General features: G+C 73.0%; 94 protein-coding genes (2 of these 94 only partly in view). 58 read left to right on the top strand and 36 right to left on the bottom strand.

Going from position 1 to position 115,343, the window contains the following annotated elements:
- Together ACZ4D5_RS30010 and ACZ4D5_RS30005 are read right to left on the bottom strand one after the other, a co-directional pair.
- Window positions 1-345, bottom strand: partial view of a DUF4188 domain-containing protein gene (locus ACZ4D5_RS30010; protein ID WP_467775567.1) — the 5' portion only. Its footprint begins 159 nt before the window's first position; the window shows 345 of its 504 coding nt (coding positions 1-345); it begins with the start codon at window positions 343-345; its stop codon lies beyond the left edge, outside the window.
- Window positions 346-461: 116 nt separating this feature from the next.
- Complete coding sequence (locus ACZ4D5_RS30005; RefSeq protein ID WP_467775566.1) at window positions 462-1,079, bottom strand: TetR/AcrR family transcriptional regulator; 618 nt, start codon at window positions 1,077-1,079, stop codon at window positions 462-464.
- A gap of 176 nt (window positions 1,080-1,255) precedes the next feature.
- Here ACZ4D5_RS30005 and ACZ4D5_RS30000 point away from each other — a divergent pair, with 176 nt between their 5' ends.
- Together ACZ4D5_RS30000 and ACZ4D5_RS29995 are read left to right on the top strand one after the other, a co-directional pair.
- Complete coding sequence (locus tag ACZ4D5_RS30000) at window positions 1,256-2,491, top strand: cytochrome P450 (protein WP_467775565.1); 1,236 nt, start codon at window positions 1,256-1,258, stop codon at window positions 2,489-2,491.
- A gap of 9 nt (window positions 2,492-2,500) precedes the next feature.
- Entirely contained in the window at window positions 2,501-2,716 is a 216-nt protein-coding gene (locus ACZ4D5_RS29995) for a ferredoxin (RefSeq protein ID WP_467775564.1), read from the top strand.
- 43 nt (window positions 2,717-2,759) lie between these two features.
- Here ACZ4D5_RS29995 and ACZ4D5_RS29990 read toward each other — a convergent pair whose 3' ends face one another.
- Window positions 2,760-5,306: a polysaccharide lyase family 8 super-sandwich domain-containing protein gene (locus ACZ4D5_RS29990; RefSeq protein WP_467775563.1), complete on the bottom strand. Its 2,547-nt coding sequence runs from the start codon at window positions 5,304-5,306 to the stop codon at window positions 2,760-2,762.
- Between the two features lie 365 nt (window positions 5,307-5,671).
- Between ACZ4D5_RS29990 and ACZ4D5_RS29985 the strand changes: the two genes are divergently transcribed.
- From ACZ4D5_RS29985 to ACZ4D5_RS29975, 3 genes are all read left to right on the top strand, one after another.
- Window positions 5,672-8,521: a glycoside hydrolase family 2 TIM barrel-domain containing protein gene (locus ACZ4D5_RS29985; protein WP_467775562.1), complete on the top strand. Its 2,850-nt coding sequence runs from the start codon at window positions 5,672-5,674 to the stop codon at window positions 8,519-8,521.
- A gap of 125 nt (window positions 8,522-8,646) precedes the next feature.
- A complete protein-coding gene (locus tag ACZ4D5_RS29980) occupies window positions 8,647-10,074 on the top strand; it encodes a hypothetical protein (RefSeq protein WP_467775561.1) in 1,428 nt (475 codons plus the stop codon).
- 43 nt (window positions 10,075-10,117) lie between these two features.
- On the top strand, window positions 10,118-10,846 hold the full coding sequence (locus ACZ4D5_RS29975) for a hypothetical protein (protein WP_467775560.1): 729 nt from the start codon (window positions 10,118-10,120) through the stop codon (window positions 10,844-10,846).
- Between the two features lie 42 nt (window positions 10,847-10,888).
- On the opposite strand, the gene ACZ4D5_RS29970 is transcribed toward ACZ4D5_RS29975, so the two are convergent.
- The gene (locus tag ACZ4D5_RS29970) at window positions 10,889-11,299 is read right to left on the bottom strand and encodes an NUDIX hydrolase (RefSeq protein ID WP_467775559.1); all 411 of its coding nucleotides are present in this window, start codon (window positions 11,297-11,299) and stop codon (window positions 10,889-10,891) included.
- A gap of 100 nt (window positions 11,300-11,399) precedes the next feature.
- Between ACZ4D5_RS29970 and ACZ4D5_RS29965 the strand changes: the two genes are divergently transcribed.
- Window positions 11,400-11,813: a VOC family protein gene (locus ACZ4D5_RS29965; protein ID WP_467775558.1), complete on the top strand. Its 414-nt coding sequence runs from the start codon at window positions 11,400-11,402 to the stop codon at window positions 11,811-11,813.
- A gap of 10 nt (window positions 11,814-11,823) precedes the next feature.
- Here ACZ4D5_RS29965 and ACZ4D5_RS29960 read toward each other — a convergent pair whose 3' ends face one another.
- A complete protein-coding gene (locus ACZ4D5_RS29960) occupies window positions 11,824-12,552 on the bottom strand; it encodes a DUF6597 domain-containing transcriptional factor (RefSeq protein ID WP_467775557.1) in 729 nt (242 codons plus the stop codon).
- Window positions 12,553-12,562: 10 nt separating this feature from the next.
- Window positions 12,563-13,501 (bottom strand): AraC family transcriptional regulator, encoded by a 939-nt coding sequence (locus ACZ4D5_RS29955; protein WP_467775556.1) that lies wholly within the window; start codon window positions 13,499-13,501, stop codon window positions 12,563-12,565.
- Window positions 13,502-13,581: 80 nt separating this feature from the next.
- Here ACZ4D5_RS29955 and ACZ4D5_RS29950 point away from each other — a divergent pair, with 80 nt between their 5' ends.
- A complete protein-coding gene (locus ACZ4D5_RS29950) occupies window positions 13,582-14,433 on the top strand; it encodes an NAD(P)H-binding protein (protein WP_467775692.1) in 852 nt (283 codons plus the stop codon).
- A gap of 197 nt (window positions 14,434-14,630) precedes the next feature.
- On the opposite strand, the gene ACZ4D5_RS29945 is transcribed toward ACZ4D5_RS29950, so the two are convergent.
- On the bottom strand, window positions 14,631-15,767 hold the full coding sequence (locus ACZ4D5_RS29945) for a YihY/virulence factor BrkB family protein (RefSeq protein ID WP_467775555.1): 1,137 nt from the start codon (window positions 15,765-15,767) through the stop codon (window positions 14,631-14,633).
- Between the two features lie 17 nt (window positions 15,768-15,784).
- Here ACZ4D5_RS29945 and ACZ4D5_RS29940 point away from each other — a divergent pair, with 17 nt between their 5' ends.
- The 16 genes from ACZ4D5_RS29940 to ACZ4D5_RS29865 all read left to right on the top strand — a co-directional run bounded on the left by ACZ4D5_RS29940 (window position 15,785) and on the right by ACZ4D5_RS29865 (window position 30,764).
- Window positions 15,785-17,419, top strand: coding sequence for an acyl-CoA dehydrogenase family protein (locus ACZ4D5_RS29940; protein WP_467775554.1), 1,635 nt, complete (start codon window positions 15,785-15,787; stop codon window positions 17,417-17,419).
- A gap of 264 nt (window positions 17,420-17,683) precedes the next feature.
- Window positions 17,684-18,982 (top strand): GAF domain-containing protein, encoded by a 1,299-nt coding sequence (locus tag ACZ4D5_RS29935; protein ID WP_467775553.1) that lies wholly within the window; start codon window positions 17,684-17,686, stop codon window positions 18,980-18,982.
- Window positions 18,983-19,063: 81 nt separating this feature from the next.
- Window positions 19,064-19,651: a GNAT family N-acetyltransferase gene (locus tag ACZ4D5_RS29930; RefSeq protein ID WP_467775552.1), complete on the top strand. Its 588-nt coding sequence runs from the start codon at window positions 19,064-19,066 to the stop codon at window positions 19,649-19,651.
- A 142-nt stretch (window positions 19,652-19,793) separates the two neighbouring features.
- Window positions 19,794-19,877, top strand: a complete 84-nt coding sequence (locus ACZ4D5_RS29925) for a putative leader peptide (RefSeq protein ID WP_320591900.1) — start codon at window positions 19,794-19,796, stop codon at window positions 19,875-19,877.
- 146 nt (window positions 19,878-20,023) lie between these two features.
- Window positions 20,024-21,721, top strand: coding sequence for a nitrite/sulfite reductase (locus tag ACZ4D5_RS29920; RefSeq protein WP_467775551.1), 1,698 nt, complete (start codon window positions 20,024-20,026; stop codon window positions 21,719-21,721).
- Window positions 21,718-21,897 (top strand): hypothetical protein, encoded by a 180-nt coding sequence (locus tag ACZ4D5_RS29915; RefSeq protein WP_467775550.1) that lies wholly within the window; start codon window positions 21,718-21,720, stop codon window positions 21,895-21,897. The genes ACZ4D5_RS29920 and ACZ4D5_RS29915 overlap by 4 nt, the downstream gene beginning before the upstream one ends.
- On the top strand, window positions 21,894-22,607 hold the full coding sequence (locus ACZ4D5_RS29910; RefSeq protein WP_467775549.1) for a phosphoadenylyl-sulfate reductase: 714 nt from the start codon (window positions 21,894-21,896) through the stop codon (window positions 22,605-22,607). Before ACZ4D5_RS29915 ends, ACZ4D5_RS29910 begins: the two co-directional genes overlap by 4 nt.
- A complete protein-coding gene (cysC, locus tag ACZ4D5_RS29905) occupies window positions 22,607-23,185 on the top strand; it encodes an adenylyl-sulfate kinase (RefSeq protein ID WP_467775548.1) in 579 nt (192 codons plus the stop codon). Before ACZ4D5_RS29910 ends, cysC begins: the two co-directional genes overlap by 1 nt.
- Window positions 23,182-24,120 (top strand): sulfate adenylyltransferase subunit CysD, encoded by a 939-nt coding sequence (gene cysD, locus ACZ4D5_RS29900; RefSeq protein WP_467775547.1) that lies wholly within the window; start codon window positions 23,182-23,184, stop codon window positions 24,118-24,120. Before cysC ends, cysD begins: the two co-directional genes overlap by 4 nt.
- Window positions 24,121-24,122: 2 nt before the next feature.
- A complete protein-coding gene (locus ACZ4D5_RS29895) occupies window positions 24,123-25,484 on the top strand; it encodes a sulfate adenylyltransferase subunit 1 (protein ID WP_467775546.1) in 1,362 nt (453 codons plus the stop codon).
- Window positions 25,485-25,740: 256 nt separating this feature from the next.
- Window positions 25,741-26,844, top strand: a complete 1,104-nt coding sequence (locus tag ACZ4D5_RS29890; RefSeq protein WP_467775545.1) for an aliphatic sulfonate ABC transporter substrate-binding protein — start codon at window positions 25,741-25,743, stop codon at window positions 26,842-26,844.
- Between the two features lie 36 nt (window positions 26,845-26,880).
- Complete coding sequence (locus ACZ4D5_RS29885) at window positions 26,881-27,672, top strand: ABC transporter ATP-binding protein (protein ID WP_467775544.1); 792 nt, start codon at window positions 26,881-26,883, stop codon at window positions 27,670-27,672.
- The gene (locus ACZ4D5_RS29880) at window positions 27,659-28,567 is read left to right on the top strand and encodes an ABC transporter permease (RefSeq protein ID WP_467775543.1); all 909 of its coding nucleotides are present in this window, start codon (window positions 27,659-27,661) and stop codon (window positions 28,565-28,567) included. Before ACZ4D5_RS29885 ends, ACZ4D5_RS29880 begins: the two co-directional genes overlap by 14 nt.
- Before the next feature lie 6 nt (window positions 28,568-28,573).
- Window positions 28,574-29,338, top strand: coding sequence for a sirohydrochlorin chelatase (locus ACZ4D5_RS29875; RefSeq protein ID WP_467775542.1), 765 nt, complete (start codon window positions 28,574-28,576; stop codon window positions 29,336-29,338).
- Window positions 29,339-29,349: 11 nt separating this feature from the next.
- A complete protein-coding gene (locus ACZ4D5_RS29870) occupies window positions 29,350-30,207 on the top strand; it encodes an SCO6745 family protein (protein ID WP_467775541.1) in 858 nt (285 codons plus the stop codon).
- 47 nt (window positions 30,208-30,254) lie between these two features.
- Window positions 30,255-30,764, top strand: coding sequence for a GNAT family N-acetyltransferase (locus ACZ4D5_RS29865; protein ID WP_467775540.1), 510 nt, complete (start codon window positions 30,255-30,257; stop codon window positions 30,762-30,764).
- A gap of 71 nt (window positions 30,765-30,835) precedes the next feature.
- On the opposite strand, the gene ACZ4D5_RS29860 is transcribed toward ACZ4D5_RS29865, so the two are convergent.
- The 6 genes from ACZ4D5_RS29860 to ACZ4D5_RS29835 all read right to left on the bottom strand — a co-directional run bounded on the left by ACZ4D5_RS29860 (window position 30,836) and on the right by ACZ4D5_RS29835 (window position 36,351).
- Window positions 30,836-31,243 (bottom strand): nuclear transport factor 2 family protein, encoded by a 408-nt coding sequence (locus ACZ4D5_RS29860; RefSeq protein WP_467775539.1) that lies wholly within the window; start codon window positions 31,241-31,243, stop codon window positions 30,836-30,838.
- On the bottom strand, window positions 31,236-31,787 hold the full coding sequence (locus tag ACZ4D5_RS29855; protein ID WP_467775538.1) for a DUF1697 domain-containing protein: 552 nt from the start codon (window positions 31,785-31,787) through the stop codon (window positions 31,236-31,238). Before ACZ4D5_RS29855 ends, ACZ4D5_RS29860 begins: the two co-directional genes overlap by 8 nt.
- A gap of 72 nt (window positions 31,788-31,859) precedes the next feature.
- Entirely contained in the window at window positions 31,860-33,068 is a 1,209-nt protein-coding gene (locus tag ACZ4D5_RS29850) for a S8 family peptidase (protein ID WP_467775537.1), read from the bottom strand.
- 391 nt (window positions 33,069-33,459) lie between these two features.
- Window positions 33,460-34,464, bottom strand: a complete 1,005-nt coding sequence (locus tag ACZ4D5_RS29845; protein WP_467775536.1) for a CDP-alcohol phosphatidyltransferase family protein — start codon at window positions 34,462-34,464, stop codon at window positions 33,460-33,462.
- Between the two features lie 208 nt (window positions 34,465-34,672).
- Window positions 34,673-35,890: a macrolide-inactivating glycosyltransferase gene (gene mgt / locus ACZ4D5_RS29840; protein WP_467775535.1), complete on the bottom strand. Its 1,218-nt coding sequence runs from the start codon at window positions 35,888-35,890 to the stop codon at window positions 34,673-34,675.
- Window positions 35,891-35,949: 59 nt separating this feature from the next.
- Complete coding sequence (locus tag ACZ4D5_RS29835; protein WP_467775691.1) at window positions 35,950-36,351, bottom strand: MarR family winged helix-turn-helix transcriptional regulator; 402 nt, start codon at window positions 36,349-36,351, stop codon at window positions 35,950-35,952.
- A 168-nt stretch (window positions 36,352-36,519) separates the two neighbouring features.
- Here ACZ4D5_RS29835 and ACZ4D5_RS29830 point away from each other — a divergent pair, with 168 nt between their 5' ends.
- On the top strand, window positions 36,520-37,599 hold the full coding sequence (locus tag ACZ4D5_RS29830) for a hypothetical protein (RefSeq protein WP_467775534.1): 1,080 nt from the start codon (window positions 36,520-36,522) through the stop codon (window positions 37,597-37,599).
- A gap of 55 nt (window positions 37,600-37,654) precedes the next feature.
- Here the strand turns inward: ACZ4D5_RS29830 and ACZ4D5_RS29825 are convergent, their stop codons facing one another.
- Window positions 37,655-39,853, bottom strand: coding sequence for an MMPL family transporter (locus ACZ4D5_RS29825; protein ID WP_467775533.1), 2,199 nt, complete (start codon window positions 39,851-39,853; stop codon window positions 37,655-37,657).
- A gap of 202 nt (window positions 39,854-40,055) precedes the next feature.
- Between ACZ4D5_RS29825 and ACZ4D5_RS29820 the strand changes: the two genes are divergently transcribed.
- Window positions 40,056-41,273 carry a sensor histidine kinase gene (locus ACZ4D5_RS29820; protein WP_467775532.1) on the top strand — a complete coding sequence of 406 codons (1,218 nt, stop codon included), beginning with the start codon at window positions 40,056-40,058 and terminating at the stop codon, window positions 41,271-41,273.
- Window positions 41,270-42,022, top strand: a complete 753-nt coding sequence (locus tag ACZ4D5_RS29815) for a response regulator (RefSeq protein ID WP_467775531.1) — start codon at window positions 41,270-41,272, stop codon at window positions 42,020-42,022. Before ACZ4D5_RS29820 ends, ACZ4D5_RS29815 begins: the two co-directional genes overlap by 4 nt.
- 99 nt (window positions 42,023-42,121) lie before the next feature.
- Here the strand turns inward: ACZ4D5_RS29815 and ACZ4D5_RS29810 are convergent, their stop codons facing one another.
- The 3 genes from ACZ4D5_RS29810 to ACZ4D5_RS29800 are packed head-to-tail and all read right to left on the bottom strand — an operon-like array spanning window position 42,122 to window position 45,173.
- The gene (locus tag ACZ4D5_RS29810) at window positions 42,122-43,417 is read right to left on the bottom strand and encodes an ABC transporter substrate-binding protein (protein WP_467775530.1); all 1,296 of its coding nucleotides are present in this window, start codon (window positions 43,415-43,417) and stop codon (window positions 42,122-42,124) included.
- Window positions 43,417-44,253, bottom strand: coding sequence for a carbohydrate ABC transporter permease (locus ACZ4D5_RS29805; RefSeq protein ID WP_467775529.1), 837 nt, complete (start codon window positions 44,251-44,253; stop codon window positions 43,417-43,419). The genes ACZ4D5_RS29810 and ACZ4D5_RS29805 overlap by 1 nt, the downstream gene beginning before the upstream one ends.
- Entirely contained in the window at window positions 44,250-45,173 is a 924-nt protein-coding gene (locus ACZ4D5_RS29800; RefSeq protein ID WP_467775528.1) for a carbohydrate ABC transporter permease, read from the bottom strand. Before ACZ4D5_RS29800 ends, ACZ4D5_RS29805 begins: the two co-directional genes overlap by 4 nt.
- Window positions 45,174-45,452: 279 nt before the next feature.
- Between ACZ4D5_RS29800 and ACZ4D5_RS29795 the strand changes: the two genes are divergently transcribed.
- Entirely contained in the window at window positions 45,453-46,316 is an 864-nt protein-coding gene (locus ACZ4D5_RS29795; protein ID WP_467775527.1) for a phosphotransferase enzyme family protein, read from the top strand.
- Between the two features lie 23 nt (window positions 46,317-46,339).
- Here ACZ4D5_RS29795 and ACZ4D5_RS29790 read toward each other — a convergent pair whose 3' ends face one another.
- The 4 genes from ACZ4D5_RS29790 to ACZ4D5_RS29775 form a co-directional block, all read right to left on the bottom strand.
- The gene (locus ACZ4D5_RS29790) at window positions 46,340-47,050 is read right to left on the bottom strand and encodes an exonuclease domain-containing protein (protein WP_467775526.1); all 711 of its coding nucleotides are present in this window, start codon (window positions 47,048-47,050) and stop codon (window positions 46,340-46,342) included.
- 100 nt (window positions 47,051-47,150) lie between these two features.
- Window positions 47,151-48,392 (bottom strand): SAV2148 family HEPN domain-containing protein, encoded by a 1,242-nt coding sequence (locus tag ACZ4D5_RS29785; RefSeq protein ID WP_467775525.1) that lies wholly within the window; start codon window positions 48,390-48,392, stop codon window positions 47,151-47,153.
- Window positions 48,393-48,496: 104 nt separating this feature from the next.
- Window positions 48,497-49,819, bottom strand: a complete 1,323-nt coding sequence (locus tag ACZ4D5_RS29780; protein ID WP_467775524.1) for a copper amine oxidase — start codon at window positions 49,817-49,819, stop codon at window positions 48,497-48,499.
- Between the two features lie 64 nt (window positions 49,820-49,883).
- The gene (locus ACZ4D5_RS29775) at window positions 49,884-50,675 is read right to left on the bottom strand and encodes a Tat pathway signal sequence domain protein (RefSeq protein ID WP_467775523.1); all 792 of its coding nucleotides are present in this window, start codon (window positions 50,673-50,675) and stop codon (window positions 49,884-49,886) included.
- Window positions 50,676-50,833: 158 nt separating this feature from the next.
- On the opposite strand from ACZ4D5_RS29775, the gene glgX reads away from it, so the two are divergent.
- Window positions 50,834-52,939: a glycogen debranching protein GlgX gene (gene glgX, locus ACZ4D5_RS29770; RefSeq protein WP_467775522.1), complete on the top strand. Its 2,106-nt coding sequence runs from the start codon at window positions 50,834-50,836 to the stop codon at window positions 52,937-52,939.
- Here glgX and ACZ4D5_RS29765 read toward each other — a convergent pair.
- Window positions 52,893-54,203, bottom strand: a complete 1,311-nt coding sequence (locus ACZ4D5_RS29765; RefSeq protein ID WP_467775521.1) for an MFS transporter — start codon at window positions 54,201-54,203, stop codon at window positions 52,893-52,895. The two genes, glgX and ACZ4D5_RS29765, sit on opposite strands and share 47 nt — an antisense overlap.
- Window positions 54,204-54,293: 90 nt before the next feature.
- On the opposite strand from ACZ4D5_RS29765, the gene treY reads away from it, so the two are divergent.
- The gene (gene treY, locus ACZ4D5_RS29760) at window positions 54,294-56,723 is read left to right on the top strand and encodes a malto-oligosyltrehalose synthase (RefSeq protein ID WP_467775690.1); all 2,430 of its coding nucleotides are present in this window, start codon (window positions 54,294-54,296) and stop codon (window positions 56,721-56,723) included.
- Window positions 56,724-56,745: 22 nt separating this feature from the next.
- Here the strand turns inward: treY and ACZ4D5_RS29755 are convergent, their stop codons facing one another.
- The gene (locus ACZ4D5_RS29755; protein ID WP_467775520.1) at window positions 56,746-58,044 is read right to left on the bottom strand and encodes a cytochrome P450; all 1,299 of its coding nucleotides are present in this window, start codon (window positions 58,042-58,044) and stop codon (window positions 56,746-56,748) included.
- A 181-nt stretch (window positions 58,045-58,225) separates the two neighbouring features.
- Here ACZ4D5_RS29755 and ACZ4D5_RS29750 point away from each other — a divergent pair, with 181 nt between their 5' ends.
- Window positions 58,226-59,512 carry a M14 family zinc carboxypeptidase gene (locus tag ACZ4D5_RS29750; protein WP_467775519.1) on the top strand — a complete coding sequence of 429 codons (1,287 nt, stop codon included), beginning with the start codon at window positions 58,226-58,228 and terminating at the stop codon, window positions 59,510-59,512.
- Window positions 59,513-59,531: 19 nt separating this feature from the next.
- On the opposite strand, the gene ACZ4D5_RS29745 is transcribed toward ACZ4D5_RS29750, so the two are convergent.
- Both ACZ4D5_RS29745 and ACZ4D5_RS29740 read right to left on the bottom strand, forming a co-directional pair.
- Window positions 59,532-59,957: an SSI family serine proteinase inhibitor gene (locus tag ACZ4D5_RS29745; protein WP_467775518.1), complete on the bottom strand. Its 426-nt coding sequence runs from the start codon at window positions 59,955-59,957 to the stop codon at window positions 59,532-59,534.
- A gap of 110 nt (window positions 59,958-60,067) precedes the next feature.
- Window positions 60,068-60,619, bottom strand: a complete 552-nt coding sequence (locus ACZ4D5_RS29740; RefSeq protein WP_362334332.1) for a DUF1707 and FHA domain-containing protein — start codon at window positions 60,617-60,619, stop codon at window positions 60,068-60,070.
- Between the two features lie 1,079 nt (window positions 60,620-61,698).
- On the opposite strand from ACZ4D5_RS29740, the gene ACZ4D5_RS29735 reads away from it, so the two are divergent.
- The 5 genes from ACZ4D5_RS29735 (at window position 61,699) to ACZ4D5_RS29715 (ending at window position 66,638) form a co-directional block, all read left to right on the top strand.
- Complete coding sequence (locus ACZ4D5_RS29735) at window positions 61,699-61,917, top strand: SH3 domain-containing protein (protein WP_467775517.1); 219 nt, start codon at window positions 61,699-61,701, stop codon at window positions 61,915-61,917.
- A 449-nt stretch (window positions 61,918-62,366) separates the two neighbouring features.
- Window positions 62,367-63,134: an SDR family NAD(P)-dependent oxidoreductase gene (locus ACZ4D5_RS29730; protein WP_467775516.1), complete on the top strand. Its 768-nt coding sequence runs from the start codon at window positions 62,367-62,369 to the stop codon at window positions 63,132-63,134.
- Window positions 63,135-63,160: 26 nt separating this feature from the next.
- On the top strand, window positions 63,161-63,532 hold the full coding sequence (locus tag ACZ4D5_RS29725; RefSeq protein ID WP_467775689.1) for a MerR family transcriptional regulator: 372 nt from the start codon (window positions 63,161-63,163) through the stop codon (window positions 63,530-63,532).
- Between the two features lie 219 nt (window positions 63,533-63,751).
- Window positions 63,752-65,497 carry a malto-oligosyltrehalose trehalohydrolase gene (gene treZ / locus ACZ4D5_RS29720; RefSeq protein ID WP_467775688.1) on the top strand — a complete coding sequence of 582 codons (1,746 nt, stop codon included), beginning with the start codon at window positions 63,752-63,754 and terminating at the stop codon, window positions 65,495-65,497.
- A 127-nt stretch (window positions 65,498-65,624) separates the two neighbouring features.
- Entirely contained in the window at window positions 65,625-66,638 is a 1,014-nt protein-coding gene (locus ACZ4D5_RS29715; RefSeq protein WP_467775515.1) for an aldo/keto reductase, read from the top strand.
- Window positions 66,639-66,672: 34 nt separating this feature from the next.
- Here ACZ4D5_RS29715 and ACZ4D5_RS29710 read toward each other — a convergent pair whose 3' ends face one another.
- The 3 genes from ACZ4D5_RS29710 to ACZ4D5_RS29700 all read right to left on the bottom strand — a co-directional run bounded on the left by ACZ4D5_RS29710 (window position 66,673) and on the right by ACZ4D5_RS29700 (window position 69,067).
- Complete coding sequence (locus ACZ4D5_RS29710; RefSeq protein WP_467775514.1) at window positions 66,673-67,797, bottom strand: M24 family metallopeptidase; 1,125 nt, start codon at window positions 67,795-67,797, stop codon at window positions 66,673-66,675.
- 151 nt (window positions 67,798-67,948) lie between these two features.
- Window positions 67,949-68,743 carry a PDZ domain-containing protein gene (locus ACZ4D5_RS29705; protein ID WP_467775513.1) on the bottom strand — a complete coding sequence of 265 codons (795 nt, stop codon included), beginning with the start codon at window positions 68,741-68,743 and terminating at the stop codon, window positions 67,949-67,951.
- A 21-nt stretch (window positions 68,744-68,764) separates the two neighbouring features.
- The gene (locus tag ACZ4D5_RS29700; protein WP_467775687.1) at window positions 68,765-69,067 is read right to left on the bottom strand and encodes a LysR substrate-binding domain-containing protein; all 303 of its coding nucleotides are present in this window, start codon (window positions 69,065-69,067) and stop codon (window positions 68,765-68,767) included.
- On the opposite strand from ACZ4D5_RS29700, the gene ACZ4D5_RS29695 reads away from it, so the two are divergent.
- On the top strand, window positions 69,046-69,744 hold the full coding sequence (locus ACZ4D5_RS29695; protein WP_467775686.1) for a CTP synthase C-terminal region-related (seleno)protein: 699 nt from the start codon (window positions 69,046-69,048) through the stop codon (window positions 69,742-69,744). The genes ACZ4D5_RS29700 and ACZ4D5_RS29695 overlap by 22 nt on opposite strands.
- On the opposite strand, the gene phsA is transcribed toward ACZ4D5_RS29695, so the two are convergent.
- On the bottom strand, window positions 69,741-71,639 hold the full coding sequence (gene phsA, locus ACZ4D5_RS29690; RefSeq protein WP_467775512.1) for an O-aminophenol oxidase PhsA: 1,899 nt from the start codon (window positions 71,637-71,639) through the stop codon (window positions 69,741-69,743). The two genes, ACZ4D5_RS29695 and phsA, sit on opposite strands and share 4 nt — an antisense overlap.
- 218 nt (window positions 71,640-71,857) lie before the next feature.
- Window positions 71,858-74,026 (bottom strand): germacradienol/geosmin synthase Cyc2, encoded by a 2,169-nt coding sequence (gene cyc2 / locus ACZ4D5_RS29685; RefSeq protein WP_467775511.1) that lies wholly within the window; start codon window positions 74,024-74,026, stop codon window positions 71,858-71,860.
- 286 nt (window positions 74,027-74,312) lie between these two features.
- Here cyc2 and ACZ4D5_RS29680 point away from each other — a divergent pair, with 286 nt between their 5' ends.
- Genes ACZ4D5_RS29680 through ACZ4D5_RS29635 form a run of 10 tightly spaced genes read left to right on the top strand, consistent with a single transcriptional unit; the run spans window position 74,313 to window position 92,453 of the window.
- On the top strand, window positions 74,313-74,801 hold the full coding sequence (locus tag ACZ4D5_RS29680; protein WP_467775510.1) for a hypothetical protein: 489 nt from the start codon (window positions 74,313-74,315) through the stop codon (window positions 74,799-74,801).
- 52 nt (window positions 74,802-74,853) lie between these two features.
- Window positions 74,854-77,244, top strand: coding sequence for a hypothetical protein (locus ACZ4D5_RS29675; protein WP_467775509.1), 2,391 nt, complete (start codon window positions 74,854-74,856; stop codon window positions 77,242-77,244).
- Window positions 77,217-83,441: a CHAT domain-containing protein gene (locus tag ACZ4D5_RS29670; RefSeq protein ID WP_467775508.1), complete on the top strand. Its 6,225-nt coding sequence runs from the start codon at window positions 77,217-77,219 to the stop codon at window positions 83,439-83,441. Before ACZ4D5_RS29675 ends, ACZ4D5_RS29670 begins: the two co-directional genes overlap by 28 nt.
- The gene (locus ACZ4D5_RS29665; protein ID WP_467775507.1) at window positions 83,438-83,797 is read left to right on the top strand and encodes a hypothetical protein; all 360 of its coding nucleotides are present in this window, start codon (window positions 83,438-83,440) and stop codon (window positions 83,795-83,797) included. Before ACZ4D5_RS29670 ends, ACZ4D5_RS29665 begins: the two co-directional genes overlap by 4 nt.
- A complete protein-coding gene (locus ACZ4D5_RS29660; RefSeq protein WP_467775506.1) occupies window positions 83,790-84,233 on the top strand; it encodes a nucleotide exchange factor GrpE in 444 nt (147 codons plus the stop codon). The genes ACZ4D5_RS29665 and ACZ4D5_RS29660 overlap by 8 nt, the downstream gene beginning before the upstream one ends.
- Window positions 84,230-86,371, top strand: coding sequence for an Hsp70 family protein (locus tag ACZ4D5_RS29655; protein ID WP_467775505.1), 2,142 nt, complete (start codon window positions 84,230-84,232; stop codon window positions 86,369-86,371). The genes ACZ4D5_RS29660 and ACZ4D5_RS29655 overlap by 4 nt, the downstream gene beginning before the upstream one ends.
- Window positions 86,368-88,362: an Hsp70 family protein gene (locus ACZ4D5_RS29650; RefSeq protein WP_467775504.1), complete on the top strand. Its 1,995-nt coding sequence runs from the start codon at window positions 86,368-86,370 to the stop codon at window positions 88,360-88,362. The genes ACZ4D5_RS29655 and ACZ4D5_RS29650 overlap by 4 nt, the downstream gene beginning before the upstream one ends.
- 53 nt (window positions 88,363-88,415) lie before the next feature.
- A complete protein-coding gene (locus ACZ4D5_RS29645) occupies window positions 88,416-89,774 on the top strand; it encodes a hypothetical protein (RefSeq protein WP_467775503.1) in 1,359 nt (452 codons plus the stop codon).
- A complete protein-coding gene (locus ACZ4D5_RS29640) occupies window positions 89,771-90,262 on the top strand; it encodes a hypothetical protein (protein ID WP_467775502.1) in 492 nt (163 codons plus the stop codon). The genes ACZ4D5_RS29645 and ACZ4D5_RS29640 overlap by 4 nt, the downstream gene beginning before the upstream one ends.
- 4 nt (window positions 90,263-90,266) lie before the next feature.
- Entirely contained in the window at window positions 90,267-92,453 is a 2,187-nt protein-coding gene (locus tag ACZ4D5_RS29635) for a hypothetical protein (protein WP_467775501.1), read from the top strand.
- Here the strand turns inward: ACZ4D5_RS29635 and ACZ4D5_RS29630 are convergent.
- The 4 genes from ACZ4D5_RS29630 to ACZ4D5_RS29615 all read right to left on the bottom strand — a co-directional run bounded on the left by ACZ4D5_RS29630 (window position 92,410) and on the right by ACZ4D5_RS29615 (window position 97,889).
- Window positions 92,410-93,756, bottom strand: coding sequence for a protein kinase domain-containing protein (locus ACZ4D5_RS29630; RefSeq protein ID WP_467775685.1), 1,347 nt, complete (start codon window positions 93,754-93,756; stop codon window positions 92,410-92,412). The two genes, ACZ4D5_RS29635 and ACZ4D5_RS29630, sit on opposite strands and share 44 nt — an antisense overlap.
- Window positions 93,757-93,776: 20 nt before the next feature.
- Window positions 93,777-94,673, bottom strand: a complete 897-nt coding sequence (locus tag ACZ4D5_RS29625; protein WP_467775500.1) for a PP2C family serine/threonine-protein phosphatase — start codon at window positions 94,671-94,673, stop codon at window positions 93,777-93,779.
- Window positions 94,670-95,329: a vWA domain-containing protein gene (locus ACZ4D5_RS29620; RefSeq protein WP_467775684.1), complete on the bottom strand. Its 660-nt coding sequence runs from the start codon at window positions 95,327-95,329 to the stop codon at window positions 94,670-94,672. Before ACZ4D5_RS29620 ends, ACZ4D5_RS29625 begins: the two co-directional genes overlap by 4 nt.
- 139 nt (window positions 95,330-95,468) lie before the next feature.
- Complete coding sequence (locus ACZ4D5_RS29615; RefSeq protein ID WP_467775499.1) at window positions 95,469-97,889, bottom strand: GTPase-associated protein 1-related protein; 2,421 nt, start codon at window positions 97,887-97,889, stop codon at window positions 95,469-95,471.
- A gap of 195 nt (window positions 97,890-98,084) precedes the next feature.
- On the opposite strand from ACZ4D5_RS29615, the gene ACZ4D5_RS29610 reads away from it, so the two are divergent.
- Window positions 98,085-98,867 (top strand): alpha/beta fold hydrolase, encoded by a 783-nt coding sequence (locus ACZ4D5_RS29610; RefSeq protein ID WP_467775498.1) that lies wholly within the window; start codon window positions 98,085-98,087, stop codon window positions 98,865-98,867.
- On the top strand, window positions 98,864-100,177 hold the full coding sequence (locus tag ACZ4D5_RS29605) for a cytochrome P450 (protein WP_467775497.1): 1,314 nt from the start codon (window positions 98,864-98,866) through the stop codon (window positions 100,175-100,177). Before ACZ4D5_RS29610 ends, ACZ4D5_RS29605 begins: the two co-directional genes overlap by 4 nt.
- A gap of 56 nt (window positions 100,178-100,233) precedes the next feature.
- Here ACZ4D5_RS29605 and ACZ4D5_RS29600 read toward each other — a convergent pair whose 3' ends face one another.
- Complete coding sequence (locus ACZ4D5_RS29600) at window positions 100,234-103,299, bottom strand: AfsR/SARP family transcriptional regulator (RefSeq protein WP_467775496.1); 3,066 nt, start codon at window positions 103,297-103,299, stop codon at window positions 100,234-100,236.
- A 128-nt stretch (window positions 103,300-103,427) separates the two neighbouring features.
- Here ACZ4D5_RS29600 and ACZ4D5_RS29595 point away from each other — a divergent pair, with 128 nt between their 5' ends.
- Window positions 103,428-103,937, top strand: a complete 510-nt coding sequence (locus ACZ4D5_RS29595; protein WP_467775495.1) for a GNAT family N-acetyltransferase — start codon at window positions 103,428-103,430, stop codon at window positions 103,935-103,937.
- A 137-nt stretch (window positions 103,938-104,074) separates the two neighbouring features.
- Here the strand turns inward: ACZ4D5_RS29595 and ACZ4D5_RS29590 are convergent, their stop codons facing one another.
- Window positions 104,075-104,533: a hypothetical protein gene (locus ACZ4D5_RS29590; protein WP_467775494.1), complete on the bottom strand. Its 459-nt coding sequence runs from the start codon at window positions 104,531-104,533 to the stop codon at window positions 104,075-104,077.
- Between the two features lie 267 nt (window positions 104,534-104,800).
- Here ACZ4D5_RS29590 and ACZ4D5_RS29585 point away from each other — a divergent pair, with 267 nt between their 5' ends.
- From ACZ4D5_RS29585 to ACZ4D5_RS29545, 9 genes are all read left to right on the top strand, one after another.
- A complete protein-coding gene (locus ACZ4D5_RS29585) occupies window positions 104,801-105,841 on the top strand; it encodes a LacI family DNA-binding transcriptional regulator (RefSeq protein WP_467775493.1) in 1,041 nt (346 codons plus the stop codon).
- Window positions 105,838-107,370 (top strand): sugar ABC transporter ATP-binding protein, encoded by a 1,533-nt coding sequence (locus ACZ4D5_RS29580; protein ID WP_467775492.1) that lies wholly within the window; start codon window positions 105,838-105,840, stop codon window positions 107,368-107,370. Before ACZ4D5_RS29585 ends, ACZ4D5_RS29580 begins: the two co-directional genes overlap by 4 nt.
- A complete protein-coding gene (locus ACZ4D5_RS29575) occupies window positions 107,360-109,306 on the top strand; it encodes an ABC transporter permease/substrate-binding protein (protein WP_467775491.1) in 1,947 nt (648 codons plus the stop codon). The genes ACZ4D5_RS29580 and ACZ4D5_RS29575 overlap by 11 nt, the downstream gene beginning before the upstream one ends.
- Window positions 109,307-109,367: 61 nt before the next feature.
- The gene (locus tag ACZ4D5_RS29570; RefSeq protein WP_467775490.1) at window positions 109,368-110,330 is read left to right on the top strand and encodes a ribokinase; all 963 of its coding nucleotides are present in this window, start codon (window positions 109,368-109,370) and stop codon (window positions 110,328-110,330) included.
- Window positions 110,327-110,716 (top strand): D-ribose pyranase, encoded by a 390-nt coding sequence (gene rbsD, locus ACZ4D5_RS29565; protein WP_467775489.1) that lies wholly within the window; start codon window positions 110,327-110,329, stop codon window positions 110,714-110,716. Before ACZ4D5_RS29570 ends, rbsD begins: the two co-directional genes overlap by 4 nt.
- A 177-nt stretch (window positions 110,717-110,893) precedes the next feature.
- Entirely contained in the window at window positions 110,894-112,195 is a 1,302-nt protein-coding gene (locus ACZ4D5_RS29560) for a M28 family metallopeptidase (protein ID WP_467775488.1), read from the top strand.
- Window positions 112,196-112,314: 119 nt separating this feature from the next.
- Window positions 112,315-112,701, top strand: a complete 387-nt coding sequence (locus tag ACZ4D5_RS29555; RefSeq protein ID WP_467775487.1) for a hypothetical protein — start codon at window positions 112,315-112,317, stop codon at window positions 112,699-112,701.
- A gap of 10 nt (window positions 112,702-112,711) precedes the next feature.
- Window positions 112,712-113,659 carry a hypothetical protein gene (locus tag ACZ4D5_RS29550; RefSeq protein WP_467775486.1) on the top strand — a complete coding sequence of 316 codons (948 nt, stop codon included), beginning with the start codon at window positions 112,712-112,714 and terminating at the stop codon, window positions 113,657-113,659.
- 36 nt (window positions 113,660-113,695) lie between these two features.
- Window positions 113,696-115,343, top strand: the 5' portion of a protein-coding gene (locus ACZ4D5_RS29545) for a hypothetical protein (RefSeq protein WP_467775485.1). Its footprint extends 686 nt past the window's final position; 1,648 of the gene's 2,334 nt are visible here — the first part of the coding sequence; the start codon lies at window positions 113,696-113,698; its stop codon lies beyond the right edge, outside the window.

Genomic DNA, 115,343 nt, shown 5'->3' with positions numbered 1-115,343 from the left:
CCCCACGTGTCCACGGGTCCTCCCGGCGCGGACCTTGCGGTTGACGATCCCCCAGGCCTTGTGGTGGAAGGCGTCGGGTGCCTTGGCGTAGGCGTAGAGCTTGTCCTTGGACTCCCAGTACTGGACCACGTAGTACGTACGGGGTGACGCGGTCAGCAGGACGCGGCCGAGCAGGCCGCGCCCGGGGTCCTTCTCCAGTTCGCGGAGCATGCGCAGCATGGCGAGCATCACGCGCCCCCAGTGGTGTACCGCCCAGAAGTGGTTGACGCGCATGCCGATGAGCAGGACCGTCACGTCCCCTTCGGCGTCCGCGGTGGTGTAGCCCGGCGTCGGCTTGGCGAACATGCGACTCCCCCAGTCGGTGCGCCGCCGCGGGCAGCGCGGCGGGCGCTGGCTCCAGCGCTGATGTAATCGGCGATTACATCAGCGCGCGAAGAGGGGGTCAAGGGATCGGCAGGTGATCAACAGCCCTTGTGGCGCGCCACGTTGACGACACCCAGGCCGAAGGTGTCAAGGACCTGTTCGGCCAGGTGCTCCGCCCGGTCCGGTGGCAGATATCCGTCGACGATCATCTGCGAGAGTCCATAGACGAGCGCCTGCCCCGCGAGGCCCACCACGGCGGGATCCCCCGCGCGCAGTTCGCCCGCACGCTGGTCGGCGATAACGACGCCTGCGAAGGCCTCCTGGATGGCGGCCAGGCGCTCGTCGAGCTCGGCCGGGCGGCGGGGGCCGAACACCCAGGGCTTGACGAGTTCGAAGCGGTGCGGGTGGCGGATCGCGTACCGCACGAAGCCGAGCCCGAAGGCGCGCATCGCGGAGCCCTCCGCCTTCTCGACCTCGGCCAGCTGCCACGCCTCGTAGTCGGCCAGAATTCGCACCGCCACGGCGGTCAACAGCGCCTGCCGGTCGGCGAAGTGACGGAACGGCGCCCCCGGGGAGACCCCGGCGCGGCGCGCGATCTCACGGACCGTGACCCGCTCGGATCCCTCCTCGTCGAGGAGTTCCAGCGCCGCGGTGACGAGGGCCTCGGGGAGTGAGCCGTGGTGGTAGCCGGAGCGCGCTGCGGGCTTGTCCTTCATGCCCGCAGTGCTACCACACACCGCCGAGAGGCCGCAGACGCAAGCAGGTTGAGCGGAGGAGACGATTCCGGACATGCGCCCCGCGGGCCATCTGGCCGGTCTTGCCGTGGAGATATAGATGCCCCAGGCATCTAATGGGGGACGTAAGGGAAGAACTGCGCTTGCGAGGTACATCGATGACGGAGTCAACGAAGTCGGCGGAGCCCGTGCAGCCGACGCAGCCCATCGCCTTCCCCCAGGACCGCACGTGCCCCTACCACCCACCGGCCGCGTACGCGCCGCTGCGCGAGGAGCGGCCGCTCTCCCGCGTCAGGCTCTTCGACGGCCGCTCCGTGTGGCTGGTCACCGGACAGCCGGCGGCCCGCGAGCTCCTCGCCGATCCCCGCCTCTCCTCCGACCGGACCCACGACGCCTTCCCCTCGCAGTCCGAACGCTTCGCCAAGTCCCGCGACCGGAGCGTCGCCCTGCTCGGCGTCGACGACCCACGGCACAACACCCAGCGCAGGATGCTGATCCCCAGCTTCTCGGTCAAGCGCATCGCGGCGCTGCGCCCGCGGATCCAGGAGACGGTCGACCGGCTCCTCGACGCCATGGTCGAACAGGGGCCGCCCGCCGAGCTGGTGAGCGCCTTCGCGCTGCCGCTCCCGTCGTTCGTGATCTCCGAACTCCTCGGGGTGCCCTACGCCGACCACGACTTCTTCGAGGAGCAGTCGCGGCGGCTGCTGCGTGGGCCCGGCGCCGACCAGGTGCTCGCGGCACGGGACGAACTCGACGCGTACTTCTACGCGTTGATCGACCGCAAGCGCCGGGAGCCGGGCGACGGGCTGCTCGACGGGCTGATCCACCAGCAGCTCGCCTCGGGCGCCGTGGACCGCGACGAACTGGTGAGCCTGGCCACGATCCTGCTGGTCGCGGGGCACGAGACCACGGCGAACATGATCTCCCTGAGCGTGTTCACGCTGCTGCGGCACCCCGAGCGGCTCTCCGAGCTGCGGGAAGGGCTGCGGCAGGGACGGCCGCTGATGCCCGCGGCGGTCGACGAGCTGCTGCGCTTCCTGTCCATCGCGGACGGGATGATGCGGGTCGCCAAGGAGGACATCGAGATCGCGGGCAGCACCATCCGCGCCGATGACGGCGTCATCTTCTCCACCTCCCTCATCAACCGCGACGGCACGGCGTACGAAGCGCCCGAGGAACTGGACTGGCACCGCCCCGACCGGCACCACCTCGCCTTCGGCTTCGGCGTCCACCAGTGCCTGGGCCAGAACCTCGCCCGCGCCGAGATCGAGATCGCCCTGCGCTCGCTCCTCGAGCGCCTGCCGGGGCTGCGACTCGCCGCTCCCGCGGAGGAGATCCCGCACAAACCGGGCGACACTCTTCAGGGCATGCTCGAACTGCCGGTCACCTGGTAGGAGTTGGGCATGACGAAAGAGACGACCGGTAAAGCGATCCACATAGACCAGGACCTGTGCGTGGGCGCGGGCATGTGCGCGCTCACCGCGCCGAACGTCTTCACCCAGGACGACGACGGCCTCAGCGAACTGCTGCCGGGCCGCGAGGACGGCGGCGGCGACCCGATGGTCGCCGAGGCCGTGCGGGCCTGCCCGGTGCAGGCCATCAGCGTCGGGGAGAGCTGACCGCGGGGTGGCGTGAGGGCGGCGCGCTCGGCCGCGCGGGCGGTCACCCCGCCAGCGTGGCCGTGAAGCTCCTGCCGTACGCGTGGTGGGTGTTCACCTCGACGCGGGTACCGCCGGGGACCCGGCTCACCCGGACCTGCGGGTCCGCGGTGACCTCGCGCAGCCGGCGGCCGCGCAGCAGGAGCGTGACGGTGTCCCTGCCCATGGTCGGGTCGGACACGGCGACGGAGGTGGTCGCGCCGTGCCGGCCCCGCCTGCGCACGATCACCGAGGCGGGCCCGTCCACGCGCAGGCCCGCCGTCTCGTGCCGCCCCGGCGCGAAGGTGTTGGCCGCCGTCAGACCGAGCCCGGTGTGCGTGACGGCCTGCAGGCGCGGGGAGTTGGCGAGGACCTCGATCGGCCCGTGGCGGTAGGAGCGCAGCTGGGCCTCGCCCGCGTTCGGCACCAGCGCGTAGGCGAGGCGGCCGGGGCGTGCCCCCGCCGCCCCGTCGACCGTGACGCCGAGGACGGAACGGGTCACGGCGGTGTCGGGGTTGGCGGTGCGCACGGCCCGGCGGCTGCGGGTGACCAGCTCCTGGGTGACCCGCACCCGCGGGACGTCGAGGAAGACGTAGCCGACACCGGTGCCCTGCGTGGCGTTGGCGTAGCGCAGCCAGCGCAGCTCCGCGCTGCCCGGCCCCGTCCAGGGGCGGCCGTCGCGGAGCACGCCGGTGAGCGAGGTCCGGTCGCCGGGGGCGGCGGTGCGGGCGTCGACGGTCGTGGTGACGGCGCGCCCCGCGCCGTCACCGACGTCCGCGGCGAGGACCACGATCTCGTCGTCGAGCAGGAACCACGACTTGGTGGACGTCGCGTTCCGGTACACGACGAAGTCGTCGGGCAGCAGGCGCCGGTCGTGGTACGCCGCGTCGCTGGACTGCACCGCGCAGGCCGCGCCGTACGCGCCGAGGACGGCCCCGCCGGAGTGGCGGTTCGTGCCGCGCGGGAAGTAGACGTACGTGTTCTGCGACTCCGACGACGAGGTGAAGTGCAGCGGGTGGCCGGGGTTGTCGTAGAAGGGCTTGCCGTACAACTCCGGTACGGTGCGGCGCTGTTCGACCGGGGCGGTGACGCCCGCGAGGCCGTACGGCGAGACGGTGGTGTAGTAGTCGACGCCGTACGCCTGCGTCTGGTCCTGGCCGGAGAGGTAGAGGTAGTAGGCGCCGTCTCCCTGGAACCACGGCATGAGGTTCTCGCCGCTCATGTACTCGTACTTGCTGATCCGCTCCGAGCTGCGGGCGAGCGCGAAGGCATAACCGGGCCTGCGGTGGACGGTCTTGTCCATGGCGTTGAACGCGACGCTGCGCGCGGCGGGGTTGAGGTCGGCGGGCTCCACGGCGGCGTCGGCGACGATGTCGGCGTAGCGCACGACGCTGACCGGGGAGACGAAGCGGGCCGGGTCGGGTGCGGTGCGCGAGGTGGCCCTGACGTGCTTCACATAGCTCTTCAGGGCGGTGGCGTCGGCGCCCCGCGCGAGCGAGGAGAGGTCGACGACCGCCTCGACGACCACCGCCACGTCGGTGTAGCCGGAGTCCGTGCGCGACACCGCTCGGCCCTTGACGATCTCCATCATCCAGCCCTCGAAGATCAGCGGGGCGAAGCCGTCCCTGACCCAGCCGTACACGGTCGGCACCAGCTCCTCGCCGTGGGCGAAGCCCGTGCCGTCGAGGATCTTCAGGGTCTGCACGACACGGGTCAGCAGGCCCTTTCCGTACGAGCCGGTGTACGCGACGGAGGCGTGCTGGATGAAGGAGCCGTCCGCGTAATGGCCGTCCGTGACGCCGTGGTCGAGGTGGTACGGGTCGATGGTGACGAAGACCGTCAGCTGGTCGGTGAGGGCCTTGCGGATCCGGGCCTCGCCCCCGTCGTCCAGGAGGGCGCCCTGCAGGATGCGGTTGGTGGTGATGTCGGCGAGGTTGGCGCCGGTGTGGAAGCGCGAGTCGAGGTCCACGTCGCCGCCGGTGCCGTTGCGGAGGTAGGCGTCCATGGAGGCGACGTAGGTGCGGATCAACTCCGGTCTGTACGCCCGCACTTCGTCGGCCAGCAGCACGAGCGCCCTGCTGATGTGCTGCGACATGCCTATCTCCCAGTGGAACCAGTTGCCGTAGTAGCCCTTCGACTGGTCGCCGTAGTACCGCTCGTGCAGCCGGACCAGACCGTCGATCACGCGGCGCCGCACGGCCGTGTTCCCGTACAGGTCGGAAGGGGTTCCGGGGGCGCGGGTGGCGAGGGCGATCTCGTAGAGCCTGCGGTAGGCGGTGTTGAGGTTGGTCTCGTCGGCGCCGAGCGCCAGGCCCGCGAAGAGCTCGCCCTCGGCCGCGTCGTCCATGGCCTTCAGGTTCGCCCGCGCCGCCTTGTCGATCGCGGCGAGCTTCGCGGCCGTCTCGGGGCGCGCGTTGGACGCCTCGGTCCCGGCGAAGACGGCGACGGTGTTGGCGAGCAGCCGGGCACGGTCGGCCGCGACCCGGGCCGCGTCCGCGCGGCCGACGGGGATCACCGCCAGGAGTCCGGCGGCAGACAGGGCGGACAGCAGGCGTCTGCGCGTGATCTCCATGACGACCTCCCCTTGCGAAGCGGCGTTCCGGCGGCCGGAGTCAAGCAGAAGCCCCCACCGGCGACAAGGGTTCCCACTCGATACCGTCCCCACCTGATCTTGGTGCGATTCAGCGGGCACCGATCCGGCGATGCACGGGGGAAGGGGGGCGCCATGCCCGAGAAGGGCTCACCGCGCCCTGCTCGACTGCACCCTGTCGTGGGGCGACACCGAGGACGCCCGGGAGCCGGACGCGCAGGCACGGGTCCGGGCCGAATCCGTACCGACCCGCACCTCCCCGCCCGTCCAAGCCGTGCCCGAAGAGTCCAACAACTCCCGCTCCGAAACAATTGTGGGGCGCCGCCCCGGCGCGGTCTGATGGACGCATGGACCTCCCCCGCCACGAGGACGTATCCCCCGGCACCGGAAGCCTCCCGCCCCGATCCTGGTACGCAGCGTCGGACGCCGCCGCTCTCTCGCTGAACGGCAGGTGGCGCTTCCGCCTCTGCCCCACCTCGGACTCCGAGGACACCTCCTTCGCGTCCGGCGTGTACGACGCCGATTCCTGGCCCGAGATCGCCGTGCCGGGCCACTGGGTGCTCCAGGGACACGGCGCGCCCCAGTACACGAACCAGCTCTACCCGTTCCCGCTCGACCCGCCGCGCGTGCCCACCGAGAACCCCACCGGCGACCATCTGCGCACCTTCGACCTCCCCTCGTCCTGGCCCGGCGGCGGCGACAGCGTGCTCCGCTTCGACGGCGTCGAGTCCTTCGCCCGCGTCTGGCTCAACGGCACGGAGCTCGGCGAGTTCAAGGGCTCCCGCCTCGCCCACGAGTTCGCGGTCGGCCCGCTCCTTCGCCCCGAGGGCAACGTCCTCGCGGTCCGCGTCCACCAGTGGTCGTCCGGCTCGTACCTGGAGGACCAGGACCAGTGGTGGCTGCCGGGCATCTTCCGCGACGTGACACTGCTGCACCGGCCCGAGGGCTGCGCGGGCGACTTCTTCGTCCACGCCTCGTACGACCACCGCACGGGCACGGGCGCGCTGCGGGTGGACTCGGACGTCCAAGGGCGCGTCACCGTGGGCGAGTTGGGGATCGACGTCACGACGGGCGAGCAGATCACCGTGCCCGTCGAGCCATGGACCGCCGAGACCCCGCGGCTCTACGACGGCGTGCTCGCCACGGCGGGCGAGCGGATCCCGCTGCGCGTGGGCTTCCGCACGGTCGCCGTCGAGGACGGCCTCATCAAGGTCAACGGCCGCCCGATCCTGCTCCGGGGCGTCAACCGCCACGAGTTCCACCCGGAGACGGGCCGCGCCGTCGGCCTCGACACCATGCGCGCCGACGTGCTGCTGATGAAGCGTCACAACATCAACGCGGTGCGCACCAGCCACTATCCGCCGCACCCCGCCTTCCTCGACCTGTGCGACGAGCTCGGCCTGTGGGTGATCGACGAGTGCGACCTGGAGACCCACGGCTTCACGGCGGTCGGCTGGCGCGGCAACCCGGTCGACGACGACCGCTGGACGCCCGCCCTCCTGGACCGCGCGGCCCGCATGGTCGAGCGCGACAAGAACCATCCGTCGGTCGTCTTCTGGTCGCTCGGCAACGAATGCGGGACGGGGCGCGGCCTGACCGCCATGGCCGAGTGGATCCGCGCGCGGGACGACAGCCGCCTGCTGCACTACGAGGGCGACAGGTCCTGCGAGGACACCGACGTCTACTCGCGGATGTACGCCGACCACGCCGAGGTCGAGCGCATCGGCCGGGGCACCGACGAGGGACCGGAGCGGCGCGCCCGCCTCCCCTTCGTCCTGTGCGAGTACGCCCACGCCATGGGCAACGGCCCCGGCGGCCTGAGCGAGTACCAGCGGCTCTTCGAGACCTACGAGCGGCTCCAGGGCGGCTTCGTCTGGGAGTGGATCGACCACGGCATGGCGCACCCGGCGTACGGATACGCGTACGGCGGCGACTTCGGTGAGGAGCTCCACGACGGGAACTTCGTCTGCGACGGGCTGCTCCTGCCCGACCGGACGCCGTCCCCCGGCCTCGTCGAGTTCAAGAAGGTGATCGAGCCGGTCCGCATCGAGGGCGACGGCCGCGCGGGGACCGTGCGCATCACCAACCTGCACGACTTCGCGGACCTCTCCCACCTGGCCTTCACCTGGTCGTACGAGGTGGACGGCGAGAGCGTGGCCGACGGCGTCCTGCCCGTGCCCCCGGTCGCGCCCGGCGAGCAGGTAGAGGTGAAGCTGCCGCCCGCGCCGACGCGGGGCCGGGACGCGGAGACGCAGTGGACGGTGCGGGCCCGGCTCGCCGACGACACGGCGTGGGCGGATCGCGGCCATGTGGTCGCGTGGGCCCAACTGCCCGTCGAGGTCGGCACGATCCTGCCCGTGCCGGGGGGTGTGGCCCCGGTGCGCGAGCGGCGGCGGATCGTGCTCGGCCCCGCCGCCTTCGACGCCCGCGGAACGCTGCTCTCCTTCGGCGGCCTGGAGATCAGGGATCTTCGCCTGGACGTGTGGCGTGCGCCCACCGACAACGACAACGGCATGCCCTGGCGCCCCGAGCCGTCGGTGGCCGCGCGCTGGCGCAAGCTGGGCCTGGACCGCGTGCACCACCGCCTCGACGCCGTGGAGCTCGGCGACGACTCCTTGACCGTACGCACCCGGGTGGCGCCGGCGGCGACCGATCTGGGCCTGCGCGTGGCCTACCGCTGGCGGTCCGACGGGATCCGGCTCGCGCTGACGGTGGACGTCGAACCGGAGGGCGAGTGGACGGTGCCGCTGCCCCGCGTCGGCGTCCGCTTCGGGCTGCCCGGCGCGTCCGGGTCCGTGCGGTGGTTCGGCGGCGGACCCGGCGAGGCCTACCCCGACACCGCGGCGGCCTCGATGACCGGCGTGTGGGAGTCCGACGTGGACGCGCTGCAGACCCCGTACGTGCGCCCGCAGGAGAACGGCGCCCGCCCGGACGTCCGCTGGGTGGAGGTGGGCGGCCTGCGGATCGCGGGCGACCACGACGGCGCGTTCACCGCGCGCCGCTGGACCACCGAACAGCTCGACGCCGCCCGGCACCGCACCGAACTCGTGCCCGGTGACACGGTCTGGGTCAACCTCGACGCGGGCCTGCACGGCATCGGCTCGCAGTCGTGCGGCCCCGGTGTGCTCCCCGCGTACGAACTGGCCGCGCGCCACGAGCGCTTCGGGTACCTGTTCTCCCTGACCGGGCGGAGCTGAACCCGGGGAACCAGGACCACACCTGACTCTGTCTCCTTCTCATGGACATCGGACATCATGGGTGCGGCCGTCCGTCGACTCCCTCGCGTCACCAGTGTCATGTGTCATATGGGTAAGTGGAGTTCATGCATACAGCACACGTGCGCGGCGGCGCAGACCCCGCAGGACCGCCCGCGCCGCCCGAGCCGCCGGCCGGACCGCCGTCCGGGCGGCTCGTGGCATGGCTCGGCAGATTCGGGCCGATCGCCGTGGGATACGCCGTGTTCCAGGCCCTGGTGGGGCTGCTGCCCGACAGCCTCTTCGGGGACACCGCCCGCTACTCGCTCGCCGTGGTCAGCGGCCTCGGCACGGGACTCTCCGTCTGGCTCGCGGGCGCCCTGATGCGGGCCAGGGGCGCGGCGGACGGCGAGCCCGCCGTCGCCCTCGACGGCGTGCCCGCGCCGCGCGGCGGGCGCACGGCCGCGGCGGAGGACGGGGCGACGGGCGGACCCGGACCGCTGCCGGGCCTCTCGGCCGCCTCGTACGCCACGCTCACCGAGCGCCTGACCGTCTTCGACGATCCGCTGCGGGGCCGTCTCAGCGGCTGGCCGCACGCCCTCGACGAGGAGGCGCAGCCGGTGCGGCCGACGGCGACCGGAACCGCGTACGGACTGCACGTCGTGCTCGAACTGGGCGTGCCCGACGGCCGGTTGCGCGCCACCGACCTGGTCGAGACGCTGTGGCGGCTGCGACTTCCCGACGGCGGCTGGGCGGCGCGCTCCCAAGGGGCCGTGCCGCGCCCCGAGGTGACCGCGCTGGTGCTCGGCGCGCTCGCGCGGGCCGGTGCCGACCCCGTGCGGCTCGCGGAGGAGGCCGCACAGTGCGCCGACCGCTTCCGCCGTGAACTGGAGCCCGCGGGACTGGAGATGACGCACGTCGTCACCACGGTGCTGCGCGGACTGCTGCGCGCGGCCCCGTACTCGCCCGCCCTGCCGCGACTGCGCGAGGTGCTCGTCGACGGCGCCGTCACCGACCCCGCGCGTGCGCACCGCCGCTGCTGGGGCGCCAGGCTCGCGCCGCTCGGCGGCCGGCCCGTGGCGCCGTCGCCCGTGCACACCGCGCAGGCCGTCGTCGCCCTGGACCGGGCGGCGCGCGTGCTCGGCGAGGACGCGAACGCCCAGGCCACCCGCCAGGACGGCATCCGCTGGCTGCTGTCCTGCCCGGGACCCGCGCACGACGGCTGCGAGGACCTGGAGAGCAGCCACGAGACGGTGCGCCGCCCGCACCCGGTGGACGCCTCGCGCCACGAGGTGCTCTCCGTACGGCACTTCGCGGCGGCCTGGGTGCTGCGGGCCCTGCTCACCGAGGGCGCCCGGCGGACCGCGGCGGACGATGGCCTGGAAACGGCCTGGCAGGAGCTGGTCTCGGGCGCGGCCGCCGCGGTCTGGCGCCGGCAGGACGGCGGGATCTGGACATGGGACGGTGACGATCTCGCCCACCCGATGTGGATGACCTATCAAGGTCTTTCGGCGCTGCGGGCACATGCCGTATGGATGTATCAGCCGGGTATCTGAACCCCCGGCTCGGCGCGCGTGCGCGGGAACGGGGGAGAGTGCCGTGGGTGGTCCGCACGTCCATGTCGCCAGGCGGCTCCTGGAAGAGGCCCTCGACGGGTCCACGGGGGACGAACTGGTGCGGGCCGCCCGCACGGTGATCGCCGAACTGGGCGCTCCGGAGCGCCTGTTGCCGCTCGTCCGCGAACTGGCGCAGGGCCTCGGCGACCCCTCGGGGTGCGCGCGGCTCTCGTACCGCCACATCCTCGGCTTCGACAAGCTGCTGCTGATCGACGGCGGGCCGCGGCACATGCTGCGCGCCCACATCTGGCACCCGGGCGCGCACACGCGCGAGGACGTCCACAACCACCGCTCGCCGCTCGCCTCGTACGTGGTGCGGGGCGCGCTCGGCATGGAGCTGTACGAAGCGGAGGACCCGGAGACCGGTGGCGGCGTCGTCGCGCCCTGGTACCGCGAGTCCCTGGCGGGCGACGAGGGCGACTGGCTCCTCGAACCTGCGGGCCGGGCACGGCTGCGGCTGACCCAGACGGCCCAGTACGCGGCGGGCGGCGGCTACGCCCTGCCTCCGCACGTCCTGCACCGCGCGTGGTGCGCCTCGCGGGGGCCGACGGTCACGCTGTTCCTGGAGACGGGCTCGGGGCGGCGGCACTACACGGACGTGTTCACCACCGCGTCCGTGGCGGAGGCCGACGCCTCGGCGGTGGCGAAGAAGCCGATGGAGGTGGCGGACTACCTGGCCGAGCTGAACGGCCTTGCGGAGCTGCTCGGTTGACGGCGGGCCGGATGCCCCCGGATCGGGCCGGATGCCCCCGGATCAGCGGAAGGCCTGGCGGACGATCTCGCGGTTGTAGTCGTCGATGTCCACCGAGTCGAGGTCGCCGGGGGCGAGCCAGCGGTGGGCCTGGTCGGGCAGCGGCAGCGCCACGTCGAAGGTGAGCGGCCTGACGAGGAAGTTGTCCTGCCAGTTCTTCACCTCGTGGCCGTGGAAGGTGCTGACGAAGGAGGACTCGCCGACCTTGCGCAGCACTTGGCCGAGCAGTCCGGTCTCCTCCTTGAGCTCCCTCAGCACACCGTCCCGCGGACTCTCACCCGGTTCGAGCTTCCCGCACGGAACACCCCACACCCGCGGCAGGAACCGCTCGGTCTCGCTGCGCCGCACGAGCAGGACGCGGCCTCGATGGGCCACGACGGCCGCCGCGAGCCGGATGTCGCCGGGATAGTCCATGCTTTCCACCGTAGCGGGGAACGCGGGGTCCGGACAGTCGTGCAGGTGGTGTCCGATTCGTTCAAGACCCCTCGCGCGCCCCGCGCCTACGCTCGCGCACATGAACAGCACACCCACGCCACGCTTCGACCTGATCGGCCTCGTCGTCTCCGACATGGCCGCCTCCCTCGCCTTCTACCGCAGGATCGGACTGGAGTTCCCCGAGGGGTCCGAGAGCGCGCCGCACGCCGAGGCCGCCCTGCCCGGCGGCCTGCGCCTCGCCCTCGACACGGAGGAGACCATCCGCTCCTTCCACCCCGGCTGGCGGCCGCCCGCCTCCGCGGGGCGCATCGGACTCGCCTTCCACTGCACGACGCCCGAGGGCGTCGACGCGTCCTACGAGGACCTGGTGGGCGCCGGGTACGGGAGCGGACTCAAGCCGTTCGACGCGCCCTGGGGGCAGCGGTACGCCGTCGTGCTCGACCCGGACGGCAACGGCGTCGACCTCTTCGCGCCGCTGGGGAACGCCCACTAGGGACCGCCCGCTAGGGGTGGCCGCCGAGCAGCGTGCCGAGCGGCACCCCCGTCAACTCCTTGACGTCGCGGGCGAGATGAGCCTGGTCGGCGAAGCCCGCGACGGCCGCCGTGTCCGCGTACGACAGGCCTTCGCGGGCCAGCGCGAGCGCCCGCTGCAGGCGAAGGACCCGAGCCAGCGTCTTGGGCCCGTACCCGAAGGCGGGCAGCGAACGGCGGTGCAGCAGACGGGTGTTGACGCCCGCGTCCGCCGCGGTCCGCGCGATGGAGTGACCCGCGCCCAGGGACGCGACGATGTGGGCGAGGAGCCGGTCGGGCGGCTCGGCGCCCGCGGCGCGCTCCACGGCGACGGCCTCCAGGGCGGCCGTCGGGTCGGCCGCACCGTCCACCCGCTCGGTGAGGCGGCGCGCCTCGGCTCCGCCCCACAGGTCGGCCAACTCCACGCGCCGGTCCCGCAGTTCGTGGGCCGGGACGCCGAGGAAGGACGGGGCGGTGCCGGGGTGGAAGCGGATGCCGACGTAGCGGCTTTCGGGGCCCGTGACCTGGGGGACGTACGCATGGGTGTCCGGGCCCGCGACGAAGAGCCGGCCCTCGGTCCACAGCAGGTCCATGCAGCCGTCGGGCAGCACGGGGCGGGAGTCGCCGGGGGCGCCCGTGGCCACGCGGGTCCACACGACCGCGCCGGTCAGCCGGGACGGCCGCTCCCGGTAGTCGCCGGGCGCGACGCTCTTTGTGGCCACGGGACCCAGGCTACGCCGCGCGCGTGCGGTGCTCCTGCGGGCTGACCCCGTAGACCCGCTTGAAGGCGCTGGACAGGGCGAACGCGCTGCCGTACCCGACGCGGGCGGCTATCGAGGCGATCGTCAGGCCGGTGTCGCGCAGCAGGTCCGCGGCGAGCGCGAGCCGCCAGTTCGTCAGGTACGTCATCGGGGGCTCCCCCACGAGCTCGGCGAACCGCCGGGCCAGCGCGGCCCGCGAGACGCCCGACTTCGCGGCGAGGTCCGCGATCGTCCAGGGGTGCGCGGGGTCGTCCTGGAGCAGGCGCAGGGCGCGGCCGACGACGGGGTCGCCGAGCGCGCCGTACCAGGCGGGGGCCGCCGCCTCCGGGCGGGAGAACCAGGCGCGCAACGCGGCGATCAGGAGCAGGTCGAGGAGCCGGTCGAGGACGACGTCCTGGCCCGGCTCGTCCTTGCTGATCTCGTCGGCGAGCAGCGGGGTGAGGGGGCAGTCCCACACCTCGGTGGGCAGCACGAGCAGCGGCGGCAGCGCGTCCAGGAGGCGTCCGGTGATCTCACCGCGCATCTGGTAGGTGCCGATCAGCATCTCCACCGAGCTCGTCGGCGACTCGCCCCAGGCACGCGGGCCCAGGTCGCGGTAGCGGGCCACGGGGGCGCCGTCCAGGGGCACGCAGCGCTCGCCGGGCCGGATCTCGGCGAAGGGCGCGGTGGTGGCCTCGCCGGCGCAGGTGTAGTGGTCGGGGCCGCGGGCGATGGCGAGGTCGCCGGGGCGGATGCGCTGGGCGGGGCCGCCGTCCTCGGGGACGATCCAGCCGGTGCCGCGCACCATGACCATGACCGACAGAGGCGCCTCGTCCGCGATGCGGACCGACCAGGGCGGGTCGAACAGCGCACGGATCATGAAGGCTCCCCGCGCGCGGGGGCCCTCGAGCAGACCTGCGAGTACGTCCATGGCGGCAGCGTAGACGCACGCGCATGCGCGTGAGCTTCTGGACGATGGTCCGCCGCGGCACCGGGCAGTTGACTGAACGCATGACGACGGACAAGAAGAACGAGACGAACACGACGGTACTGGTGACGGGCGCGACCGGCCGGGTGGGCCGCAGGGTCGTGGAGTCCGCCGAGGCAGCGGGGCTCACCGTGCGGGCGGCCTCGCGGTCCGGCGCGGTGCGGTTCGACTGGGCGGACCGGTCGACCTGGGCGGACGCCCTGCGGGGCGCCGACGCGGCACACCTCGCCTACCTGCCGGACGTCGGGGCTCCCGGCGCGGCCGATGCGGTGGGCGCGTTCGCGCGGCTCGCGGTCGAACTCGGCGTACGGCGGCTGACGCTGCTGTCGGCGCGGGGCGAGGAGCAGGCGCACGCGACGGAGCGGGCCGTGCGGGAGTCGGGCGCGGTGTGGACGGTCGTGCGGGCCGCGTGGTTCGCGCAGAACCTCAGCGAGGGGCCGCTCCTGGACGGGATGCGGGGCGGGGAGCTGGTGTTCCCCGCCGGGGAGGTCCTCGAACCGTTCGTCGACACGCGGGACGTCGCGGACGTGGTCGTCGCCGCGCTCACCGACGACACCGCCCGTTTCGCGGGCCGCACCCTCGACCTCACCGGGCCCCGCCTGCTCTCCTTCCGTGAGGCGGTGGCGGAGGTCGCGGCGGCCGTGGGGCGGGAGATCGCGTACGTGCCCGTGTCCGCGCGGGAGTACGGGGTGGCGCTGGCGGAGTTCGGGGTGCCGGAGGAGGAGGTGGGGTTCCTGATCGAGCTGTTCGAGACGAACCTGGACGGCCGCAATGCCCGTCTCTCGGACGGGGTCCAGCAGGCCCTCGGCCGGGCGCCCCGTGACTTCGCGGACTTCGTCCGGGAGTGCGCGGAGGCGGGCGTCTGGAAGGCGTGAACTCTCCCCGACCCCGCCCCTTCCCGAAACCGGGGGCGAAGCCCCCGGGCCCCCTCCGTGGCTCGCCCCCCGGGGCTCCGCCCCAGACCCCGCTCCTCAAACGCCGGAGGGGCTGAGAGATTTCGGGGCCACAGGTCTCCTGAGCCCGTCCGGCGATTGAGGACGAACTCGGCGAAGCCGGTGATGTACGGCGCCCCCTACTCCGGAGGAGGATTCGTGCCGTTCTTCTTCGCGTGCGTCCGCAACCGTGATGTCACGTCGTCCGGCGGGAGGAAGCGGGACCAGCGTTCGGGGAACTCCGAGGGCATTTCGGGGTCCTCGGGGTCCGTGACCGCCTCGCGCGCGGCGGCCGCGCGGGCGACCACCTCCGCGGCCTGCGCCTCCCTTATGCGGTCGTTGGCGGCGCGCGCCGCGGCCGTGGCGACGGACGGCCAGACCCGGTCGATCGCCGCGTTGACCGCGGCGCCGACCAGGACGGCGAAGGCCGACACGCCGATCCACAGCAACACGGCGACCGGGGCCGCCAGCGAGCCGTAGATCGTGGGGCCCTCCACCGTGCTGGTCAGGTAGATGCGGAGCAGGAAGCTGCCGAGCACCCACATGGCCAGCGCGATCAGCGCGCCCGGCATGTCCTCGACCCACGGCGAACGCACCGGCACGGACACGTGGTACAGCGTCGTCAGGAAGACGACGGAGAGGATGACGACGACCGGCCAGTAGAGGATCTGGACGACCGTCGTCGAGCCCGGCAGGAGATTCACCACCGCGTCGGGCCCCGCCACCATCAGCGGCAGCGCCACCGAACCGATCAGCAGCGCCACGATGAACAGGCCGAAGGCGAGGATCCGCGTCTTGACGATGCCGCGCACGCCGTCGAGGCCGTACATCACGGTGATGGTGTCGATGAAGACGTTCACCGCGCGGGAGCCCGACCACAGCGCGAAGAGGAAGCCGATGGAGATGACGTCGGGCCGGCTGACCCGCAGCACGTCGTCCAGTATCGGTTCCGCGATCTGGTGGACGCCCCGGTCGGACAGGACCGTGCGGGACGCCTCCAGGATGTTGTTCTGCACGCTGGCGATGGTGTCCGCGCCGGTCCAGCGGTCGACGTACGCGAGCAGCCCGATGAGGCTCAGGAGCAGCGGCGGCACGGACAGGAGCGTGAAGAACGCCGCCTCGGCCGCGAGCCCCAGGATGCGGTACTCAATGCATGAGTTGACGGTGTCCTTGAGCAGCAGCCAGGCGGTCCTGCGCTTGGAGACGTTCCGGTAGAGAGCGCGGGCCCGGTTCCAGCGGCCAGAGGGCCGCCCGGGTGTTTCTTTTGCCTGGTGCACCTCCTTACCGTAGCGGCATGGCAGCCAGCACCCACACAGTGACCAACCAGGCTCCGCCCCTGGTGGGATATGACGTATTCGCGTCCGACCGGGCCCTTGTGGAGGGCGTCGAGCGGCACCTGGACCCGGCGCTCCTGGATTCCGCCCGCGAGGAGCTCTCCCTGCTCGGCCGCACCGCTGGTTCCGCCCAGGCGCAGAGGTGGGGAGCGCTCGCCAACGAGAATCCTCCCGTTCTGCGGACACATGACCGCTATGGGAACCGGATCGACGAGGTCGACTTCCATCCGTCCTGGCACCGGCTGCTCGGCAAGGCGGTCTCCGCGGGGCTGACGGCGGCCTGGTCGCGGCCGGGCGGGCATGTGCGGCGGGCGGCGGGGTTCCTGGTGTGGACGCAGACCGAGGGCGGGCACGGCTGCCCGGTGTCGATGACGCACGCGGCGGTGCCCGCGCTGCGCGCCGATCCCGCGCTGGCCGCCGAGTGGGAGCCGCGTCTGACGTCGACCGTGTACGACGAGGGGCTGCGTCCGGCGTCGCAGAAGGCGGGCGTCCTCTTCGGGATGGGCATGACGGAGAAGCAGGGCGGCAGCGACGTACGGGCCAACACCACGCGCGCGCGGGCCCTCGCGGAGGAGGGGACGTACGAGCTGACGGGGCACAAGTGGTTCTGCTCGGCGCCGATGTCGGACGCCTTCCTGGTGCTGGCGCAGGCCGAGCGGGGGCTGACCTGCTTCCTGGTGCCGCGCGTCCTGGAGGACGGCTCGCGCAACGTCTTCGCCGTCCAGCGGCTCAAGGACAAGCTGGGCAACAGGTCCAACGCGTCGAGCGAGGTCGAGTTCGACGGGACGTGGGCGCGCCGGGTCGGGGAGGAGGGGCGCGGGGTGCGCACCATCATCGAGATGGTGGCGGCGACCCGGCTCGACTGCGTGATCGGTTCGGCGGCGCTGATGCGGCAGGCCGTCGCGCAGGCGGTGCACCACGCCACGTACCGGGAGGCGTTCGGCGGCAAGCTCGTCGACAAGCCGCTCATGCGCAACGTCCTCGCGGACATGGCCCTGGAGTCGGAGGCGGCCACGACGCTGGCGATGCGGCTCGCGGCGGCGTACGACGACGGGGGCGAGCAGGAGCGGGCGTTCCTGCGGCTCGCGGTGCCGGCCGCGAAGTACTGGGTGACCAAGCGGTGCACACCGCTGGCGGGCGAGGCCCTGGAGTGCCTGGGCGGCAACGGCTACGTCGAGGAGTCGGGCATGCCGCGGCTGCTGCGCGAGGCGCCGCTCAACTCCATCTGGGAGGGCTCGGGAAATGTCCAGGCCCTCGATGTGCTGAGGGCGCTGCAGCGCGAGCCGACGGCCCTGAACGCGTTCCTGCGGGAGGTCGGGGAGGCGCGCGGCGCCGACCACCGTCTGGACGGGGCGATCAAGGGCCTGCTGACCGAACTGGCCGACCTGGACGGCATCGAGGGCCGGGCGCGGCGCCTGGTGGAGCGCATGGCGCTGGTGCTCCAGGGGTCGCTGCTCGTGCGGCACGCGCCGCCGGAGGTCGCCGACGCGTTCTGCGGCTCGCGGCTCGGCGGTGACTGGGGCGCGGCGTTCGGCACGCTGCCGCACAGCCTCGATCTGGCGTCCGTGGTGGAACGGGCGGCCCCGGGGGTCTAGCGACCGGAGCTGACACGGGGGTGGTGCTGCGCCGACACGGCACCACCCCCGTCTCTCAGGCCCCTTGAGGAGCATGAACACCGCACGGGCGGCGTTGTGACCAGATTCGGGCACCGCACAGTCGTTCGCCAGAGTTGCATGAGGTTGCAACCCGCCGCGGCCTCCCCCTGATTCATCGCCGATGCCTCACCCGGGGAAGCCCTCAGAGGGCACGATGAATACATGCCCCTACGCACTGGTCTGGCCGGAAAGGACCCAGTGGTGATGAACTCCCCTTCGACGATCGATCTCGCGCGCATATCCGCCATGGATCTCGCGCACGCCGCGCGCCTCTTGAAGGGGGTGCGCGACGCGACGCTGTCAGGGCAGCGGCCGCGCGTCCTGCCGCGGCCCGTGATCGGCGACTCCTGGGGGCGGATGATCCTCGGCGGGGTCGACCCCGACCACGACTTCCGGTCCCGGCTCCTGAACGAGGAGGAGTTGGAGCAGCGCCGCCGCACGTCGCAGCTCCTGGAGATCCTGCCCGTCCTGCGCAACGCCCTGGTGTCGGTGGCGGACGCCGCGCAGCACATCATGGTCGTCTGCGACCCGGACGGTCGCGTGCTGTGGCGCGAGGGCAGCTCCGGGGTGCTGCGCAAGGCGGACTCGCTCGGCTTCGAGCTGGGCGCGGACTGGAGCGAGGGCGTCGTCGGCACGAACGGCATAGGGACCCCGCTGGTGGTGCGCCGCCCCGTGCAGGTCTTCTCCGCCGAGCACTTCGTGCAGACCCACCACCCCTGGACGTGTACGGGCGCTCCGGTCACCGATCCGCGCGACGGCAGCCTGCTCGGCGTGGTCGACGTCAGCGGCCCGCTGCAGACCATGCATCCGGCGACGCTCGCCCTGGTCGACTCGGTGGCCAAGCTCGCCGAGGCCCGGCTGCGGGAGCGGCACACCACCTCCCTCGACCGGCTGCGTGCGGTGGCGGCGCCGATCCTGTCCCGCCTGGACGGCCGGGCGATCGCGGTGGACACGCACGGCTGGACCGCCGCGGTGACGGGCATGCCCCCCGAGGACCGCTTCGCCCTCCCCAAGTCCTTCGGGCCGGGCCGCACTTGGCTGCCGACGCTCGGCTCCTGCCGGGTGGAGCCGCTGCCCGGCGGCTGGCTGCTCCGCCTGGAGAGCCCGGGCGACACCCCCGAACCGGTCGCCGCAACCCGGCTCGTCCTGGACGTCAGCGGCCCGCGCCGGTGGACGCTCGCGGTGCTCGGCGGCGCGCGCGACTGGACCCATGAACTGACCCCGCGCCACGCCGAGTTGCTCTACCTGCTCGCCACGCACCGCACGGGGCGCACCGCTTCGGGCCTGGCCGAGGACATGTTCGGGGACCCGGCGCGCACGGTGACGGTGCGTGCCGAACTCTCGCGCGTACGACGCTACTTGGGCGGTCTGCTCGCCCACCGCCCCTACCGCTTCCGCGAGGAGGTCGACGTGGAGGTGGTCCTGCCGGAGCGCCCCGCGGACCTCCTGCCGCACTCGACCGCGCCGGCCATACGGAAGGCGAGGAGCGTGGCGGAGCCATGAGCCTTCGCCCTCCCCCGCCCGATCCCGACGGCCGGGATCCCGGCCTCGCCCCGGATCCCGGAGCGTGATTCGCTGGGCCCCATGAGCATCACTGTCACCACCTGGTCCCTGGAGCAGACGTCTCCCACCGACCTGCTCCCGGCCGCCGCGCCCGACGGCGACGTGCGGATCGTGCGCGCCGAAGTGCCCTCGCCCGAGTTCAGCCGGTTCCTGTACGCGTCCGTGGGCGGGGACATCCGCTGGACCGACCGGCTCACCCTCACCCATGCCGAGTGGCAGAAGCTCCTGGAGCGGCCGGGCGTGGAGACCTGGGTCGCCTACGAGAACGGCACGCCCGCCGGGTACGTGGAGCTGGCGGCCCGGGGCGAGAAGGGCGACGGGGCGGAGGGCGTCGTGGAGATCGTCTACTTCGGGCTGATCCCCGCCTTCCGGGGGCGCCGCATCGGCGGCCACCTCCTCTCGTACGCCACCGCCCGCGCCTGGGACCTGGCCGAGCGGTGGCCGGGACTCGCGCCGACCGAGCGGGTGTGGCTGCACACCTGCTCCAAGGACGGCGAGCACGCCATGGACAACTACCAGCGGCGCGGCTTCAAGCTCTTCGACACGAAGGTCGAGCAGGAGCCGGACGCCGCGGCCCCCGGCCCCTGGCCGGGGGCGTACCGCGCCTGACCCGCCAGGCCCCGCCCACCCGACCCGGCCCACGGGTCGCCCGCGAGTGACCCACGACACCCTTGTCCACGATCCGGGACAAGGGTGTCCACATTTTGGATAATGCTGGACTGGGCCGAAAGTCCCGTGACACGCTTCCGGCATGGATCGCACTGGAATCGCCTTGGTGAGTCGACGTCACGTCGACCTCGGCCGCATGTCCAGCGCCATGTGTCCGGCTTGCTGATCGACTCAGCACCGCCGCACATCTGATCCCCGATCGCTCTCGATCCTCCCTGAACCCTCCCTGCGCAGCGCCGCGCGCACATTTCCGCATGTGCCCATACCCGCAGGTCAGAGCCGCATTTCCCGCTGCCCGAAGGACGTACACCCATGCCCACCACTCCAGAGAAGCCCGCCCCAGCCACGCCCCGCCGCAAGGCGAGCCGTCACCGCGGCGAGGGCCAGTGGGCCGTGGGTCACTTCACGCCGCTCAACGGGAACGAGCAGTTCAAGAAGGACGACGACGGTCTCAATGTGCGGACACGCATTGAGACGATCTACTCGAAGCGCGGATTCGACTCGATCGACCCGAACGACCTGCGCGGGCGGATGCGCTGGTGGGGCCTCTACACCCAGCGCAAGCCCGGGATCGACGGCGGCAAGACCGCGATCCTGGAGCCGGAGGAGCTGGACGACGAGTACTTCATGCTCCGGGTCCGGATCGACGGCGGGCGCCTGACCACCGAGCAGCTGCGGGTCATCGGCGAGGTCTCCCAGGAGTTCGCGCGCGGCACCGCCGACCTCACCGACCGGCAGAACATCCAGTACCACTGGATCCGCATCGAGGACGTCCCCGAGATCTGGCGGCGCCTGGAGGCCGTGGGGCTCTCCACGACCGAGGCCTGCGGTGACACGCCCCGCGTGATCCTCGGCTCGCCGGTCGCGGGGATCGCCGAGAACGAGATCATCGACGGCTCCCCCGCCATCGACGAGATACAGCGCCGCTTCATCGGCAACCCCGACTTCTCGAACCTGCCGCGCAAGTTCAAGTCCGCGATCTCCGGCTCGCCGCAGCTCGACGTGGCGCACGAGATCAACGACATCGCCTTCGTCGGCGTCCACCACCCCGAGCACGGCCCCGGCTTCGACCTGTGGGTCGGCGGCGGCCTCTCCACCAACCCCAAGCTCGGTGTGCGCCTTGGCACATGGGTCTCCCTGGAGGACGTCCCCGACGTGTTCGGCGGCGTCATCGGCATCTTCCGCGACTACGGCTACCGCCGGCTGCGCAACCGCGCCCGCCTGAAGTTCCTCGTCGCCGACTGGGGCCCGGAGAAGTTCCGGCAGGTCCTGGAGGACGAGTACCTGGGGCGGCGGCTCACCGACGGGCCCGCGCCCGAGCAGCCCAGCGGCACCTGGCGCGACCACCTCGGCGTGCACAAGCAGAAGGACGGGCGCTTTTACGTCGGCTTCGCGCCCCGCGTCGGCCGGGTGGACGGCACCACCCTCACGAAGATCGCCGAGGTCGCCGAGGCGCACGGCTCGGGCCGCCTGCGCACCACCGCCGAGCAGAAGATGATCGTGCTCGACGTCGAGCGGGAGCAGGTCGACTCGCTCGTCTCCGCCCTGGAGGCCCTCGACCTCAGGGTCAACGCCTCGCCCTTCCGGCGCGGCACCATGGCCTGCACCGGCATCGAGTTCTGCAAGCTCGCCATCGTCGAGACCAAGGCGCGCGGCGCCTCGCTCATCGACGAACTGGAGCGCCGCATCCCGGAGTTCGACCAGCCGATCACCATCAACATCAACGGCTGCCCGAACGCCTGCGCCCGCATCCAGGTCGCCGACATCGGCCTCAAGGGCCAGCTGGTCCTGGACGACGAGGGCAACCAGGTCGAGGGCTACCAGGTGCACCTGGGCGGCGCGCTCGGCCTGGACGCCGGGTTCGGCCGCAAGGTGCGCGGCCTGAAGGTCACCGCGGCCGAGCTGCCCGACTACGTCGAGCGGGTCCTCAAGCGCTTCCAGGAGGGCCGCAAGGACGGCGAGCGGTTCGCCACCTGGGCCGCGCGCGCACCCGAGGAGGCCCTCAAGTGAGCGAGCGTGCCGCCCCCTTCCACTGCCCCTACTGCGGCGACGAGGACCTGCGCCCGAACGAGACCGGGCACGGCGCCTGGGAATGCGCGGCGTGCAATCGAGCCTTCCAGCTGACGTTCCTCGGGCTGCTGTCCCGGGGTGTTCGGCACACCAGCGGTGGAGGGGAAGAGATATGACGACGGCTCAGACTCACGAGCGGCGCACGAACGACGAGTTGAAGGCGCTCGCCGAGCAGGCGGGGCGTGACCTGGAGGACGCCTCCGCGCTGGAGATCCTCCGGTGGGCGGTCTCCACGTTCGGCGCCGGGTTCTGCGTGACCTCCTCGATGGAGGACGCGGTCGTCGCCCATCTCGCCTCGCGGACCCTGCCCGGTGTGGACGTCGTGTTCCTGGACACCGGCTACCACTTCCCGGAGACCATCGGCACCCGCGACGCCGTCGAGGCCGTGATGGACGTCAACGTCATCACCTTGACGCCGCGTCGGACCGTGGCCGAGCAGGACGCCGAGTACGGCCCGAAGCTGCACGACCGCGACCCCGACCTGTGCTGCAGGCTGCGCAAGGTGCAGCCGCTGGAGGACGGCCTGGCGGGCTACGCGGCGTGGGCCACCGGGCTACGCCGCGACGAGTCGCCGACCCGCGCGAACACCCCGGTCGTCGGCTGGGACGAGAAGCGGCAGAAGGTCAAGGTCTCGCCGATCGCCCGCTGGACGCAGGACGACGTGGACGCGTACGTCGCCGAGCACGGCGTCCTGACCAATCCGCTCCTGATGGACGGCTACGGCTCGGTGGGCTGCGCGCCCTGCACCCGCCGGCTCCTGGAGGGCGAGGACGCGCGCGCGGGACGCTGGGCGGGGAACAACAAGACCGAGTGCGGAATCCACTGATGCCCGCGCCACAGATTCAGCCACCGACCCGGGAGAACCACGTGACGACCGGAGCCACCGTCTGGCTCACCGGCCTGCCCAGCGCCGGCAAGACCACCATCGCGTACGAACTGGCGGGCCGCCTGCGCGAGGAGGGCCGCCGCGTCGAGGTCCTCGACGGCGACGAGATCCGCGAGTTCCTCTCGGCGGGCCTCGGCTTCAGCCGCGCGGACCGGGACACCAACGTGCAGCGGATCGGCTTCGTCGCCGAACTCCTCGCGCGCAACGGCGTGTTGGCCCTGGTCCCGGTGATCGCCCCGTTCGCGGACAGCCGCGAGGCGGTCCGCAAGCGCCACCAGGCGGGCGGCACCGCGTACGTCGAGGTGCACGTCGCGACGCCGGTCGAGGTCTGCTCCGTACGCGATGTGAAGGGTCTGTACGCCAAGCAGGCGGCGGGCGAGATATCCGGGCTCACCGGGGTCGACGACCCCTACGAGGCACCGGACTCCCCCGATCTGCGCATCGAGTCGCAGGACCAGACCGTGCAGGAGTCCGCGGCGGCGCTGCACGCGCTGCTCACCGAGAGGGGTCTCGCATGACCACCGTCGCCACAGTGAACGACGAGGGCACCGACAGCCCCTACGCGCTCAGCCACCTGGACGCCCTGGAGTCCGAGGCGGTGCACATCTTCCGCGAGGTGGCGGGCGAGTTCGAGCGGCCGGTGATCCTGTTCTCCGGCGGCAAGGACTCCATCGTCATGCTGCACCTGGCGCTGAAGGCGTTCGCCCCGGCGTCGATCCCCTTCTCGCTGCTCCACGTCGACACCGGGCACAACTTCCCCGAGGTCATCGAGTACCGCGACCGCGTGGTCGCCGAGCACGGACTGCGGCTGCACGTCGCCTCCGTGCAGGAGTACATCGACGCGGGCAAGCTCCGCGAGCGGCCGGACGGGACGCGCAATCCGCTGCAGACCGTGCCGCTCACCGAGAAGATCCAGAGCGAGAGGTTCGACGCGGTCTTCGGCGGCGGGCGCCGTGACGAGGAGAAGGCCCGCGCCAAGGAGCGGGTGTTCTCGCTGCGCGACGAGTTCTCGCAGTGGGACCCGCGCCGCCAGCGCCCCGAGCTGTGGCAGCTCTACAACGGCCGGCACGCGCCCGGCGAGCACGTCCGCGTCTTCCCGCTCTCCAACTGGACCGAGCTGGACGTGTGGCAGTACATCGCCCGCGAGGAGATCGAGCTCCCGCAGATCTACTTCGCGCACGAGCGGGACGTCTTCAAGCGCTCCGGGATGTGGCTGACCGCGGGCGACTGGGGCGGCCCCAAGGAGGGCGAGGAGGTCGTCAGGCGGCTGATCCGCTACCGCACGGTGGGCGACATGTCCTGCACCGGCGCCGTCGACTCGGACGCGACGACGCTGGACGCCGTCATCGCCGAGATCGCCGCGTCCCGCCTCACCGAGCGCGGGGCGACGCGGGCGGACGACAAGCTCTCCGAGGCCGCGATGGAAGACCGCAAGCGCGAGGGGTACTTCTAACCATGAGCAACAGCACCACTGAGCCGGTACAGCCGCTCTCCACCGAGCAGTTGTCCGCCACCACCCTGCTGCGGTTCGCCACCGCCGGATCCGTCGACGACGGCAAGTCCACCCTGGTGGGCCGCCTGCTGCACGACTCCAAGTCGGTCCTCACCGACCAGCTGGAGGCCGTGGAGCGCGCCTCGGCGAGCCGCGGCGCCGACGCCCCCGACCTGGCGCTGCTCACGGACGGCCTGCGGGCCGAGCGGGAGCAGGGCATCACCATCGACGTGGCGTACCGCTACTTCGCCACGGCCCGGCGCCGGTTCATCCTCGCCGACACCCCGGGGCACGTGCAGTACACCCGGAACATGGTCACCGGCGCGTCCACGGCCGACCTCGCCGTCGTCCTGGTCGACGCCCGCAACGGCGTCATCGAGCAGACCCGCAGGCACGCCGCGGTCGCGGCGCTGCTGCGCGTCCCGCACGTCGTGCTCGCCGTGAACAAGATGGACCTCGTCGCGTACGACGAGACGGTCTTCGCGCGGATCGCCGAGGAATTCACCTCGTACGCCGGGGAGTTGGGCGTTCCGGAGATCACCGCGATCCCGATCTCCGCGCTCGCGGGCGACAACGTCGTCGAGCCGTCGTCGAACATGGACTGGTACGGCGGCCCGACCGTCCTCGAGCACCTGGAGACGGTCCCGGTCAGCCATGACCTGACCTCCTGCCACGCGCGCCTTCCCGTGCAGTACGTGATCCGCCCGCAGACCGCCGAGCACCCCGACTACCGGGGCTATGCGGGGCAGATCGCGGCGGGCACGTTCCGGGTCGGCGAGTCCGTGACGGTGCTGCCCTCGGGGCGGACCTCGAAGATCTCCGGGATCGACCTGCTGGGCAAGCCGGTGGACGTGGCGTGGACGCCGCAGTCCGTCACGCTGCTCCTCGACGACGACATCGACATCTCCCGCGGTGACCTGATCGTGCCGAGCGGCGACACCCCGCCCACCACGCAGGACATCGAGGCGACCGTCTGCCATGTCGCGGACACCGCGCTGAGCGTCGGCCAGCGGGTGCTGCTCAAGCACACCACCCGCACGGTCAAGGCGATCGTCAAGGAGATCCCGTCCCGGCTCACCCTCGACGACCTCTCACAGCACCCGGAGCCGGGTCAGCTGGTGGCCAACGACATCGGCCGTGTGAAGGTCCGCACCGCCGAGCCCCTCGCGCTCGACGCGTACGCCGACTCGCGCCGCACCGGATCCTTCCTCCTGATCGACCCGGCGGACGGCACGACGCTCGCGGCGGGCATGGCGGGCGACGCCTTCGCCACGCCCGCCGACGAGGACGACTCCGCGGCGGACGACGCGGGTTGGGACTTCTGACCATGACCTACGTCGACGTGTTCGCGACGTTCGCGAAAGAGGGCGGCCGCATCGGCAGCGGCGCCCTCGGCAGCGGGCAGGGCGGAGTCGCGCGATGTGCGGCGTGACGCCCTTGGCGGGGCAGGTGCACGCGCACCGCTCGCGCGCCCACGCCCGCCCCTGCCTCGCGGGCACTTCCGTACGAAGACGAAGACCTGCCGACCTCCCGGCCACGACCTGACGGCGTGAGACCGGGCCAACGAGAGGACCACCTCCCGTGCCTGCACCACGCACCCGACTCGCCGCCCTCGCGGCCCTGCCCCTGTTGGCCCTGGCGCTCGGCGCCTGCGGCTACGGATCCGAAGCGACCGACACCGACGGCAAGGCCGAGATCGCCGAGGGTGCCGAGAAGATCGACGGTCTGGACAGCGTGAAGATCGGGTACTTCCCGAACCTCACCCACGCCACCGCCCTGGTCGGCAACCAGGAGGGCCTGTTCCAGAAGGAGCTCGGCGGCACGGAGGCGAAGTACTCCCAGTTCAACGCGGGCCCCTCGGAGATCGAGGCGCTCAATGCGGGATCGATCGACATCGGCTGGATCGGCCCGTCCCCCGCCATCAACGGCTACACCAAGTCCCAGGGCAAGAACCTGCGGATCATCGGCGGTTCGGCGTCCGGCGGCGTGAAGCTCGTCGTGAACCCGAAGAAGATCAAGTCCCAGGACGACGTCAAGGGCAAGAAGATCGCGACGCCGCAGCTCGGCAACACCCAGGACGTGGCCTTCCTCAACTGGATCGCCGAGCAGGGCTGGAAGGTCGACGCGCAGAGCGGCAAGGGCGACGTGTCGGTGCTCCGCACCGACAACAAGATCACCCCGGACGCCTACAAGTCCGGCTCCATCGACGGCGCCTGGGTGCCGGAGCCGACCGCGTCCAAGCTGGTCGCCGAGGGTGCGAAGGTCCTCCTCGACGAGGCCGACCTGTGGCCGGACAAGAAGTTCGTGATCACGAACATCATCGTGCGCCAGGAGTTCCTCAAGGAGCACCCGAAGGTCGTCGAGGCCGTCCTGCGCGGCGCCGTGAAGACCAACGCGTGGATCGCGAAGAACCCCGAGAAGGCCAAGGCCGCCGCGAACGCCCGGCTGAAGGCGGACACCGGCAAGCCGCTGCCCGCCGAGGTGCTCGACCCGGCGTGGAAGTCCATCCGGACGACCAACGACCCGCTGGCCGCGACGCTCGACGCCGAGGCGGACCACGCGGTCAAGGCCGGCCTCCTGGAGAAGCCCGACCTGGGGGGCATCTACGACCTCGGTCCGCTGAACAAGGTCCTCAAGGCCGAGGGCGAGTCCCCGGTCGACGACGCCGGTCTCGGCGTCAAGTAGCCCGCCAAGCAGCCGAGTTCCCAGGAGGTGACGACCATGGCAACCACCCTCGCCAAGGCCGCGGAGGACACCCGCACCACGGCCGAGCACGCCGCCAGGATCGAGCACGTCTCGAAGTCCTTCGGCGGCCCCGCCGGACCCCAGCTCGTCCTCGACGACATCACCCTCGACGTCGCGCCGGGCGAGTTCGTCACCCTTCTGGGAGCCTCGGGCTGCGGCAAGTCGACCCTGCTCAACCTCGTCGCCGGGCTGGACGATCCGTCCGAGGGCACCATCACGACCGACGGCCGCCCGGCCCTGATGTTCCAGGAGCACGCGCTCTTCCCGTGGCTGACCGCGGGCAAGAACATCGAGCTCGCCCTCAAGCTGCGGGGGGTGCCGAAGACCGAGCGGCGCGAGCGCGCCGAGGAACTGCTCGAACTGGTCCGCCTGCAGGGCGCGCACCGCAAGCGGGTGCACGAGCTGTCGGGCGGCATGCGCCAGCGCGTGGCGATGGCCCGGGCGCTCGCCCAGGACAGCCGACTCCTGCTGATGGACGAGCCGTTCGCGGCGCTGGACGCGATCACCCGGGACGTCCTGCACGACGAGCTGACCCGCATCTGGCGCGAGACCGACGTCTCCGTCCTCTTCGTCACGCACAACGTCCGCGAGGCCGTGCGCCTGGCCCAGCGCGTCGTGCTCCTCTCCTCGCGCCCGGGCCGGGTGGCGCACGAGTGGCGGGTCGACATCGAGCACCCGCGCCGCATCGAGGACACCGCCGTGGCGGAACTGTCCGTCGAGATCACCGAACAACTGCGTGGGGAGATCCGCCGCCATGGCAAGCACTGAGACGTCCACGCCGCTCAAGGAGTCCGAGGAGGGCCAGGACCTCGCGGGTCTGGAGGCGGGCCTCGACGCGCTGGAGTCCGGCGCGGGCCCCACCCGCACCCCGGTGCGCCAGGTCCTGGTCCAGAAGGTGCTGCCGCCGCTGACCGCCGTCCTGCTCGTCCTCGTGGTCTGGCAGGCGCTGGTCTCCTTCAAGATCGTCGACGATCCGACCAAGCTGCCCGCGCCGTCCGCCGTGTGGGACGAGGTGTCCGAGGCGTGGCTGCAGGGCACCCTGCTCGACTACATCTGGACGTCCGTCTCGCGCGGCCTGCTCGGCTTCCTCTTCGCCCTCGCGATCGGCACGCCGCTCGGCCTGATCGTGGCGCGGGTGCGGTTCGTGCGGGCCGCGATCGGGCCGATCCTCTCCGGCCTGCAGTCGCTGCCGTCGGTGGCCTGGGTGCCGCCGGCCGTGATCTGGCTGGGACTGAACAACCAGATGATGTACGCGGTGATCCTGCTCGGCGCCGTGCCCTCCATCGCCAACGGCCTGGTCTCCGGCGTCGACCAGGTGCCGCCGCTGTTCCTGCGCGCGGGCCGCACGCTCGGCGCGACGGGACTGAAGCACACCTGGCACATCGTCCTCCCCGCCGCCCTGCCCGGCTATCTCGCGGGGCTCAAGCAGGGCTGGGCGTTCTCCTGGCGCTCGCTGATGGCCGCGGAGATCATCGCGTCCTCGCCCGACCTCGGCGTGGGGCTCGGCAAGCTCCTGGAGAACGGCCGCAACGCCAGCTCCATGTCCCTGGTCTTCCTCGCCATCTTCCTCATCCTCATCGTCGGCATCGCCATCGACCTGCTGATCTTCAGCCCGCTGGAGCGGCACGTCCTGCGCGGCCGCGGCCTCCTCGTGAAGAGCTGATCCGCCATGCACCGACCCGTCCTGCTGGTCATCGCCCACGGCAGCCGCGATCCGCGGCACGCCGCGACCGTGGGTGCCCTGGTGCGCGCGGTGCGGTCGCTGCGGCCCGGGCTGCGGGTGGAGACGGGCTTCCTGGACTTCAACGCCCCCACCGTCACCGGGGTGTTGGAGCGGCTCGCCGCGGAGGGCGTACGGGATGTGGTGGCCCTGCCGCTGCTCCTGACGCGCGCGTTCCACGCGAAGGCGGACATCCCCGCGGTGCTGCGCGAGGCCCCGCCCGCCCTGCGCATCCGGCAGGCGGCGGTGCTCGGCCCGTCCCCGCTGCTCCTGTCCGCACTGGAACAGCGGTTGTACGAGGCGGGGTTGGACCCCGCCCAGAAGTCCTCGACCGGGGTCGTGCTGGCCTCGGCGGGGTCGTCGGACCCGGAGGCGATCGCAGTGATCGCTGACATCGCGCGGGAGTGGCGGCGTACCGGTTGGTGCGCCGTGCGGCCTGCGTTCGCCTCCGCATCTCTGCCGCGCACGGAGGACGCCGTGCGCGAACTGCGGGCCGTGACAGGGGTGCGCCGGGTGGCCGTCGCCCCCTACGTGCTCGCCCCCGGCTTCCTGCCGGACCGCATCGCGCGGGGCGCCGCCGACGCCGACGTACTGGCCGACGTCCTCGGTCCCGCCCCGGCGGTGGCACGGCTCCTCGTGCGGCGCTACGACGAAGTCCATGCCCCTGGCACCTGCCAAGTTCCTCCTCTGGCGCGGATTCCCGCACTGGCCTAGCTTGTGGGTTCATGACCCCGAGCCGATCCCGCACACTGTGGCTGCGGACCGAACCCCTGCACGCGGTGATCTACTTCGAGGAGCGCTGCCGCGGCCTCGGCAGGGCGGTGGGCCTCAAGGGCTTCTGGATGGGGTACTTCGCCGCCCGCACCGCCCCGATGGGCCGGGTGGGCCCCGGGGTCGCCGCGGCGGCGCTCGGCGTCTTCGCTCCCGGCATGGTGGCGCGCTCCCTGCCGTCGGCCTGGGAGTACGCCTCACCGGACCGGGTCGTCGAGGAACGCGCCCGCCTCGCGGCCCGCGCCCTGCGCGAACTCCTCCCCGACGCCGACGCGTTGGCGTCCCAGGTCAACGAACCCCTGGCATTCCTGGTCGAGGACGCGCCGCCGCTCGCCCGCCCGCTCTTCGCCGCCAACCGCGATCTGACCCGGCGCTCCGACCCGGTGGAACGGCTGTGGCAACTGGCCACCTGCGTACGCGAGTTCCGCGGCGACGCCCATGTCGCCGTACTCGCCGCCCACGGCCTGGACGCCCGTGAGTCCCTCGTCCTGGCCGCGGCGACCGACCGCGTGGACCCCTCCGGCATCCGCCAGGACCGCGGCTGGAGCGAGGAGGAGTGGGCGGCCTCCGTGGACCGCCTGCGCGTCCGCGGCCTGCTGGACCCCTCGGGCCGCGTCACCGAACAGGGCGTCACGGAACGCGAGCTGATCGAGGACGACACGGACCGCCTCGCCGACCGCCTGCTGCGCCCCCTCTCCCCCACGGAGACGGACGCCCTCCTGGCGGCCCTGGAACCCCCGGCCCGCCGCATCCTGGACTCGGACGTCCTGCCGTTCCCGAACCCGATCGGGCTGCCGCGGACGGCGGGCTGAGCGGAATTGGCTTGCGGCGTCCCCCACCCCCCTCTACCGTCACGCGGATGACACCCGAACTGCGGTCCGAACGGCTCTCCCTGTCCCCCTACGTCGCCTCCGACGAGGCGGACTTCGTCTCGCTGTTCCAGGACGAGGCCGTGGGCCGCTGGTTCGGGGACGGGATGCAGAGCGCCGAGGACGACCGCGCGCTGTTCGGCAGGCTGTTCAGCCTCGTCTACGCGGAGGAGCGCTTTCCCGTGTGGGCGGTCCGGTACGAGGGGCGCTATGTCGGCCACGCCGAGATCAAGCCGTCGCCGGAGGAGTGGCTCGAAGGACACGAGATCGTCTACGGCCTGACCAGGGAGAGCTGGGGCCTCGGCCTCGGCACGGAGCTGGCGCGGCTCCTGACCTCGTACGGGCACGAGACCCTGCACCTGGCCGAGGTGCACGCGACCGTCGACTCGGAGAACACCCCGTCCCTCTCGGTGCTCAAGCGCCTCGGCTACACGCAGACGCGGGAAGTACCGGAGGAAAACGGCAGAACGACCCTGCAGCTCACTTCACGCCTCCCATAGCCCCGCAACCCCGATGATCCTGCAGCGCATGCGCCCGGGCCTCGCACACGGGCGCCACGCCGAACAGCGATCTACCCCGCATCGAACGGCGTCGCCTGGTGGAACCAGAGGCGCCAGCCGCTCTCCGTACGCCGCCACAGCGAACTGCGGTGTGCGGTACGGCCGTTGCTGTCCGTGTCGAAGGTCAGGTGCACCACGTCGTCGGCGAGCTGCACACCGCGCATGCGACAGGTCGTGACGGGGCGGCCGCCGGGCGCCGGGGCCTGGGTGAGGACCCGCACGATCGACTCCCGGTCCCACCGCGCCCCGGACGCCCCGAACTCGGTGAACTCCGGGTGCAGCAGCGCCCCGAAGAGCTCGGGCGAGGCGCGCACCTCGGGGTCCAGGAGGCGCAGCTCGCCCTCGATGGCGGCTTCGACGGCGGGGGTGCGACCGGCGGAGGACTGTTCGGAGAACTGCTCGGAGGACTGCTCAGACACGGGTCATCTCCACTAGCCGGGTGACGGTGTTCCAGTTGCGGGTGGTGGCGATGAGCCCCTTGTTCAGGGCGGGTCGAGCCAGCCGCTCGGCGAGCTTGGAGCAGCCGAGGCCTTGGGGCGCGTACAGGTACAGGACGCGGTCACCGAGCCCGAACTCCTCGGGCAGGAAGGCGGCTCGGTCGACGGCGGCGAAGCGGTCCGGCTCGACGGGCGCGGAGAAGTAGGTGACGTGCAGCTGCTTCGCCTCCAGCTCGGCTGCGGGGAACGGGCAGGCGTCGGCCACCGCCTCCAGATACGCGCCGTCGCGCACCAGGACGTCCACGGCGAGGCCGAAGCGCTCCTCGATCGCCGCCCCGACCTCGGCGGCCAGCGACTCCTCGTCGCCCCGGTCGGCGGTGAAGACCGCGTTGCCGCTCTGCAGATACGTCCGTACGCCGTCGAGGCCGAGCCCTTCCAGGAGCGCCCGGAGCTCGGCCATGGGCACCTTCTTGTGGCCGCCCACGTTGATGCCGCGCAGCAGCGTCGCGTAAGTCCTGATCGCCATGCGCACACCATAAAGCGGCCGCCGTGCCCCGTGGGGGTGGGCACGACGGCCGCGGCTCAAGCGGCGGCGAGATTACTCGACGACCTTCAGGAGCTTGTTGGGCGTGCCCTCGCTCGGGTTGCTGATCTTGTCCGGGGTCGCACCGTCGGTCAGCGCCTTGGCGACGTCCTCGGGCTTGGCGTCCGGGTGGGCGGCGACGTAGACGGCGGCGGCGCCCACGACGTGCGGGGTCGCCATCGACGTACCGGAGATGGTGTTGGTGGCGTCGTCACCGGTGTTCCAGGCGGACGTGATGTCCGAGCCGGGGGCGTAGATGTCCACGACGGAGCCGTAGTTGGAGAAGTCCGACTGCTCGTCGTCCTTGGTGGAGGAGGCGACCGTGATGGCCTCCTTCACGCGGGACGGGGAGCCCTGACCGGCGTCGGTCGACTCGTTGCCCGCGGCGACCGCGAAGGTCACGCCGGAGGCGATGGACTTCTTGACGGCCTCGTCGAGGGCTTCGTCGGCGCCGCCGCCGAGGCTCATGTTGGCGACGGACGGGCCCTGGTGGTTCTTGGTGACCCAGTCGATGCCCGCGACGACCTGCTCGGTGGTGCCCGAGCCGTTGTCGTCGAGCACGCGGACGGCGACGATCTTCGCCTTCTTGGCGACGCCGTGCGCCTCACCGGCGATGGTGCCGGCGACGTGCGTGCCGTGGCCGTTGCCGTCGTCGGCGTTGTCGTCGTTGTCGACGGCGTCGAAGCCGGACGTGGCGCGGCCGCCGAAGTCCTTGTGGCTGACGCGGACACCGGTGTCGATGACGTACGCGGTGGCGCCCTCGCCCCCGGCGTCGGGGTAGGTGTACTTCTTGTCGCCCGCGGTGTCCGCCTGGTCGATGCGGTCAAGGCCCCACGACGGCGGGTTGTCCTGGGTGGCGTCGATGGTGAACTTCTTCGACTGGACGACCTTGCCGACGGCCGGGTCGGCGGCCAGGCGCTTGGCGTCGGTCTCGCTCAGGCCCTTGGCCGAGAAGCCGTTGATCGCGGAGGAGTAGTTGCGCTTCAGCTCGCCGCCGTACTCCTTGGCGAGGTCGGACTTGGCGTCCTTGCTGGCCTTCTCGTCGAGCATCACGATGTAGCTGCCGGCGACGGCGCCCTTGGCGTCCAGGCCGTACACCTTGCCCTCGGCGGGGGTGGCCGCGCCGGCGAAGGAGGTCGCGAAGACGGTGACACCGACCGCGGTGGCGGCGGTGGCTATCGCGGCGGTGAGCTTCATCGTGCGGGCACGCTTGTGAGTTGCCATGAAGAGGGGTCTCCTCAGTGCTGTGTGGGGGGATGTGTGGGGGGTATTCAGCTGTCTTCCCAAGGGCCTGTCGTGACAACAAGTTCGTTGCGACACCCCTTGAGGGCCGGAAGATCTCCGGGTGTTGGGACGAAACCCTGTCTGATTGACGCGCGCAGATCAATACCTACATACAGCTGTGACTTGTTCAACAAGGTTCCGTAATAACAAACCGGACCCCGCCCGAAGGATCGGACATCTGGGGCCACAGTCACCCCAACTCCGGGTAACAGGAGGCACTTTGTGCCGCATGAGCAGCGCCGGGCGGGCTGGAGGAAACCAGCCCGCCCGGCGCATGGAAGAAGGATGCGGAACAGATACAAGACAGAGCGGGACAGACAGGGGGCGCGAATCAGGCCGCCGCGACGACTTTCTGCTCCTCGAAGGAGTCGATCGTCCGCGTGAAGTCACGCGTCGAGAGCAGCAGCTTGTAGATGATGGCGAGTTCGAAGACCAGAAGGAGCGCCCCGGAGACGATCGTCGCGGGGATCACCGCGTCGAAGAGCGGGCCGATCATGAAGACGCCCATCTGGAACTCGATTCCGCTCACCAGGTGCGCGCGGATGCGGTGGCGCAGCAGGAACGAACGGACCCGCAGATAGGCGGGGAACTTCCGCCGGAACTCCTGGTGCAGATCGATCACCTGGGCCTTGGGCGCCGGTGCCGCCTCCCCGTCGGCACCGGCCTCCTCGGCGGGACGCTCGGCGTGGTCGGCAGCGGCGTAGCCGGCCTCACCCGCGGCCCTCTGCAGGTCCTGCTCGATGTCCGCCGAGGGGTTCTCCCGCAGCAGGTCCTCCATGAAGGCGAGCTCCGCCTCGTTCTGCGCGCGCTTCGCGGCCCGCATGCGCGCCTTGATCTGCTTGCGCATGGAGTGGCGGATCTTGAAGATCTCCAGCGAGTTGATGTACCGCAGGGTGTCGAGGGCCACGACGGCGAGCGCGAGCCAGATGTAGAGGGTGTCGCCGGTGCGGTGGTACTGGCCGCCCATCAGCGCGACGCCGCACACCATGACGCGGATCCGGTCGAAGACGAAGTCCAGCCAGGCGCCGAACACCGAGCCCTGCCCGGTGAGCCGGGCGACCTTGCCGTCCATGCAGTCGAGGATGAAGCTGAGGTGGTAGATGACGGCACCGAGCGCGAGCCAGCGCCACTCGCCGAGCGCGAAGCACGCGGCGGAGCCGAGGCCGAGGAGGAACGCGCCCCAGGTGATCTGGTTGGGCGTGATTCTCGTACGCATCGCGGTGAGCCGCACGAGCGGCGTGGCGACCGGGTCGACAAGCAACACGGTCCACCACGCGTCGCGCTTCTTCTGGGTGATGCGGCGCACCTCGGCGAGGGGCGGTATGTCTCGACGCATGGGGGTCAACTTCCTGGCGTTCGACGAAAGTTCACCCCACGCTAGGAAGGCGTTCGCGCAAGGAACAAGATCTCTCCCGTGCAACCTTTGACCGGGGGTAACGGTCAACCTTTCAGGACGAGTCAATGGCCCTTCCAGGACAGTGCCGCGTTACCGGAGCGTTACCGAATGACCGGGACGTTACCGAAACGCGTCACGGAGCGTTACGTCAGCCGCGCGCGGCCCGCGCCTTCACCAGCTCCTCCTCGATGAGGTCGGCCGCCGTCCTGGTGCCGCCCTCTCCTGCCATCGAGGCCTGGATCTCGCCCAGCCTGCGGGCGACTTCGGGGTCCCCGGCCAGCGTGAGGACGGCCTCGCGCAGCGTCTCCGCGGTGGCCTCCGCCATCGGCACGTGCCGGGCGACACCGAGACCCTGGAGCATGTCGGCGTTGCCGAACTGGTCGACGGCCTGCGGCACGGCCACCATCGGGGTGGCGGTGGCGAGCCCCTCCTGACTGCCGCCCGCGCCGGCGTGCGTGATGAAGGCGTCGGCCTTCTTCAGGACCGCCAACTGCGGTACCCAGTCGCGTACTTCCACGTTCGTGGGCACGTTCCCCAGCTCGCCCGCGTCGACGTGCTTGCCGACCTGGAGCACCACGTGCCAGCCGGGCAGGTCGCCGAAGGCGCGGATGCACTCGCGGTAGAACCCGGGCTGCTTGGTGAAGGACGACCCCAGCGAGACGAGCAGCACCTTCTCGGCACCGGCGGGCCGCTCCCAGTCGCCCTGCACGGCACGGTCGCCCTGACAGGCGCCGACGAAGGTGTGCACACCCTCGTCGACCCGGTCGGCGTTGGGCTGCAGCGCCTTGGGGATCAGCACGAGGGAGCGGGGCGGCCGGCCGACGAAGGGGTCGGGGTGCTGGGTGATGCCGTTCTCCGCGAGCCAGGCGATGAAGCGGGCGTAATACGCCTGGCCGCGCTCGGTCGTCTTCAGCTCCGCGTACATCGGCTCGGCGACCTCCTCCTCGTATCCCTCCCAGGCCACCAGGTTCGGCGAGAGCGAGATCTCGGGGACGCCCCAGCGGCGGGCGAGGACGCGCGCCGGGTAGGAGGTGATGTCGTACAGGACGAGTTCGGGCTCGTCCCCTTCATAGGCCGCGGCGAGCTCCGGCAGGACCTGGATCGCGTCGGCGAGGAACGGCTCGATGTTGTCGATGAGTTCGGTGCCCCAGGCCTCCGGGTCGTCGTCCGGCGAGGGCAGCGTCGTGGTGTAGAGCCGGGGCTCGGCACCGGTCTCCGCGACCTTCTCCTCGAAGGCGTGCGGGATGGCGTACGTGACGCGGTGGCCGCGGGCGACGAGCTCACGGATCACTTCGAGGCTCGGGTTCACGTGCCCGTGGGCGGCGATCGAGAACATGGCGATATGGGCGGGCCGGGGTGAGGTCATGACCGGACCTTAAGCGAGACGATACGTCTCGTGCAACTCTGTTCGCGGTAACGCGGCCCCTACTCCGCGCCCCCGTCACCGGCCGCGGCCTCGTTGTAGCGCAGCAGATACTCGGCGAACCGCGACAGATCCGGACCGCTCCACCCCTCCAGGCGCTCATGGAAGGCGATCCGGCGCGCCTCGCCGACCTGCGCGAGGACCTCGCCGCCCCGGTCGGTGAGGTGCAGCACGTGCACCCGGTGATCAGTCGGGTCCAGGCGCCGCTCGACGAGCCCGGCCTTCTCCAGCGCGCCGACCTGCCTGCTGATCGTCGACTTGTCGAGCGTGTAGTGCGCGGCCAGGTCCGTGGCCCGGCAGCCCCCCTGGTGCTCCAGGTGGCTGAGCAGCGTGAAGGACACGAGCGAGAGCTCGGGGTGCATCCGCGCGGCGGTGGCGCGCGCCCGCCGGGCGAACGCGGTCATCTCCCGCTGGATGATCTCGATGGACTCGTCCCGGCCCCCCGGCCGGGACCCGTCTCGGTCGGTCACGTTTTCTCCCTCTCCACGAATGGTTGTAGAGTACAACATCGAACTCTGTTGTACATGCCAACCATCTGTTGGGCATCAACCACTCGACCACCGGAGAGATCCATGTCCGCCACCGCGGAACCCGCCCCCGGACTGCGCGCCGCCCTGCGCCACGTCCTCGTCCACCTGGTCACGCCCCTGCTGATGTGCCTCGGCATGGGCCTCGCCTACATGGGCGCGTTCGTCACGCCCGAGCCGCACGACATGCCGATCGCCGTCGTCGGCTCGGGGCCGCAGACCCAGGTCCTCGCGCAGACCGTCAAGGACAAGGCGGGCGACGCGCTCGACGTACGCACCCTCGCCACCCGCGCGCAGGCGGTCGACGCCCTCAAGTCCCTGGACATAGCGGGCGCCTACCTGCCCGACGCGAAGGCGCCCGAGCTGATCGTGGCCTCCGCGGGCTCCGACATGAGCGCGATGGCGGCACAGAAGATCTTCACGCCCGTCGCGGCGAAGCAGGGCGTGCCCCTGAAGGTCACGGACGTGGCCGCGCCGGTCGAGGACGACCCCACGGGCCAGGGCCTGTTCTTCCTGCTCGTCGCCGTGAGCATCGGCTCGTACGCGTCGGTGGCGGTGCTCGGCGCGGCCGGGGCCGGGCTGCGGATGCGGGCCCGCGCGGGGCTCGTCGTGGGGGTCTCGCTCGCCGTCAGCCTGATCGGCGCGGCGCTCGCGGGGCCGGTCTTCCACCTGGTGCACCAGGGCCTGTGGGGCGTGTGGGCGATGTGCTGGCTCTACTCGGCGGGCGTCCTGTTCATCGGCGTGGGCCTGCACACCTTCCTCAAGCGCTGGACGACGCTGGCGATGATGGTGCTCTTCGTGATGCTCAACTTCACGACGTCCGGCGGGCTCTTCAGGCCCGAGCTGCAGAACGGCTTCTTCGGCTCACTGCACGCGTTCTGGAACGGCGCGGGCTTCGTCGAGGGCATCCGCAGCCACCTCTACTTCGGCGGCCACCAACTGGACCGGCACGTCTGGACGTTGACGGGCTGGCTGGCGCTCGGCCTGCTGCTCGTCGGCGTCGCGGCCCTGTGGGAGCGGCGGCAGCGCACCGCCGCCGTCCCCGCCGCGCGGCACGCGGCGGGGCGGGGGGCCCAGGAGCGCGAGGCCCAGGAGGAGGAGATGGAGGAGTCGGTGGCCGTCTGACGCCGCACGGCGCCGCACGGCGCCGCAGGAGCGCTTCGGCCGGTCCCGGTCCTCGTCACACCGGCAGGCGTGACGAGGACCGGGACCGCTCGGGTACGGACGACTCCTCCGGCCCCCGGTGGCCCCGCGTCCGGCCGGACCTGCGCGGCCACCACAGACCGCGGCCGAGGAGGGCGGCCAGGGCGGGCACCAGCACGAGGGAGAGCACGAGCGAGGACAGGAGGATCCCGAGCCCGGTGGCGAAGCCGATCTCCTGTGTGGCGGGGCTCGCGGCCAGCCCGGCGAAGGAACCGGCGAGCACGATCCCGGCCGTGGCGATGGCGGGCGCGGTGTGCCGCACCGCTTCGGCCACCGCGTGCCGCGCCCCGCCCGGCTTCGCCGTTTCCTCCCTGATCCGGTCGGTGATCAGGATGTTGTAGTCGGTCCCGAGGGCGACGACGAAGAGGAAGAGCACCAGGGGCAGCGTGAACGAGACCCCGGGCCGGTCCAGGCCGCTCTGGAAGACCAGCGTGCTCGCGCCGAGCGTGGCCACGAACCCGAGCCCCACCGCGATCATCAGCACCACGGGGGCGAGCAGGGAGCGCAGCAGCAGGAAGAGGATCACGGCGATCAGCAGGGCGGCGACCGGGAACACCAGGCGCAGGTCCTTCTCCACCGCCGTCGAGATGTCGGCGTAGACCGCGGCCGTTCCCGTGACATGCGCCTGCGTGCCCTGCGGCGCGGTCTTCGCGGCGGCGGCCCTGACGGGGCCCGAAACCAGGTCGCGCGCCTTCTGCGTGTCGGACCGCACGCTCAGGAACAGATCGACCCGCGCGGCCGTGCGGTCCTTGCTGAGCACCGGCTCGCCCACCTTGCCGACGCCCTCGGCCCCGGCGAGGGCGCGGGTCATGCCGGTGAGCGAACTCGCCTCGATGTCACCGCCGTTCGTGCTCCGTACGTACACGGTGTGCGGGTCGGAGACTCCCGCGGGCAGGCTGCGGGAGATCTGCTCGGCGGTCCTGACGGCGGCGGTCTCGGGCATGCCCTGCTGGTCGTAACTCATCTTCATGCCGAGCGCGCCCGCGCCGAGCGCGCCGAGCAGCACCAGGCTGCCGAGAACGTACCGCAGCGGCCTGCTGCTCACCGCCTGCCCCAGGCGTGCGCCGAAGCCGCCGGTGCGCTCCTCCTGCCAGGCCCGTGAGGGCCAGAACATGCCGCGCCCGAGCACGGCGAGGAGCGCGGGCATGAGCGTGAGGCTCGCGAGGAGCATCACGAGTACGGAGATCGCGATGGCGGGGCCGAGGACCCGGAACTGCCCGAAGCTCGCGAGGCCGAGGGTCGCGAAGGCCGCCACGATCGTCAGCGCCGCGGACGTGATCGCGGCCCCCACGCGCCCGGTCGTCGCGGCCGCGGCCGTCCGGGCGTCCTGCTCGGGGTGGTTCCGCAACTGCTCCCGGAAGCGGAACAGCAGAAAGAGGAAGTAGTCGATGCCGATGCCCAGCAGGACGACACCGATCAGTGAAGGGGTGGACGGGTCGAGTCGGATGTCGAAGAGCTTCGCCGCGCCGACCACCGCCCCCGACGCGACACCGCCGATCAGCGCCACGGCGATCAGCGGCACGAGCGCGGCCGCCGGGCTGCGGAACACCAGCACGTTCAGGAGGACGATGAGGCCCATCGTCAGGCTGCCGATGACCTTCCCCGTCGTCTCCTCCGCGTCCGCGTCGTCCACTCTGGAAGCGATGCCGCCGGTGAATCCGACGCGCAGGTCGGCGCGGGCGAACTCGTCCTTCGCGGTGTCCCGAAAGTTCCTGTAGACGTCCTGCAGGCCGGGGTCGTCGGGATTCCCGTCCAGCGAGACGGTGAGGAGCCGGAAACTCCCGTCCGGGGCCACGGCGCCCGCCGAGACCCGCGGGGTCTGGGAGTGGTCCCTCATCAGCCCTTCGGGCTCCGGCGCGATGATCCGCCGGTGACCGAGGTCGGCCGCGGTGCCCGCGATCCGCCGCTGGTCCTCCGGGGTGAGCTTCCCGCCGTCCTCCCTGGCGACCAGCACGGTCAGGGCGTTGGCGTCGGGCTTGGTGCCGAACTTCTCCTCGGCGGTGCGCAGCGCCACGGCCGAGTCGTACTTCTTGGGCAGGAAATCCCCGGCCTGGGAGTCGGTCACGTCGTACATCAGCGCTTGTCCCCCGAACGACAGCGCCGCTCCGAGGACGGTCCAGACGAGGACCATCAGCCATCGATGTCGGGTGGAGAACGAGGTCAGCTTGCGGATCATGCCGACAGGTCATCACGCGGGGGTTCTTGAGCACGTCGGCCGCCGGGAGGGGACGCGTCCGGGACGCGGGTCCGGTGATCCGGTGCGGGCAGTACCCCGGTACTGGGGGAAGAACCACCTCCGCGCCGATCCCCCGCCCGGCGGGCCGGGATGTAATGGTGCGGCCCGATCTGTTCCATCTGCTCGACTTGGAGGCGCCCGGATGGGTCGCGACTTCTTCCCTCCGGTGCCGCCCGCGGGCGGGGCACGGCCGACGCCGGGCGACGTCCTGGTCGCCGTCGTCACGGTGGGGCTCGACGTGCTGGCCTACCTCGCCCCCGGTGCGGAGGGCACGGGGGCGCCGGTCACCCTCCCCGGTGTGCTGTTGGTCGTCTCCTCCGTGCTCCCGCTGCTCTTCCGGCGCCATCACCCCGTGCCGGTGCTCGGCGCGGTGCTCGCCGTGCAGTTGGCCGGCAACCTGGGCCTCGCCGTCGACCCGGGTACGCCGATGACCAACAGCTACGGCGGCGCCGTCGCGGTGGCGCTCTACACCGTGGCCCGGTACGGCGAACGGCGTACCGTCGCGCTGGGCGTCGCGGCCACCGTTCCCGTACAGCTCGTGCGGTACGGGCACAACGACCTGCCCCTTGTCGGGGTGGGCATCACCGACGTACTGCTCACCCCGTGCGTCATCGTCGCCGTGGGCCTGGCCGTGCGGCAGTGGAAACGGCAGCTGGACATCAACCGCAGGCTCCTCGCCGACCGCGCGGTGACCGAGGAGCGGCGCCGCATCGCGCGGGAGCTCCACGACATCGTGGCCCACCACATCACCACCATGTATCTGATGTCCGGCGGGGCCAGGTCGACGCTGGACCGCGACCCGGAGACGGCCCGCGAGGCCCTGATGACCCTGGAGGAGTCGGGGCGCACGGCGCTCCAGGAGATGCGCCAGCTCCTCGGGGTGCTGCGCAGCACCGACGCCCCGGAGGAGGCGCCGTCGGAGCCGCAGCCCGGGGTGGACGGCATCGAGCGGCTCGTCGCCGATGCCACCGCCGCGGGTCTGCCGACCGAGTTCCACGTCACCGGGCAGCCCCGCCCGCTGCCGATGACCGTCGGCCTCACCCTCTACCGCATCGTCCAGGAAGCGTTGACCAACGCCCGCAAGCACGCGGGTCCCGCCCGCGCCACGGTCCGGCTCGCCCATCTGGAGGGCCGCGTCACCGTCGAGGTGACCGACGACGGCGCCGGTGACGGCAGGGCCCCCGACGGGAGCGGTGGAGGCGGCGGATACGGTCTGCTGGGCATGCGCGAACGCGTCGCCCTGCACGACGGCTCCCTGCAGGTCGGCAGCCGTGAGGACGGCGGGTTCCGGGTGGCGGCGAGCGTGCCCCTGCCCGCGGCGACGTACAAGGCGACGTACAAGAAGGACGGGACCCGATGACCACTCCCACCGAGTACGGGCCCGGGAGCGAGCCCGAGCCCGCAGCCGGGCCCCGAGCCGAGCCCGGAGCCGCCGACATCACCGTGCTCATCGCGGACGACCAGCCGCTGGTGCGCCGCGGCCTGTCGCTGATCCTGCTCTCGGACCCCGCGATCCGGGTCGTCGGGGAGGTCGGCGACGGCGAGCAGGCGATCGCCGCGGCCCTCGAACTCCGCCCCGACGTGGTCCTGATGGACATCCGCATGCCGGTGCTCGACGGGGTCAGGGCCACCGAGCGCCTGACCGCCGAGCTGCCCCGGTGCCGGGTCCTCGCGCTCAGCACCTTCGACATGGACGAGCACGTGGTCGGCGCGCTGCGGGCGGGGGCCTCGGGCTTCCTGCCCAAGGACGTCTCGCCCGAGGAGCTGGTGGCGGCGCTGCGCACCGTCCACCGCGGCGAGGCGGCGGTGGCGCCTCGGCTGCTGACCCGGCTCATCGCCACGTTCGTGGCCCCGGCTCCGGCCGCACATCCGCCCGCCTCGGACCTCTCCCGCCTCACCCCGCGCGAGGTCGAGGTGCTCCGCCTGATCGCCTCGGGCCTCGACAACACCGAGATCGCGCGGCGGATGGAGATCGGCGTCCAGACCGTGAAGAACCACGCCTCCGGCATCTTCGCCAAGCTGGGTGTACGCGACCGGGCGCAGGCGGTCATCGCGGCGTACGAGACGGGGCTCGTGCGGGCGGGACAGGGGAACGGGGCCGGTCTCTGAACGCCCGGCGCGGTACCGGGCGCCCCGTCAGGGGCGCGGGGAAGTGCGCGCCCAGCCCCCACCGAGCCGCAGGTCGATCACCGCACCCCGGCAAAGCGCTCACCGCTGATAGCGCGCGAGCACCAGGTTGCCGTCCTCCACCAGCCGTTTCCTCAGCTCGTCCAGGCCGATCGCCCCGCTGTAGTACTCCTGGAGCGCGGGGGTCGCGACCTTGTCCTTCCACTCCGGGTAGCCGCGGACGGACTGGGCGGGGGCCGAGCGCAGGTCCTTCGCGAGGGCCGTGCCCGCGGCCCAGTCGTCCTTCTTCGTGTGCAGTGCCGGGTCCTTCAGGGCCTCCTGGCCGGTCGGCAGCATCCAGTCGCCGCGGGCGAGCTTCACCATGTTCTCCGGCCGCAGGAAGAAGTCGATGAACTCGGCCGCCTCCTTCTTGTGCGGGCTGTCCTCGGAGACCGACAGGGTCTGCGGGCTGACGCCCTGCGCGAGTCCCTCCTTGCCCGCCGGGGCCGGAAGCACCTGCCAGTCGAAGCCCTCGGGGGCCTGCTGGACGATCTGCTGACGGTACGAGAAGCCGAGCGGGACCATCGCGTACTTCCCCCCGAAGAAGCCGGGCAGGGTGTCGGACCCGCCCATGCCGAGCGTCGTGCCCGACGCGCTCCTGTCGATGTTGACCTGGTCGTGGACCGTGCGCGGCATGATCTCGTCGGCCTCGTCGAAGCGGACGTCGACCTTGCCGTCCGCGCCGCGGTGGAACATCTTTCCGCCGGTCGACAGGGAGAGGTTGAGCGTGGCGGAGACCGGCTCCTTCAGCGGCCAGGCGACGCCGTACTTCCCGTCCGTGCCGTCGCCGAGCTCCTTGGTGATCTTCCTGAACTCCCGCCAGCTCCACGGCTTCTCGGGGGTCGGGACGCGGACGCCCGACTCCTTCAGCCACGTCGCGTTGGCGATCAGGACGCGCGGCTCCTGCAGGAACGGCACGCCGTAGACCTTGTCCTTGAAGGTCGTCGTCTCCCAACTGCGCTGCGGGATGTCGGACTTCAGCCGCTCGGGGAGCAGCCCGGTGAGGTCGGCCAGATAGCCGCCGTACGCGAAGTCGGCGAGGTCGTCGGAGGCGTCGTGGATGATGTCCGGGGCCTCGCCGCCCTCGAAGGAGGTGAGCAGCTGGTCGTGGACGCTGTCCCAACTGCCCTGGACGTACTCGACCTCGACGTCGGGGTGGGTGGCGTTCCACTCCTCGACGAGTGCCTTGTTGGCGTCGACGGACTCCTTCTGCCAGGCCAGGGACTGGAACTGGAGCGTGATCTTCCCGTCGTCGTCGCCGGAGTCGCCGCTGCAGCCGCTCAGCAGCAGCGCGAGGGCGGCGGCCGCGGCCGCCGCCGGCCGTCGGGTCGTACGCATCAGGCCTTCACCGCCCCTGCCAGCATGCCGCCCGTGATCCGCTTCTGGATGATCGCGAAGATGACCAGCGAGGGGATGGTCGCGAGGAACGCGGCCGCGGCGAGCGGCCCGAGGTCCGCGACGCCCTCCGTGCCGATGAAGCGGTTGAGGATGACCGGCAAGGTCTGTTTCTCCGGGGTCTTGAGCAGGACGAGGGCGAAGAAGAACTCGTTCCACGCGGTGATGAAGGCGAACATCGCGGTGGCCACGACGCCGGGCGCGAGCAGCGGCGCGACGACCGAGACGAACGTCCGCACCTTGCTCGCGCCGTCCACCGCCGCCGCCTCCTCCAGCTCCGCGGGCACCGCGCGGACGTATCCGACGAGCATCCAGAGCGCGAAGGGCAGCGACCACACCACGTACACCATGATCAGACCGAGCAGCGAGTTGATCAGGTGCAGGTTCTTCAGGATCAGGAACAGCGGGATGATGATCAGGACGAACGGGAACGCCTGACTGATCACCACCCACCCCGTCGCGGCCTTCGCGAGGCGGGTGCGGTGACGCGCCATCACATACGCCATCGGGGTCGCGATGACGACCGCGATCAGTGCCGCGCTGAGCGCCGCGATCAGGGAGTTGCCCGCGGCCTGGAGCAGCGGCTGCTCGTCGAAGGCCTGGCGGAAGTTCTCCAGCGTCGGGTCCTCGGGGATCCAGGTGGGATGCAGACTGCCCAGTTCCCGCGCGGGCTTGAAGGCCGTGGAGATCAGCCAGAGGAACGGGAAGGCGAGAAAGACCAGATAGGCGGCGAGCGCGAGGTACTGCGCGGCGCGCGTCGTCCTCTTCGTACGCATCATGCCTCGTCGCCTCCCTTCAGGCGGCCCACGAGGTAGAAGGCGAGGATCACGGAGATCACGGCGACCATCACACAGCCCATGGCCGCGGCGTAGCCGAACTGGCCGTAACGGAACGCCTCTTCGTAGGCGAAGAGCATGGGCAGGCGGGTGCGGCCGCCGGGGCCGCCCTGGGTGAGGACGTAGACCAGGGCGAAGGAGTTGAAGTTCCAGATGAAGTTGAGCGCCGTGATGGCGAGGGCGACCGGCTTGATCGCGGGCCAGGTGACGGTGAGGAAGCGGCGCCACGCGCCCGCGCCGTCCATCGCGGCCGCCTCGTGCAGTTCGCGCGGAGTGTTCTGCAGGCCGGCGAGGAGCGCGACGGTGGTCTGCGGCATGCCCGCCCAGACACCGACGACGATCACCGCGAGGAGCGCGGTGGCGGTGCCGGTCAGCCAGTCCTTCCCTTCGCCGAGGCCCAGGTTGGAGAGCGTCTCGTTCAGCACGCCCGCGTCCGGGTGGTAGACGAGCCGCCACATGATGCCGACGACCACCTCGGGCATCGCCCAGGGAATGATCGCCAGCGCCCGCGCCAGCCAGCGGAAGCGCAGGTTCTGGTTGAGCAGGAGCGCGAGACCGAGCGCGAGCAGGAACTGCGGCACGGTGACGCCGAACGCCCACAGCAGGCCGATCCGGAACGAGTCCCAGAACAGCGTGTCGTGCAGCAGGTCCTGGAAGTTGAGGGCGCCGACCCACTGGGTGGGCTCGGTGCGGCCCGACTGGGAGTCGGTGAACGCCAGCGCGATGCCGTAGAGGAGCGGTCCCACGCTCAGGACGAGGATCGGGATCAGCGCGGGCAGCACGAGGAACCACGCGCCGTGGTCCGCGGGTCTGCGGCCCTGCGTGCCTCTCGCTGACCGCTTCGTCGCGGTCGCCAATGTCACGGAATCGGCTCCTTCGGGCGGCTCGGCGTTCTCATGGCGGTCCACTGCGGCCCCGCGTCCCGCAAGGGGCGCGGGGACTGCGCGACCAGCCACATCGGATCCGCAGATGACGTACCGCTCTTCCGGCGGAGCGCTCGGGCGGTCCGGCCGCCCTGGCGGCCTCCGTCATCGTGCTGATGTGACCTTGATACGTCAAGCAGCCGCGCGCCCCTCGCACGGCTGCTGGCCTGTGCTGATGCGAGACTGTGCGCGAACGGCAACGGGTGCGGGAGGCAAGGGATGGACGAGGCACGGGCGCGGGACGTCCTGGACGCGGCGGATCTGAAGGGCGGGGCGGACGGGGCCCGGCTGCTGGCGCTCGGCGAGAACGCGGTGTTCGCCGCCGGGGAGCTCGTCGTCAAGGTCGGCCGCGGAGCCCCCGAACTCCTGGACAGGGCCCGGCGCGAGCTGGACGTCGCGCAGTGGCTGGAACAGGCGGGCGTCCCCGCCGTGCGGGCCGCCGAGCCCGAGGCGCGGCTCGTGGACGGTCATCCGGTGACGCTCTGGCACCGGCTTCCCGACGCCGTACGGCCCGCCGAGCCGCGTGACCTCGCCTCGCTGCTCCGCCTCGTGCACGCACTGGAATCCCCCTCCTTCGAACTGCCGCGCCGTGAACTGCTCGGCGGGGTGGAGCGCTGGCTGCGGCTCGCGGGCGACGCGATCGACCCGGCCGACGCGGAGTACCTGCGGGAGCGGAGGGACGGGTTCGCCTCCGCCGCCGCGGCATTGGTCCCGCGTCTCGCGCCGGGCCCGATCCACGGCGACGCGCTGCCGCGCAACGTCCTGGTCGGTCCCGAAGGGCCCGTCCTCGTCGACCTGGAGACCTTCTCCTTCGACCTGCGGGAGCACGACCTGGTCGTCATGGCTCTGTCCCGTGACCGGTACGGGCTTGCGCCGGAGGCTTATGACGGGTTCGTGTCGGAGTACGGGTGGGATGTGCGGGAGTGGGAGGGGTGTGCGGTGCTGCGGGGCGCCCGGGAGACCGCGAGCTGCGCGTGGGTCGCGCAGCATGCGGCCACGAGTCCGAAGGCCTTGGCGGAGTTCCGGCGCAGGGTGGCGTCGCTGCGGGACGGGGACGCCGAGGTTCGCTGGTATCCCTTCTGAACGCCTGCCCACAGCAGTGACGTCTAGCTCTGTGCCCGGAGGGGCCAGTCCCCCTCCACCACCGCCTCCGCGTTCCCCTTCTTCCTGAGGAAGCTCTGGAAGTCCGCCGCCCACTGCGCGTACCACTCGACCTGGCGGCGGTGCAGTTCCGCCGGGCCGAGGGAGGCGATCTTGGGGTGGCGGTCGGCTATCGCGCAGGCGAGGCTCGCCGCGGCCTGGGCGTCCGCCGCGGCGTCATGGGCGGACTCCAGGGCCACGCCGTACTCCTCGCAGACCGCCGCGAGGTTCCGCTTGCCCCTGCGGTAGCGGTCCACCGAGCGGTCGATGGTGTACGGATCGATGACCGGGCCCGGGTCGATGCCGCCGAGGCGGTCGCTGAGCGACGGCAGGCCGTGCCGCCGCAGCTCCGCGGAGAGCAGGCTCAGGTCGAAGACCGCGTTGTACGCGACAACCGGGACGCCCGACTGCCAGTACGAGACCAGGACGTCGGCGAGGGCGTCCGCCACCTCGGCGGCGGGCCTGCCCTCGGCGGCCGCTCGCTCGTCCGTGATGCCGTGCACGGCCACCGCTTCCGCGGGGATCGGGACGCCCGGGTCCGCGAGCCAGGTGCGGCGGCCCAGCGTCTCGCCGGCCTTGACCTCGATCACCGCCCCCGTGACGATGCGCGCCTCGCCCGGGTCCGTCCCCGTCGTCTCCAGGTCGAAACCGATCAGCAGCTCCCGGTGCCAGCCCATGGCCGCCCCCTTCTTCGTGGTGCTTTCCCCCAGTGACCACCACGATCCCATGCGCCACTGACAATCCGAGGGCCGCGTTCCGCTTCGCCCGTCCGCGTGGTCACGACACCGGCCGCGAGTCCGCCCAGGCCAGCTCGAACTCCTCGCGATACGTCGAGAAGAGCCCGCCCTCGCCCGAGTCGCCCGGCCGCACCACACGGCCGCCGCCCCGCAGCACGAGCACCGGCGCCTCCATCCCGCGCGTCCTGCGCAGATAGGACTGGACGACCGCGATGCCGTCCGCGCCGTCCCCGTCGACCAGGTACGCGGTGAAGCGCGGCGTCTCGTCGAAGACCTGGATCTCGAAGGCCCCGGGGTCGCGCAGGCGGGCCCGCACCCGGCGCATGTGGAGGATGTTCATCTCGACGGAGCGGCTCATCTCGCCCTTCTTGATGCCCAGTTCCCGCTCCCTGCGCTTGACCGCGCTGCTCGCCGGGTTGAGGAAGAGGAGCCGTACCCGGCAGCCGGACTCGGCGAGCCGGACGAGGCGGCGCCCGGAGAAGTTCTGCACGAGGAGGTTGAGGCCGATGCCGATCGCGTCGAGTCGGCGGGCGCCGCCGAAGAGGTCCTCCGCGGGGAACTGCCGCAGCAGCCGTACGCGGTCGGAGTGCACGCCGACCACGTCCGCGTACCGGTCACCGACGAGGTCCTCGACGGCGTCGACGGGCAGGCGCCGCGCGGAGGGCGTGTCGGTGCCCGCGCCGAGTATGTCCAGGAGTCTGGCCGAGGCGCGCTCGGCCTGGGCGAGGACCGTCTCGGACAGGGCGCGGTTGCGGGAGACGACGTTGCGGGTGACCTCCAGCTCGTCCAGGGCCAGTTCGACGTCGCGCCGGTCGTCGAGATAGGGCTCGAAGCACGGCCAGTGCTGCACCATCAGCTCGCGCAGCTGCGGCAGCGTGAGGAAGCTGAGGACGTTGTCGTCGGCGGGGTCGAGCAGATAGCCCTTGCGGCGGCTCACCTCGCGCACGGCGACGGCCCGCTGGACCCACTCCTGTCCGGCGGGGCCCGCGGCGGCGACGACCCAGTCGTCGGCGTGGACGGGTTCGTACACGGGACGCAGAACAGCGGCCACGACCGCGCGCAGCCGCTGTTCCACCAGATTCAGCCAGATGTAGGCCCGACCGGCGCGCTGCGCGCGGGTGCGGACCTCGCGCCAGGCGTCGGCGCCCCAGTCCAGTTCGGGTCCGATCTGGGATCCCATCTCCATCGGCCGTGCCAGGGACACCGCTCCGGGTGGAACGTCCGCGGAGCTCCCCTCGTGACCCTCGTCACCAGGGGGCAGCTCCCGCCCACCCGAGCTCACCCGCACACCCGCCTTCCGCTCCCCCGAGCACTCCCCCGGTCAACGATCAAGGAAGGGTACTCCGGGAGCGGCCGGCGGTGCAGCCCGATGGGAAGGGTGGTTTCTCAACCACCCAGCGGGGGCTGGCCGTTCTGGTTCGCGAGGTCCTGCGGAGTGAGCGGGCTCATAGCGGTGACGTCGCGCGCGGCGAGCGAGAAGCCCTGCCAGTGGACCGGCATGGGCTGCTGGTCCTCGTCACGGGCGATGTGGTGGAAGCCGATGTGCACCCAGGTGACCGGGTGCGTGAGGCTCTGGCCGTTCACCCACTTGTCGACGCTGTCCGGGGTGCCGTTGGGGCAGCCGGGGTTGTTGCTCGCGTACTGCTCGCACTTCTTGTACTGGGTGAAGTACACGTCGTGCTTGGTGAACTCGCGGCCCGCGTGCTTGTTGCTGGGGCCCGGCACGATCTCGTACGAACGGGGGTGGCCGTCCTTGTTCTTGCCGGCCCCGCTGACCACACGCCACCAGCGCATGTCCTTGCGGTCGCCCGCGAGCTCCTTGGTGACCTTGGTGCGGGTGGTCTTCGTGGTCGGGCTGCCGTCGCCGGTGGGCGGGGTGACCTTGGAGTCGTACTGCTCGACCTTGGCCTTCGGGGAGCCGTCGAGGCCGAAGTTGAGCCGCCAGAAGACGTTGTGCGCGTGGCTCTCCGCCTTGGCCTGGTCGCCCTTGCCGATGGGCCAGCCGCGGCTGTCGCCGCCGTCGTAGTCGAACGGGGAGAGGCTGCCGGTCGCGCCGACGTTGGACGTGATGGTGCCGTCCGAGGAGAACCGCCACTCGGTGATGTACTCGTACCAGGAGGCCTTGTTCACGGTGTAGACGAGCAGGTCCTTGCCCTGGCCGCTGTACACCTTGTCGGTGCCGCCCGTGGACCCGTCGTCGTTGAGGCGGTACGCGTGCCCACGCGCGCGCGTGGTGGTGCACAGACCCTTCACGTTGCCCCGGTGCGGGACCTTGACGGTCTTGATGGTGCCGCCGGGGCACTCTCCGGGGTTGAGGTCCTGCAGGGCCTGGCCGAAGTCGGTGCCGGTGACGTCGTCGTACTCGGACTCGCCGTCGTCGTAGGGGACATGAACCTGCGCGAGGCGGGCACTGGTGAGGACGGGTATCGGCTTGGGCTCGCCCTTCGGCTGGTAGCTGACCTTGTCGAGGACCAGGCCGGAGAGCGTGTTGTAGTGCCAGCACATGCGCCAGGTCGTGCCGCCGTCGACGGTCTGCTCGATCTTGTAGGCGTCGCTGCAGTCGGCTGCGGCCGCGGGGGCGTTCGGTGCGGCTTTGGGGGTGGCGGAGGCGGGTCCCGCGGTGGTCATGACGGTGCCGCCGAGGAGCGCGGAGACCGCGAGGGCCATCGTGGCCCTCTTGCGGGCGCGCGAAAGTCTGTTGACGTGCATGGTGGAGTGAACTCCCTCGTACGAGGAGAAGTTGATGTGTGGTGTCGAGCGCGGACGGCCGGGATCAGCCGAGGCGGCCCACCGTGCGGGTGCTCAGGTCCACGACGAGGGACCGGGTGTCGATCCACGGGCCGTTCTTGACCTTGGTGACGACCTGCAGGCACCGGTGCTTGCCGCACTCGGTGAGGGCGGAGGGCACGCGCTCCACGGTCTCCTTGCGGAACACCATTCCGCTCAGCTGCAGCTGGTCCGGGTTGGTCAGCGCCTTGCCCGTGGCGTGCTTGAAGTCCTTCTTCAGGCCCTTGCCGAGCTGGTCGGCGATCAGCAGCCTGGCGCCCTCGGCGAGCTCTTCCTGACTGGGCGGCGGCTGGACGTTCTGCGCGGTGGCCGTGTCGTCCACCTTGCCGGTCTCCAGATTGACCGTCTTGGTGATGACGGCGTCCTTCTTGTAGTCGTAGTAGACGACTTCGGCCCTGCGCGGGGCCGCTGCTCCGCCGTCACCCGGCTCCGGCTCGCTGAGGTTCGTGGACAGCAGCTGCGGGCCGCGGTCCCCCTCGACGTCCCGGGCACTGGAACGCATCTGGCCCGAAACCGACGCCTTCTCGGCGCGCTCGATCTCGTTGTCGGTCAGCGGGTCGCTGCCGATCCCCTTCTCACCCTCCTCGGGCGCGGCTTGCACGACGCCGTCCTTCGCCACGGCGTCCTGCTTCGCCGCTGCCGCGTTGGCCTGGCGGTCCCCCGAGCCGCCCGCCCCCGATCCCGGCAGATTGACGCCCACCAGCACGGCGGTCGCGGCGGCCACGACCGCCGTGCCCGCCACCACCTTCCCGAGGTGACGTCTGGCTATCTGTCGCACTTACTCCCCCTACTCCCCTGGCGCCCCATTCGTGGGCATACCGAGTATGTGGTCAGACCGTTAGACGGGTTCAACTCCTGGGTGGTTGCCCCACTTTCGGGGAGACTCTGGCCAAAGTGGCCCCAACCCGAGGGGGCGTTAGTGGAAGAGTCGTATTCATGCAGGTCTGGCCTGGACAGGCGTACCCCTTAGGTGCCACGTACGACGGAGCCGGCACGAATTTCGCGGTCTTCTCCGAGGCCGCAGAGCGCGTGGAGCTGTGTCTGCTGCACGACGACGGTTCGGAGGTGGCCGTCGAGCTGCGCGAGTCGGACGCCTTCGTGCGACACGCGTACCTGCCGGGCATCATGCCCGGACAGCGCTACGGCTTCCGGGCGCACGGCCCCTACGACCCCTCGCAGGGACACCGCTGCAACTCCGCGAAGCTGCTGCTCGATCCGTACGCGCGCGCGGTCAGCGGGCGCGTCGACTGGGGCGAGGAGGTGTACGGCTACCACTTCGACGAGCCCGACGAGCGCAACGACCTGGACTCGGCGCCGCACATGATGACGTCGGTGGTGGTCAATCCGTACTTCGACTGGGGCGACGACCGGCCGCCCCGCACGCCGTACCACGAGACGGTGATCTACGAGGCCCATGTGAAGGGCCTGACGATGCTGCACCCCGACCTTCCGGACGATCTCCGCGGATCGTACGCGGCGCTCGCGCACCCGGCGGTCATCGAGCACCTCTCCGAACTGGGCGTCACCGCCCTGGAGTTGATGCCGGTGCACCAGTTCGTGAACGACCACCGCCTGGTGGACATGGGCCTCAACAACTACTGGGGCTACAACACCATCGGCTTCTTCGCCCCGCACAACGCGTACGCCTCCTGGGGCGACCGGGGCGAGCAGGTCCTGGAGTTCAAGCAGGCCGTCAAGGCGCTGCACGAGGCCGGCATCGAGGTGATCCTCGACGTCGTCTACAACCACACGGCCGAGGGCAACCACCTGGGCCCGACCCTCTCCTACAAGGGCCTGGACAACGCCTCGTACTACCGCCTCATGGACGATCCCCGCTACTACATGGACACCACGGGGACGGGCAACTCGCTCCTGATGCGCTCGCCGCACGTCCTCCAGATGATCATGGATTCGCTGCGGCACTGGGTCACGGACATGCACGTGGACGGCTTCCGCTTCGACCTCGCGGCGACCCTCGCGCGCCAGTTCCACGAGGTGGACCGGCTCTCGTCCTTCTTCGACCTCGTACAGCAGGACCCCGTGGTCAGCCAGGTGAAGCTGATCGCCGAGCCCTGGGACGTCGGCGAGGGCGGCTATCAGGTGGGCAACTTCCCGCCCCTGTGGACCGAGTGGAACGGCATGTACCGCGACACGGTGCGCGACCTGTGGCGCGGCGAGCCGCGGACACTGGCGGAGTTCGCGTCCCGGCTCACCGGCTCCTCCGACCTCTACCAGGACGACGGACGGCGCCCGCTGGCATCCATCAACTTCACCACCTGCCACGACGGTTTCACCCTGCACGACCTCGTCGCGTACAACGACAAGCACAACGACGCCAACGGCGAGGACAACCAGGACGGCGAGAGCCACAACCGCTCCTGGAACTGCGGCGTCGAGGGCGAGACCGACGACCCGGACGTGCTGGCCCTGCGCGAGCGGCAGATGCGGAACTTCATCGCCACCCTGATGCTCTCCCAGGGCGTGCCGATGCTCAGCCACGGCGACGAGTTCGCGCGCACGCAGGGCGGCAACAACAACGCCTACTGCCAGGACAACGAACTGGCCTGGGTGCACTGGCCGGAGGGCGAGAGCGCCCAGCTGGCCTTCACGCGCGCGATGGCGATGCTCCGGCGCGACCACCCGGTCTTCCGCAGGCGCCGGTTCTTCCACGGCCGCCCGGTCCAGGGCACGCACGACGAACTGTCCGACATCGCCTGGTTCACCCCGGAGGGCGGGGAGATGCAGGAGAGCGACTGGGACGCCTCGCACGCGCGGGCGCTCAGCGTCTTCCTGAACGGCAACGCCATCTCGGAGCCGGGCCAGCGCGGCGAGCGGATCTGCGACGACTCGTTCCTGCTGATGTTCAACGCCTCGCCGGAACCCCTGGAGTTCGTGGTGCCGGTCAACCACGGCCGGCAGTGGCAGGTCGTGGTCGACACGGCGCACGAGGACGGGGTCCCGCCGGATCCGGCCAAGGTGCGGGCGGGCGACCGGCTCACGCTGGCCGATCGGAGCCTTGCGGTGCTGCAGCGTCCGGCGTGACGGCGGCGCGGGGCGGCCGGGCGGCGGCCCCGGCGAGGGGCTGCTCGCGCGGCGGCTCCCGGGGCCGCTCGTGACGGGCGATCAGGGCGATCACGAACGCGACGGCGGCCGCCGCGCCGCCGAGCGCGAACGCCGCCCCCGCGCCGTGCGACTCCGCGAGGCGCCCCGCCCCCGCGAGCGTCACCGCCTGGCCCCCCACGAAGGCGCTCGACGCGAACGTCATGCCCTCGGCGAGCCGCTGCGGGGGCACGGCGCGCTCGGTCAGCGCGAAGCCTGTGATGAGGTTCGGCGCGAAGACCGCCCCGAACAGGGTGACCATCACGTAGAGACCCGTCAGACTGTCCGTCCACACCAGGGGCAGCGCGAGGAGCGCCGCGGCCGCCGTCGCCACCCGCCAGCGCGCGAGCAGCCCGAAGCGCTCGGGCAGCGCGGCCATGGAGAGACCGGTGGCGGCGCTCATGACGCCCATCGCCGCGTAGACGAGCCCGGCCTGCCCCGGCTGCCCCAACTCCTCGGTCAGCGCGGTGATCCCCGCCCCGCACGCGCCGAGCAGCACGCCCAGGAAGACCAGGCCCACCCGCACCACGTACACCGAGCGCGGCAGCCGCGGCCGTGGCCCACGCGCGCGTGCCGCACTCCGGGGCGCGATCCCTGTGGCGCGCGCCGTGGGGTGCAGCGCGAAGCCCGTCCCGCAGAGGGCGACCAGGAGCGCGGCCGCCCAGAAGGCGTACGCCGGGTGGCCCGCCACGGACGCGAGTCCCACCAGGGCGGGGCCGAGCACGAAGGACAGCTCGTCCATGGTGCTCTCCAGGGACAGCACGGTGCCCGCGAGCCGGTCGTCGCCGCCCTTGGCGCGGACCAGCGGGACGACGCGGGCTCTGGCGAGCGGGCCGATCCCCGGGACGGTGGCGCCCGCGAGCGTTCCCAGGGCGGCGAGGGCGGGCGTGGGCAGGTCGGCGACCGCGCCGAGGGTGTACACGGCGATGGCCAGGGCGTTGACGAGCGAGAAGGCGAGCACCACGGGGCGCTGGCCGTGCCGGTCCGCGAGGCGTCCGACGAAGGGCCCGAGCGTCACCTGGCCGAGCGCGAGCGCGCAGGCGACGATCCCGCCGGTGGCCAGCGAGCCGCTGGTCTCGGTCACCAGGAGCACGCTGCCGAACTGGATCATGGCCACGGGGAGCCGGCCGAGGAAGGAGATGACGGGCAGCGGGGCCCCGGTCATCCGGAGCACTGTGCGGTACGCGTCCCATGTGTTCTCGGCCATCGTCCGAAGCTAGCGGCGCCCTGACGCGGACACGCATGAGTCGATGGCACGAAAGCCGCCCAGGCGGGTACGTACGTTCGCATGACGCGCATGACGCCGGAGCGCTCCGGGCCCGCGGTGCCGGCTCCGCCCACCGCCACGTACCGGCTGCAGCTGCAGCCGGACTTCACCTTCGCGGCCGCCGAGGCGGCCGTGCCGTATCTCGCCTCGCTCGGTGTCTCGCACCTGCATCTGTCGCCGGTCCTCGATGCCGTCCCGGGGTCGACCCACGGGTACGACGTCGTGGACCACGCGCGCGTGCGCGACGAGCTGGGCGGCGAGGACGGCCTGCGGTCGCTGTCCCGCGCGGCCCGGGAGGCCGGGCTCGGTCTGGTCGTGGACATCGTGCCGAACCACATGGCGGCGGTGCCGCGCCACAACCACGCGCTGTGGGAGATGCTGCGCGAGGGCCCCGACTCGCCGTACGCGCGCTGGTTCGACGTCGACTGGGAGGCGGGCGGCGGGCGCGTCCTGCTGCCCTTCCTCGGCGGCAGGGTCGGCGACGAGCTGGGGCGGCTGCGCGTCGACGGGCAGGTCCTGCGCTATCACGAGCACGCCTTCCCGATCCGCGAGGGCACCGAGGAGCTGCCGCTGCCGGAGCTCCTCGACGCGCAGTGGTACCGCCTGTCCTGGTGGCGGCTCGCCCGCACCGAGCTCAACTACCGCCGCTTTTTCACCATTTCCGACCTCATCGCGGTGCGGGTCGAGAATCCCGAGGTGTTCGCGGCGACCCACGGCAAGATCCTGCAACTGCTGCGCGAGGGCGTCGTCGAAGGGCTGCGCGTCGACCACCCGGACGGCCTCGCGGACCCGGGGGCGTACCTCCAGAGACTGCACGAGGCGACCGGCGGGCGCTGGACGGTCGTCGAGAAGATCCTCGCCGACGGCGAACACCTGCCCGCGGCCTGGCCGGTGGCGGGGACCACCGGGTACGACGCGCTGCGCCACGTCGACGGCGTCTTCACCGACCCCGCGGGCGCCGGTGAACTCCTCGGCCAGTACCGGCGGTTCGCCGCGCCGCCCGCCGACCGGGGCGGCGACTGGGGCGCGACGGTGCGCCGCGCCGCGTACAAGGTCGTCACGCACGAACTGGCCGCCGAGGTCGACCGCCTCACGCGCGTGGCGGCCGCGATCTGCGCGGCGGACCCGTCCCTGCGCGACCACGCGCCGTGGGCGCTGCGCACCGCGCTGCGGGAACTGCTCGTGCGGGTGCCCGTCTACCGGCCGTACGTGTCCGGGGGCGCCGCTCCGGAGACGGTGCTCACCGTCCGCGCCGCGGAGGAGGCGAGGGCGACCTTCGGCGTGCCCGAGGAGGCCCAGGCGGTCGACGTCGTACGGGACTTGGCGCTGGGGCGGCACGGCGCGGGGCCGGTGGAGGTGTCGGCGGCGGTCGAGGAGTTCCGCGCGCGGTTCGCGCAGACGGCGTCCGCGCTGCGTGCCAAGGCCGTCGAGGACACCGCGTTCTACCGGCACGCGCCGCTCCTCTCGGCGGCGGAGGTGGGCGGCGCGCCCGAGCGTCCCGCGGTGCCCGTGGAGGAGTTCCACGCGTACTGCGCGCGCGTGCAGCGCGACTGGCCCTACTCGGGCACGGTCCTGACGACCCACGACACCAAGCGCAGCGCCGACGTACGGGCGGGCATATCGATCCTGACGCAGTGCCCCGACCGGTGGGCGGACCTCCTCGTCGAGCTGACCGAGCAGACCTCGCGCATGGGCGGCACCTGCGCGCCCGACCCCCAACTCGCCTGGGCCGCCTGGCAGACGGCGGTCGGCTTCGGCTTCCCCTACGACGAGCGGCTGCAGAACGCGCTCCTGAAGCACGTGCGCGAGGCGGGCCTGCACACCGGCTGGACCGAGCCCAACGAGGCGTACGAGAAGGCGGTGGAGGCGTTCGTGGACGCGGGGCCGTGCGGGCCGCCGCTGTACGCGGTGGCGGCCTTCGCGCGCGAGCTCGGCCCCCATGTGCGGGCGAACGTCCTCGGGGCCGCGCTGCTGCATCTGACGATGCCCGGGGTGCCGGACCTGTACCAGGGCACGGAGGGCGAGTACCGCGCCCTGGTCGACCCGGACAACCGGCGGCCCGCGCGCTTCCAGCCGCACGTCCTTGAGCGGCTGGACACGCAGCGGGAGCGCTGGGACCTCTCGGAGGAGAAGCTGGCGCTCACCGCGGCGGCGCTGCGGCTGCGCGGGCGGCGTCCTGAGCTGTTCGGGGGCGCGGCGACGTACGAGCCGCTGACCGCCGAGGGGCCCGGCGCCGCGCACTGCGTCGCGTTCACGCGCTCCGGGGACGTCGTGGCGGCGGTGACGCGGCTGTCCCTGCGGCTGGCCGACGCGGGCGGCTGGCGCGAGACGGAGCTCGCGCTGCCGGAGGGACGGTGGGCCGACCTGCTCGTCCCGGGGCGGGAGTTCGACGGGCACGCGCGCGTGGAGGAGCTTTTCGCTCAGTCGCCGGTGGCGCTCCTGGAGCGGGTCTCCCCGTGAGCCCCCCCGAGGAGTGCGTCGCTCACCCGGGGCGTACGAGGAGCGTCCGCGGGCCGCGGGTCAGCAGCCCCTGGGCGGCCGGCCGGAAGCCCGGTGCCCAGCACAGCCCCGGCAGGGCGTCGAGCAGGGCACGGACGCCGTACTCCGCGACAGCGGCGGCGAGTTCGGTCCCGAGGCAGGCGTGGCGGCCCGCGCCGAACGCGAGATGGCCCCGGTCCGCGCGAAAGACGTCGTAGCGGTCGGGGTCGGCGAACCGCGCGGGGTCCCGGCCCGCCGAGCCGACCAGGCACGCCACGGTCGCGCCCGCGGGCAGCAGGACGCCCGCCACGGCGACCGGGCGGACCGCGCGGCGCAGCACGACGGGGGCGGGCGGATCGCGGCGCAGGGACTCCGCCCAGGCCGCGGGGAGCAGCTCGGGCCGCTCGCGGACCAGGGCCAACTGGCGCGGGTGGTCGAGGAGGTCGGCGAGGAACGAGGCGAGCGCGAGCGCGGTGGTCTCGCCGCCCCCGCCGAGCAGCGAGCCCACGAGACCGGTCACGGCCTCGTCGGACAGGGGCCGCCCCGCGACCTCGGCCGCGCACAGCACGGACAGCAGGTCGTCGCCGGGGTGGGCCCGCCGCCGCGCCAGGTGAGGGCGCAGACAGGCGTCCAGTGCGCGGTGGTGGCCGCCGAGGTGGGTGAGCCCCTCGCGGCACCACGCGTGGACGCGGGCGGCGTCCTCGCGGGGCAGACCGAGGGCGGCGACGGCCGCGGCGGCGGGCAGCCACTGGCAGAACTCCACGACGAGATCGGCCTCCTGGCGGAGGGCGACGCGGCGGGCCAGGACGTAGGCGGTGCGGGAGATCCCCGCGGCCAGGGCGGCGACGGCGCGCCCGCCCAGCGCCGGCTCGACCAGGGCACGGTGCGCGCGGTGCGTGGCGCCCTCCATGTGCGCGAGGGTCCGCCCCGGCGGCGGCGCGACGAGCCGGGGGCGCGCGAGGGCGCCGCGCACGTCGGCGTACCGGCTGACCAGCCACGCCCCGAAGGCCTCGTCGCGCACGAGCGGGAAGTCCTCGCGGAGCATGCGGTACAGCGGGTACGGGTCCCGCGCGACGCCGGGCGACAGGAGGCTGGGCGCGGGCAGCCTGCGCCGCCGCCCGGACCCCGCGACGGGCCTGCGCGACGCCTCGACGGGGGCGGCGCGGCGCGGGGGTTCGTGACGCGGGACTTCCCGCGCGCCGGGGGCGGCATCTCGCACGCGCACGCCGGAGGCCACCGACAGGGAGTGCCACGGCGGCGCCGTGGAGATCGGACCGTCCGGCGGGACGGGAATGCAGCGCACCGCGGGGCTCCCACCTGTGCGTCGGCGCGACGAGGAGCCGCGCGGCTGTGTTCCAGACGACCACCGCGGGGGCCGCCCCGCAGGTTCCGTGCGCCCGTACGGGTGACACACGTCGGAGGTGCCGCCCCTGGTAGGCGACCTTGACACCTCCCCCGGGGCGTGGCGTACTGCGATGGCGTCAGTGGCGGACCAGACGGGGGTGAGTCAACTGGCGGTGCAGCGCTATCCCACTGTGTCCGAACTCTTCACCTCCGCACGGCAGTTGGCGGCCCACCGACCCGACCTGGGCACCCTTCGCCAGGTAGGCGTCTCGCGCGCGGGCCGTCCGCTGCACCTGCTGTCCGTGGGGAGGTCGCGGCGCGCCGTCCTCGTCGTCGCGGGCGCCCACGCCAACGAACCGACCGGCGGCTCGACGCTCCTGCACCTCGCCGAGCGAACCCTGCGCGACCGGCGGCTGCGCGCCGACACCTCCTGGCACTTCCTGCTCTGCGCGGACCCGGACGGCGCGAGCCTGCACCGCACGCCCGCCCCCCGTTCGCTCCTGGACTACCACCGGAACTTCTTCCGCCCCGCGGCGCCGGAGCAGCCGGAGTGGTCCCCCTCCGTGCTGCCGCCCGACCGGCTGCCGCCGGAGACCCGCGCCCTGACCGGCGTCATCGACGAACTGCGGCCCTACTTGCAGGTGTCCCTGCACGGCACCGACCTGGGCGGCAGCTGGGTGCAGCTGACGAAGGACATCCCCGGTCTCGCGGAGCCGTTCGCCAAGTCGGCGGCGGAGCTGCACATCCCGGTGGAGACGGGGGCCTCCGACGCCGCGGGCTGGCCGGTCTCAGGGCCCGGGATCCACGTGCTGCCGGGGCCGGACACGGACGCGGCCTATCCGAGCCTGCCCGAGGACGCCCGGCTCACCACCTGGCACCACGCCCACCGCTACGGCGGGCGTACCGCGATCGTCGAGGTGCCGATGTGGGCGAGCGACCTGGTCGACGACCCCGCGGCGCATCCGGCGCCGGTGCGGGCGATGCGGACGTTCGCGCGGCGGCTCAGGAGGGACACGCTGCTCGTCCAGGAGATCCTGGACGAGGCGCTGCCGCGGCTGCCCGGCGTGGACGGTCCGCTGCTGCGGGCGGGGCGCTGGGCGCTCTCCTTGGTGCCCGGCCTCGCCGACGACTGGGGGCGGCTGCCGCCCGCGGGCACCAGCATGGCGTACATCGGGAGCGTCGACGCCTTCGGCAGGCGGCTGCCGCTGCGGGCGGCCGCGATGCTGCTGCGGGTCCTGGACGAGGCGGGCGACCGTGCGGCGCCGCGTCTGGAGCAGCTGGTGACGCAGTGGAGCGAGGCGTTCGCGGAGCGGTTCAGGGCCCGCTGGGTGCCCCTGGAACACCAGGTCGAGCACCAGTCGCGCACGACGGTCGCCGCCGCGCGCCACGCGCGCGTGCAGGCCGACATCGACCGCACGCGCGCGTGAGGAGGGTGTGCCGCGGCACTTACGACAGCTTGAAGACCGAGCCCGTGTGGGCGCCCATCACGCACGCGTTGGGGAAGTTCTTCACGTACGCGACGCGGTGGCCGTTCCACATGCCGTACGCGGCGGCGGTCACCGGCTTGTAGATCATGGTGCAGGGCGTGTTCTCGTGCGGGATCTTGTTGATGTCGCCGCCCGCGCGCGCGAGTTGGCGACAGGCCTTGGCGGCCTCCGGGTGGCTGCCGCCGCGGCCGCCCTTGCCGCAGCGCAGCATCGTGCCGTCCACGTCGCCGAAGGCGTCCTCGCCCTGCATGACGGCCACGTACAGCCAGTTGCCGGGGAACCGTTGCTCGGAGGGGGCCTGTGCCGTCGCCGTGGTCGCGCCCGCGGCGAGCAGGGTTCCCGCGGCCGCCGCCGCGAGCAGAGCGTTCCGTACCGTCCTGGCCATGACCGTCACCGTGTTCCTTGAGCTCGGGGTGCGCGCGGGCGGTTCGCCCACGCCCCTGCATCCATCGACACAGTGGGGCCCCTTGCCCACCCGGACTCACCCGAACGGGATCAACTCACGGCGAGTCTGAAGGCCATCCGGCCGAAGCTCACGAGATCGCCGTCCTGGACGAGGGCGGCGCCGATCACCCTGCGGCCGTTCACGGACGTGCCGTTGGTCGAGCCGAGGTCGCGCAGCACCCACATGCCGCCCTGGCGGCTCAGCTCGGCGTGCACCCGGGAGACCGTGTCGTGGCTGAGCCGCAGGCCGTTGGCCGGGTCGCGGCCGATCCGCAGCGGGTACGGATTGTCCGGCGCCGGCAGAAGCAGCTTGGGCAGGCGCTCGGCCTGCCAGGCCCTGCGCAGCTTCATCGTGAAACCGGAGACCGCGCCGACGCTGCCGAGCACCATCCGCGTCCAGCGTCCCTCGGAGCGCAGATCGGCGGTGAGGGCGGCCAGTTCGTCGGGCCTGCGGGCGGCGAGCACGAGCTCCATGCGGCGCAGGAACGTGTCGTGCGAGAGCCTGCCGACGGCCGCACCCTCCTTGAGTGCGTCCAGCGCGCGGTCACGCTCGGCGTCCGTGACCCGAGCGGGGTGCGTGGAGAACTCGAAAGAGGATGTCACCAGGAGATTGTCGGGCAAGCGCGCCCCGGGTGTCCAGAAACGGTGGGAGCAGGGCCGATCGATCTCTTCGCCCCACGGAACGGCCGTTTCCGAGAGCCCGAACGAGAAGGGCCGCGCACGGGAGCCGTAGCCATTGACTGCTCTGGATCTCATGGTGGGTTGACGCTCGCGGGGTGAGGCCGGGGCCCGCCACGGCCGAAGAGCCGTTCGGCGTGCACACGACACCGGGGATGTTCGCCGAGGATGCGGGCCTGTCCCGCAACCAGGTGCGGCTCTACCGGTGTTCGGCCGGCGAACGGCCGCCCGAGCATCGGGCGGAGGGGGTGCCGATCGAGCGGCGGCCGGCGCCGCAGGACCGAACCAACCTTCGCCCTGACGCCTCAGTCCGCTCGCTGGAGCGATACGCCTCGCGCCCGCCATGGCGCCGGATGCGATCCCGCCGCGGGACGTGGTGGGTGATGAGGAGGCCGTCGCACAGGTCGAGGCCTGCGGGGTGGGAGAGCTGTGGGCACAGGGGCTCCTCGGCCCTGGGGGTGCCGTGCCAGAACACGTGGTGGTAGGTGATGGCCGCGACGAGGCAGGGCCGGTGCTGCCAGGGTCGGCCGGTGCGGCAGCGCCCGGCCGCCCATGGTGCGCGCTCCAGGCTGCGCTTCATGACCTGCTGTCCGGTCCCGGCGGTGCACGCGCGGCGGTCGTTGTCTCGGGGGGCGCGTGCACACCAGGCCAGGGTCCTGGCAACCTGCCGGCCGGTCAGGGGGCCGGGGTGCAGGTGTCGGGCGGGGAGGTTGGTGAAACAGGCCCGGCGGTAGGGCGCCTGCTGGCGCGGGCACGGACCGTAGTCCTGCGAGGGCGCCACCACCCGAACCGGCCCCACGGGACCCCCCGGCCCCACGGGACCCCCCGGGCCTGCGGGCCCCACAGGCCCGCAGGGCCCCGGCGGCCCGCGCGGCGAGACCGGACCGGCAGGAGCAGTCGGCGCGGATGGAAGTACCGGGCCGACAGGCCCTCAAGGTCCCAGGGGTGAGGCCGGACCGACCGGGCCCATGGGGGGCGGACACACCGAGGCAGATCCTTTCCGCGTGCGTGTCATCGCACGGGACCTGAGCATCCGGCAAGGAGCCGGAACGCAGTACCGGGTGGTGGGCCGCCTGCCACAGGGGCACACGGTCCTGATCCGCTGCAAGGTCGACTCCACCGTCGTCGACGGCAATCCGCGGTGGTACCGGCTGTTCGACGGGCAAGGCTGGATCGCGGCACGCTGGGCCGAGAACATCGGCACCATCGAACCCTACTGCTGAGCCCTTCGGCCCGGGCCCCGGCCGAGACACCCGCTCGACACGGCCGGTGCCCGGCTCACCGCGCGGAGCCAGTCCCCATTGCTGAGCCTGGCCACGCAGCCGTCCCGGGACCACCGCCTGGAGCAGTGCCTGAAGGTCATCACCTGCCAAGCCACCCGCGGCATGCCCGGGGATGACCTGTCGGGCACGTTCGGCACCTCGGCTGTAACTGGCAACACCATTGCGGGCGACCTGCGTTGACGCATGACGCGGAGGACGGCGTCCCCACCCCGATGCCGCTGTCCCGCTCCCGCCGCGGTGATCGTCAGGATGCTCGGCCACCACGACGACCGCGCCCCCGGATCGCCGAAGAGGCCGGACTCGGCGGCGCTGTTCCCCCGGTGACCACTGGCGGTGACTTCTGCCCGTCAGGCGCTGTTTGACCTTGCCGCTGGCGGCAGGGTTGCACGATGTCCGGCATGAACAGCACCGCACCACAGAGCAGCAGGATCGTCGCCGTCACCGGAGCCGGCACCGGGATCGGCCGGGCCACCGCCCATGCCTTCGCCGCCGAGGGCGCCCACGTGATCGCGATCGGGCGGCGGGCCGAGCCCCTCAAGGAGACCGCGGCCAGGCACGACCGAATCACGCCGCTGGCCGCCGACATCACCGCCGAGGGCGAGCCGGACCGGATCGTTCGGGCCGCGCTGGAGACACACGGCCGACTGGACGTACTGGTCAACAACGCAGGCATCGTGCGCAGCGGTGCCCTCGGCACGCTGACGCCAGAGGGCATCGCAACTCAGCTCGCCACCAACCTCGTCGCGCCCATCCTGCTGTCCCAGGCCGCGCTGCCACTCCTGGAGGAGTCGGGCGGGGTGATCGTCAATGTCAGCACGTCGGTGGGGCAGCGGGCCTGGCCGGGCAGCTCGGTCTATGCGGCCGGCAAGACGGCTCTGGAGTCGCTGACGCGCAGTTGGGCGGTCGAGCTGGCACCGCGCGGGATCCGGGTGGTGGCGGTCGCCCCCGGGGCGATCGACACCCCCATCGGCGAGCACCAGGGCCTGACACCGGAGCGAATGGCAGCGGTGCGGGAGTGGCAGCTGGCGCACACCCCACTGGCCCGGATCGGCCGCCCCGAGGAGGTGGCCCGGGTAGTCACCCAGCTTGCCGCCCCAGCCGCGTCGTTCGTCACCGGAGTGGTACTCCCCGTCGACGGCGGAGCGGTCGTGGCGTGATACGAGTGGTGCGGGAGGTGGGACAGGTGCGGATCGGCGAGCTGGCCAGGGCGACTGGGACAACCGCCCGTGCGCTGCGCCACTACGAGCAGGCCGGGCTGCTCTGCTCGCGGCGGGCCCCCAACGGCTACCGCGTCTACGACGAGCGGGCGGTGGTGCGGGTCCGCAATATCCGCTACCTGCTGGCCGCCGGGCTCACCCTGGACGACGTGCAGGTGTTCCTGCCGTGCCTGGACGGCGATGTGGCCAACGCACCGCCCTCGGACAAGGGCCTGCGGGTCGCGCGGGAACGGCTGGCGGTCCTCGACGAACGGATCGCTGCCCAGACCGAGGCCCGCGACCGGCTGGAAGCCGCGTTGCGACAGGCGACCGGTGGCCGGATCCGCCCAGTGGCCTGAACGCCCGCCTCGTAGCGGAAGCCGGAGGACCCCGGAGCCGCCATGCTCGCCACGGCCACTCCCGGTGATCACGAGCCCTCACCGGCAAGGAATACGGGACTCTCGATCACGCGAGGCCGCCAGTTTCACACCCCTGCTCGGCATGTTGACTTCATCAGCGGGTTCTGACGCACCATGGAACGCACGGTGTGGCGGACTGCGGACGAGGGGGAACTGTCGGTGGAGTTCGAGGTGTGGGCACCGGAGGCCGAACGCGTCGCTCTGGAGTGCGCGGGCGTCACGCGTGCGTTGGAGCGCGACGGGGACCGCTCGGGGTGGTGGACCGCCCAGGCGGACGCCGAGGACGGCACGCGTTACGGCTTCTCGCTGGACGGCGGCCCCGTCCTGCCCGACCCGCGCTCGCGACGCCAGCCGGACGGGCCCGACGGGCTCAGCGCCGTCGTCGACCACGACCGGTACGCGTGGCGCACGCCCTGGGCGGGGCGCGGTGTGCGGGACGCGGTCCTGTACGAGCTGCACGTGGGGACGTACACCCGCGAGGGCACGCTCGACGCGGCGGCCGGCCGGCTCGGGCACCTCGCGGAGCTCGGCGTCACGCATGTGGAGCTGATGCCGCTGTGCCCCTTCCCCGGGCGGCACGGCTGGGGGTACGAGGGGGTGTCGCTGTGGGCGGTGCACGAACCCTACGGCGGCCCCGAGGCGTTGAAACGATGTGTCGACGCGGCGCACGCGCTCGGGCTCGGTGTCGTCCTTGACGTGGTCCACAACCACCTCGGCCCGTCCGGCAACTACCTGCCGGCGTTCGGGCCCTACTTCACGGAGACGCACCAGACGCCCTGGGGCGCCGCGGTCAACCTGGACGCGCCCGGCTCGGACGAGGTGCGCGCGTATCTGATCGGCAGCGCCCTGGCGTGGCTGCGCGACTACCGGATCGACGGCCTGCGGCTCGACGCGGTGCACGCGCTGCGGGACACGCGCGCGTGCCACTTCCTGGAGGAACTCTCCGCCGCCGTGGACTCCTTGGCCGCCGAGCTCGGCAGGCCGCTGTCCCTGATCGCCGAGTCGGACCTCGGCGACCCGCGGGTCGTCACCCCGCGCGCGGGCGGCGGCCTCGGCATGCAGGCGCAGTGGAACGACGACTTCCACCACGCGCTGCACACCGCGCTCACCGGCGAGTCGCAGGGCTATTACGAGGACTTCGCGCGGGCCCCGCTTGCCGCGCTCGGCAAGACGATGACGCGCGGCTTCTTCCACGACGGGACGTACTCGTCGTTCCGCGGGCGCGCCCACGGCCGCCCCGTGGACCGCGCGCGGACATCCGCCCACCGCTTCCTCGGCTACGCCCAGACCCACGACCAGGTCGGCAACCGCGCGCAGGGGGACCGCCTTTCGGCATCGCTCTCCCCCGGTCTGCTCGCCTGCGCGGCCGCGCTCACCCTGACGGGCCCCTTCACGCCGATGCTGTTCATGGGCGAGGAGTGGGGCGCGTCGACGCCCTGGCAGTTCTTCACCGACCACACCGACCCCGAGCTCGCCGAGGCCGTGCGCCGGGGCAGGCGGCGGGAGTTCGCGGCGCACGGCTGGGCCGAGGAGGACATACCGGACCCGCAGGACCACGGGACCCGTGAGCGGTCCTGCCTCGACTGGGCCGAGGCGGCGGACGGCCACCATGCGCGGCTGCTGGCCTGGCACCGCGGGCTGATCGCCCTGCGGCGCGCCCGCGGCGACCTCACCGACCCCGACCTGGCCGCGGTCCGGGTCGCGTACGACGAAGGGGCCCGCTGGTTCGCGGTGCGGCGCGGGGACGTGCGGATCGCCGTGAACCTCGGCAAGGAGGCCGTCGCCATTCCGCTGGGCGCTCGCCGCGCGCGCGTGCTCGCCGCGTGGGATCCGGTCGAGCCGCCCGGCGCCGACGGGGTGCTGCGGCTGCCCGCCGAGTCGTGCGCGGTGCTCGCCTCCGCGTAGCGCTGTGGCGCGCACGGCCGGTCCGGCACCGCTGTGCGCACGGCCGGTCCGGCACCGCTGTGCGCACGAGCCCCTGAAATGCCGTACGGAGCCCCTATGTTGAGGGTCGACCAAGGGGAGGCGGATCATGAAACAGCGGTTTCTCGGCCGGACCGGGCTGCGCGTCAGCGAGCTGTGCTTCGGCGCGATGACGTTCGGCAGCGGGGCCGACGAGGCGACGTCGCACCGCATGCTGGACGCGTTCACGGAAGCGGGCGGCACCTTCATCGACACGGCCGACATGTACGGGGGCGGTGTGTCCGAGGAGATCCTCGGCCGCTGGCTCAAGGGCCGCCGCAGGGACGAACTCGTCATCGCCACCAAGGTGTTCGCCACCATGGGCGAGGCGCCGAACGCGGGCGGTCTGAGCCGCAAGCACATCGTCTCGGCGGTCGAGGCGAGCCTGCGGCGCCTGGGCACCGACCACATCGACCTCTACCAGACGCACGTCTGGGACGCGACGACGCCGATCGAGGAGACCCTGTCCACGCTGGACACCCTCGTGAAGGCCGGCAAGGTGCGCTACCTGGGAGCGAGCAACCACTCCCCCGGCCAGCTGCAGAAGGCCCTCGACGTGGCGCGGGCGCGGAACTGGGAGCCGTACTCCTGTCTGCAGCCGGTCTACAACCTCCTGGCCCGCCAGGCCGAGTGGGAGCTGGCGCCTCTCAGCGCGGCGGAGGGCGTCGGCGTCATCCCCTACAGCCCGCTGCACGGCGGCTGGCTCTCGGGGAAGTTCCGGCGCGGCATGGCCGCGCCGCCCGAGGGCGCGCGCGGCTCGGCCGCCTGGGACGAGCGGAACACCGAGGAGACCTGGCGGGTCGTCGACGCGGTCCTGGAGGTCGCCGAGGAGGCCGGGCGCACCGCCTCCCAGGTGGCGCTGCGCTGGCTGCTGCAGCAGCCCGGGGTGACCGCGCCCATCGTCGGGGCGCGGTCGGTGGAGCAGCTGAGGGACAATCTCGGCTGTGTGGACTGGGAGTTGACGCCCGAGCAGGTCCAGCGCCTGACGTCGGCGAGCGCGCGGCCGCTGCCGCCTCCGTACGACGTGCTCGCGCACTACCCGGGCCGCGAGCCGCGGACGGGGCCCCGCACGGACTTCGGCTGAGACCCTTCCCGGCCGAACTGCGGTGACGTCGGCCTCAGTTGACGATGGCCATCTCGCGGGCGGTGGTGTTCAGCCGCCGCCCGCCGTCCTCGGTGACGGTCACGATGTCCTCGATGCGTACGCCGAAACGGCCCGGCAGATAGATGCCGGGCTCCACGGAGAAGCACATGCCCGGCACGAGCGGCTGTTCCTCGCCCTCGATCATGTAGGGCGGCTCGTGGGTGGTGACGCCGATGCCGTGTCCCGTGCGGTGGATGAAGTACTCGCCGTAGCCGAACTCGGTGATCACCGCGCGGGCCGCGCGGTCGACGTCCTGGCAGGCCGCGCCGGGCCGCACCGCCGCGCAGCCCGCCGCCTGGGCCTCACGCACCACGTCGTGCACGCGTCGCTCCTCGGCGGTCGGCTCGCCCACGTGGACGGTGCGGGAGGTGTCGGAGCCGTAGCCGTGCAGGAGGCCGCCGAAGTCGAGGACGACCATGTCGCCGTGCTCGATGACGCGGTCGCCCGCCTCGTGGTGGGGGTTGGCGCCGTTGGGGCCCGAGCCGACCACGGTGAAGTCCACCTGGGAGTGCCCGAACCGCCGCAGCAGGTCAGCGAGGTCGGCGGCGACGTCCGTCTCCTTGCGGCCCGCGAAGGGGACCTGCTGGATCTCCTCGTACGCCGCGTCGGCCGCCGCGCCCGCCGCCGCGAGGCGCTCCAGTTCGGCGGCGTCCTTGACCGCGCGGAGCATGGGCAGCGCCTGGGTGAGCGAGACGTAGGAGGTGCCGGGCAGCGCCTGCTGGAAGCCGAGGAGGTGCATCGCCCAGGCGTTGTCGCTCACTCCGAAGCGGCCGGACACGTCCAGGAGCGGCGCGGTGACGGCGTACGGGTCCTTGCCGTCGGTCCAGTCGCGCAGGGTGAGCGCGGACGCGCCCGCGGCACGGGCGGCGTCCGGGGCCTCCAGGGTCGGCACGACGAGGACGGGGTCCTGCCCCGCGGCGAGCACGAGGACCGTCAGGCGCTCGGTCGTCGCGGTCGGCCGGTATCCGGTGAGCCACACGAGATCGGGCCCCGGGGCGACGAGGACACCCGCGAGCCCCGCGTCGGCGGCGCTCGCCGCCGCACGGTCCATGCGGGCCCGGTAGTCGTCGGCGGTGAAAGGCGCGGGCTCGCTGCTCATGAGGACCTCCTGCTGTCTGTCGCTTCGCCCCTGCCGGGGCGCCGGTTCCTGACCGCCCGACGAGGCCGCCCCGCCGGGCGGCCTTGCGCGGGCGTCTCCCCCGGCATCCTGCCCCCGGCGGTCCGCGGGCGCGAACCCGGGGTCCGCGCGCTCACGTCACGACGCCCGGCCTCACCGCGAGGGACTGGCGGGTGCCGTTCTCGTGGCGGACCGTCAGGGTGGTCGCCCTGCCGGGGCGTGCCGCGGTGACCGCCGTGGCCAGGTCCGCCGCCGAGTCGATGCGGGTCTCGGCGAACGTGAGCACGGTGTCGCCCCGTACGAGACCGGCCGAGTGGCCGGGGCCCGGGATGTGGACGCCGACCAGCAGCGCGCCCGCGCCGGACGGGGCGTCGACCGCCTCGACCCCGAGCGTGGCGGCCCTCGACTCGGCGGCGTGCGGGCGCGCGCCCGGTGCCGTCCGGGCCTCGGCCGGCTGCGGCGCGGGTGGCTTCGCGGCCGCGGGACCCCCGGCCTTCGCCCCTGCCGCCGCTGCCTCCTTCTGCATCTCCGCGAGCTTGCTCATGCCTATGACGGTGGCGCTGACCGTGCCCAGGCCGACGCCCGAGAGCACCAGGACCGCCGCGAACAGCAGTCCGAACAGCAGGGTCGTCAGGCGCCTGCCGCGGCGCCGCGCGGCGTGGGGACGGTGGCCCTTCACCGGGGGATTTCCCTGGGTCTGGGACTGGGACTGGGCTTGGGCCTGGGCCTCGGACTGGGCCTCGGAAGGGGACTGCGGCTGGGGAGTCCCCGGGGCGCCGCCCAGGGCCTGCCCCTTCCCGGGCCCCTTGCCCAGGCCCATCGCCCAGCGCTTTCCCGGGTGCTTCGGGTGTTTCCCGGGGTCCGCGCCCGGGGTCTGGCCGGGGTTCTGGCCCGGCATCGGCTTCGGACGCAACGTGGTCTGATCCATGGCTCGCCTCCGGCCACAGCCCTACCCGGCGTGACCCGGCGGCGACGCCTCACGAACGGGTGAGGCGGCGTCCAGCTGTGCGGCAAGGGCCGCCGCGGGCCCGCGCAGGGTGCCCGCGTGGACCGCTTCGACGCGGTGCACGACGCGGGGCGACGTCAGCGGCACGGCGACCGCGCCCGGCGCCTGCTCCGCCGCCGAGCGCGGCAGCAGCGCGAGGCCGTGGCCCGCCGCGGCGAGCGCGACGAGGGTACGCAGGTCCGTGCCGTCGTAGCGCAGCGCGGGCCGGAAGCCCGACGTGCCGTCTGCGGTGCGGAGTTGGGCCAGCGGCAGCCCCGCGCCGGGGGCGTCGATCCACCGGGCGTCGACGAGGTCGCCGCCTCGACACGTACTGGATCCCGACCGAGGACGCCGCGGAGCCGGACGCCGTGCGCGGCTTCGACGCGGTGTGGGTGCTGCCCGGCAGCCCCTACCGCAGCGAGGCGGGCGCGCTCGCGGCGATCCGCGCGGCACGCGAGGACGGCGTGCCCTTCCTCGGCACCTGCGGCGGCTTCCAGCACACGCTTCTGGAATTCGCGCGCCATGTGTGCGGCCTGTCGGACGTCGCGCACGCCGAGAACGACCCGGACGCCGACGATCTGCTGATCGCGCCGCTCGCCTGCTCGCTGGTCGGCCACGAGGGCGCCGTCACGATCGCCCCCGACTCGCTCGCCGAGTCGGTCGTCGGTGCCCGCGGCTCCGTCGAGCGCTACCACTGCGACTACGGCCCGAGCGCCCACCTCGACACGCTGCGCGCGCACGGCCTGCGCTTCTCGGGCGAGGACGCGACCGGCCAGGTGCGGATCGCCGAACTCCCCGGCCACCCCTTCTTCCTGGCCACCCTCTTCCAGCCCGAGCTGGCCGGCGACGGCTCGCGCCCGCACCCGATCGTGCGGGCGCTGGCGCGAGCCGCCGTGCGTCACGCGGGCAACGCCCGCCTGACCCACCGCGCCGGGCACGCCTAGGCCGCGTGGTCCCCGTGGCCGCCGCCGTGCCCCGCGCCGTGGTCGAACTTCAGGGCCTCCTTCGGCATGACGACGAAGGGACGCATCATGCCCATGTCCTCGTGCTCCAGGAAGTGGCAGTGGTACATGAAGCGGCCGTACGCGCCGTCGAACTTGCCCATGACCCGCAGGAGTTGACCTCCGGGCACCCGGAAGACGTCCTTCCAGCCGCGCTCGTTCGGAGCCAGCGGGATCCGCCGGTTCGGGTCGAAGGCGACCGGGGCGTCGGTGCCGCCGCTCCTGGTGTCGAAGCCCGAGACGTCGTACGCGTCACGGCCGAGGAGTTGGAAGTCCGCCAAGTGGATGTGCATCGGATGGGTCACCGGCGGGTTCACCGCGAGGTTCAGGAAGCTCCACTGCTCGTAGGCACCCTCGGCGATGTTGATGCCGAGGCCGTCGTTGAACGTACGGGCGATGCGGCGGTACGTCTTGACCTTGCCGTCCTCACCGCGCAGCTGGATGATCCCCTCGGTCGGGACCTGGATGTCGCCGGGCTTCTCGACCTCGGCCATCTCCCAGATCTCCGGGTGGCCACCGCCTCCCTTGGTGGCGGGCGGGGTCAGCACGATCAGCCGGTGGCCGTGCTTGATGTCGTGCGTCAGAGGGCGGAACGAACCCGAGAGGACCTCCGGCAGTTCGAAGGTGTCGGGATCGGCGCACTCGCCCACCCGGAACTCCATGACCTGCGGATAGCGCACGTCGTTCGGCACGTCGGGCACGCCGGCCGGCTGCCCGCGCCCCTTGTTCACCAGGCGCAGGCGCTTGCCCACCAGCTCCCTGAAGTCGATCAGGAGGTCCATGCGCTCGGCGGGCGCCACGGTGAGCGTGGGCAGCTCCCCCTCGAAGTCGACGGGGACGGGACGCGGCAGGAGCCCGCCGTCGCTGCCGATCTGGTGCAGGACGCCCCGCACCGGGTTGTTGTCCTCGTCGACGAGAACCAGGTTGTAGATGCGGGCGTTCGACGCGTTGACCAGGCGGAAGCGGTACCAGGCCGGGTCCACGTCGGCGTACGGCCAGATGCGGCCGTTGACCGTGGTGAACGGGCCCGAGAAGGGCAGCGAGACCGGCTTGCCCGTCTCCGGATTCTTCGGGTCGACGATGACGGTCTTGTGCAGCAGGCGGCCGTTCAGCCGGTCGTCGCCCTCGTCCGTGTCGAGGTTCCTGTCGGCGATGATCAGTGGTATCTCCCGCTCCCCGCAGGGGAGTTGGAGCGCGTCCTCCTCGTCGTCCCGGACGAGGTAGGTGCCGTACAACCCCGCCATGACGTTCCACCGGGTGATGTTCATGGCGTGGTCGTGATACCACCACTGGACCGCCTGGTGGTCGTTCGGGTACTCGGAGAGCTGGGCGTCGCCGTACCCCACGGCGTTGTCCGCCCAGCCGTCGTTGCCGCCGCCCGTCTGGGCGCCGTGCAGGTGCGTCACCGACCAGGCGGGCAGCGCGGCCACGTCCTTGTTCGGCTCGACGCCCGCGCGGCCGGGCTCGGTGCTGGGCGGCGGGTCCTTCGCCGGGTCGCCGAGCGGGACCTCGACGGCGGTGACGGGATACTCGCCCTGCGGGATGCGGTTGGTCCAGGCGATGCGGACGCGCTGTCCGCGGCGCACCTCGATGGTGGGGCCCGGCACCGAGCCGTCGTACCCCCACATCAGGGTCGGTGGCAGTTGCGGGTGCAGGCGCACCCAGGTGGGACGCAGCGCGATCTCCGTCTCCTCGCGCACGTCCGCGGAGTCGGGGCGCAGGACCGGCGGGACGGTCAACGGTGCGAGGAACGGTGTCAGTTCGCCGTCCGCGGGCGCCTTCGCCTCCGCCTCGTCCCCCGTCGGTCGGTCAGTGATGCGCTCAATGATGTCGGTCAAGATCGAACACCCCCGTGTTCTTCCCCCATGTCGCGGCCGGTCGAAGGCCGCCCTTCACTGGAGAAGACTCCCGGGAAAACATCGAAGTTCCGCGAATCCAGCATTCCGGATGAAACCATCCGAACGAGGCCCCGCCGGTGCGTCCGACGGGGCCTGTACACGTCTCTGGGGATCAGCGCGGAACGGCCGTCCGCTTCAGCACGGAACGGCGGTCGGCCTCAGCGCAGGCCCGCGATCGACGGCATCCTCGGCACCCGGTCGGGCACGAAGCCGTGCGTGCGCCGTGCCAGGTCCTCGGCGCCGTAACGACGGCAGCCGCGGTGCCAGTTCAGGATGCCCGCCATCCAGTTCCGCAGCTCGACCACGTAGCCCTCCAGGGTCGCGCGCGCCTGCGCGGACATCTCGAAGTCCTCGTACAGGACGGGGAATTCGTGTGCGGCGATGTGTTCGAACTGCTGCATGCGCTGTGTCGCGAGGTCGTGCACGACGCGCAGCGCGGTCGGGTAGTCGCAGCCGAAGAAGTTCTGCACGACCAGGATGCCGTTGTGGATCTCGCCCTCGTACTCGATCTCCTTCTGGTACGAGAAGATGTCGTTCACGAGCATCGCGTAGTCGACGGCGGCGTTCTCCAGGGAGCGCACGGGGCCGCTGCGGTACACCTCGGGCGGCACGGCGGGGCCGTGGCCCATCCGGCACAGGCTCGTGGTGAGGTCGGCGCCGAAGGTGGCGCGGCGCATCTCCAGGTAGTCGACCGGGTCGGGGATACGGTTCTGCAGCTGGTTGGAGAGCTCCCACAGCCAGCTCTCCGTCATGACCTCCACGGAGGCCCTCAGGGTGCGCCGCTGGTCGGCGGTCATGGCGCGGGTGGTGCGCCGCCACAGGTCGGCGAGGCCGCGCTCCAGCGCGTTCGAAGGCGCCGGGACGGGCTCTGCCTCGACCAGCGGCATGCACGCGGTCAGGCGCTCGGTGCAGAGCTTGGCTGCGGCGAAGTCGCGGCGGTGGCCGAAGAGGAGGGGGTAGTAGTCGTCGCCGTAGGTCCCCCAGGCCAGCCACTGCGCACTGAGGTCGAGGGCTTCCGGGGTGCCGTCCGGGTCCATGCCCGCCGCGCACAGCGCAAGGTCGTACGCGTCGAGCTTGTCCTCGTCCCAGACACCCTCGGCGAGGATGCCCGTGGCGTGCGCCCAGCCGGTGAGCCGGTGCCGCGCCGCGTCCAGTTCCGGGTTGAGGCGCAGCTCGAACGGCATGTGAATGTCCGGGATCCGCGAGGGGCCCACCTTCTGGAACGGCACGTGCGTGAAGGGCCTCAGCCGCTCCGCGTCGGCGGTCGCGAGCAGCGCGCCGACATCGGCCGCGGAGGTGCCGATGCCGGTGGGCCCGGAGAGCGGCGAGGAGGCGAGGGCGCCTTCGTTCATGTACCGGCTGGAGCGCAGGTGCCATTCGTGGCCGCCCGACTGCCAGTCCTGAAGTCCCTTGGTGTACGCGGCGACCGACGCGACCTCGGGCGCGGTGAGGCCCTTCTCCAGGGCGAGGGCGGGCACTTCGGTGAGCGCGGTGTGCTCGAACTGGTGCAGGCGTGAGGTCAGGACGTCGTTGACGGTGTCGGCGGCCTCCTGGGCCGTGCAGTCGAAGAAGGTCTCCAGGACGAGCACCCCATTGCTGAGCTCGCCCTCGTCCTGGACCTCGCGCTGGTACGAGAAGAGGTCGTTGCGCAGGTGGACGCTGTCGGAGAACGTCTCCATGAGCACGCGCAGCGGCCTCGACTCCGCGACGGCGGCGGGCACTTCGGCCGTCGCGTACTCGACGAGGCCCGCCGACCAGGGGGCGCCGCCCACCTTGCGGCGCATCTCGATGTACTCGACGGGGTTGGCGATCCGCCCTTCGTTGATGTTGGACAGCTCCCACAGGGATTCGTTCAGGAGGTGCTCCGTGGAGCGGGCGAAGCGGCGGCGCCAGTCCGCGGACATCGCGGGCACCGTGCGCGCCCACAGGTCGGCGAGGCCCGCCTCCACCGGATTCTCCGGCTCGGGCACGGGAGTCGCGAGGTCCATCGGCATGAAGAGAGGCAGCCGGTCCAGATGGGCCTTGCCGGCGGAGCGGTCCTGCGTGCGCTTGTACATGTCCAGGAAGTGGTCGTCGAAGAAGAAGACCCACACGTACCAGTCGGTGATCAGGGACAGCGCGGGGCCGTCGCAGTCGGGGTGGGTGTACGCGCACAACAGGCCGTAGTCGTGCGCGTCGAGGTCGCTCTGTTCCCAGATGCCGGAACCCTCCAGCATGCCCATGTCCCGCGCCCACCGGGTGGAGTGCGCGCGCGCCTCCTCCAGGTGGGGGTTGAGCCGCGCGGGATACGGCATGTAGAAGTGCGGCAGTTCGAACGGCTGATTCATGGCCCGGCCCTACCCGGGGGCTCCGACGGCCATCCTCGGGGCGCGCGATGATCGCACCATCGCGTGAATTGACATCAGTTCGACGGGTGGTGAGGGCGCGCGTGTGGAAGGGGCGGCGCCCCGGACCGCCCCTTCCAGGGCGCCCTCGGGCGCGTGATCCGAACGACGTGCGGGACCCCCTTCGGGACCGCGTCCCGGATCGGCCTCACTGAATCACCGGTTTCCCCGCGTACGCACGGCTCACGCCTCTAGGCTGCGGTGCACACCCCCGGAAGGAAGCACTTCCATGACCGATGCGCCGCCGCGAGCGGAGCTGCTCCTGGACCGAGAGGTCCCCGAAGAGCTGCGCCACGAGCTGGTCGCCGCGTTCGCCGGACTCGGCTTCCCGCCGGCCCGGGTCCGCCGAGTCCTCGACCACCGCGGCGCGGCCGACATCCCCTGGATCGTCCTCGCGTCGCTGCCCCTGCAGGCGTTCCTCAGCGGGCTCGGCGCGGAGGCGGTCAAGGACGCGTACGAGAAGTTCAAGGCTGTCGTACGCAGGACGGCCCGCCCCGCGTCACCCGCGCCCGGCACCCTGGGCGAGGCCCGCAGGGCACGGCCGATCGTGCTGCAGGACGCGGCGACCGGACTGGACGTCGTGCTGGAGCCCGACCTGCCCGCCGAGGCGTACGAGAGGCTCGCCGCGCTCGACCTGACGCGGTTCGCGGTGGGCCCGCTGCACTACGACCGCGCCCAGGGCCGCTGGCGTTCGGTCCTTGACGAGGCCGCCGGCTGACCTGCCGGCCGGAGGTCGCGGCGGGCCGCCCGCCGCGGATCGGGGGCTGACTGTGACTGCGTACACCGCGCGTACGGACCTGACCCGCGCCGAACAGGCGTGCGCCGAGGGCGAGTCGGCACTGACCCGGGCCGACACCGCGACGGCCGAGAGCCTCTTCCGGGAGGCGTTGGGTCTGGTCGGGGTGGCTCCGGGGGACACGAAAGACACGGAACCCCAGGGTGCCGCGAACGGCGGCTTCGGCCAGGGCGGCGGGAACGGCGGCTTCGGCCAGGGCGGCGGGAACGGCGGCTTCGGCCAGGGCGGCGCAGACCCGGTGCCGAACGGCGAAGGCGCGGCCCGGATCGCCGCTCGGGCCCTGACCGGGGCCGGGCGTGTGATGCTCGCGCGCGGCGAAGTCGACGGTGCCGTAAGTGAGTTCGAGCGGGCCCGGGCCCTGCGGCCCGCCGCCGCGGGGCCCTTGCACTGGCTCGGCTGCGCCGCCGCGCGCCAAGGGGACCTCGGCGCCGCGGAGCGCCACTTCACCGCTTCCCTCGGCTGCGCCGTCCCGCACGGCAGGAGCCTGGTCCAGCGCGCCTACGTCCACGCCCGCGCGGGCGACCGCGACGCCGCACTCGCCGACCTCCGCGCCGCCTCCCTGTCCGCACCCCTGGACGACGAGGCCCGCTGGGTGCTCGCCGTGCTCTCGGGCCGCTCCGCGCGCGAGGTGGCGCTGCGGCTCCGCAGGGCGGCGGTCACCTCGCTGACCGGCCTCGGCGAACGGCGCGGGCCGACGGACGCCGGGGAGTGGGAACGGGCCGGGCAGCTGATCGCCGCCGCGCGCGGGCTCGACCGGGCTCCCCTGGCGTACGCCCCGCTGCACGCCGTGGCGCTGGTCCGCTCGGGGCGGCGCGAGGCCGCCGTCGAGCTGCTCAAGGACGCCGTGCGGCACGACCCCGCCGACCACCGGGTCACCCACGCCCTCGCCCTGGCCCTCCTCAACTCCCCCGACCTGGAAGGCGAGGAGAGGCGGGAGAGGGGGGAGGAACGAGAGGAGCGGGAGGAGCAGGAGGAGCGAGGGGAACAAGGGGCACAGGAAACACAGGCAGCGCAGGAGGCACAGGAAACACAAGAGGTACGGGAGACACAGGAGGCACGGGAGGCACAGGAGGCCCCTGAAGCGCAGGGAGCCCAGCAAGAGAAGGAAACGCAGGAAGCGCAGCCGAGGCAGGAAGGGAACTCCGCGTGGGAGCCCTGCGTCGCCGCCTGGGCCGCCGTACTGCACGACGCCGGGTTCTGGGAGCGTGTGCGGGCCACCGCCGCCCGGCGCTACGGCGTCGCCGTGGAGGACTCCCTCGTGCCCGTCCTGCGCGCCGGACTGCGCGAGGTGCTCGAACGCCGTATGCCCGGCGACGAAGCCGCCGGTACGCGCGTCGCGCCGGGACCGCTGCTCCAGCGCGAGGCCGACGCGGCGAAGCTGCTCGCGGCCGTCGGCGGCTTCCCGTCCGCCGAAGGCGGCGGCGTCCCCCTGTTCTGCGGGCCGCTGCGCATCGCGGAGCTCGGCAGGTCGGCGGAGTTCGGCGCGTTCGCCGCCGCGCAGGACGAGTCGGGCGCGTACGCCTCCCTCACGTACGCCTTCTCCGAACTCGGCTTCGCACAGCTCCTGTTGGGCCAGGACAAGGCCGCCGACGCCCTCGCCTCCCTCTCCGAGCTGCGCTGCCCCGGCTGCCGGGCGGGCGGGAGCGCGACCGGCGCCGCGGCCGTGTGCGAGCCGGGGTGCGCCCGCTTCGACGAGCTCAACCCCGGCTATGCGGGACTCCCGGACAAGCACCGCAGGCTCTCCCTCGACGCGCGGGGCCTCGCCCTGGAGGCCCGCCTCGTCATGGGGCGCACCGAACTGACCTGCGCGCGACCGGACTTCGGCGCGGCCGCCGCGTACTGGCGGCGCGCCCTGGTGCACAGCAGGGAGCTCGAGCGGTACCGCGAGACGCAGACCGCCATCGTCGACATGGCGCTCGGCGCGGCGCGCGCGGCCCACCGCGAGGGGCGGCTGAGCCTGGCCGTGTCCACCCTGGAGACGACGCGCTCGGTGATCGGCGCCAACGAACGGGCCCGCCTGGAGGGCCAGTTGGCGCGGGTCCTCGCCGACCGCGGCATCTCCGTGGCCAACGACGAGGAGGCCCTGCTCGACCAGCCCGCCGCCGACCTGCGCCGCTCCGTCGCCTTCAACCCCCATCTGCTGCGGGCCCAGGTCAGCCTCGGCGTCGTCCTGCGCGGGCTCGCCGCGGCCCGCTGGACCTCGGGCAGCCTGTCCGGCGCGCGGTCCACCCTGCGCGAGGCCATCGACCAGCTCACCGCCGCGCTGGCGCTCTTCCCCGACGACCCCGACCTGGAGGAGCAGCGGGAGGCCGCGGTCTCCGACCTCAACCTCGTCATGTGGCAGCCCGACGTGAGCGAGCAGTGACGGCCGTGCTCGCCTACGAGGAACTCCGCATCCGGGTCCGCCGCGTCGGCGCGTCCCGCTATCTCGTGACGGCGGGCGGCCCGGCGTGCGCGGCCGAGGTGATCGCGGTCGGCGGGGAACCCGCGGCGTTCCGCGAGCAGTGGGACCGGCTCATCGCCTCGGAGCTCGGGTTCGCGCCGATGGGCGAGCAGCACACCGCGGCGCAGCTGCGGACGCTGGGGCGCGGGGTGTTCCGGCTGCTGTTCGGCGGCTCCGACGCGGATGCCGGTCAAGGCTCCGGCGAGGAGCAGGAGGCGGCGGGCGGCGGCGCGGACGGCTCCTGCGAGGGTGTCGGCGCCCGCGTCGGGCTCTGCGTCGACACCGCGCTGGACCGCGCGCAGCGGATGCGCCCGGCGCGCGGCCTGCGGCTCCGCTTCGACCTGCCGCCCGAACTGCGCGACCTCCCCCTGGAGTCGCTGTGCGCGCCGCCCGGCAGCCCGCAGCAGTCCCTCGCGCTCAACCACGGCTATTCACTGGTGCGTTCGCTGCCGGGCGGACCCCTGGGGCAGCGGCTGCCCGACCCCGCGGACGAGCCGAGCCTGATCCGGCTCCTGGTGGCGTGCGCGTCCCCCCGAGGCCTCGATCCGCTGCGGGCCGCGGCCGAGGTGGCCGCGCTCCGCCACGACCTGCCCGAAGTGGCCGTGCAGACCACGGTGTTGGAGCGGGCGACGCGGGCGGGCCTGGAGGCGGCGCTCGGCGCGCACTCCGACCTGCCCACCGCCGTCCTGCTGATCGCGCACGGGACGTACGACCACGAGCTCGGCAAGGGCGTGGTCGCCCTGGAGACGGAGAGCGGCGGCATCGACCGGGTGCCCGCGGATCTGCTCAGCGGGATCCTGCTCAAGGCGCAGCGGCTGCGGCTCGTCGCACTCAACCTCTGCTCCGGAGCGGACAGTTCGCACCTCGAACCCTTCTCCGGACTCGCGCAGGCGCTGATCGGCGGCGGCGTGCCCGCCGTGGTGGCGATGCGGGGCAAGGTGAGCGACGTGTCGGCGGGCGCGTTCAGCCCTGAGCTCCTGAAGGGCATCGCGACCAACAAGACCGTCGACGAGTCCATGGCCGCCGCGCGGCTGCGCATCTCCCACCAGCCGGAGCACACGGCGGTGGAGTGGGCGACGCCCGCGCTGTTCCTGCACGAGGAGTGCAGGCAGGGCTGGCTGTTCAAGGCGCGGGAGGTCCGTGACGACGCATGCGGGACGGGGGCGTCGGCGGACCCGCTGCGCGAGGGCGCGGAGGCGCTGAGCACCTTCCAGAACCCCTACGGGCACGTCGGCGCGGCCGTTCTGATCGACGCGGCGCGCTTCCAGCGGGACCTCGGGCACTGGGCGCAGGTCCAGCGGATCCTGCGCACGCAGACCCAGAGCTACGCCGACGAGCAGCGCCGCATGCGGGCCGAGGCCGCCTTCGAACTGGCCTGGCCCGAGCTGGAGAAGCTGTGCGCGCTGCTCGCGGACGAGCGGGACGCGGCGGGCGCCGAGGCGCAGCTCGCGGTGGTGCGGGAGCTGCTGCCCGGCCCCGTGCCCGGCGCGCTGGCGGCGGAGGTGGCCGGGCTGCGGCGGCTCACCTCGCTGATCGACCAGGCGCGGGCCGCGGAGGCCGCGGCCGACTGGGCCACGGCGATCGACCGCTACGAGGAAGTGCTCGCCGCGCGGCCCGGCGGGCCGCGGGACGTGACGGAGCGGCTCGCGGCGGCGCGTGACGAGCTGCACGTGGCGCGGACCTGCGAGGAGGGCGAGCTGGCGCGGCGCGCGGGCGACTGGGGCGCCGCCGCCCGGGCCTACGCCGCCGTCCTCGCGCTGCGCCCGGGTCACGTGGTGGCCACGGCGTGGTCCTCCTACCTGGCCGGGCGGGCCGCCGAGGCGAACGGGGACTGGGCGGCCGCGGAGTACGCGTACGCCGCGTGCGCGGACCTCGACGACGCGGCGGGGCGGGCGGCGCATGCGCGGGGGCGGGCCGCGGCGGAGTTCGGGGACTGGGCCGCGGCGCGGGACGCCTTCGCGCAGGCGGGGCCGGGCGCGGAGGCCTGGAGTGCGTATGCCGCGGGGCGTGCGGCGGACGCGGAGGGCGCGTGGGAGCGGGCCGCGGAGGGCTATGCGGCGGCGGGCGATCTCCTGGACAGTGCGGTGCGCCTCCTGTTCGCGCGGGGCCGGGCCGCGGTGCGGGCCGGACGCCTCGCCGACGCGCTCACCGACCTGGCGGCGGCGGACGCGCGGGGCTGGGACACGGAGCCGTGGCTGAGCGATCTGCGCCGACGTGTGTACGAGGCCGCGCTCACCGCCACGGAGGCGGCGGACTGGCAGTCCGTGCTCACCCATCTGACCCCGCTCCCGGACGACTACCGCGCCACGCGAGGCCTCAGGCACTACGCGCAGGGGCGGTCGGCGGCGGTCGCCGGTGACTGGGCCGCGGCGGCGGAGGCGTTCGGGGAATGCCTGGCCGCCGGGGGCGGCAAGGCGGGCGGGCCGGGCAGCCGGGACGGGCGCCAGCCCCTGGGCGCGGACCGCGAAGGGGGCGGGGGCGGGGGCGGGGACGGCGAAGGGAGCGGAGCCGGGGACGGGGACGAACGCGGCCGCCCCGCTGAGGCCCGGCACGGGCGCGGCGACTCCACTGAAGACAGGCACGGGCGCGGCGACACGGCTGAGGCCCGGCACGGACACGGCACCACCGCTGAAGACCGACACGCACACGGCACCACCGCTGAGCCCCGGCACGCACACGGCAACCCCGCCGAAGACCCGCACCGACACGACACCACCGCCGAAAACCGGCACGCACACGGCAACCCCACCGAAGACCCGCACCGACACGACACCACCGCCGAAAACCGGCACGGGCGCGGCAACCCCGCCGAAGACCCGCACCGACACGGCAGCCCCGCCGAAGGCGCGGATCTGCGGTCGAGCGGGGCCGGGGGGCGGGGGCGGGCTGCGGATACGCCGTCCGGTCCCGCGGATCGCGTTCCCGCCGACGCGCACGCCCTCCACGCCTATGCCCAGGGACGCCTCTGCCAGGAGCGGGAACTCTGGGACGAGGCTCTCGCGCTCTTCGCGGGGCTGCCGTCGGAGTTGGCCGACGTCCCCGACCGGGTGCTGTACTCCCGCGGGCGGGCCGCCGACGCGCGGGGCGAGTGGAACGGCGTCATCGACGGCTTCGGCCGGCTGCCCGACACGTACGCGCACGGCGAGGTGGGCGTACGCCGCCGGTACGCACGCGCGCGTGTGGCCGCCGATCTGCGCGGCGACTGGACGGCGGTCCTCGGGCTGCTCACCGGAGTCCCGGACGAGGCCCGCGAGTGCGCGGCGGGCGCCCTGCGCCGCAAGGCGGAGGGCCGCAGGGCGGAGGAGGCGGACGACTGGACGACGGCGTGCGAGATCTACGCGAAGGCGTTTCCCGGGGGCGCACCGGACGCCGCCACGAGCGCGCCGGAGGAGCGTGCGGACACGGCGGCCCCGGCCCCCGACCCCGAAGCCATCCACCTCTACCGCTACGCCCTCGCCCGTGCCCACGAGGCGGCCGGGCGCTGGCAGGAGGCGCTCGGGGTCCATCAGTCGATGGACGGCGCGTGGGCCGACGTCGAGGTGCGGCGGCGTTACGTGCAGGCGCGGATCGCGGAGGAGTGCGCCTCCGGGGGCGATGACTGGCGGGCCGTCGGCGAGGCCTACGCCGCGCTGGAGGCGGACGGGGTGCGGGGCGTGGACGTCGCCTCGCGGGGGCGGTACGCGCGCGTGCGGGCCGCCGCGGCCGAGGGGGACTGGGCGGGTGTGGCCGCCGAGGCCGACGCCCTCGGGGAGCACCGTGACGCGCCCGCCGTCGCCGCCTACGCGCGCGGGCGCATCGCCGACGCGCACCAGGAGTGGCAGCGGGCCGCCGACGCCTTCCGGCAGTGTCCGGGACACCGGGACGCCGACGCCCATCTCGCCTACGCCGAGGGGCGGTTGCTGGAGGCCGCGGGGAAGTGGAGCGCGGCGATCACCGCGTACGACCGGGCCTGCGGCGCCCTCGACCGCGCCGACGTGCGGTGCCGCAGGCTGCGGCGGCTCATCGGGCTGCTGCCGTGGGCGGACGGCCTCACCAGCGCCCCCCTGGTCGCCGACCCCTTCGCCGTACGGGACCAGACCTTTCCGTATCTCGCCCTCCGGGACGCGGGCGTGGACCCCGGCGCCTCCATGGACGTCGTCAAGAACGCCTCGTACGCCTTGCTCGAACGCGGCACGATGTCGTGGCACGAGCGCGTCGCCCTGGAGCGGCTCCGGCTGCCCGGCCGGCGCCTCCGGCTCGACGCGCTGCTCTACCGGTGGTCCTCCCCCGCCGCCCTGCGCGACGCCCTCGCCGAACTCTCGCCGGACGAGGGCCCCGGCCTCCTGGACGCCCTGTGCGAACGCTTCCCGCGGGACGCCCCGCTGCTGCTCCTGCTCGCCAGGGACCGCGAGGCCGCCGCGGCCGAGTGGGAGCGGCGCCTGACGGCGGCGCCGGGCGACATGGCCGTGGTCCACGGGCTCGCCGCCGCCCGGCTGTGGCAGGCGCAGGAGCTGGAGCAGAGCGGCGCGTGGGAACACGCGGTGGCCGCCTGGGAGTCGGCGCTCGCGTACTGGGCGACGCTGCTCAGCGACGACGGGTACTGGGACGGCTGGCGCGCCGAGCGCGCCGCCTGCTACGAACGCGACCTGACGCACGAGGACATGGCGTCGCTGCGCTGGGAGCTCAGCCAGCACCTCTTCGGCCAGCTGTCGGCCTACGAGCAGCGGCACACCGAGCAGGACCGCCCCGAACAGGCCGACGCCTACCAGGCGTTGGCGGGCGTCCTGGAGTCGGAGCTCGGCGGCGCGCGCGTCCTCAAGGACGTGGGCGGGCTGCCGGACGTGCCCGGCGCGGGCGCCACCCTGGCCTGCGGGCCGCGCTATCTGCGGCTGCTGAACCTCCAGGCGCCGCTCGCCGAGCTCGCCGCGCAGCTCGACGCGGCCGCCAAGGAGGGCAAGGACCCCGGCGAGTACACGGTGCGCGAACTGCGCTGGGCGTTCTCGGAGTTGGCGCAGAGTTTCGCCCTGTGCGAGGTGCGGAAGTTCGAGACCGCGCTGCGCGCCCTGCCCGCGCTGCGCACCCTGACCACCCTGCCGGACGACTGCGCGGGCCCCGCGTCGGCGGCGTGGCACACCGAGGAGTGCGGCCACTGCCAGGACTTCCTGCGCCGCAACCCCGCCTACGTCCGTCTGCCGCGCCGTCACGCCCGCCTCCTCCAGGACGGCGTCGAACTCGCCGTGCACGTCCGCCTCTCGCTCGCGAAGACCGCCCTGACCCGCGGCGACGGCGGGCTCGACGACGCCCTGGAGCAGTGGGGCGAGCTGGTGAAGGTGTCCCGCAACGCGGGCATGCAGGCCCGCTCGAAGAAGGCCGTGATCCGCACGGTCCTCGGCCGCGTCGAGGCGCTCACCGACGAGGACGGCGTCCAGCTCGGCACCTGTCTGGACGAGGCCGTCACGCTCGTCGAGTCCGTCATCACGGTGCTGCACCCGCTCGACCGCGACCTGCTCGGCCAACTGCACGCGAAACTCTCGGCGTTGCTGTCGATGCGCGGTGTGTGGCGCGGCTACACCCGCACCAGGCACGGCATGCGCTCCGACGTGTACGGCGCGGAGGCCGACCTGCGCCGCGCCCTCGTCCTCAACCCGGAGTCCAGCCACGCCCGCGACAACCTCGCGCGCGCCCTGGTGTTCACCCTCGACGACCGGACGTACGAGGTGCCCGAGCGCCTGGAGTTGCTGCGCGAGGCCCTCGCCCTCCTGGACGTGGGCCTCGGGCAGGCCCTGACGCACCGCTACCGCGAGACGCTCGGCGAGGCCCTGGACGAGATGGAGAAGCTGCTCACCCGGCACCTCGGCGTCGGCGGCATGGGCGACCTGATCCGCAGCGACGGCAAGGAGACCCCGCCGGACGACGACGATCTGCCCACCTGGGCCGCGGAGTTGACCGACCGGGCGGAGCGTGCGCTGCGCGGCGGCGACATCCTGTGGGCCCTGCACCACCTGATCCGCGCCACCCGCGCGGACCCCACCGACAGCCGGATCCGCCGGGCCCTGCTCGACGCGGTGCGCCGCTGGCTCGTCGAACTCGTACCCGGGCGCGGGAACGGCAAGAACCGAGAAGGAGGCAGCGTCGCGTGATCGAGGACCCTTCCGCGAGCTGGGACGGACCCTTTCCCTACGGCGCGCTCGCCCCGGCGGGCGTGACCCCCTGGACGTCCCACGCGGACATGCAGGACGTCTCCTTCGAGCTGCTCGCCCGGCACCTGATGACACCGGTCACCCAGCAGGCGTGGGACGAGCTGCGCAGCGTACGCCGCAGACTGCTCGTCGACCTCCTCCTGTACGACGTGGACCTCGCGGCCGAACTCCCGCTCGTCCAGGCCGACATCGACCGCGAGCTCGCCGGGGAGAGCGGGCCGCGGGACGTGCCGGCGCAGCCGCTCCCGGAGGACGACGCGCGCCTCCTGAACGACCTGATCCGGTTCGATGTCTGAGCGGGGCCAGGATCCGACGGCCCGGCTGGCCTACGAGCACGCACGCGACATCGCCGCCCGCGACGCCGCCCACCGGGCCCTCACCGAACGCCTTCTGCTGCGCTGCGCCGACGTCCTCGACTCCTTCGACCGGCTCCTCGCGGACGGCGCGGGGAGCGACGTGGAGAGGTACCGAAGGAGTGTGGCGCTGATCGCCGGGCAGTTGGAGCGGGCCCTGGCCGAGGAGGGGCTCGAACGCGTCGGGCACGTCGGCGAGCGGGCCGAACCGGCCACGCACCACGTCGCCGAGGTCCGCGCGGCGCCCGCCGGAACACAGGGCGACGAGGTCCTTGAGATTCTGCAGCGCGGGTATCGATACCGGGGGCAAGTGCTGCGCGCCGCCCGGGTGGTCGTCGCCGTCGAGGGCGGCACGGAGCAAGGGACGGAGCGGGAATGAAGGCCATCGGCATCGACCTCGGCACCACCAACAGCGCGGTCGCCGCCCACGATCCGCACCGCGCGGACATCGCGGTGCTCACCAACAGCAAGGGCGAGCGGCTCACCCCGTCCGTCGTCGGCGTCGTCCACCGTGACGGCAAGGACCAGCCGCTGGTCGGCGAGGACGCGCTGAACTGGGCGATCCGGCAGCCCAAGGAGACCATCGTCTCCGTCAAGCGCCTGATGGGGAGGGACTTCGCGGACGCGTCGGTGGCGCGGGCCCGCGACCGGATGAGCTACGAGATCGTCGCGGGGCCCGACGAGGATCCGCGGGCGCACGTGTTGCTCGCCGGGCGCGCCCGCACCCCCGCGGAGATCTCGAGTGTGATCCTGGACAAGCTGGTCAGGGATGCCGCGCGCACCCTGGGCGAGCCGGTGACGCACGCCGTGATCACCGTGCCCGCCTACTTCCGTGACGCGCAGCGCGCCGCCACGCGCGAGGCCGCGGAGAAGGCCGGCCTGGTGGTGAAGAAGATCGTCGACGAGCCGACGGCCGCCGCGGTCGCCTTCGGTCTGCACAAGCCGGGCGGCGCCCGCAGCCGGGTGCTCGTCTACGACCTGGGCGGCGGCACCTTCGACATCTCGATCCTCAACGCGGTCAAGGACCAGGAGGGCAGAAGCCAGTTCCAGGTGCTGCGGGCGGCCGGTGACATCTGGCTGGGCGGGGACGACTTCGACCTGGCGATCGTGGAGCGGATCATCGCGTGGATGCGCGAGGAGCACCACGTGGACCCGTCGGGGGACAAGGCGTTCCTGTTCCAGGCGAAGAAGGCCGCCGAGCGCGCCAAGCGGGAGCTGAACGACCTGCCGGAGACGTACATCGTGATCCCGGCCGCGTACCGCAGCGAGAACGGCGTCCTGGACGTCGAGATGAAGCTGACGCGCGGCGAGTTCCAGGGCATGATCGCGCCGCTGGTGGCCAGGACCATGAACCTCGTCCAGGAGTCCCTGGGCCGCTACGAACTCTCCACGGACGACATCTCCGACGTCCTGCTCGTGGGCGGCGGCACGCTCACCCGGCCGGTGTACGAGGCGGTCGAGGCGTTCTTCGGCGCGGAGAAGGTGCGCAGGAACATCAACCCCATGGAGTGCGTCGCCTTCGGCGCGGGCGTGCTCGCCGAGACGCTGCGCGGTGTCGAGTGCTCGGACCCGGAGTGCCGGTGCGTCAACGAGTACGGGGCGGAGGCCTGTACGGCCTGCGGCAGGGGCCTGGCCGACGGGCGCTCCAAGGGCGACACGGGCCTGTACGAGTCGACGCCCATGGCGATGGGCATCGCCGCGATCAAGGGCAACCAGCGCGACGTGTTCGTCGAGATCATCGAGGCGGGCTCGCCCTATCCGCTCTCCGAGCCGCGTCAGCGCACGTTCCACGCGACGGACAGCCGCCGCATCCGCGTGCCCGTGTACGAGGGCGACAGCAAGGTGGCGAGCGAGAACCACGAGCAGGGCGTGGTCGAGTTCGAGCTGCCGCAGGAGATCGAGATCAACCGCCAGGTGGACGTCTCCTTCAACTACTCGGCGGACCGCATCATCACGGTGAAGATCTCGGTGCGCGGCACGGACATGGTCCTGGAGGCCACGCCCAACCGGGAGAAGCCGCGCACCCCGCCGCCCGAGCCCGTGGAGGAGCTGGACAGCGCGGTGCTGCGCGAGCAGCTGGGCTTCGCCGAGCGGGAGGCCGACCACTTCCTGAGGCGGTACGGGCCCTACATCGAGCCGGTGCAGGCGATGAAGGTGCGCCGCGACATCGAGCAGGCGCAGCGGGCGGCGGCGATGGGCGACAGCGGCGAGTACAAGCGCCTGACCGAGCTGCTGCTCGACGACATGTACCGCCAGTGCGGTCTGGCGAGCCAGTTCCGCCAGGCCGAGCTCGCCTCGGAGGGCGCGCCGCCGGAGACGGTGCGGCAGATCAACGAAGCGGTCGAGTACGTCAAGCAGGCCCACCGGCAGGGCAATCGCGTGCAGACCGCCCAGCAGGCGCGCAACCTCGTGAACCTGGTGGCGGTGGCCCAGTCGGAGCGGGCCGTGCCGACGCTCCCCGACAAGCCGGACTACAAGGGCATCCTGCGGTTCGCCGGAGAGACGGCCGGCGGATGACGCAGGCGCGGCCGGCGCACCGGCCGGCGTCGGGGGCCGCGGCCCCGGTCAGCCTCGGCATCGACTTCGGCGCCACGGGCGTGCGGGCGCTCTTCGCCCTGCCGGACAAGCCGGGGCGGCGCCTCGAACCGGAGTCGGGCGACGGGCCGTGGCTGCTGTGCGAGCCCGCCGACATGGGCGAGCTCCCGGTGACCTTCCCGAGCCTCAAGAGCCGTCTGGGGAGCGGGCGTCCGGTGCGGATCGCGGGCAAGTCGTTCGACGCGGACCAGCTGGTGGTGCGGCTGCTGCGGTCGGTGCGCGAGCGCGTGGAGGCGGCGGCGCCGGGGCGGGTGGCGCAGACGGTGATCAGCGTGCCCGCGCGCTTCGGCTCGGCGCAGCGGGCCGCGCTGCGGGACGCGGCGCGCGAGGCGGGCCTGGACCCCGCGCGCCTGGTGAGCGACTCCATGGCCGCGGTGATCGGCCACATGACGGAGCGGGACAGCGGCACGTGCCTGGTCTACGGCATGGGGTACGAGGGGTTCGAGATCGGCCTGATCCGCAGCGTGCGCGGTCACTTCCGCTCCCTCGGCTACGAGGGCGGGGTGACGTCGGGGGGCCGGGCGTTCGACGCGGAGACGCTGTCGTCGGCGGTGCGGCTGCTGCGCCGGCACCGGGGCGCGGGCTGGGTCACCGGGGTCGACGCGTCGGTGTGGCAGGGTCTTCGCGCGCGCGGGCAGGAGGCACGGGAGGCGCTCGGCGCGCCGGGCGGGCCGGAGGCCGCGGTGCTCGACCTGGAGCTCGGCGCGGGGCCGCCGTTGTGGGTGCGGTTCGCGCGGCCCGACCTCGACGCGTATCTGGACCGGCATGTGCGGCGCACCCTCGACCGGGCGGAGGCGCTGCTCGACCAGTCGGGGATGACGCCTTCGGACGTCGACACGCTGCTGCTCGTGGGCGGCAACACCCTGATGGAGCAGGTGCGTTCACGGGTGGCGGGGCTCGGCAGGAAGAGCGTGCAGGCACCGCCGGAGCTGCTCGCGCTCGGCGCCCTGAAGCATGCGGTGCGGCTAGCGGGCGGCGCCGCGTCCTCCGGTCCCGCCGCCCTGGAGGAGGGCCCGCTGGAGCCGGCCGCCGCGCCCCAGGACACCCTCTCGGACGCGCCTCCGCTGGCGGCGACGCTGGTGGGCGCGGAGGAGCGGGAGCCGGGCGGTGCGCGGGATTCGGGTGTCGTACGGGACGCACGTGGCGGGCCGGGTCCACATGACGGGCGGGACCCGCGTGGCGTACGGGATCCGCGTGGCGTACGGGATGACGCGGGCGCCGCGCGTGAGGCGGGCGACGGCCGGGAGTCCCGTGGCGTGGCGCGGGCGCGGCTGCTCGCCCGGCAGGGACGCGAGGCCGAGGCCGCCGCGCTGCTCCGGGAGATCATCGCCGAGGCGCAGGAGCTGCTCGACGGCCTGGACCGCCGCCCCCCGGGACCCGACCCCGCGCCGCCCGCGCGGTCGGAGGTCCAGCCGGCCGCGTCGGCCCGCGCCGCGACCTCCCCGCCCCCCGACCCCGCCCCGGCCCTCGACTACACCTCGCGGCGCCAACTCGCCCGCGCCCAGGCCCTGTTGTCGCTCGGCAGGTACGACCACGCCGTGCAGGCGGCGCACATCGCCTGGCAGGACGCGGCGACCAGGCCGACCGGGGCCGACATGCTGGACGCGATGATCGACGTGCACTGCGCGGCCGCGATGGCCGACATGGCGCCGGAGCACTTCGCCGACGCCGAGCGGTGGCTCAACTGCGCGTACGGCCACGACCCGACGAACGTACGGGTGCGCGGGCTGCTCGCCGAGCGGACCTACCGGCACGCCGTGGAGCTGGACCGGCGGGGGCAGCGGGATGAGGCGATTGAGGCCCTGGGGAAGTGTCTGACGTGGGATCCTGAACACGCCGACGCCGAGGCGCTGTTGAGGCGTTTGAACCGTGACGGCAGGAACCGGCGTGGCAGGGGGGACGTCCTCGGGTAGAGGGCCCGCGATCCGCCCCGTGAGCCACCCCCGCAAGCCAGGGAGGATGAGGTTTGACGCCCGCACAACTGCTCGACAAAGCCTTGATCGTCAAGGAGTTGCGGCGGCTTGCGGCCCTGCCCGAGCTCTCGCCGCGCGCGCCCGAACTGACCGTGCTGCACCAGGACTTGGCGGCGGACTCGCAGCTCGACCGATGGGCCGAGGTCGACCTCGTCCAGACCTACGTACGCCCCGAGAGCGTGCGGCCGCCGGCCGAGCGGACGTCGGGGCGGCACGACCGCCTGCTGGAGGCGGCCCTCGGCGTGCTCGTCTTCGTGCCGCTCCTGATCACCTGGTTCGGTCTTCGCGAGGCCGTGCGGGCTTACGGCGAGCTCGCCGCGGAGGACGCCGAGCAGTCCACGCGCCCCTTCCTGCAGCTGTGGCAGTCCGGCTTCGGCGGGCACCTGTCGTCGCTCGGCCGCTTCGAGAACGTGGCCCTGATGGCCGTCCTCCTGATCGCCCTGCTCGTCGCGCTCTCGGTGTGGCACGCGCGCGTGCGGGTGCGCGCCGAGCGCGAGGAGGACACACAGGAAGCCCGGCGCGACAGGCTGCTCGCGGAACTCGCCTCGGTGCTGACCCGCACCCAGATGCTGGTCGCGCCCTGTCGCAGCGCGTCGCCCCAGCAGTTCACGGCGCAGCTGACGAAAGCCGCGCAGGACATGCAGCAGGCGACGCACAAGGCCCAGCAGAGCCACGCGGCGCTCTCGGGCGCGACGGCGTCGGTGACCCGGGCCACCGACGCGCTCAAGCAGGCCGCGCTGTCCCTCACCAAGGAGGTGCCCAAGCTCGGCGACGCCGCGGCCCGCATCGACACCACCCTGCGCGACGGCACGGCGCAGACCGTCAAGGCGGGACAGGACAACGCGGCGGCGGCCCGCGGGATCGCCGACCACGTCAGGTCGGCGGGCAGCACCGTCGAGGCCTCCCTCAAGGCGCTGGTCGCGGCCCAGCAGTCGCTCGTCGCCAAGTCCGAGTCGGTGGCGAAGGCGACCGAACTGGCCTCGCAGGCCCTGGTGTCGAGCACCGGCCGCACCGGCGACGCGGTGGACGGCATGCGCGAGGCCACGGAGCGCTGGGACGCGGCGGCGGCCCACTGGCAGGACGCGGCGGCCCGCCTCGACGCCCGCATGGACACGCTCGCGGGCGCGCTGCCCTCGCTGTCACTGCCGCCGCAGGGCGGGACGCACGGCGCGTACAACGGCGGCGGGTCGGTCAACGGTGGCGCCAACGGCCGCCCCGGCGAGGCGAGTTCGGTGCCCTCACCCGGCCGCCCCGCCGCCGACCCGCCGCTCGACCCGGCGCCCGACGCACCCCTTGACGCCCCGACGACGCGTCTGCCCCCGCCCGCGCCGAGGGACGGAGGCGCCGCGTGACCCGACCGCGGCCGCGGCGGCGGCGCGGCGGGCGCCTCGGGGCCGTCATGCTCGCCGGGTGGCTCTTCGCCGATCTGCTGCTGGTGCTCGCCCTGGTGTCGATGGCCGACCGGCCCGACCCGCAGGCCGACGACCGGCCCGGGCCCGGGCCGTCGAAGAGCGGTGAGTCGTCCAAGAAGCCCACGGGGCCGCGCTCCGTGGACCGCCACCCCCAGGAGTTCGAGGTGTCGGGCAGGAAGAAGGGCGACCTCGTCCGGCAGATCGCGAAGGACACCCGCAGGTGGTCGGGGCGCGAGGCCGCGCTCGTGCTCACCTTCGGCGGCAGCGCGAACGGCACGGTCTACGCCCACCGCGTCAACGGCCTGCTCGGCGAGGCCCGTCCGGAGATGTTCACCAAGAAGACGGCCACGGACGACTACCACAGCCTCCGCAAGCCCGCCGAGACCGCGGTGGTCCGCGTGTACTTCTACACGGCGCCGGGCGACTGAGCCCATGGCCGTCCTGCGCCCCGGCGAACACCCGAAGGCGAGCGGCGCCCGCCCGCCGCTGCCCGCCCTGCCACGCTGCCCCGGCCTGCGCGGCTACGTCCACCTGCACGAAGCCCTGCGCCAGTTGACGTTCCGGCACGCGGCGGACGTGCTGCGCGCACCGGCCCCCGCCCCCGCCGCGAACTCCGTCTTCGGCACGCTCCCGCGGGCCGCCACGGACGACGGCTTCCGGGTGCTCGACGGCCTCTGGTTCCCGGGCCGCGGCGGCATCTGGCAACGCGTCGACCTGCAGTTCGTCCAGCGGGCGCGCGGCCAGTGGCTGTCCTGTGCGGACCCGCGCGCCGACACCGCGGCGGCCCTGGTGGACACCCTGGAGACCCTCGTACGGGACGACGCGATGGGCCTGCGCCGCCTGGTCCTGTGGGAGGTGTGCTGCCTCCTGAGGGACGGCGGCGAGCGTCCCGGCGAGGCCGAGGCCGTGGCGCTCGGCGTGCATCGCGACGAGGCGAAGGTGCTCGCCTCCGCCGTGGCCGCCGGCTTCCCCGCGGCGGGCCCCGCGCGGCACGCCGCCGAGACCCTCAACGACGTATGGCCCGGTGTGCGGCTGCGCGAGGCCGAGCGTGTCGTGGCGCGGCTGCCGCGCGCCTCCGTCTACCCCGACGACCCCGACGACCACCGCCTCGCCGCGCTCGTCGACGGCGTGCGCGCGCGGGCAGCGCGGGTCGCCGAGCTCACCGCCGAGGGCGCCGCCGCGGAGTCCACCGGCGCGCTGCGGACCGCTGCCGCCGCCTGGCTCGGGGCGCTCCGCCTGGCCAGGGACGACGCGGACGCCCAGACGGGACTGCTGCGCGTGGCCGCGCTCCTCGCCGACGACGCCTTCGCCCCGGCCGAGGCGGCGGTGCCCGCCACGACCGACGAGCGGGCGGTGCGCCTGTCCTGGTGCACGCCGCCGCGACGGGCCGACGGAGTCACGTACCGCGTCCTCCGCTTCCCCGACGGCGCCCCGCATCTGGCGGTCGAGACGGCGGCGGGCGTGCGCGGGACCGGCGCCGTGGACGCGGACGCGCCCGTGGGCCGCTCCCTGCGGTACGCGGTCGTCCCGCTGCGCGGCGACCGCATCGCCGGGGTGCCGCGCGTCACCGCCCCGGTGCTGGTCACCCCGGTCGTGACACGGGCGCACGCCGCCGTGGTCCCCGGCGGGGTGCGGCTGAGCTGGCGGCCCGACCCGGCGGCGGCCGAGGTGCGGGTGACGCGCTCCGGCACCGCGGCGGACTCCGCGGGCTGGGGCGGGGCGTCGCTGGTCCGGGTGGAGTGCGCGCACGACGGGGTGCTCGACGTGCCGCTCGCCCCGGGGACGTACACGTACGAGGTGCGGTGCGGCTATCGCGATCCGGACGGGGACCTGGTGTGGTCCCGCGGCGTCACCGTCACCGCCCACGCCGAGCGCTGGCCCTCGCCGGTCGAGGAGCTCACCGTGCGGCGGCACCCGGACGGCGACCGGGTGACCCTCGCGTGGCGGCCGCCCGACCTGGGCGACGGGGTGCTCCTGCCCTGGACGGCGGGGCCCGTCGCGCCGGGCACGGACGTCTCCGGCCTGGTGGGCGGCATCGACCGGATCCCGGCGACCGCGGCGGGCGCCGAGTCGTGCGCCGAACTGACGCCGCCGCCCGAGCGGCGGATGCGGGTGACGGCGGTGAGCGTGCTCGGTGAGCGGGCCGTGTCCGGACCCAGCGTGGTCATCGAACACCCGGCCGCCATAGGGGATCTGACGGTACGTCGGGTCGCCGACGACCGTGCCGAGCTGTTCTTCGCCTGGCCGGAGCCCGCGGTCCTGGTGCGGGCGGCGTGGACCGACGGGCGGCGCGGCGGCGAGCAACGCCTGCCGCGCAGCGCGCACCGGGCGGGGCGCGCGGTGGAGCTGCCCGTGTCCGCGGCGGAGTGCGTCGTGACGGTGGTGGCGCTGCCCCGGCCCGACGCCGTGGCGATCGGCACCGAACCGGCCCGCGCGGTCCTGCCCGCCGCTCCCCCGCCGCCTCCGCCGCCCCCTCCGCCGCCCCCGGCGCCGCCCGCGCCGCCCTGGTGGGCGTGGTGGCGGCGCTGGTGGCGGCCGAGGGCTCAGCCTCCGGCCACGGGGGCCGGGCCCGCGGCTACTCCTTCACCACCGCCTCCGTACCGCCCCCGAACTCGATGAGCAGACCGGACCGCAGCGCGATCGTCTTGCCGGGGTCCACGTCGCGCACGGTCCCGTCGTCCTTGCGCGCCGTCCACACCGACTTGGTGCGGTTGGTGAGGCCGAACCTGCCGCGCTGCTGCGGGTGTTCGGTGACCTCGCCGACCACGGCGGAGAAGTCGTGCCGCTCCGGGTCGTCGCGCAGGTGGTGGGCGTAGACGCGGGCGCTCGGGGCGAGCCTGATGCCGCGCCTGGTGCGCAGCGTGCCGGTGCCGGTGACCAGTTCGAGGCGGGGCGGCAGCTTCAGGGTGGTGCGGCACTTCCAGCAGTTGGGCGGCGCGCCGTCGGGCTGGGTGAGGTTCTGCTTGCCGCAGACGCCGCACTGCGTGATGGCGTCGAGGACCTGGCTGAGCGCGTCGCGCCACTGCGTCTCGCGCACCCGCAGCTTGGGGCTGTGCAGCCCGTCCGTGAACGTCTGGACGAACAGGTCGCGCAGGATCTGCGGCAGCGCGTTCCAGCTGGCGACGATGGTCGGCTGCTCGCCGGCCACCGGTCGGTTGCGGGTGTCCTTCGGGTCGTACACGAAGACGGGGTCCGTGCCGTACAGCTTGCGCTTGGCCGCCGGGTCGAGGCAGCGGACGCCGAACTGCTGGGCGCCGTTGAAGGGATGGTCGTTCATCAGGAGGTAGAAGAGCAGCACGGCGAGCGAGTGCAGGTCGCTCTGGGTGCCGGGCATGGCGCCCTTGTCGCCGCGGACCAGCTCGGGGGCCATGAAGTCCATGGTGCCCGCCACGGCGGCCTCGGCGCCCTCGACGACGGCGTTGTCGTTGTCGCAGACCAGGACGTCGCCGGTGCGAGGGTCGAAGAAGATGTTCCCCCAGTTGATGTCGCGGTAGGCGATGCCGCGGGAGTGCAGGGCGCGGTAGGCCTCGACGGTGTGCAGCGCCACGGTCACCAGGGTCCGCATCGTCGCGGCGGACACCGAGGGATCGCGCCGGAAGAGCGCGGGCAGGTCGCAGAAGCGCGCGGGGCGTACGTCCATGAGGTAGCCGAAGCCGGGCTGCTTGCCCGCGGGGTCCATCACGATGGAGCGCGGCCACAGGAAGCGCGGGTCGTCCCAGCCCTTGGCGATGAGCCCCTCCAGGATCTCCCGCTGGCGGGCGTCGGCGAGTTGGGGGTAGTACCACTTGACCGCGCGGTCGCCGGTGGGCGTCTGGACGCGGTAGACCTCGCCCTGGCCGCCGGAGCCGAAGAGGTCGGCGACCTTGAGCTTCTCCCCCGACTCGGCCACCAGGGTCTTTCCGGCGGCGAGCATGCCGTTCACCATTCTGTTCCTCTCTGCCCTTATCGTTCGTCGCTGCGCTGTGGGGGCACCGCTATGGCGCCCACGAGGGTCGTGTCGTCCCCGGAGAACTTGGCGGCACGCCCCAGCCAGTCCGGGAGTTGGGCCTGCACCGCCGCCACGCCCTGGTCGGCGGCGCGCTCACCGAGCCCGGTGGCGAAGTCCAGGAAGCCCTGGTGGTCGGCGAAGCTCTTGGAGAGCCCGTCGGTGGAGAGCAGCACGCACGGCGGGGCGCCGCCGGTGAAGGGCTGCCAGTGGGAGCGCATCTTGCGCCAGGGCTCGGACTCGCAGAGCGAGTCGGTCTCGTCGCCCATGTCGGGCCCGGTGGACAGCGGGGTGTGCGGGGCGCCGCCCTGGTCGACGACCACGATGTCGCCGTCCCCCAACTGCCAGCAGAACAGCATGTGTTCGGTCAGGACGGCACCGATGAGGGTGCTCCCGTAGGCGGCGAGGTCGGGCGGTCGCGGCCGCTCCGGCGATCTGGTGCGGGCCGCCGCGCGGAGCGAACGGGCGCCGCGCGCGGGTGAGTTGCACTCGTGCAGCAGAGTGCGCTGGTGCCAGCGGTGACCGACGTGCTGGGGCAGCCGGCGGGCCTCCTCGCGCAGGGCGGTCCAGCCCGCGGCGTGGCCGCCGACGCGGACCGCTTCGTACGCGAAGGACCTCGCGCACGCCGTGAACTCCTCGACCGCCCAGCGCGCCCCGAGGTCGCTGCGGAAGTGCGCGGCGCTGCCGTGCCCGTCGGCGACCGCGAGGACGATCGCGCGGTCCCCGGCGACGGACAGCGCGGTACTGCGGTCCTGGCTGTACCTCTTGGCCACGCCCTTGACCGCGCCGCTGAGCAGGGTCCAGGGGGCGGTCGCCGCGGGACCGGGTCTGGTCGTCGTCTCCGGCCCGGTCACCAGATGTCGTCTTCGCCCTTGGTCATCGACGGCACGTCGATCGGCGTCGCCTGCTTGCCGGCGTCGTCGACCTTCGGTGTCGAGGCGTCCTTGACGACTGCGGTGGACATCCAGCGGATGGCCGCGGCGAGCTGGCGGGGGTTCTTCGCCTGCAGGGGCTCCAGTTCGGGGTTGCCGAGGAACTCCTTGAGCATGCTCTTGTCGGCGTCGTCCCCGATGGCGACCGCGACGCGCACGGCGCGCTTGCCCCACGGGGTGGCGTCGATGGCGCGCAGCCCGGCACGCCAGTCGTCGGTGGGCTGCCCGTCGGAGGCGAGGGCGAGCACCGGCGGCAGGGCGCGCTGCGGCATCGGCGGGGTCTGCAGCGCGCCGGCCGCCAGCTTGAACGCGGCGCCCATGTCCGTGCCGCCGTAGATGTGCACGTCCTCCCAGGAGAACCGGTCCACCGGCGTGGGCTCGCTGACGTGCCAACTCGCCCCGCTGGCAAAGGTGATGGCGCGTACCAGGAGGGATGCGGCGGGGTTGGACTGCGCGGCCTGCTGCATCTCGGGGATGGCTTCGCGGATGGCGAAGTTCAGCTCGCCGATCTTGCCGTTCACGCCCATGGAGCCGGAGCAGTCGAGCATCCAGATGAAGTGCACGGGGCGGCTGGCCATGCTGCCGCCGGGGAAGTTGTCGGCGATCGTCTCGCTGGTGTCGCTCACGCTGGTCCTTTCGTGGGGAGGTGGAGAAGGGGTTGCGGGGCCGGGAGGGCGCACACGACGCGGTCCCGGGCCGAGCGCGGGTCGAGTGCGGTCAGTGCCGCCCCTGGGTCACCCGATGACGCCATGCCGTCCATTCCTGTACGTCCTTGCCCTCCCGCTGCAGCACGGTGGCCACCTGTCCGAGGTGGTGGTGGTCGAGGTGCGCGAGGACGGGCGCGAGGGCGTGCTCGAGGAGCTCCTCGGCGACCGTGCGCCACTCGGGGGTGACGCCGTGCCGCTTGCGGGGCCGCCAGATGTAGAAGTACGCGGCCACCTCGGCGGGCTTGTAGGGGAGTTCGCGCACCCTCCGCTCGCACTGCCGCTCGTCGAGGAGCTGTGCGCGGTAGGTCCTCAGCAGGTGGGGGCCCGCCGCGACGAGGATCTCCAGGCCGTGCGACTCGCACACGTCGAGGGGGTTGGCGGCGGCGAGGGCGCGGCCCACCCGCTCGTCGATGCCCTGCCGCAGGACCACGTTCAGCGGGGTCACCTTCCTGCCCAGCTCCCTGAGGCGGTCGACGGAGCGCCGGCTCAGGCGCACCCTGCCGTCGACGAGGTCCTGGGCGATCACCAGCAGGTCGGCGGTGTCGCGGTCGCCCGCGCCCAGCTGGCCGTCGGCCCGCATGGTCCTGGCGAACTCGACCAGTTCGGTGTCGCAGTGGTCCGGCTCCTTGACCCAGCCGATGACGCGGCGGCCGAGGCCCGCCTCGACGATGAGGCGGGGCGTGCAGGTGCGGGCCACCCAGGGCTGCTCGGAGCGGTCCGGCGGGCTGTTGCGCCACACGATGCGCCACAGCAGCCGGAGCGTCTTGACGTCCTCGACCCGCCCCGTGGAGAGGAGTTCGGTGAGCCGTTCGAAGAGCCGTGCGCCGCGCAGGTGGTCAGGTGAGCCGCTCCAGTGCGCGGCGGCCGCGGCGAGGCGGACGGTCAGCGGCGCGTGGTCGATGTGGCGCCGCAGCCACTCGCCCTGCGGGGAGTCGGCGAGGTCCCGCAGGCGGTCCAGCTTGCGTTCGTTGAAGTCCTTGATGAGCTGGGCGAGGACCCTGCGGGTGAGGGGGAGGTCGTCGAGCTCCGTCAGGACCCGCACGGCCCTGGCGCAGTCGCGCCGCTCGGGGTGCAGCAGGGCGTCGGCGAGGCGGCCCACGGCCTCGGCGATGCCGGGGCCGTCGTCGGCACCCGCAGCGCGGGCGAGCCGCAGCGGTTCGGTCCAGGTGTCGACGGGGTCGCGGAGCCGGGCGCGCAGGGCGTCGTCGGCCCGGCCGCCGTACTCCTCGCGCAGCTCGCGCCAGGCGTCCTGGCCGAGCGGCAGCCCTTCGAACGAGGCCAGGTCGGGCAGTGTGCCGCGGGAGCGGCAGGCGTCGATCCTGTGCCTGACGAGGGCGAGGGCGAGGGGGCGCGCCGCGAGGGCGCGGTCGCCGTCGAGTCCGCGGCACAGCCTGTCCAGGTCGCCGAGGGTGCGGGGGTCGGACTCGCCCCTGGTCACGGACTGGGTGAAGGCGTCGATGACGGCACGCAGGGAGTCACCGCTGAGGCCGGCGAGGTCGGCACCGGAGAGGGCGCCTGCGCCTGCCCCGTCGCCGCTCCCTGCCTCCCCCCTCGTCGCTTCTGCCGCTCCTGTCGCCCCTGCCCCTCCCACGATCAGCGGGATCAGCGCGAAAGGGTCCTCGGCCCGCCCGGCCGCTCCGGGCGCGGGGCGCGGCGGGTTGCCCGCGAGCCAGCGCTCGGCCGTGAGCTGGGCCCAGGCGTCGAACTCGGGAGGCGGGCTCTCGGGGCCGCCGGTGGCGTCGTGCACCCGGTACAGGTACTCGACGGTCGCGTCGTCGGAACGGTCGAACTCCACGTCCGGGCCGATGCCGATGATCTGCTGCGGGGCGCCGCACGGGTCGGTGGTCCAGGTGGTGAACGTGAGGGCGGGCACGTACGCCTCGGGCAGGGAGGCGCAGGCGAGCGCGACCCAGCGGGCCACGCTCTCGGAGTCCTCCTCCACGAGGACGATCTGCCGGCCCGCGGGGTCCTCGAAGAGGCGGCGCACGTCGGCGAGGAAGGGGGCGACGCGCTCGGCGCGCCGCCGGGCGAACTCCACGAGGATCTCGCGGTCGAAGTGCGCCTCGGGTACGGGGAGTTCGGACTCGACGAAACCGGCGCCGAGACGCTCGCCGGCGCCCGGCTCCCAGGTGGCGGAGCGCCAGGTGTCGATCGGCCACACGGGGCCGGGGCCCGGGGTGTCGGCGCTCAGGTGCAGCGCCTCCACGCGCTGTCCCGGCAGCGCCGCGCACAGGAGGCGGCCGCCGTCCGGGAGCAGGCTGTAGCTCAGCTCGGACCCCGCGCCGATCAGGCGCTCGACCGCATCGCTCAACGCGGCGCTCTCCACGTCGAGTTGGTGTTCCTTCTGCCCTCCCGCGTCCGCGGGGACCAGACAGGGGGTTCCGGTGTCCGGCTCCTGACCGAGCCGGTAGCTGAGGCGACGGATGGCCATGCCACATTCTGACCAACGGCGGCGCCGGACCGCAGGCCGTCCGCCAAGTTCACCCCCGTATCGGCACACACCTTCCGCCCCCGGCCGAGCGCGCCCCTCCTCTCGTGCGCCCTTGCGCGGCACAGCGGTTGGGGACACCGTGGGCACGTCCCGCACCGCCCGGTGCCGGGGACCCTGCCGGCGATCGGAGTCGACGTGGCCTCCTCCCCGCTCCCCCACACCCTGCTCGGCGAAGGACCGCACAAGGTGATCGCGGTCCACGGCTGGTTCGCCGACCGGTCCGCGTACGCTCCGGTGCTCGCGGATCTCGACGTGGGCGCGTTCCAGTACGCGGTGGTGGATCTGCGCGGCTACGGCGAGGCCAGGGACACCGTCGGCGAGTTCACGACGGGCGAGGGCGCCGCCGACGTACTCGACCTGGCCGACCGCCTCGGCTGGGAGCGGTTCTCGCTGATCGGGCACTCCATGGGCGGCAGCGTCGCCCAGCGCGTCCTGGCCGCGGCCCCGCAGCGGGTGCGCCGCCTCGTCGGAGTCTCACCCGTGCCCGCGTCCGGGCTCCAACTACCGCCGGAGCAGTGGGAGTTGTTCGCGTCGGCGGCGCACAGCGCGGAGAACCGGCGCACCATCATCGACATCACCACGGGCGGGGTGCGGCCCCGGGCCTGGCTGGACCGGATGGTGCGGCGCTCCCTCGCCGTGAGCGACGCGAAGGCGTTCCGCGCCTGGCTCGACTCGTGGGCGGGCGAGGACTTCCACTCCGAGGTCGAAGGGTCGCCCGTGGCGGCGCTCGCCGTCACCGGCGCGCTCGATCCGGCGCTCTCCGCGGACCTGATGCGCGGCACGTGGCTGCGCTCGTATCCCCGGGGCGAACTCGCCGAGCTGCCCGGTGCCGGGCACTACGCGATGGACGAGGTGCCCCTCGAACTGATCCGTACCGTGGAGGACTTCCTGCGCGCGGACGGGGACGGGGACGCGTGACGGCTCCGCCCGACGCCGCGACCCCGCCCGTCCCCGACGTCTTCGACCCCCGCCTGTACGCGGAGGGCGTCCCCCACGAGCGCTACCGCGTCCTGCGCGACCACCACCCGGTGGCGTGGCAGGACGAGCCGGGGGTGCTCGGCTGGCCCGCGGGCCCGGGGTTCTGGGCGGTCACCCGGCACGCCGACGTGGTCCGCGTCCTGAAGGACGCGGCCACCTTCTCCTCGTACCTGGGCGCCACGCAGATCCGCGATCCCGACCCGGACGACCTGCCGTTCATCCGGCGCATGATGCTCAACCAGGACCCCGCGACCGGCTCCGGGGCCCGGCCCGGCGCGGGAGGCCTCAACGACCACGGGCGGCTGCGCAGACTGGTCAGCCGCGCGTTCACGCCGAAGCGGGTGGAGCGCTTCGAGGCGGGGGCGCGCGAGCGGGCGAGGGCGCTCCTCGCGGCGGCCGTGGCCGGGGCCCGCGCGGGCGACGGCACCTTCGACGTCGTCGGCGCCGTCACCGACGAGTACGCCCTGTGGGGCCTCGCCGACCTGCTCGGCGTACCGCCGTCCGACCGCGGCCTGCTCCTGGACTGGACGCGGCGCGTCATCGGCTACCAGGACCCCGACGAGGCGGCCCCGCCCGTGCTCGGCCCGGACGGCAGGCCCGTCAACCCCCGCTCGCCCGCGATGCTGGGCGACATGTTCGGCTACGCGCGCTCGCTGGCCGCGTACAAGCGCGAGCACCCCGGTGACGACGTCCTGACCACGCTGGCCCTCGATCCCGAACTCACCGGAGCCGAGCTGGAGATGTTCTTCTTCCTGCTCACCGTCGCGGGCAACGACACGGTGCGCAGTGCCGCGCCCGGCGGTCTGCTCGCGCTCGCGGAGCACCCGGCCGAGTACGACAGGCTGCGGCGCGGGACGGTGTCCTGGGCCAGCGCCGTGGACGAACTGCTGCGCCACCACCCGCCGGTGCTCAGCTTCCGGCGCACCGCCACGTGCGCCACCGAGCTCGCGGGGACGCGCATCGCGGCCGGGGACAAGGTCGTCGTCTTCCACGCGTCCGCCCACCGCGACGAGCGCGTCTTCGCCGACCCGCACCGTCTCGACCTGTCGCGCTCACCCAACCCCCATGTCGCGTTCGGCGAGGGCCCGCACGTCTGCCTGGGCGCGCACTTCGCCCGGCTCCAACTGCGCGTGTTCCACGAGGAGTCGGTGCGGGTCCTCCCGGAGCTGCGGCTCGCCGCGCCGCCCCGGCGGCTGGTCTCGCACTTCATCAACGGACTCAAGTCACTGCGGCTCGTCGCCCCCGCGTAGGCCCCGAGACCATCTCACCCGCGCGCGGCGGCCGAGGACGCGTACACCACGGGCCGTCAGGGTCCGGTGGCGTACGCGGCCAGGGACTCGGGCAGGGGCAGACCGATCCGGACGTGCAGGTCGTACGAGGCCCGCAGGCAGGCGTCCGCGCGCTCGCCGTGACCGGCCTCGGCCAGGGTGGTGCCGAGGTCCAGGAGCACGGAGGCCTGCAGCCGTTCGTTGCCGAGCCGCCGGGCGCCGGCCAGCGTGTGCTCCAGGTGGGCGGCGGCGCGGCCGTACCTGCCGAGCACCCGCTCGGCCTCGCCGAGCCCGTGCTCGATCAGCAGCTCCAGGTACCCCGAGCCGACCTCGCGGCAGCCGACCAGGGCCTCGGTGTAGCTGGCCACGGCCTCGGTCGTCCTGCCGAGGCGGGCGAGCAGGCGGGCGTGGTTGCCGAGGAGGTAGATGCGGATGACGGTCCAGCCGAGGGGCTTCACGCGGACCAGCGCCTCGGTGAGGGCGTCCAGGGCTTCGGGCACACGGCCGAGGGCCCGCAGCGGGTGGCAGGTGTTCTGCACCGCCTCCAGCTCGCCCCAGAGGTTGCCGCGCCGGGCGTGCACGGCGACGGCCTCCTGGAGCAGGGAGAGCATCACCTCGGGCTCGTCGGAGTGCAAAAGGCCCTCGACGTTGAGCAGTTGGCCGTAGACCGCCTCGTCGCCGGTGGCCCGGCACAGCTCAAGGGCGCGGCCCACCTCGGCGCGCCCCTGCTCCTCGGCGCCGACCTGCCAGAGCCCGCCGCCCAGCATGTAGCGGACGCGGATCTCGGCGGCCGACTCACCGCGCAGGGCGGCCTCGTCGGCGAGGGCGGCGGCAGGGCCGTTCAGCCGGGGCCACAGGAAGTCCGCCTCGCCGAACGGGTCGAGGGCGAGCAGCAGATCGGCGGCGGGCGCGATCGGCACCCCCGGGCGGCCGGCGGCTTCCCGCAACACGGCGACCACGGTGTCGAACTCGCGCCGCACCCACTCCTGCCCGTCCTTGGCATCGGCGAAGGAAACCCCGGCGGCCTTGGTGGGCGCGAGGTCCTCGGGCGTGACGGACCCGGGCCGCGCGAGCCGATAGGCACCGCGGACGACGGCGAGGCAGTAGTCGACGAGGCGCCCGACGGCCGCGTCGGCTTCGCTCACGCAACCATCGGTGACGACGGCTTCGGTCACGCCGCCATGGGTGAAGCCGCCATCGGTGACGACGGCTTCGGTCACCGGAACGGCGGCCGGAGCCGCCCCCTCGGCGCGTGGGGACTGCGCCGCCACGCCCGCCTCCTCCGCCCTCGCCCGCGCGAACAACCGCAGCAGGTCGTGGTAGCGGTAGCTGTGCGCGGTGGGCGAGTCCAGGAGGCTGGCCTCGACCAGTTCCTCCAGGAGGTCCTCCGTCTCCCGTTCGGTTCGGTCGAGTACGGCCGCCGCCATCGGCAGCGTGAACAGCGGGCCCTCGATCAGTGACGTCAGGCGGAAGGCGCGGGCGAGGCAGGGCGACAGCTGGTCGTAGCTCAGGCGGAACGTCGCCTCGACCGCCATGTCGCCGACCCTCAGCTCGGCCAGCCTGCCGCGCGCGTCGGCGAGGCGGTTCACGAGGCCCGCTATCGACCAGGAGGAGCGCCGGCCGAGCCGGGCCCCCACGATGCGCACCGCCAGGGGCAGCCGGGCGCAGGCGGCGACCAGCGCGGCGGCGGCCTCCGGCTCCGCGGCGACCCGGTCCGCGCCGACCATCCCGGCGAGGAGGGCGAGCGCCTCGGCCTCGCTGAAGACGTCCAGTTCGAAGGCGCTTGCGGACGGGAGCGGCAGCCGGGCCCTGCTGGTCACCAGGGCCGCGCAGCCCGGCGCACCCGGCAGCAGCGGCTCGACCTGCCGCTCGCTCGCGGCGTTGTCGAGGAGGACCAGGACGCGGCGCCCCGCGAGCACGGAGCGGTAGAGCGCGGCCCGTTCGTCCACGCCCTCGGGCACGGAGCCGACGCCGAGGGCGCGCAGGAAGCGGGCGAGCACCTCGGCGGGCTCGACGGGCACGGCCGACGCGCCGCCCAGGTCGACGTACAACTGCCCGTCCGGGTAGCGGTCGCGGACCCGGTGCCCGGCGTGCAGGGCGAGCACGGTCTTGCCGACCCCGCCGAGTCCGGCCATCGCGGAGACGACGATGTGCGGCGACCCGGAGTCCAGGGCCGCGAGAAGACGGTCGGACTCCGCCGTGCGGCCGGTGAAGTCGGCCGGAGGAGCGGGGAGTTGGGCGGGTGTGGGCACGCGGTAGCCCACCGGACCCGCCCCGTGGGCATGGTGCGAGCCCGCGCGCGCCGGGCCGTCCGCCCCGCCGCCACCGCCGAGCGAGGGATCGGCCCGCAGGATGCGCCGGTGCAGCTCCCGCAGCTCCGGGCCCGGCTCCACGCCGAGTTCGTCGCCGAGCACCCGCCGCGCGTCGGCGTACGCGGCCAGCGCCTCGCCCTGGCGCTCGCTGCGGTAGAGGGCCAGCATCAGCTGGGCCCGCAGCCCCTCGCGCAGCGGGTGCTCGGCGACCAGCATGGTCAGTTCGGGGACGACGCCCTCGGCCTGCCCGCCCAGGTCCAGGTCCAGGCGGACGCGGGCCTCCAGGGCGGCGAGCCGCCGTTCGGTGAGCGCGGCGCGCAGCGTGTCCGCGTACGGCCCGGGCACCCCCGCGAGCGGCTCGCCCCGCCACAGGTCGAGCGCGGCGCCGAACAGACGGCGCGCCCCGTGCGGATCGCCGTCGTGGGCCGCGCGCTCGGCCGCCTCGACGTACCCCTCGAAGACGTCCAGGTCACAGGCGCCCTCGGCGGTCCGCAGGCGGTAGCCGCCGGGCGCGGAGAGCAGGACCTCCGCGGGCGCGCGCGGCGGGCGCCCCGGCTCCAGTTTGCGGCGCAGCTGCGCGATCTGGGTCTGCAGGGTCGACAGGGCGCGCTCGGGCGCCGGGTCTCCCCAGACGCCGTCGACCAACTCGCCGACGGTGACGGCCCTGCCGCCCCTGGCCAGCAGCATCGCCAGGATCGCCCGCTGCTGCGGCGCGATGCGGATCGGCTCGCCGCCGGCGCCGAGCACCCTGACCGTCCCCAGCAGCGCGTAGCGAAGCTCGTCCCCCTGCATGGCCCTTGCGCCCTCCCATATCCCCGTCGCCGCCCACATCCCTGCCGGGCCGCCGGACCCTCACCCGTCAGGGACGTACGCACCAAATCCCCTGGTTCCGATTATCGTTGACGTGGTGGGATCACCTCATGAGCCACGCGACCAACTCCCGTACGCACATCCGCGTACCGGTCCACGTCCGCGATCTGAAACCCGCCGACCTGCCGTCCTGTTCCTGGGCCGGCTCCGCCACGCACATGGCGCACGTGAGCGGGGAGTTGGAGCGCGCCGCGGCCGGCGAGGTGGACTACCTGGCGGTGTGCGCCCCCGCCGACGTCCCGGTGGCGATCGGTGGCGTCGACTACGCCCCTCTGCCCGGCGCGGGCACGCTGTGGCAGCTCGGCGTGGCACCCGCCCTGCAGTCGTGCGGCCTGGGCACCGTCCTCATCGGCGCCTTGGAGGAGCGCGTCAGGTCCCGCGGCCTGCCCCGTGCCGAACTCGCCGTCGAGGAGCGCAATCCGCGGGCACGGGCGCTGTACGAACGCCTCGGGTACGCGGCCTACGGCAGGCGCCCCGAGTCCTGGGACCAGGAGGCGCCGGACGGTTCGCCGCGCCGGTACGAAACCATGTGCACGCTGATGCGCAAGGACCTGCCGTAAGCCCCCGCCCCCCCTTCGCAAGGACCTGCCGTAAGCCCCCGCCCCCCCCTGCACAAGGGCCTGCCGTAAGCCCCCGGCTCCCCCTGCGCACCCACCCCGGCGCGCACCCGTCCCCCCGCACGCACGCCACCTCGCCCTCAGCCCGCCGCCAGGTCACCCCGCATCGCGTCCCGCACCGCGTCCAGCTCCCGGTGGAACCGGTCGACCAGCTCCTCGTACTCCGCGGTCCCCGCCCGCACGCCGTCGGCGATCGCGTCCCGCAGGTCCCGCACCGCGCGGAAGAACCGCACCGCCGGGTCCGCGACGGCGGGCGGCGCGAGGATCTCCATCTGGTAGCGGGGCGCGTAGCACGGCGCGCACGCCTCGCGGGCCGCGCGGGCCAGGTCGGCCGGGGCGGTCGTGCAGTCGCGGGCCAGGGACCGCAGCTCGTTGCGGGCCTCGGAGACCACCGCGAGATAGGACGTGTACAGCTCCCGCCGGGTGGCGTGCCACTCCCGCGCGCTCTCCCGCCGGTCGCGCCGGCGTTCGACGAGCAGCGCGGTGCCGGTGGCGATCGCGGCGCCGACGACGGTGGCGAGCAGGGTCATCCAGTTCACGGCACCTGCCTCCCCCTGCGGCGGCGACCGCCAAACCCGCCCCGGCCTCGGCATCGGCATCGCTCCGGCCCCGACCGCTTCCGCCCGCCCCCGTCCCGGCCCCGGTCCGCTTCCGCCCGCCCCCCGTCACGCTCATCTGAGCCACCCCCCTCACCACATCACGATCAGATCTCACTCGCCTCTCGCCTCCCTCCCACCCCTTGCGTCCCTTCCGTGTAATCGTTTCCAATCCTCGTGTAATCGATTCCACGAGGAGGTGGACCGACGATGGCGCAGGGCTCCGCGAGCATCAAGGACGTCGCGGCCGAGGCCGGGGTGTCCGTCGCCACCGTGTCGCGCGTGCTCAACAGCCACCCCTCCGTCAGCCCCGCGTCCCGCGCCCGCGTGCTCGCCGCCGTGGAGGCGCTCGGCTACCGGCCCAACGCCGTCGCCCGCTCCCTGCGCACCGACCAGACCCGGACCCTCGGCCTGGTCATCAGCGACGTACTCAATCCGTACTTCACGGAGCTCGCCCGCTCCGTCGAGGAGGCGGCCCGCGCGCTCGGCTACAGCGTGATCATCGGCAACGCCGACGAGCGGCCCGAGCTGCAGGACCACCACGTACGCACGCTTTTGGACCGGCGCATCGACGGACTGCTCGTCTCCCCCACCGACGGCGGCTCCCCGCTGATGCTCGACGCCGCGCGCGCCGGCACCCCGATGGTCTTCGTGGACCGGTGGATCCCCGGCGTGGACGTCCCCGTCGTCCGCTCCGACGGGCGCGCGGCGGTGCGGGACCTCGTCGCCCACCTGCACCGCGTCGGCCACCGCAGGCTCGCCATCATCGCGGGCCCCGCCGCGACCACCACCGGCAGCGAGCGCGTCGACGCCTTCCGCGACGCGCTGCGCGAGCACGGCACCGCCCTGCCGAAGGAGTACATCGGCCAGGGCGACTTCCAGGCCGACAGCGGCCGCCGCGCCACGGAGCGTTTCCTCGCCCTGCCCGAGCCGCCCGAGGTCGTCTTCGCCGCCGACAACCTGATGGCCCTCGGCGCCCTGGACGCGATCCGCGCGCACGGCCTGCGCGTGCCGCACGACATCGGGCTCGCCGCCTTCGACGACATCCCCTGGTTCGTGCACACCGACCCGCCGGTCACCGCGATCGCCCAGCCGACCGGCGACCTCGGCAGGGCCGCCGTGCACGCGCTGATCGACCGGATCGAGGGCAGGAGCCCCCGGTCCGTGACCCTGCCCGCCCGCCTCGTCGTCCGCCGCTCCTGCGGTGAGGGCGCCGGCGAGGACACCTCCGTACGAAGGAGCAACCCGTGAGCGACCAGGACGAGTTGCTGCGCGTCGAAGGCATACGCAAGACGTTCCCCGGCGTCGTCGCGCTGGACTCCGTCGACTTCGACCTGCGGCGCGGGGAGGTGCACGTCCTGCTCGGCGAGAACGGCGCGGGCAAGAGCACCCTCATCAAGATGCTCTCCGGCGCCTACCGTCCGGACGGCGGGCGCATCCTCGTGGACGGCGACGAGGTGCGCATCCACGGCGCGCAGGACGCCGAACGGCTCGGCATCGCCACCATTTACCAGGAGTTCAACCTCGTCCCCGACCTGACCGTCGCCGAGAACATCTTCCTGGGGCGCCAGCCGCGCCGCTTCGGGATGATCGACCGGAAGACGATGGAGGCCGACGCCGAGGAGCTGCTCAAGCGGGTCGGCGTCCGGGTCTCGCCGCGCGCCAAGGTGCGCGAACTGGGCATCGCCCGGCTCCAGATGGTCGAGATCGCCAAGGCGCTGAGCCTGGAGGCCCGCGTCCTGATCATGGACGAGCCGACCGCCGTGCTCACCTCCGAGGAGGTCGACAAGCTCTTCGGGATCGTGCGTCGGCTGCGCGAGGACGGCGTCGGCGTCGTCTTCATCACCCACCACCTGGAGGAGATCGCGGCCCTCGGCGACCGCGTCACCGTCCTGCGCGACGGCCGCAGCGTCGACCAGGTGCCCGCCTCCACCGACGAGGACGAGCTCGTACGCCTCATGGTGGGCCGCAGCATCGAGCAGCAGTATCCGCGCCAACGCCCGGACACGGGCGCTCCGTTGCTGCGCGTGGACGGCCTCACCCGCGACGGCGTCTTCCACGACGTCGGCTTCGAGGTGCGGGCCGGTGAGGTCGTCGGGCTCGCGGGGCTGGTCGGCGCGGGCCGCACCGAGGTGGCGCGCGCCGTGTTCGGCGCCGATCCCTACGACGCGGGCTCCGTCGACGTGCGCGGGCAGCGGCTGCCCCGGCACGACGTGAACGCGGCGATGGGCGCGGGCATCGGCCTGGTGCCCGAGGACCGCAAGGGCCAGGGCCTCGTCCTGGACGCCTCCGTGCAGGAGAACCTCGGCCTGGTGACGCTGCGTTCGGCGACGCGTGCCGGACTCGTGGACCTCAAGGGGCAGCAGAAGGCGGCCGCGCGGATCGCCGAGCAGCTCGGCGTGCGGATGGCCGGGCTCGGCCAGCACGTGCGCACCCTGTCCGGCGGCAACCAGCAGAAGGTCGTCATCGGGAAGTGGCTGCTCGCCGACGTCAAGGTGCTCATCCTCGACGAGCCGACACGCGGCATCGACGTGGGCGCGAAGGTCGAGATCTACCAGCTGATCAACGAGCTGACGGCCGCCGGGCACGCGGTGCTGATGATCTCCAGTGATCTGCCCGAGGTGCTCGGCATGAGCGACCGCGTCCTCGTCATGGCGCAGGGCCGGATCGCCGGTGAACTCACGGCCGAAGAGGCCACCCAGGACGCGGTGATGGCGCTCGCCGTCTCCACCGCGGCAGTACGGAACGAAGAAGAGGCGGAGGGCTCCCGTGGCCACTGAAACCCTGAAGCGCGACGCGGGCGGCGCATCGGCACTCCGCCGCGTCCTGCTCGACAACGGCGCGCTGAGCGCGCTGATAGTCCTGGTCGTGGCGATGTCGCTGCTCTCCGGCGACTTCCTCACCACGCAGAACCTGCTCAACGTCGGCGTGCAGGCCGCCGTGACCGCGATCCTCGCGTTCGGCGTCACGTTCGTGATCGTCTCGGCGGGCATCGACCTGTCGGTCGGCTCGGTGGCCGCCCTCTCGGCCACCGTCCTTGCCTGGACGGCGACTTCACAGGGCCTGCCGGTCTGGCTCGCGGTCGTCCTCGCCGTCGCGACCGGCATGGCGTGCGGGTTCGTGAACGGCCTGCTCGTCTCGTACGGGAAGCTGCCCCCGTTCATCGCCACCCTCGCGATGCTGTCGGTGGCCCGCGGCCTCTCCCTGGTGATCTCGCAGGGCAGCCCGATCGCGTTCCCCGACTCCGTCTCGCACCTGGGCGACACCGTCGGCGGCTGGCTGCCGGTCCCGGTGATCGTGATGGTCGCGATGGGCCTGGTGACGGCGGTCGTCCTCGGCCGTACGTTCATCGGCCGCTCCATGTACGCGATCGGCGGCAACGAGGAGGCGGCCCGTCTCTCCGGGCTCCGCGTCAAGCGCCAGAAGCTCGTCATCTACGGGCTCTCCGGGCTCTTCGCGGCCGTCGCGGGCATCGTCCTCGCCTCCCGTCTGGTCTCCGCGCAGCCGCAGGCCGCGCAGGGGTACGAGCTCGACGCCATCGCCGCGGTCGTCATCGGCGGCGCGAGCCTGGCGGGCGGCGTCGGCAAGGCGTCCGGGACGCTCGTCGGCGCGCTGATCCTCGCGGTGCTGCGCAACGGCCTCAACCTCCTGTCCGTCTCCGCGTTCTGGCAGCAGGTCGTGATCGGCGTCGTCATCGCCCTCGCGGTCCTCCTGGACACGCTGCGCAGGCGGGCCGGTGCGGCTCCGGGGGCCTCGTCCGGCGCGTCCGGCGGTGTGCGCGGCAAGGGGCCGCAGGCGGCGAAGTACGCGGTCGCCGCCGTGGTCGTGGCGGCCGTCGTCGGCGCGGTCTCCTTCTTCGACCAGGGCTCGTCCGGCACGACCACGAAGGTCGGCATGTCGCTGTCCACCCTCAACAACCCCTTCTTCGTCCAGATGAAGGAGGGCGCGCAGGCCGAGGCCGAGAAGGCGGGCATCGACCTGACGGTGACCGACGCCCAGAACGACGCGTCCCAGCAGTCCAACCAGTTGCAGAACTTCACCGGCGAGGGCGTGAAGTCGATCATCGTCAACCCGGTGGACTCCGACGCGGCGGGCCCCGCGGTGCGGGGCGCCAACAAGTCGGACATCCCGGTGATCGCCGCGGACCGCGGCGTGAACAAGGCGGAGACCGCCACGCTCGTCGCCTCCGACAACGTCGCGGGCGGCAGGCTGGCGGCGAAGACCCTCGCCCAGAAGCTGGGCGGCAAGGGCAAGGTCGTCGTCCTCCAGGGCACGCCGGGCACCTCCGCGAGCCGCGAGCGCGGGCAGGGCTTCGCCGAGGGCATCAAGGCGTACCCCGGCATCGACGTGGTCGCCAAGCAGCCCGCGGACTTCGACCGCACCAAGGGCCTGGACGTCATGACGAACCTCCTCCAGTCCCACAAGGGCGTGAACGGCGTCTTCGCCGAGAACGACGAGATGGCGCTCGGCGCGGTCAAGGCGCTCGGCGACAAGGCCGGGAAGTCCGTCCCCGTGGTCGGCTTCGACGGGACCCCGGATGGCCTCAAGGCGGTCGAGGCGGGCACGCTGTACGCGTCGGTGGCGCAGCAGCCGAAGGAGCTCGGCAGGATCGCGGTGGAGAACGCGGTCAGGGCGGCCCAGGGCAAGAAGGTCGAGGAGACGGTGAAGGTGCCGGTGAAGGTCGTGACGTCGAAGAACGTCGCCGACTTCTCGTGACGACCGCCTCCTCGCACGCCCCGCGCGCCACCTCCTCAAGTAAGAAAGCAGGGAACACCACATGAACGAGTACGACCTCCTGGTCGTGGGCTCCGCCAACGCCGATCTGGTGGTCGGCGTGGAGCGACGCCCCGCGCCCGGCGAGACGGTCCTCGGCTCCGACCTGGCCGTCCACCCGGGCGGCAAGGGCGGCAACCAGGCGGTCGCCGCCGCCCGCCTCGGCGCCCGCACCGCGCTGCTCGCCCGGGTGGGCGACGACGCCCACGGCGCCCTCCTCCTCGACGCCCAGCGCGCGGCGGGCGTGGACACGGTCGGCGTCCTGGTGGGCGGCGCGCCCACCGGCGTCGCGCTGATCACGGTCGATCCCTCGGGCGACAACAGCATCGTGGTGTCGCCCGGCGCCAACGCCCGTCTGACGCCCGAGGACATCCGCTCGGCGGGCAGTCTGCTCGCGGCGGCGCGGGTGGTCTCCACTCAGCTGGAGATCCCGCTGGACACGGTCGCCGAGCTGGTCCGCGGGCTGCGGCCCGGCACGCGCCTCGTCCTGAACCCCTCGCCGCCGGCCCCGCTGCCCGCCGAGGTCCTCGCCGCCTGCGACCCGCTGGTGGTCAACGAGCACGAGGCCCGCGTGATCCTCGGCGACGGCGCGGGCGAGACCCCCGAGGAGTGGGCGCGCGGCCTGCTGGCGCTCGGCCCGCGCTCGGTGGTGATCACGCTGGGCGCCGAGGGCGCGCTCACCGCGCGGAACCAGGACGGGGACGGGGACGAGGACGAGAACCAGAACCAGAACCAGAACATGGTCCGGGTTCCGAGCCCGAAGGTGGACGCGGTGGACACGACGGGCGCGGGCGACGCCTTCACGGCGGCGCTCGGCTGGCGGCTCGGCCTCGGCGAGGACCTGGCGACGGCGGCGGCGTACGCGGTGCGGGTGGGGGCGGCGGCGGTCACCCGCAAGGGCGCGCAGGACTCGTACCCGACGGAGTCGGAGCTGGCCCCGGCCGCTTCGCAGGCCACGCCCTCGTGAAGCGGTCGGGCATCCTCAACCGGCATCTCGCGGGCGCCCTGGCCGAGTTGGGCCACGGCGACACCGTGCTGGTCTGCGACGCGGGGATGCCGGTCCCGGCGGGCCCGCGCGTGGTGGACCTGGCCTTCCGCGCCGGGGTCCCCTCCTTCGCGGAGGTCCTCGACGGCCTTCTCGCCGAGCTGGTGGTGGAGGGCGGCACCGCGGCGCACGAGGTGAGGGAGGCGAACCCGGCGGCGGCGGGCCTGCTGCGGGAGAGCCTGCCCGCGCTCGACCTGGTCCCGCACGAGGAACTCAAGGCCCTCTCGGCGGCGGCCCGCCTGGTGGTGCGCACGGGCGAGGCCCGTCCTTACGCGAATGTGCTGCTGCGGTGCGGGGTGTTCTTCTGAGGATGTCCGATATACGAACGCCCCAGACCGCATTGTGACCGGTTTCCGCCCTTGACGGAGGGTCGGACCACCCTGAATATCAGGCAACGCACAGCTCCAAAGGCGTCCTGCGACACCCGCGTCGCAGGGCGCCTCGCACGTTCCGTCCCTCACGCTGTTCGGAATACGGAGCCCCACATGAACCTCTTCAGACGGGCGGCCGTCGGTGCCGCCGCTCTGGCCATCGGCGGCCTGCTCGCCACCGCCACCCCCGCGGCCGCGGCCCCTTCCCCGACGCTCGCGGCCCCCGACATCCCCCTCGCCAACGTCAAGGCGCACCTCTCCCAGCTCCAGTCCATCGCCCAGGCCAACGGCGGCAACCGCGCCCACGGACGGCCCGGCTACAAGGCCTCCATCGACTACGTGAAGGGCAAGCTGGACGCGGCCGGATTCACCACCACCGTCCAGCAGTTCACGGCGAGCGGCACCACCGGCTACAACCTGATCGCGGACTGGCCGGGCGGCGACCCGAACAAGGTCCTGATGGCGGGCGCCCACCTCGACAGCGTCTCGTCGGGCCCCGGCATCAACGACAACGGCTCGGGCTCGGCCGGCGTCCTGGAGACCGCGCTCGCCGTCTCGCGCGCCCAGCTCAAGCCGACCAAGCACCTGCGGTTCGCCTGGTGGGGCGCCGAGGAGATCGGCCTCGTCGGCTCGCGCTACTACGTCAACAACCTTCCCTCCACCGAGCGTTCGAAGGTCAGCGGATATCTGAACTTCGACATGATCGGCTCGCCGAACCCCGGCTACTTCGTCTACGACGACGACCCCACCATCGAGAAGACCCTCAAGGACTACTACGCGGGTCTGAACGTCCCCACCGAGATCGACACCGACGGCGACGGCCGCTCCGACCACGCCCCGTTCAAGAACGTGGGCATCCCGGTCGGCGGTCTGTTCAGCGGCGCCGAGCGGTCCAAGACCAGCGCGCAGGCCCAGAAGTGGGGCGGCACGGCGGGCCAGTCCTTCGACCGCTGCTACCACTCGTCCTGCGACACCACGTCGAACATCAACGACACCGCCCTGGACCGCAACAGCGACGCCATCGCGCACGCGGTGTGGGCCCTCGGCACGGACACCTCCGTCCCGCCCGGTGACACGTACGAGAACACCACGGACGTCTCCGTGCCCGACAACGGCGCCGCGGTGACGTCGACGGTGAACGTGACCGGCCGCACGGGCAACGCCCCCGCCACGCTGAAGGTGGACGTCGACATCCGCCACACCTGGCGCGGCGACCTCGTCGTCGACCTGCTCGCACCCGACGGCACGGCGTACCGCCTGAAGAACTCCAGCGGCAACGACTCGGCGGACAACGTCATCGCCACGTACACGGTCGACGCGTCCAGCGAGGCGGCCAACGGGGCCTGGAAGCTGCGGGTGCAGGATGTGGCGGCGCAGGACACGGGGTACATCAACAGCTGGAAGCTGACGTTCTGACGGACGGCGCGTCCCTCCAGCGCGCCGGACTTCCCGCACGCCGGACTTCCCGCACGCCGGAGCTGACATTCCGACAGCTCCGGCTCCCCGGCCGGAACCCCGTCGCTACCATGAACGACGTGCTGTCACCTTCTGATCAGAGCCATCAACTGGCCCTCCTGTGTTCACAGTTGCCGCGGCTGCGCGCCCTGCACCGGGGCCCGGTCGGCGCGGCCAGGCGGAGGGTGATCGAGAGCGCGGTACGGGCGGCGCGGGCGGGCGAACCGGTCGGGGAGTTCCTGGCGCAGCTCGGCCTCGGCACCCGCGCCGCGGGCGAGGGACCGGACGACGACAGCGTGTCCCGGTCCCTGCCGCCCCGGGTGCCGGACGGCACCCCGCACGCCCTGCCCGGACACCACGTCTGCCCGCGGGACGTCTGCGGGCGCCAGGAACAACGCGCGGCCGGCGACGAGCGGCCGGTGTGCGACGTCTTCGACCTGACGCTGCGCTTCGTCGCCGGCCCCTGAGCGGCCGCCCGTGTTCACCGGACTCGTCACCGACTTCGGCCGCCGCCTCGCCGACCGCTGGGCCACCACGCTGGTCATGCCCGGCCTCGTGTTCACCGCGGTCGCCGCCGCCGCGCTGACCCTGCGCCAGCGCCACTGGTCCGATCTGGCCCTGCTGCGGGCCGAGTGGGACAAGCTGAGCGCTGCGGGATCCGGCTCGACGCGGACCGCGGTGCTGCTCCTCGTGGTCCTCGCCGCCTCCTTCGCCGCCGGACTGCTCGCCGAGGGGCTCGCGGGGCCGTACGAACGCATGGCGATCGGCCGCTGGCCCCGGCCGCTGAACCGCCTGGCCCGGGCGCTCACCGAGCGGCGCCGCGCGGCCTGGCGGGAGCGGGACGAGGCCTGCCTGAGCGCCCGCACGGAGCTGGCGCGGGCCCGGGCGGACAGCGCCGCGGACACCCCCGAAGGGCGGGCGTACGCCGCTGAACTCGGCGCCCGGCTCGGGACCCTGGAGGCCGACCGCAACCAGCTGTCCCTCGGCCCGCCGCACGCCCCGACCTGGACCGGCGACCGCGTGAACGCCCCGGCCGACCGCGTCCGCCGCGAGTACCGCCTCGAACTCGCCGACGCCTGGCCCCGGTTGTGGCTGCTGCTCCCCGACACCACACGCGCGCCCCTCACCGAGTCGCGGCAGCGCTTCGACGAGGCGATGCGCCTCGGCGGCTGGTCGGCCCTCCATCTCCTGCTCGGCGCGGTCTGGTGGCCCGCCGCCGTGGCCGGGGCCGGTGCGGGGCTCGTGGCGTGGCGGCGCGGGCGCGAACGGGCCGAAGAGTACGCGGAGCTCGTCGAGTCGGCGGTCGACGTCCATCTCCAGGAGCTCTTCGAGCAGTTCGACGAGGAGACCAGACCCATCAGGCCGAGCCTCGGCGCGGCCCTCACGGAGCGGTTCCGCAAGGGAGCGGGGCCGCGGCACCACTGACCACCGGACCCGCACGGAACACGGGGTGCTTCGAGGATGACGGAACCACACGCCTTGCACACGGGCGGGGAACCCGCGGGCGGGCGGTCGGCGGCCGAACGCGAGCGGCTGCTGCGGGCGGTGCGGGCCCGCGTCGACGCGGTGGGCGGGCCCGCGGGCAACGCCCATCTGCACACCGAGGAGGCGGGGCGGGACGCGGAGCTGCGGCTGCGCCACCTGGTCATGGTCGTCGACGAGGCCGGTCTCGCCGACGAGGGCGGCCACCCGGACGGCACCGGCGAAAGCGCCGCCGGGACCGCCCGCACGAGCACCGCGAGCGGCCGCCCGGACGGCACCACGAGAAGCGGCCCCCCGGACAGTTCCACCGCGGCCACCGCGGCCGCCCGCACCCCCGCCCACGGCGTCGACCCCGAAGTGGCTTACGCCTTGGGCGTGTTGTACCTGTGCCGCGCCGACGACCGCCCCACCGCCCCCGCCACCGAGCACGAGGCGCGGCTCGCCCTCCTGCTGCTCGCCCCCTTCTACTTCCACCCGCCGGGCCGGCCCGACGTCCTGCCCCCGCCCCTGCGCGCCGGACTCGACCACATCCTCGGCCCCGAGGGCCTGCGTCCCACCGACCCCGAACAGGCGGCCCAGGCGCACGCCGAGTCCCTCGCCAACCTCGGGATGCTCCTCCTGGAACTCGCCGTCACGCTGGAGTACCCGGCCGCCGCCCGCGCATCGGCCGACATCCTGCGCGGCGCCCTGCCGCACCTGGCGGCCGAGGGACCGGACCGCGCGGTGGCCGGCTGCAACCTCGGCTACGCGCTGCTCATCGGTGGCCCCGGCCCCGACCGGGAGCCCTCCCCCGAGCAGTCCGCCGAGGCCGTCTGCGTCCTGCGCGCCGCGTTCGCGGCGACGCCCCGCGCACACCCCGACCACGCCCGGTGCGCCAACGGACTCGGCCTCGCCCTGCTCACCGCCGCCGCGCACGCCAAGGACCGCACCCGGTTCCCGGAAGCCGCCGCGATGTTCCGCATCGCCACCCGGACGGCCACCGACATCGACGACAACGTCCCGCAGATGTACGCGGACCTCGGCTACGCCCTGACCTCGTACGCCAAGTCCGCCGACGACGGCTGGGAGTTGGACCCCGCGTCGCGCGAGGAGGCCGTCCAGGCGCTGCGCCGCTCGCTGGAACTCACCCCGGACGACGACCACGAGACGCTGCGCGTACGCCTGGACCGGCTCGCCGACGCCGTACTGACCGGCGCCACGCCGAAGAACCGCCCCGAGGCCGCCGCCCGCGCCGAGGAGGCCGTCGAACCGCTCCGGCGCCTGCACACCCTCACCCCGTCCCACCACCCGGACCACGCGGGCGTGACGCTGCGCCTGGCGGTGATCCTGGTGGGGGCGATGCGCCCGCAGGAGGCCTTGGACCTGCTCACCCGCAGCGCGGCCGCCTTCGACGGCGACGCCGAGCGGACGCGGACCGTGGAGGCCGTGATGTTCCGGGCCGCGGTGCTCAAGGGCGAGCTCGCCTCCCGCTCCGGCCTGACGCCCGAGCAGGAGGAGGACCAGCGGGCCATCGACGAGATGCTGCGCCCCGCACTCTCCGGGGAGCGTGCCGACCACCCGCTGGCCGCCGTGACGAAGCTGCTCGGCTTCGGTCCGCGCGCCGACGGGAGCCGCGACGCGGAGCTCA

Source organism: Streptomyces sp. NPDC025651, assembly GCF_055558735.1.
Note: the sequence above shows the minus strand (reverse complement) of the source record. Positions and strands in the feature narration are given on the sequence as shown.

Coding starts and splice junctions, on each gene's coding strand:
- ACZ4D5_RS30005 (WP_467775566.1), bottom strand. CDS start 1,079: ATGAAGGACAAGCCCGCAGCGCGCTCCGGCTACCACCACGGCTCACTC.
- ACZ4D5_RS30000 (WP_467775565.1), top strand. CDS start 1,256: ATGACGGAGTCAACGAAGTCGGCGGAGCCCGTGCAGCCGACGCAGCCC.
- ACZ4D5_RS29995 (WP_467775564.1), top strand. CDS start 2,501: ATGACGAAAGAGACGACCGGTAAAGCGATCCACATAGACCAGGACCTG.
- ACZ4D5_RS29990 (WP_467775563.1), bottom strand. CDS start 5,306: ATGGAGATCACGCGCAGACGCCTGCTGTCCGCCCTGTCTGCCGCCGGA.
- ACZ4D5_RS29985 (WP_467775562.1), top strand. CDS start 5,672: ATGGACCTCCCCCGCCACGAGGACGTATCCCCCGGCACCGGAAGCCTC.
- ACZ4D5_RS29980 (WP_467775561.1), top strand. CDS start 8,647: ATGCATACAGCACACGTGCGCGGCGGCGCAGACCCCGCAGGACCGCCC.
- ACZ4D5_RS29970 (WP_467775559.1), bottom strand. CDS start 11,299: ATGGACTATCCCGGCGACATCCGGCTCGCGGCGGCCGTCGTGGCCCAT.
- ACZ4D5_RS29965 (WP_467775558.1), top strand. CDS start 11,400: ATGAACAGCACACCCACGCCACGCTTCGACCTGATCGGCCTCGTCGTC.
- ACZ4D5_RS29955 (WP_467775556.1), bottom strand. CDS start 13,501: ATGGACGTACTCGCAGGTCTGCTCGAGGGCCCCCGCGCGCGGGGAGCC.
- ACZ4D5_RS29950 (WP_467775692.1), top strand. CDS start 13,582: ATGACGACGGACAAGAAGAACGAGACGAACACGACGGTACTGGTGACG.
- ACZ4D5_RS29940 (WP_467775554.1), top strand. CDS start 15,785: ATGGCAGCCAGCACCCACACAGTGACCAACCAGGCTCCGCCCCTGGTG.
- ACZ4D5_RS29935 (WP_467775553.1), top strand. CDS start 17,684: ATGAACTCCCCTTCGACGATCGATCTCGCGCGCATATCCGCCATGGAT.
- ACZ4D5_RS29930 (WP_467775552.1), top strand. CDS start 19,064: ATGAGCATCACTGTCACCACCTGGTCCCTGGAGCAGACGTCTCCCACC.
- ACZ4D5_RS29925 (WP_320591900.1), top strand. CDS start 19,794: ATGGATCGCACTGGAATCGCCTTGGTGAGTCGACGTCACGTCGACCTC.
- ACZ4D5_RS29920 (WP_467775551.1), top strand. CDS start 20,024: ATGCCCACCACTCCAGAGAAGCCCGCCCCAGCCACGCCCCGCCGCAAG.
- ACZ4D5_RS29910 (WP_467775549.1), top strand. CDS start 21,894: ATGACGACGGCTCAGACTCACGAGCGGCGCACGAACGACGAGTTGAAG.
- cysC (WP_467775548.1), top strand. CDS start 22,607: ATGCCCGCGCCACAGATTCAGCCACCGACCCGGGAGAACCACGTGACG.
- cysD (WP_467775547.1), top strand. CDS start 23,182: ATGACCACCGTCGCCACAGTGAACGACGAGGGCACCGACAGCCCCTAC.
- ACZ4D5_RS29895 (WP_467775546.1), top strand. CDS start 24,123: ATGAGCAACAGCACCACTGAGCCGGTACAGCCGCTCTCCACCGAGCAG.
- ACZ4D5_RS29885 (WP_467775544.1), top strand. CDS start 26,881: ATGGCAACCACCCTCGCCAAGGCCGCGGAGGACACCCGCACCACGGCC.
- ACZ4D5_RS29880 (WP_467775543.1), top strand. CDS start 27,659: ATGGCAAGCACTGAGACGTCCACGCCGCTCAAGGAGTCCGAGGAGGGC.
- ACZ4D5_RS29875 (WP_467775542.1), top strand. CDS start 28,574: ATGCACCGACCCGTCCTGCTGGTCATCGCCCACGGCAGCCGCGATCCG.
- ACZ4D5_RS29870 (WP_467775541.1), top strand. CDS start 29,350: ATGACCCCGAGCCGATCCCGCACACTGTGGCTGCGGACCGAACCCCTG.
- ACZ4D5_RS29865 (WP_467775540.1), top strand. CDS start 30,255: ATGACACCCGAACTGCGGTCCGAACGGCTCTCCCTGTCCCCCTACGTC.
- ACZ4D5_RS29855 (WP_467775538.1), bottom strand. CDS start 31,787: ATGGCGATCAGGACTTACGCGACGCTGCTGCGCGGCATCAACGTGGGC.
- ACZ4D5_RS29850 (WP_467775537.1), bottom strand. CDS start 33,068: ATGGCAACTCACAAGCGTGCCCGCACGATGAAGCTCACCGCCGCGATA.
- ACZ4D5_RS29845 (WP_467775536.1), bottom strand. CDS start 34,464: ATGCGTCGAGACATACCGCCCCTCGCCGAGGTGCGCCGCATCACCCAG.
- mgt (WP_467775535.1), bottom strand. CDS start 35,890: ATGACCTCACCCCGGCCCGCCCATATCGCCATGTTCTCGATCGCCGCC.
- ACZ4D5_RS29835 (WP_467775691.1), bottom strand. CDS start 36,351: ATGACCGCGTTCGCCCGGCGGGCGCGCGCCACCGCCGCGCGGATGCAC.
- ACZ4D5_RS29830 (WP_467775534.1), top strand. CDS start 36,520: ATGTCCGCCACCGCGGAACCCGCCCCCGGACTGCGCGCCGCCCTGCGC.
- ACZ4D5_RS29825 (WP_467775533.1), bottom strand. CDS start 39,853: ATGATCCGCAAGCTGACCTCGTTCTCCACCCGACATCGATGGCTGATG.
- ACZ4D5_RS29820 (WP_467775532.1), top strand. CDS start 40,056: ATGGGTCGCGACTTCTTCCCTCCGGTGCCGCCCGCGGGCGGGGCACGG.
- ACZ4D5_RS29815 (WP_467775531.1), top strand. CDS start 41,270: ATGACCACTCCCACCGAGTACGGGCCCGGGAGCGAGCCCGAGCCCGCA.
- ACZ4D5_RS29810 (WP_467775530.1), bottom strand. CDS start 43,417: ATGCGTACGACCCGACGGCCGGCGGCGGCCGCGGCCGCCGCCCTCGCG.
- ACZ4D5_RS29805 (WP_467775529.1), bottom strand. CDS start 44,253: ATGATGCGTACGAAGAGGACGACGCGCGCCGCGCAGTACCTCGCGCTC.
- ACZ4D5_RS29795 (WP_467775527.1), top strand. CDS start 45,453: ATGGACGAGGCACGGGCGCGGGACGTCCTGGACGCGGCGGATCTGAAG.
- ACZ4D5_RS29790 (WP_467775526.1), bottom strand. CDS start 47,050: ATGGGCTGGCACCGGGAGCTGCTGATCGGTTTCGACCTGGAGACGACG.
- ACZ4D5_RS29780 (WP_467775524.1), bottom strand. CDS start 49,819: ATGCACGTCAACAGACTTTCGCGCGCCCGCAAGAGGGCCACGATGGCC.
- glgX (WP_467775522.1), top strand. CDS start 50,834: ATGCAGGTCTGGCCTGGACAGGCGTACCCCTTAGGTGCCACGTACGAC.
- ACZ4D5_RS29765 (WP_467775521.1), bottom strand. CDS start 54,203: ATGGCCGAGAACACATGGGACGCGTACCGCACAGTGCTCCGGATGACC.
- treY (WP_467775690.1), top strand. CDS start 54,294: ATGACGCCGGAGCGCTCCGGGCCCGCGGTGCCGGCTCCGCCCACCGCC.
- ACZ4D5_RS29745 (WP_467775518.1), bottom strand. CDS start 59,957: ATGGCCAGGACGGTACGGAACGCTCTGCTCGCGGCGGCGGCCGCGGGA.
- ACZ4D5_RS29730 (WP_467775516.1), top strand. CDS start 62,367: ATGTCCGGCATGAACAGCACCGCACCACAGAGCAGCAGGATCGTCGCC.
- ACZ4D5_RS29715 (WP_467775515.1), top strand. CDS start 65,625: ATGAAACAGCGGTTTCTCGGCCGGACCGGGCTGCGCGTCAGCGAGCTG.
- ACZ4D5_RS29710 (WP_467775514.1), bottom strand. CDS start 67,797: ATGAGCAGCGAGCCCGCGCCTTTCACCGCCGACGACTACCGGGCCCGC.
- ACZ4D5_RS29705 (WP_467775513.1), bottom strand. CDS start 68,743: ATGGATCAGACCACGTTGCGTCCGAAGCCGATGCCGGGCCAGAACCCC.
- cyc2 (WP_467775511.1), bottom strand. CDS start 74,026: ATGAATCAGCCGTTCGAACTGCCGCACTTCTACATGCCGTATCCCGCG.
- ACZ4D5_RS29680 (WP_467775510.1), top strand. CDS start 74,313: ATGACCGATGCGCCGCCGCGAGCGGAGCTGCTCCTGGACCGAGAGGTC.
- ACZ4D5_RS29660 (WP_467775506.1), top strand. CDS start 83,790: ATGTCTGAGCGGGGCCAGGATCCGACGGCCCGGCTGGCCTACGAGCAC.
- ACZ4D5_RS29655 (WP_467775505.1), top strand. CDS start 84,230: ATGAAGGCCATCGGCATCGACCTCGGCACCACCAACAGCGCGGTCGCC.
- ACZ4D5_RS29650 (WP_467775504.1), top strand. CDS start 86,368: ATGACGCAGGCGCGGCCGGCGCACCGGCCGGCGTCGGGGGCCGCGGCC.
- ACZ4D5_RS29635 (WP_467775501.1), top strand. CDS start 90,267: ATGGCCGTCCTGCGCCCCGGCGAACACCCGAAGGCGAGCGGCGCCCGC.
- ACZ4D5_RS29620 (WP_467775684.1), bottom strand. CDS start 95,329: ATGGCCAGCCGCCCCGTGCACTTCATCTGGATGCTCGACTGCTCCGGC.
- ACZ4D5_RS29615 (WP_467775499.1), bottom strand. CDS start 97,889: ATGGCCATCCGTCGCCTCAGCTACCGGCTCGGTCAGGAGCCGGACACC.
- ACZ4D5_RS29600 (WP_467775496.1), bottom strand. CDS start 103,299: ATGCAGGGGGACGAGCTTCGCTACGCGCTGCTGGGGACGGTCAGGGTG.
- ACZ4D5_RS29595 (WP_467775495.1), top strand. CDS start 103,428: ATGAGCCACGCGACCAACTCCCGTACGCACATCCGCGTACCGGTCCAC.
- ACZ4D5_RS29585 (WP_467775493.1), top strand. CDS start 104,801: ATGGCGCAGGGCTCCGCGAGCATCAAGGACGTCGCGGCCGAGGCCGGG.
- ACZ4D5_RS29570 (WP_467775490.1), top strand. CDS start 109,368: ATGAACGAGTACGACCTCCTGGTCGTGGGCTCCGCCAACGCCGATCTG.
- ACZ4D5_RS29560 (WP_467775488.1), top strand. CDS start 110,894: ATGAACCTCTTCAGACGGGCGGCCGTCGGTGCCGCCGCTCTGGCCATC.